The 115,343-nt window shown below is 44.8% G+C and carries 104 protein-coding genes (1 of these 104 cut by a window edge); 60 read left to right on the top strand and 44 right to left on the bottom strand.

Annotated elements, in window-relative coordinates; translation table 11 throughout:
* Positions 1–549, bottom strand: the 5' portion of a protein-coding gene (locus V7R55_RS01455; protein ID WP_202942066.1) for a glutathione peroxidase. Its footprint begins 192 nt before the window's first position; 549 of the gene's 741 nt are visible here — the first part of the coding sequence; it begins with the start codon at positions 547–549; its stop codon lies beyond the left edge, outside the window.
* Between the two features lie 225 nt (positions 550–774).
* Here V7R55_RS01455 and V7R55_RS01450 point away from each other — a divergent pair, with 225 nt between their 5' ends.
* The 4 genes from V7R55_RS01450 to V7R55_RS01435 all read left to right on the top strand — a co-directional run bounded on the left by V7R55_RS01450 (position 775) and on the right by V7R55_RS01435 (position 4,350).
* Entirely contained in the window at positions 775–1,470 is a 696-nt protein-coding gene (locus V7R55_RS01450; RefSeq protein ID WP_334056699.1) for an AAA family ATPase, read from the top strand.
* On the top strand, positions 1,430–1,753 hold the full coding sequence (locus V7R55_RS01445) for a hypothetical protein (protein ID WP_039227929.1): 324 nt from the start codon (positions 1,430–1,432) through the stop codon (positions 1,751–1,753). The genes V7R55_RS01450 and V7R55_RS01445 overlap by 41 nt, the downstream gene beginning before the upstream one ends.
* A 128-nt stretch (positions 1,754–1,881) precedes the next feature.
* Positions 1,882–4,014, top strand: a complete 2,133-nt coding sequence (locus V7R55_RS01440) for a diguanylate cyclase (protein ID WP_334056696.1) — start codon at positions 1,882–1,884, stop codon at positions 4,012–4,014.
* A gap of 18 nt (positions 4,015–4,032) precedes the next feature.
* Positions 4,033–4,350 carry a GFA family protein gene (locus tag V7R55_RS01435; protein WP_039218703.1) on the top strand — a complete coding sequence of 106 codons (318 nt, stop codon included), beginning with the start codon at positions 4,033–4,035 and terminating at the stop codon, positions 4,348–4,350.
* Between the two features lie 121 nt (positions 4,351–4,471).
* Here V7R55_RS01435 and prsR read toward each other — a convergent pair whose 3' ends face one another.
* The 4 genes from prsR to V7R55_RS01415 form a co-directional block, all read right to left on the bottom strand.
* Positions 4,472–5,833, bottom strand: coding sequence for a PEP-CTERM-box response regulator transcription factor (prsR, locus tag V7R55_RS01430; protein WP_039218707.1), 1,362 nt, complete (start codon positions 5,831–5,833; stop codon positions 4,472–4,474).
* A gap of 80 nt (positions 5,834–5,913) precedes the next feature.
* Positions 5,914–7,986 carry an XrtA/PEP-CTERM system histidine kinase PrsK gene (prsK, locus tag V7R55_RS01425; RefSeq protein WP_334056692.1) on the bottom strand — a complete coding sequence of 691 codons (2,073 nt, stop codon included), beginning with the start codon at positions 7,984–7,986 and terminating at the stop codon, positions 5,914–5,916.
* A 214-nt stretch (positions 7,987–8,200) separates the two neighbouring features.
* A complete protein-coding gene (locus V7R55_RS01420; RefSeq protein WP_334056691.1) occupies positions 8,201–9,325 on the bottom strand; it encodes a beta-ketoacyl-ACP synthase III in 1,125 nt (374 codons plus the stop codon).
* 407 nt (positions 9,326–9,732) lie between these two features.
* Positions 9,733–11,535 carry a choice-of-anchor I family protein gene (locus V7R55_RS01415; protein ID WP_334056689.1) on the bottom strand — a complete coding sequence of 601 codons (1,803 nt, stop codon included), beginning with the start codon at positions 11,533–11,535 and terminating at the stop codon, positions 9,733–9,735.
* Positions 11,536–11,936: 401 nt separating this feature from the next.
* Between V7R55_RS01415 and V7R55_RS01410 the strand changes: the two genes are divergently transcribed.
* Positions 11,937–12,734, top strand: a complete 798-nt coding sequence (locus tag V7R55_RS01410; RefSeq protein WP_039218718.1) for a M48 family metallopeptidase — start codon at positions 11,937–11,939, stop codon at positions 12,732–12,734.
* 109 nt (positions 12,735–12,843) lie between these two features.
* On the opposite strand, the gene V7R55_RS01405 is transcribed toward V7R55_RS01410, so the two are convergent.
* Complete coding sequence (locus V7R55_RS01405) at positions 12,844–13,686, bottom strand: mechanosensitive ion channel family protein (RefSeq protein WP_334056686.1); 843 nt, start codon at positions 13,684–13,686, stop codon at positions 12,844–12,846.
* A 783-nt stretch (positions 13,687–14,469) separates the two neighbouring features.
* Between V7R55_RS01405 and V7R55_RS01400 the strand changes: the two genes are divergently transcribed.
* From V7R55_RS01400 to ruvX, 4 genes are all read left to right on the top strand, one after another.
* Positions 14,470–15,198 (top strand): 16S rRNA (uracil(1498)-N(3))-methyltransferase, encoded by a 729-nt coding sequence (locus V7R55_RS01400; RefSeq protein ID WP_014980069.1) that lies wholly within the window; start codon positions 14,470–14,472, stop codon positions 15,196–15,198.
* A gap of 138 nt (positions 15,199–15,336) precedes the next feature.
* Entirely contained in the window at positions 15,337–16,290 is a 954-nt protein-coding gene (gshB, locus tag V7R55_RS01395; protein WP_156078753.1) for a glutathione synthase, read from the top strand.
* Positions 16,291–16,418: 128 nt separating this feature from the next.
* The gene (locus V7R55_RS01390) at positions 16,419–16,985 is read left to right on the top strand and encodes a YqgE/AlgH family protein (protein WP_014950460.1); all 567 of its coding nucleotides are present in this window, start codon (positions 16,419–16,421) and stop codon (positions 16,983–16,985) included.
* Entirely contained in the window at positions 16,978–17,409 is a 432-nt protein-coding gene (gene ruvX, locus V7R55_RS01385; protein WP_014980071.1) for a Holliday junction resolvase RuvX, read from the top strand. Before V7R55_RS01390 ends, ruvX begins: the two co-directional genes overlap by 8 nt.
* Before the next feature lie 46 nt (positions 17,410–17,455).
* Here ruvX and V7R55_RS01380 read toward each other — a convergent pair whose 3' ends face one another.
* The 3 genes from V7R55_RS01380 to V7R55_RS01370 form a co-directional block, all read right to left on the bottom strand.
* A complete protein-coding gene (locus V7R55_RS01380) occupies positions 17,456–17,773 on the bottom strand; it encodes a putative signal transducing protein (RefSeq protein WP_049586039.1) in 318 nt (105 codons plus the stop codon).
* A 140-nt stretch (positions 17,774–17,913) separates the two neighbouring features.
* The gene (locus V7R55_RS01375; protein WP_014977241.1) at positions 17,914–19,026 is read right to left on the bottom strand and encodes a PilT/PilU family type 4a pilus ATPase; all 1,113 of its coding nucleotides are present in this window, start codon (positions 19,024–19,026) and stop codon (positions 17,914–17,916) included.
* A gap of 8 nt (positions 19,027–19,034) precedes the next feature.
* Positions 19,035–20,078 carry a type IV pilus twitching motility protein PilT gene (locus V7R55_RS01370; protein WP_014950464.1) on the bottom strand — a complete coding sequence of 348 codons (1,044 nt, stop codon included), beginning with the start codon at positions 20,076–20,078 and terminating at the stop codon, positions 19,035–19,037.
* Positions 20,079–20,105: 27 nt separating this feature from the next.
* Between V7R55_RS01370 and V7R55_RS01365 the strand changes: the two genes are divergently transcribed.
* From V7R55_RS01365 to V7R55_RS01345, 5 genes are all read left to right on the top strand, one after another.
* A complete protein-coding gene (locus V7R55_RS01365; protein ID WP_039227916.1) occupies positions 20,106–20,792 on the top strand; it encodes a YggS family pyridoxal phosphate-dependent enzyme in 687 nt (228 codons plus the stop codon).
* A 70-nt stretch (positions 20,793–20,862) separates the two neighbouring features.
* Positions 20,863–21,684: a pyrroline-5-carboxylate reductase gene (gene proC / locus V7R55_RS01360; protein WP_014950466.1), complete on the top strand. Its 822-nt coding sequence runs from the start codon at positions 20,863–20,865 to the stop codon at positions 21,682–21,684.
* Between the two features lie 20 nt (positions 21,685–21,704).
* Complete coding sequence (locus tag V7R55_RS01355) at positions 21,705–22,241, top strand: YggT family protein (protein WP_014950467.1); 537 nt, start codon at positions 21,705–21,707, stop codon at positions 22,239–22,241.
* Positions 22,242–22,337: 96 nt separating this feature from the next.
* Positions 22,338–22,811, top strand: a complete 474-nt coding sequence (locus V7R55_RS01350; protein WP_156078755.1) for a DUF4426 domain-containing protein — start codon at positions 22,338–22,340, stop codon at positions 22,809–22,811.
* 331 nt (positions 22,812–23,142) lie between these two features.
* Positions 23,143–25,221: an NADPH-dependent 2,4-dienoyl-CoA reductase gene (locus tag V7R55_RS01345; protein WP_334056682.1), complete on the top strand. Its 2,079-nt coding sequence runs from the start codon at positions 23,143–23,145 to the stop codon at positions 25,219–25,221.
* Here V7R55_RS01345 and V7R55_RS01340 read toward each other — a convergent pair.
* The 3 genes from V7R55_RS01340 to V7R55_RS01330 form a co-directional block, all read right to left on the bottom strand.
* Positions 25,218–25,553 (bottom strand): VOC family protein, encoded by a 336-nt coding sequence (locus tag V7R55_RS01340; protein WP_014950470.1) that lies wholly within the window; start codon positions 25,551–25,553, stop codon positions 25,218–25,220. The two genes, V7R55_RS01345 and V7R55_RS01340, sit on opposite strands and share 4 nt — an antisense overlap.
* A gap of 209 nt (positions 25,554–25,762) precedes the next feature.
* Positions 25,763–27,607 (bottom strand): DUF885 domain-containing protein, encoded by a 1,845-nt coding sequence (locus tag V7R55_RS01335; protein WP_334056679.1) that lies wholly within the window; start codon positions 27,605–27,607, stop codon positions 25,763–25,765.
* A 235-nt stretch (positions 27,608–27,842) separates the two neighbouring features.
* The gene (locus V7R55_RS01330) at positions 27,843–28,484 is read right to left on the bottom strand and encodes a glutathione S-transferase family protein (RefSeq protein ID WP_061486424.1); all 642 of its coding nucleotides are present in this window, start codon (positions 28,482–28,484) and stop codon (positions 27,843–27,845) included.
* Positions 28,485–28,903: 419 nt separating this feature from the next.
* Here V7R55_RS01330 and sodC point away from each other — a divergent pair, with 419 nt between their 5' ends.
* Positions 28,904–29,449, top strand: a complete 546-nt coding sequence (gene sodC, locus V7R55_RS01325) for a superoxide dismutase family protein (RefSeq protein ID WP_049586032.1) — start codon at positions 28,904–28,906, stop codon at positions 29,447–29,449.
* Positions 29,450–29,567: 118 nt separating this feature from the next.
* Positions 29,568–30,796 (top strand): IS3 family transposase gene (locus tag V7R55_RS01320; RefSeq protein WP_139125424.1). Its coding sequence is split into 2 segments (ribosomal slippage): positions 29,568–29,919 and positions 29,919–30,796, totalling 1,230 coding nucleotides; the frame shifts between segments, so codons are not numbered across the junction.
* Between the two features lie 127 nt (positions 30,797–30,923).
* On the opposite strand, the gene V7R55_RS01315 is transcribed toward V7R55_RS01320, so the two are convergent.
* Positions 30,924–31,358 carry an OsmC family protein gene (locus V7R55_RS01315; RefSeq protein WP_156078758.1) on the bottom strand — a complete coding sequence of 145 codons (435 nt, stop codon included), beginning with the start codon at positions 31,356–31,358 and terminating at the stop codon, positions 30,924–30,926.
* Between the two features lie 430 nt (positions 31,359–31,788).
* On the opposite strand from V7R55_RS01315, the gene msrA reads away from it, so the two are divergent.
* Positions 31,789–32,400: a peptide-methionine (S)-S-oxide reductase MsrA gene (msrA, locus tag V7R55_RS01310; protein WP_156079135.1), complete on the top strand. Its 612-nt coding sequence runs from the start codon at positions 31,789–31,791 to the stop codon at positions 32,398–32,400.
* A 28-nt stretch (positions 32,401–32,428) separates the two neighbouring features.
* Here msrA and V7R55_RS01305 read toward each other — a convergent pair whose 3' ends face one another.
* From V7R55_RS01305 to V7R55_RS01295, 3 genes are read right to left on the bottom strand one after another with little or no spacing between them, the layout of a single operon-like run.
* Positions 32,429–32,782 carry an AzlD domain-containing protein gene (locus V7R55_RS01305; protein WP_334056670.1) on the bottom strand — a complete coding sequence of 118 codons (354 nt, stop codon included), beginning with the start codon at positions 32,780–32,782 and terminating at the stop codon, positions 32,429–32,431.
* The gene (locus V7R55_RS01300; RefSeq protein WP_334056669.1) at positions 32,772–33,494 is read right to left on the bottom strand and encodes an AzlC family ABC transporter permease; all 723 of its coding nucleotides are present in this window, start codon (positions 33,492–33,494) and stop codon (positions 32,772–32,774) included. The genes V7R55_RS01305 and V7R55_RS01300 overlap by 11 nt, the downstream gene beginning before the upstream one ends.
* The gene (locus V7R55_RS01295; RefSeq protein WP_269351355.1) at positions 33,491–33,982 is read right to left on the bottom strand and encodes a helix-turn-helix domain-containing protein; all 492 of its coding nucleotides are present in this window, start codon (positions 33,980–33,982) and stop codon (positions 33,491–33,493) included. Before V7R55_RS01295 ends, V7R55_RS01300 begins: the two co-directional genes overlap by 4 nt.
* A 642-nt stretch (positions 33,983–34,624) precedes the next feature.
* On the opposite strand from V7R55_RS01295, the gene V7R55_RS01290 reads away from it, so the two are divergent.
* The gene (locus V7R55_RS01290) at positions 34,625–35,869 is read left to right on the top strand and encodes an MFS transporter (protein WP_334056666.1); all 1,245 of its coding nucleotides are present in this window, start codon (positions 34,625–34,627) and stop codon (positions 35,867–35,869) included.
* Between the two features lie 60 nt (positions 35,870–35,929).
* Here V7R55_RS01290 and V7R55_RS01285 read toward each other — a convergent pair whose 3' ends face one another.
* Entirely contained in the window at positions 35,930–36,283 is a 354-nt protein-coding gene (locus tag V7R55_RS01285; protein ID WP_039218757.1) for an RNA recognition motif domain-containing protein, read from the bottom strand.
* A 116-nt stretch (positions 36,284–36,399) separates the two neighbouring features.
* Positions 36,400–37,380: a GlxA family transcriptional regulator gene (locus V7R55_RS01280; protein WP_039219177.1), complete on the bottom strand. Its 981-nt coding sequence runs from the start codon at positions 37,378–37,380 to the stop codon at positions 36,400–36,402.
* A gap of 139 nt (positions 37,381–37,519) precedes the next feature.
* On the opposite strand from V7R55_RS01280, the gene V7R55_RS01275 reads away from it, so the two are divergent.
* From V7R55_RS01275 to V7R55_RS01240, 8 genes are read left to right on the top strand one after another with little or no spacing between them, the layout of a single operon-like run.
* A complete protein-coding gene (locus tag V7R55_RS01275; RefSeq protein WP_039218759.1) occupies positions 37,520–38,674 on the top strand; it encodes an acyl-CoA dehydrogenase family protein in 1,155 nt (384 codons plus the stop codon).
* 15 nt (positions 38,675–38,689) lie between these two features.
* Positions 38,690–39,679 carry an NAD(P)H-dependent flavin oxidoreductase gene (locus tag V7R55_RS01270; protein WP_334057134.1) on the top strand — a complete coding sequence of 330 codons (990 nt, stop codon included), beginning with the start codon at positions 38,690–38,692 and terminating at the stop codon, positions 39,677–39,679.
* Between the two features lie 3 nt (positions 39,680–39,682).
* Entirely contained in the window at positions 39,683–41,296 is a 1,614-nt protein-coding gene (locus tag V7R55_RS01265) for an acyl-CoA carboxylase subunit beta (protein ID WP_039218761.1), read from the top strand.
* Positions 41,297–41,325: 29 nt separating this feature from the next.
* Positions 41,326–42,135: an enoyl-CoA hydratase/isomerase family protein gene (locus tag V7R55_RS01260; RefSeq protein ID WP_039218763.1), complete on the top strand. Its 810-nt coding sequence runs from the start codon at positions 41,326–41,328 to the stop codon at positions 42,133–42,135.
* Between the two features lie 7 nt (positions 42,136–42,142).
* Positions 42,143–44,161: an acetyl/propionyl/methylcrotonyl-CoA carboxylase subunit alpha gene (locus V7R55_RS01255; RefSeq protein WP_334056664.1), complete on the top strand. Its 2,019-nt coding sequence runs from the start codon at positions 42,143–42,145 to the stop codon at positions 44,159–44,161.
* Complete coding sequence (locus V7R55_RS01250) at positions 44,148–45,968, top strand: acyclic terpene utilization AtuA family protein (RefSeq protein ID WP_334056662.1); 1,821 nt, start codon at positions 44,148–44,150, stop codon at positions 45,966–45,968. Before V7R55_RS01255 ends, V7R55_RS01250 begins: the two co-directional genes overlap by 14 nt.
* Complete coding sequence (locus V7R55_RS01245) at positions 45,969–46,841, top strand: SDR family oxidoreductase (RefSeq protein ID WP_334056660.1); 873 nt, start codon at positions 45,969–45,971, stop codon at positions 46,839–46,841.
* Between the two features lie 16 nt (positions 46,842–46,857).
* The gene (locus tag V7R55_RS01240; protein ID WP_334056658.1) at positions 46,858–48,444 is read left to right on the top strand and encodes a class I adenylate-forming enzyme family protein; all 1,587 of its coding nucleotides are present in this window, start codon (positions 46,858–46,860) and stop codon (positions 48,442–48,444) included.
* Positions 48,445–48,572: 128 nt separating this feature from the next.
* Here V7R55_RS01240 and yaaA read toward each other — a convergent pair whose 3' ends face one another.
* The gene (gene yaaA / locus V7R55_RS01235; RefSeq protein WP_334056656.1) at positions 48,573–49,349 is read right to left on the bottom strand and encodes a peroxide stress protein YaaA; all 777 of its coding nucleotides are present in this window, start codon (positions 49,347–49,349) and stop codon (positions 48,573–48,575) included.
* A 15-nt stretch (positions 49,350–49,364) separates the two neighbouring features.
* Positions 49,365–49,589: a hypothetical protein gene (locus V7R55_RS01230; protein WP_139308981.1), complete on the bottom strand. Its 225-nt coding sequence runs from the start codon at positions 49,587–49,589 to the stop codon at positions 49,365–49,367.
* A 405-nt stretch (positions 49,590–49,994) separates the two neighbouring features.
* Here V7R55_RS01230 and tal point away from each other — a divergent pair, with 405 nt between their 5' ends.
* The 3 genes from tal to V7R55_RS01215 all read left to right on the top strand — a co-directional run bounded on the left by tal (position 49,995) and on the right by V7R55_RS01215 (position 53,157).
* On the top strand, positions 49,995–50,954 hold the full coding sequence (gene tal / locus V7R55_RS01225) for a transaldolase (protein ID WP_071815767.1): 960 nt from the start codon (positions 49,995–49,997) through the stop codon (positions 50,952–50,954).
* A 14-nt stretch (positions 50,955–50,968) separates the two neighbouring features.
* Positions 50,969–52,618, top strand: coding sequence for a glucose-6-phosphate isomerase (gene pgi / locus V7R55_RS01220; RefSeq protein ID WP_334056652.1), 1,650 nt, complete (start codon positions 50,969–50,971; stop codon positions 52,616–52,618).
* 362 nt (positions 52,619–52,980) lie between these two features.
* On the top strand, positions 52,981–53,157 hold the full coding sequence (locus V7R55_RS01215; protein WP_012519516.1) for a DUF3545 family protein: 177 nt from the start codon (positions 52,981–52,983) through the stop codon (positions 53,155–53,157).
* A 75-nt stretch (positions 53,158–53,232) separates the two neighbouring features.
* Here V7R55_RS01215 and ung read toward each other — a convergent pair whose 3' ends face one another.
* The 6 genes from ung to V7R55_RS01185 all read right to left on the bottom strand — a co-directional run bounded on the left by ung (position 53,233) and on the right by V7R55_RS01185 (position 62,687).
* Positions 53,233–53,904, bottom strand: coding sequence for a uracil-DNA glycosylase (gene ung / locus V7R55_RS01210; protein WP_334056650.1), 672 nt, complete (start codon positions 53,902–53,904; stop codon positions 53,233–53,235).
* Positions 53,904–55,187, bottom strand: coding sequence for a threonine synthase (gene thrC, locus V7R55_RS01205; protein WP_334056648.1), 1,284 nt, complete (start codon positions 55,185–55,187; stop codon positions 53,904–53,906). Before thrC ends, ung begins: the two co-directional genes overlap by 1 nt.
* 64 nt (positions 55,188–55,251) lie before the next feature.
* Positions 55,252–56,196 carry a homoserine kinase gene (gene thrB, locus V7R55_RS01200; RefSeq protein WP_334056647.1) on the bottom strand — a complete coding sequence of 315 codons (945 nt, stop codon included), beginning with the start codon at positions 56,194–56,196 and terminating at the stop codon, positions 55,252–55,254.
* A gap of 121 nt (positions 56,197–56,317) precedes the next feature.
* The gene (gene thrA, locus V7R55_RS01195; RefSeq protein WP_334056646.1) at positions 56,318–58,783 is read right to left on the bottom strand and encodes a bifunctional aspartate kinase/homoserine dehydrogenase I; all 2,466 of its coding nucleotides are present in this window, start codon (positions 58,781–58,783) and stop codon (positions 56,318–56,320) included.
* 394 nt (positions 58,784–59,177) lie between these two features.
* The gene (locus V7R55_RS01190; RefSeq protein ID WP_334056644.1) at positions 59,178–61,727 is read right to left on the bottom strand and encodes an excinuclease ABC subunit UvrA; all 2,550 of its coding nucleotides are present in this window, start codon (positions 61,725–61,727) and stop codon (positions 59,178–59,180) included.
* Between the two features lie 81 nt (positions 61,728–61,808).
* A complete protein-coding gene (locus tag V7R55_RS01185; protein WP_334056643.1) occupies positions 61,809–62,687 on the bottom strand; it encodes a LysR substrate-binding domain-containing protein in 879 nt (292 codons plus the stop codon).
* Positions 62,688–62,876: 189 nt separating this feature from the next.
* On the opposite strand from V7R55_RS01185, the gene V7R55_RS01180 reads away from it, so the two are divergent.
* Positions 62,877–64,034 carry an S-(hydroxymethyl)glutathione dehydrogenase/class III alcohol dehydrogenase gene (locus tag V7R55_RS01180; protein WP_334056641.1) on the top strand — a complete coding sequence of 386 codons (1,158 nt, stop codon included), beginning with the start codon at positions 62,877–62,879 and terminating at the stop codon, positions 64,032–64,034.
* Between the two features lie 88 nt (positions 64,035–64,122).
* Here the strand turns inward: V7R55_RS01180 and V7R55_RS01175 are convergent, their stop codons facing one another.
* The 3 genes from V7R55_RS01175 to V7R55_RS01165 all read right to left on the bottom strand — a co-directional run bounded on the left by V7R55_RS01175 (position 64,123) and on the right by V7R55_RS01165 (position 66,809).
* Positions 64,123–64,758 (bottom strand): DUF642 domain-containing protein, encoded by a 636-nt coding sequence (locus V7R55_RS01175; RefSeq protein ID WP_334056639.1) that lies wholly within the window; start codon positions 64,756–64,758, stop codon positions 64,123–64,125.
* A gap of 96 nt (positions 64,759–64,854) precedes the next feature.
* Complete coding sequence (locus V7R55_RS01170; protein ID WP_334056637.1) at positions 64,855–65,499, bottom strand: response regulator transcription factor; 645 nt, start codon at positions 65,497–65,499, stop codon at positions 64,855–64,857.
* Positions 65,496–66,809, bottom strand: coding sequence for a sensor histidine kinase (locus tag V7R55_RS01165; protein WP_334056636.1), 1,314 nt, complete (start codon positions 66,807–66,809; stop codon positions 65,496–65,498). Before V7R55_RS01165 ends, V7R55_RS01170 begins: the two co-directional genes overlap by 4 nt.
* Before the next feature lie 173 nt (positions 66,810–66,982).
* Between V7R55_RS01165 and V7R55_RS01160 the strand changes: the two genes are divergently transcribed.
* The 6 genes from V7R55_RS01160 to arsB all read left to right on the top strand — a co-directional run bounded on the left by V7R55_RS01160 (position 66,983) and on the right by arsB (position 71,519).
* Positions 66,983–67,750: a hypothetical protein gene (locus tag V7R55_RS01160; protein WP_334056634.1), complete on the top strand. Its 768-nt coding sequence runs from the start codon at positions 66,983–66,985 to the stop codon at positions 67,748–67,750.
* A gap of 197 nt (positions 67,751–67,947) precedes the next feature.
* Complete coding sequence (locus V7R55_RS01155; protein ID WP_334056631.1) at positions 67,948–68,628, top strand: hypothetical protein; 681 nt, start codon at positions 67,948–67,950, stop codon at positions 68,626–68,628.
* A gap of 136 nt (positions 68,629–68,764) precedes the next feature.
* Positions 68,765–69,109: a metalloregulator ArsR/SmtB family transcription factor gene (locus V7R55_RS01150; protein WP_334056629.1), complete on the top strand. Its 345-nt coding sequence runs from the start codon at positions 68,765–68,767 to the stop codon at positions 69,107–69,109.
* Between the two features lie 130 nt (positions 69,110–69,239).
* Complete coding sequence (locus V7R55_RS01145; RefSeq protein ID WP_334056627.1) at positions 69,240–69,707, top strand: arsenate reductase ArsC; 468 nt, start codon at positions 69,240–69,242, stop codon at positions 69,705–69,707.
* 74 nt (positions 69,708–69,781) lie between these two features.
* Positions 69,782–70,456, top strand: coding sequence for an arsenical resistance protein ArsH (arsH, locus tag V7R55_RS01140; RefSeq protein ID WP_438823567.1), 675 nt, complete (start codon positions 69,782–69,784; stop codon positions 70,454–70,456).
* Between the two features lie 22 nt (positions 70,457–70,478).
* On the top strand, positions 70,479–71,519 hold the full coding sequence (gene arsB / locus V7R55_RS01135) for an ACR3 family arsenite efflux transporter (protein WP_334056625.1): 1,041 nt from the start codon (positions 70,479–70,481) through the stop codon (positions 71,517–71,519).
* Positions 71,520–71,604: 85 nt separating this feature from the next.
* Here the strand turns inward: arsB and V7R55_RS01130 are convergent, their stop codons facing one another.
* Positions 71,605–72,003, bottom strand: coding sequence for a response regulator (locus V7R55_RS01130; RefSeq protein ID WP_334056623.1), 399 nt, complete (start codon positions 72,001–72,003; stop codon positions 71,605–71,607).
* Between the two features lie 178 nt (positions 72,004–72,181).
* On the opposite strand from V7R55_RS01130, the gene aceK reads away from it, so the two are divergent.
* From aceK to V7R55_RS01115, 3 genes are all read left to right on the top strand, one after another.
* Complete coding sequence (aceK, locus tag V7R55_RS01125) at positions 72,182–73,912, top strand: bifunctional isocitrate dehydrogenase kinase/phosphatase (protein ID WP_334056621.1); 1,731 nt, start codon at positions 72,182–72,184, stop codon at positions 73,910–73,912.
* Positions 73,913–74,175: 263 nt separating this feature from the next.
* Positions 74,176–74,856: a response regulator transcription factor gene (locus V7R55_RS01120; RefSeq protein WP_334056620.1), complete on the top strand. Its 681-nt coding sequence runs from the start codon at positions 74,176–74,178 to the stop codon at positions 74,854–74,856.
* On the top strand, positions 74,853–76,253 hold the full coding sequence (locus tag V7R55_RS01115; protein WP_334056618.1) for a HAMP domain-containing sensor histidine kinase: 1,401 nt from the start codon (positions 74,853–74,855) through the stop codon (positions 76,251–76,253). The genes V7R55_RS01120 and V7R55_RS01115 overlap by 4 nt, the downstream gene beginning before the upstream one ends.
* A 144-nt stretch (positions 76,254–76,397) precedes the next feature.
* Here the strand turns inward: V7R55_RS01115 and V7R55_RS01110 are convergent, their stop codons facing one another.
* The gene (locus V7R55_RS01110) at positions 76,398–76,958 is read right to left on the bottom strand and encodes a DUF3833 domain-containing protein (RefSeq protein WP_334056616.1); all 561 of its coding nucleotides are present in this window, start codon (positions 76,956–76,958) and stop codon (positions 76,398–76,400) included.
* A gap of 58 nt (positions 76,959–77,016) precedes the next feature.
* A complete protein-coding gene (locus V7R55_RS01105; RefSeq protein WP_334056614.1) occupies positions 77,017–77,505 on the bottom strand; it encodes a chalcone isomerase family protein in 489 nt (162 codons plus the stop codon).
* Between the two features lie 276 nt (positions 77,506–77,781).
* Here V7R55_RS01105 and V7R55_RS01100 point away from each other — a divergent pair, with 276 nt between their 5' ends.
* Positions 77,782–78,702, top strand: a complete 921-nt coding sequence (locus V7R55_RS01100) for a 1-aminocyclopropane-1-carboxylate deaminase/D-cysteine desulfhydrase (RefSeq protein WP_334056612.1) — start codon at positions 77,782–77,784, stop codon at positions 78,700–78,702.
* Positions 78,703–78,740: 38 nt separating this feature from the next.
* Here the strand turns inward: V7R55_RS01100 and V7R55_RS01095 are convergent, their stop codons facing one another.
* Positions 78,741–79,553, bottom strand: a complete 813-nt coding sequence (locus V7R55_RS01095; RefSeq protein WP_334056610.1) for a sterol desaturase family protein — start codon at positions 79,551–79,553, stop codon at positions 78,741–78,743.
* Positions 79,540–79,968, bottom strand: a complete 429-nt coding sequence (locus V7R55_RS01090; RefSeq protein WP_334056608.1) for an SRPBCC family protein — start codon at positions 79,966–79,968, stop codon at positions 79,540–79,542. The genes V7R55_RS01095 and V7R55_RS01090 overlap by 14 nt, the downstream gene beginning before the upstream one ends.
* A gap of 99 nt (positions 79,969–80,067) precedes the next feature.
* Between V7R55_RS01090 and V7R55_RS01085 the strand changes: the two genes are divergently transcribed.
* The 4 genes from V7R55_RS01085 to nspC all read left to right on the top strand — a co-directional run bounded on the left by V7R55_RS01085 (position 80,068) and on the right by nspC (position 84,438).
* Positions 80,068–81,105: an AraC family transcriptional regulator gene (locus V7R55_RS01085; RefSeq protein WP_334056606.1), complete on the top strand. Its 1,038-nt coding sequence runs from the start codon at positions 80,068–80,070 to the stop codon at positions 81,103–81,105.
* Positions 81,106–81,289: 184 nt separating this feature from the next.
* Positions 81,290–81,700 carry a hypothetical protein gene (locus tag V7R55_RS01080; protein WP_334056604.1) on the top strand — a complete coding sequence of 137 codons (411 nt, stop codon included), beginning with the start codon at positions 81,290–81,292 and terminating at the stop codon, positions 81,698–81,700.
* Between the two features lie 228 nt (positions 81,701–81,928).
* A complete protein-coding gene (locus V7R55_RS01075) occupies positions 81,929–83,131 on the top strand; it encodes a saccharopine dehydrogenase family protein (RefSeq protein WP_334056602.1) in 1,203 nt (400 codons plus the stop codon).
* A 176-nt stretch (positions 83,132–83,307) separates the two neighbouring features.
* Complete coding sequence (gene nspC / locus V7R55_RS01070; protein WP_334056600.1) at positions 83,308–84,438, top strand: carboxynorspermidine decarboxylase; 1,131 nt, start codon at positions 83,308–83,310, stop codon at positions 84,436–84,438.
* Positions 84,439–84,496: 58 nt separating this feature from the next.
* On the opposite strand, the gene V7R55_RS01065 is transcribed toward nspC, so the two are convergent.
* Positions 84,497–84,760: a hypothetical protein gene (locus tag V7R55_RS01065; protein ID WP_334056599.1), complete on the bottom strand. Its 264-nt coding sequence runs from the start codon at positions 84,758–84,760 to the stop codon at positions 84,497–84,499.
* Positions 84,761–84,860: 100 nt separating this feature from the next.
* A complete protein-coding gene (gene rsmI, locus V7R55_RS01060) occupies positions 84,861–85,697 on the bottom strand; it encodes a 16S rRNA (cytidine(1402)-2'-O)-methyltransferase (protein ID WP_334056597.1) in 837 nt (278 codons plus the stop codon).
* Between the two features lie 141 nt (positions 85,698–85,838).
* Between rsmI and V7R55_RS01055 the strand changes: the two genes are divergently transcribed.
* The 10 genes from V7R55_RS01055 (at position 85,839) to V7R55_RS01010 (ending at position 95,200) form a co-directional block, all read left to right on the top strand.
* Positions 85,839–87,854 (top strand): penicillin-binding protein activator, encoded by a 2,016-nt coding sequence (locus V7R55_RS01055; protein ID WP_334056595.1) that lies wholly within the window; start codon positions 85,839–85,841, stop codon positions 87,852–87,854.
* Between the two features lie 4 nt (positions 87,855–87,858).
* On the top strand, positions 87,859–88,200 hold the full coding sequence (locus tag V7R55_RS01050; protein ID WP_334056593.1) for a YraN family protein: 342 nt from the start codon (positions 87,859–87,861) through the stop codon (positions 88,198–88,200).
* A gap of 176 nt (positions 88,201–88,376) precedes the next feature.
* Complete coding sequence (locus tag V7R55_RS01045; RefSeq protein ID WP_334056591.1) at positions 88,377–89,465, top strand: glycosyltransferase family 4 protein; 1,089 nt, start codon at positions 88,377–88,379, stop codon at positions 89,463–89,465.
* 174 nt (positions 89,466–89,639) lie between these two features.
* A complete protein-coding gene (locus V7R55_RS01040; RefSeq protein ID WP_118492632.1) occupies positions 89,640–90,236 on the top strand; it encodes a phosphoheptose isomerase in 597 nt (198 codons plus the stop codon).
* A 23-nt stretch (positions 90,237–90,259) separates the two neighbouring features.
* Positions 90,260–90,835, top strand: a complete 576-nt coding sequence (locus V7R55_RS01035) for a BON domain-containing protein (protein WP_334057132.1) — start codon at positions 90,260–90,262, stop codon at positions 90,833–90,835.
* 40 nt (positions 90,836–90,875) lie between these two features.
* Positions 90,876–92,237: an MFS transporter gene (locus tag V7R55_RS01030; RefSeq protein ID WP_438823563.1), complete on the top strand. Its 1,362-nt coding sequence runs from the start codon at positions 90,876–90,878 to the stop codon at positions 92,235–92,237.
* 125 nt (positions 92,238–92,362) lie between these two features.
* Positions 92,363–92,959: a DUF7010 family protein gene (locus V7R55_RS01025; protein ID WP_334056587.1), complete on the top strand. Its 597-nt coding sequence runs from the start codon at positions 92,363–92,365 to the stop codon at positions 92,957–92,959.
* A 27-nt stretch (positions 92,960–92,986) separates the two neighbouring features.
* Positions 92,987–93,316, top strand: coding sequence for a DMT family transporter (locus V7R55_RS01020; RefSeq protein ID WP_071815800.1), 330 nt, complete (start codon positions 92,987–92,989; stop codon positions 93,314–93,316).
* Between the two features lie 16 nt (positions 93,317–93,332).
* Entirely contained in the window at positions 93,333–94,583 is a 1,251-nt protein-coding gene (locus tag V7R55_RS01015; protein ID WP_334056584.1) for a sensor histidine kinase, read from the top strand.
* Positions 94,580–95,200, top strand: coding sequence for a response regulator transcription factor (locus tag V7R55_RS01010; RefSeq protein WP_334056581.1), 621 nt, complete (start codon positions 94,580–94,582; stop codon positions 95,198–95,200). Before V7R55_RS01015 ends, V7R55_RS01010 begins: the two co-directional genes overlap by 4 nt.
* Positions 95,201–95,207: 7 nt before the next feature.
* On the opposite strand, the gene V7R55_RS01005 is transcribed toward V7R55_RS01010, so the two are convergent.
* From V7R55_RS01005 to V7R55_RS00995, 3 genes are all read right to left on the bottom strand, one after another.
* Positions 95,208–95,540 (bottom strand): hypothetical protein, encoded by a 333-nt coding sequence (locus tag V7R55_RS01005; protein ID WP_334056579.1) that lies wholly within the window; start codon positions 95,538–95,540, stop codon positions 95,208–95,210.
* Between the two features lie 48 nt (positions 95,541–95,588).
* Complete coding sequence (locus tag V7R55_RS01000) at positions 95,589–95,819, bottom strand: hypothetical protein (RefSeq protein WP_334057129.1); 231 nt, start codon at positions 95,817–95,819, stop codon at positions 95,589–95,591.
* Positions 95,820–95,989: 170 nt separating this feature from the next.
* Entirely contained in the window at positions 95,990–98,254 is a 2,265-nt protein-coding gene (locus V7R55_RS00995) for a TonB-dependent receptor (protein ID WP_334056577.1), read from the bottom strand.
* 779 nt (positions 98,255–99,033) lie between these two features.
* Between V7R55_RS00995 and V7R55_RS00990 the strand changes: the two genes are divergently transcribed.
* The 6 genes from V7R55_RS00990 (at position 99,034) to V7R55_RS00965 (ending at position 107,715) form a co-directional block, all read left to right on the top strand.
* Positions 99,034–99,696 carry a GntR family transcriptional regulator gene (locus V7R55_RS00990; RefSeq protein WP_334056576.1) on the top strand — a complete coding sequence of 221 codons (663 nt, stop codon included), beginning with the start codon at positions 99,034–99,036 and terminating at the stop codon, positions 99,694–99,696.
* 65 nt (positions 99,697–99,761) lie between these two features.
* On the top strand, positions 99,762–100,637 hold the full coding sequence (prpB, locus tag V7R55_RS00985; RefSeq protein ID WP_014950533.1) for a methylisocitrate lyase: 876 nt from the start codon (positions 99,762–99,764) through the stop codon (positions 100,635–100,637).
* 233 nt (positions 100,638–100,870) lie between these two features.
* Complete coding sequence (gene prpC, locus V7R55_RS00980) at positions 100,871–101,995, top strand: bifunctional 2-methylcitrate synthase/citrate synthase (protein ID WP_334056574.1); 1,125 nt, start codon at positions 100,871–100,873, stop codon at positions 101,993–101,995.
* Positions 101,996–102,013: 18 nt separating this feature from the next.
* Positions 102,014–104,605 (top strand): Fe/S-dependent 2-methylisocitrate dehydratase AcnD, encoded by a 2,592-nt coding sequence (acnD, locus tag V7R55_RS00975; protein ID WP_334056572.1) that lies wholly within the window; start codon positions 102,014–102,016, stop codon positions 104,603–104,605.
* A 551-nt stretch (positions 104,606–105,156) separates the two neighbouring features.
* Positions 105,157–106,338, top strand: coding sequence for a 2-methylaconitate cis-trans isomerase PrpF (prpF, locus tag V7R55_RS00970; RefSeq protein ID WP_334056571.1), 1,182 nt, complete (start codon positions 105,157–105,159; stop codon positions 106,336–106,338).
* 120 nt (positions 106,339–106,458) lie between these two features.
* Positions 106,459–107,715, top strand: coding sequence for a response regulator (locus V7R55_RS00965; RefSeq protein ID WP_334056569.1), 1,257 nt, complete (start codon positions 106,459–106,461; stop codon positions 107,713–107,715).
* 10 nt (positions 107,716–107,725) lie between these two features.
* Here the strand turns inward: V7R55_RS00965 and V7R55_RS00960 are convergent, their stop codons facing one another.
* From V7R55_RS00960 to V7R55_RS00940, 5 genes are all read right to left on the bottom strand, one after another.
* Positions 107,726–109,303, bottom strand: coding sequence for a sodium:solute symporter family transporter (locus V7R55_RS00960; protein ID WP_334056567.1), 1,578 nt, complete (start codon positions 109,301–109,303; stop codon positions 107,726–107,728).
* 115 nt (positions 109,304–109,418) lie between these two features.
* Positions 109,419–111,140, bottom strand: a complete 1,722-nt coding sequence (locus tag V7R55_RS00955; protein WP_334056566.1) for a PH domain-containing protein — start codon at positions 111,138–111,140, stop codon at positions 109,419–109,421.
* On the bottom strand, positions 111,140–111,694 hold the full coding sequence (locus V7R55_RS00950) for a PH domain-containing protein (RefSeq protein ID WP_334056564.1): 555 nt from the start codon (positions 111,692–111,694) through the stop codon (positions 111,140–111,142). The genes V7R55_RS00955 and V7R55_RS00950 overlap by 1 nt, the downstream gene beginning before the upstream one ends.
* A 172-nt stretch (positions 111,695–111,866) precedes the next feature.
* Positions 111,867–114,221 carry an aerobic respiration two-component sensor histidine kinase ArcB gene (gene arcB / locus V7R55_RS00945; RefSeq protein ID WP_334056563.1) on the bottom strand — a complete coding sequence of 785 codons (2,355 nt, stop codon included), beginning with the start codon at positions 114,219–114,221 and terminating at the stop codon, positions 111,867–111,869.
* A 98-nt stretch (positions 114,222–114,319) separates the two neighbouring features.
* Complete coding sequence (locus tag V7R55_RS00940) at positions 114,320–115,255, bottom strand: N-acetylmuramoyl-L-alanine amidase (protein WP_334056561.1); 936 nt, start codon at positions 115,253–115,255, stop codon at positions 114,320–114,322.
* Positions 115,256–115,343 lie beyond the last annotated feature (88 nt).

The following is a 115,343-nucleotide window of genomic DNA, read 5'->3' as shown; positions in this document are numbered from 1 at the left end:
CGGTTTTGTGATAATAGAAACAGGTGCGTTGGTTTGCTCTTCTGGCGCAATGTAAGCCAGCATGGTATCTGCATCTGACACTTCAAACGGGTCGCCGGCAACATCAGGTTCAATAAACATTTTGTCTACCACGCCGTCTTTTACTAGCATTGAATAACGCCAGCTTCTTTTGCCAAAGCCCAAGTCCGCTTTATCTACAAGCATACCCATGCCATCAGTGAATTCACCGTTGCCGTCTGGAATAACAGTAATGTTAGCGGCTTCCTGATCTGCGGCCCATGCATTCATAACGAAAGTATCGTTTACCGATACACAAACAATGTCATCAATGCCGTGTTTCGCGAACTTTTTCGCTAAAGCGTTATAGCGAGGTAAGTGGGTAGAGGAACAGGTTGGCGTAAAAGCACCAGGAAGTGAGAACACCACGACATTTTTGCCAGAAAATAATTCATCTGTCGTTTTCGTTACCCATGCATCCCCCTCTCGGCATGGAAATGACACGCTAGGTACTTTTTGACCTTCTTTGGAAGTAAAGCGACTTTCTGACATAACAACCTCTTATCGGTAATCTTATTGATGAAGTAAGAAGACTAGAACGAGTTTTTGCACAAATCAATAGGTATTGTCTTACATTCGTTAATATCGATTTTGATGCTGAACCTAGTTCATAGGCTGCCTATGCTTTTAGTCGAGGTTAGGTTCGGTCGTGACATTATTCACGTTCCTCCGTAACGCTCAGTACTTTAACATAAGCGATATTCGAGGGTTATCACCATGATTATTTTGGTTGGTGGAGAAAAAGGCGGTAGCGGAAAGAGCTGCCTGGCACAAAACATTGCAGTGTATCTTCGCACTGAAAAAGGTGCCAAGGTGTTAATGGTCGACTGTGACCCGCAGCGAACGACCTCAGACTGGATCCAAGAACGCAAAGCTAACCCACGTCTGGCCGAAATAAATTGCGTTCAGTTATACGGAAAAATACGTAACGAATTACTTAGTCTCCGTCAGTATTACGATTACGTTGTGATCGACTGTGGTGGCCAAGACAACCTTGCTTTACGTTCTTCAATGGCGGTCGCTGACCATATACTAATTCCACTTAGACCCAAACGTCGCGATCTCAAAACGGTACCTCACATGGAAGATATTTTATCTACCTGTAAAATGGTTAACCCGAAAATGAACGCCGCGTTCGTTATCACACAGTGCCCTTCTCTACCTAGCCTGGCAAACCGTATTCTAGAGGCAAAAGAAGTGTGTCGCTCATTTGGTATTCCCGTCCTAAACTCTGTTACTTTTAGTAGAAACATGTATGACGATTCAGAAGAGTCAGGGCAGTCAGTTATTGAGAGTGAACCAGAAGGTAAAGCGGCCACAGAAATAAGAACCTTGTTTGAAGAGCTACTAGCTGGCAAAATGGAGGATGCTTATGAGTTTACTCAACCTCAAAAAGTCGAAGCCGTTAGCTAAGCCCAATCTACGAACTGTAGAAGATTTTATCGACGATGCGCTGCTTTATGCCCAAGGTAAAGTGGATAAAAAGCAACCATCGGCGGCAAAAAACGATTTAAAAGACGTTCGTACAGAGCGCGTTGTGCCGATAAGAAAGCCTGTAAAATCAGAAGGTATGCGACATGCTACCTTCACGTTAACACCGCAATGTATTGAAAAACTTGCAAACATTGCCCAAAAGACAGGTAAAGCCAAGTCTGCACTGATTCGAGAGTGGATTGAAGATAACAGCATAAATTAGACTAAAGTATAAATCCAAATACGTATTAAAAACGTTTTATTCTTCACAATAATAATGTTGCTAGGGCGAAAGGCCCTTGAGATACTCAGTAACAGTATATTCTGACAGCGTATGGGAGATACAACAGAATGGGCAGTGAAGGATTGAGCACAGTGCGCGTGCTATTGTGTGCCCTACTATTTGCGATGTATCTTGTGCCGATTAGACCGGCAATAGCTATCAATTTAAATAATAGCGAAATTACAAACGTTGAAAACCTTCTGAAGGCTAAAAAATACACTGATGCTGACAGCAAGGCACTTTTGTTATTAGAGCAAGCCTTGCAACAACAGTACTTGTCCGCCGATGCTTTTTCAACACTCGGTCAACTACTTCAAAACGCATCTCGTTTTGAAGTATCAAAAGCTATTTTTAACGCTGCGCTCGAGCGTTATACCGCCGAGGGCAATCTCGACAAAATAGCGTCAACCCTTCTTCAACTTGCTACTTCGGAGAGGAATTTATCTAACTACTCTACCGCAATGACTTATGTAAGACGCGCTATGTCTATTGCACAGATTGAACAAGATGACCTCTTAAAAGCACGATTAAACCTTGAACTTGGCATAATTCACCAAGACCAAGGGGAAATAGAAACCGCGCTTGAGCCGTTAAAACAAGCCCTGCGTTACTTCCGTGAAAATAAAATGGCTAATGAAATGAGCCTCTCGCTTCTCCGTATTGGCGACATTTATAGTTTACTCAACCAAGCGGCTCTGGCCCATACCTATTACCAAGATGCATTTGATAGCATTGAAAACACGGGTACGCCTAGGCTACTTGGTATCATAAAAGCACGTATGGGTGCATTAGCACTGAAAGTCGGTGATATTAACCAAGCCATAGGGACTATCGACGACGCTCTGACCCTACTGCTTTCTACCGATGACGTTGGTGCAATCGCACAAGCAAAAATGCTATTGGGCAACGCACTTGTAGAAAGTGGCGATGTCGCAAAAGGCAGGGAGCTGTTAAAAGAAGCCATGCAGTTTGCACGTTCATCAGGGCAAGCCAAATTAATGAAAGAGGGACGGCTGGCCCTTTCGCAAGCGTACATGAAAGAACAGAGCTTTGAACTGGCTTTAGCAGAAGCACGAACGGGTACTATTGATGCGCGAAAAAATAGGGATATTCGGGGGCAGTTGAGTTTTCTATCAATACAGCTTAGTGCTTTTGTTTCGCTTGGGGAGTTTAAAAAAGCGCTGGACATTCAATCAGTCATTCAACAGTTGCGTGAAAGATTGCTGGACTCAGAAAACAGGTCCGCCATAGAAGGGCTTCAGGCTGAAATCGAACTTGTGCGCCAGTCTCGCACGCTAGAAAAGTTAGAAGAATCGAAGCAACTTGTGCTTGCACAAGCTGAGCGTGAAAACTTACAAACCACCTTGTTTTGGAGTGTGTCGTTAGCTGCTTTGTTGCTGACATTTTTAGTCTGGAGTCGATACAAACAGCGCCAGCAAACCATTATTCTGCGCCGAGAAGTTAGACAGCAAACGTTGACCCTCCAAGAAAAAAATCAAGAGCTAGAAAGAGCCTACAAGACGCTAGAAGAGGTAAGCCTGCGCGATCCGTTAACGGGTTTGTACAACAGGCACTACCTTGAGTCACAACTACCGGGTGAAATAAGGCGCAGTCAATTTTCAGTAAAACAAAATACAAACGCTAATAAAACGAAACAAGACTTACTCTGTCTGCTTATTGATATCGACCACTTTAAACGTATTAACGACGATTACGGCCATATGGCGGGTGACAAGGTGTTATCAGCATTCGCTAACGTATTAAAAGAAGTATTCCGACAGACCGATCTCATAATTCGATGGGGCGGTGAAGAATTCTTAGTCGTATGTCGCCAATCTAATAGAGAAGAACTGCCAGAATTGGCTGAGCGCTGTCGAGAGATGGTGGCTCGCACGTCTTTTGATATTGGCCAAGAAGCTCCCATCAATATTACCTGTAGTATCGGCTTCTCATTGCTTCCTCCTGACAAAGAGGATGATTTTGATGCTGCATGGAAGCGAACGTTTGCTGTAGTAGATTATGCGCTTTACGCCACTAAACTTTCTGGCCGTAACGGATGGGTAGGTGTTATAGAAACACTAACAAGCCCTAGAGCGCACCCAACGTTGTTAGATACTAAATTCAATTTTCCTGGTTCAAGAATTGCCACATCATTTAACAATGTGGCGAGTATCAAGTGGCCAGATACCCTTGATAAATAGCAGTAGAGGAAGTGAAATATGTATAGAGGAAGCTGTCACTGCCAAGCCATTCAATATGAAATTGAACATCTGGATGAATTAGAAGCCGACAATGAAACTCTGACTCAAACAGATACCAGTCAACTGAGTATGACAGTTGAAAAAGAAAGGCTTGTTATCGACTGTGCTCCTTTCTCGTTAGCCAAATTGCATGAGGCTAACGGTGAAACGCATCACGTATGTAATGTGTGTGCAAGCGTCATTTTTGTAGAACTTAATCCAAATAAAGTACGACTTGAAGTGACATTTACGGGTCACGACGCACTAGCGGAACCACATCGCCAGTTTATGCTTTAAAAACTTTTGCATATGATGTTTAGCCTGCATAATGCGTGTTTTTAACGGCTTAATAAGTGGGGTGAAAAGTCATTCGTCCCAGTTATTAAGCACTCGCAGTGGCTGGTGCCATGCTCTGCCTTTAATCGCTACTTTTAATATCTTCCATGTGATATTTATCAATAAGCGAATATAATGTTGGTCGCGTAACGCCAAGCAGTTCTGCCGTTTTAGACATGTTTTTATCTGCTTTTTGGTAAGCCCTACGTATGGCGCGGCTTTCAGCTATTTCTCTCACTTCACGTAAGTTTAATGTTTCAGGCTCATCATGGGCATCTACTGGCATTAATCCTAGGTCATCCGGCTGTATCACGCTCCCCTCCGCCATAATCACCGCTGACTTGAGTTTGTTTTGCATTTCACGAATGTTACCTGGCCATTTGTGAGCTAACATGGCATTAACAGCGGTTTCAGAGAAGCTTTTAGCCTTAGCTTTAAACTCTTCGCGGTAAATGTTCAAGAAGGTACGGGCCAGCAGAATGATATCTTGATCTCGTTCACGCAACGGCGGGATTACAATGGGCATTTCACCTACTCGGTAATACAAATCTTCCCTAAAAGTTTCCTGCGCTACCATGGCCTGCAAATCTCTGTGAGTCGCACAGATAACCCTTATATCAACAGGAATTTCATTGCGCCCGCCCACGCGTTCTATCACTCGCTCCTGCAAGAAGCGGAGCATCTTAGCTTGTAACCCTATTGGCATGTCCCCTATTTCATCGAGAAACAAGGTACCGCCTTGCGCGGTTTCAATTTTACCTATGGTGGTTTTATTCGCGCCAGTGAACGCCCCTTTCTCATAACCAAACAACTCACTTTCTAACAAGTTCTCGGGTATTGATGCACAGTTAATCGCCACAAATGGTTTATCTTTTCTTGGGCTGTGTTCATGAATACTGCGCGCAAATACTTCTTTACCAGTACCACTTTCACCAAGCAGTAAAGTGCTGATATCGGTATTAGCAATTTTCTCGGCTCGGCGCACGACTTTTTGAATAGCCTCGCTATTGCCGACGATCCTCGACATGCCTGAACGGGTGCGCGATAAAATGCTGTTCTCATGCTCCAGCTTCGACAAATTTAAAGCACGATTGACCAACAGTTTAATGGTATCTGAATCGATAGGCTTTTGATAAAAATCATAGGCACCAAAATCAATGGCTTTAAGCGCATTTTGCTTATCACTGTTGCCAGTCACCACGATCACCTTAGTTCTCGGCGCTAGCGCAATGATGTCGTGAAGAATACGCAAACCTTCCGACGCATTCGCTGGATCTGGCGGAAGCCCTAAATCTAGGGTAACAACCTTAGGTTCAAAACGACGGAGCTGGGCTATGGCAGATGTGTGATCGTCTGCAAAAACAACGTTGTAATCGGTAAGACTCCATTTAAGTTGCTTTTGGATACCTAAATCATCATCTACTACCAAAATGGTATCGGTCATTTCATCATCCTATTATTCTACTTCATCCATCGAAAGGGAGTGGATTTGATAATGCTTCATCCACTTTTTAGTTATACACCCTATCCTATCGGAAAATACAGTGTAAAACAGCTACCGCGTCCAGGTTCACTTTGAACAGTTAGTTTGCCACCGATAGACTCGATATATGTTTTTGCATCATATGCACCAATACCCATACCAGCATTGCCTTTCGTGGTATCAAATGGCTTGAATAGGCGCTCTTCGATAAACGCTTTATCCATACCTGACCCTGTATCTTCTATCAAAACTAGCTGCATTTTGTTGTCAGAATTTCCAGTAATCACCACGTCGACTTCTCCGTCATCTGCAGTTGCCTGCTGAGCGTTGCTGATTAGGTGATAAAGCACGTTTGCCACCTTATCCTTATCAACCGTCACGGCCGTTTCTTTTAGCACATGAACTGTTGGTAGCGGACGTAAACCTGAACAGCGGTTGTTGACCACATCTTTGGCCAGCTCCGAAATCAAAAATTCTGAGTTTACACCTTCTTCAACGGCCTTCTTATCTGTCAGCTGCTTGAGCATTTTTTCCATTCTTGCCTTAGTATGCTCCAAGGTTTCGAAGGTGTCTTCGATAAATTCAGGGTTGTGTTTATGCTGTTGAGCATTGGCAAGAATAAGGTCGACTTGAGCTAGTACATTTTTTAAGTCATGTAAAACGAACGCAGACATTCGATTGAATGCCGCAAATTGGGCGTTTTCTGCTACCACTTGAGCCGCCTCGTGGTGCTGCATGTACGTGCCTACTTGCTCAGATACGGCGGTTAGATAGTCTTTCACTTCCCAATTTAAACTGATTTTTTCATTGTTTCCTGACGCGAGAACAGCAAATCCCCACAGCTTCCCATCTTTTAAGAAAGGCACGAAGAGTTGGTAGCCCCATGCTTTTAGTGCATCTCTATCTAGCTTTAACCCCTCGTAATCGAATGGTTTGACGAGGTAGGCATCAGTATCAATGATCCAGCCATTTTTGTCGCTATAACTTGCAAGCGTTTCTAACGTTGTACAGGTAGCGTTGTTTTCTTTCGAATCAGTTAACGATTCATTGTTATCTGTTGACGCAGTGTTTGTAATAGGTGATGCCTTAGCCACGCATTCATAGCCATTCTGCGTTACTTTAAACAGCAGACCTGACTCATATTGAATGGCGTTAAGCATTCCTGTTAGGCCAGCGTGGTAAACATCTGATGAGGTATCCCCTGCACGTGTTAACCACTGCGTTAATTTCACCCATTCAACGCGGTAGTCGAACTGATTCGCAAAGAAATGTTTAGTGATAAATACTTTTATCTTAGTGCGAAAGCCGTTGGACAAGAATACAGTGGCGAGCAATGCAAATGACATCACAACCAATATGATTTGAACCGTCGCTCCCCAGTTGCCTCCCATATAATTTATGGCGTAGCCGACAACAGCCATCACAAAAAGATAACCGCCCGCCACTAAGAGTAGAGAGCTGTGCAACACTACGTCCCGCGAGATAAAGATATCAATGCCCCAGTGATGAATTCGTCGAATCGATATGACGAGTAAGGGCATTAACAAGAAGTAAATATAGCCTCGTGCCGCTATGTAGCCAATTTCCACCTGGTTTACCATGGTAGCGTTTGCATAGGTAACAAACTCAAACAGGTTGGTTGCTCCCAGATAAATAATGATGGGCTTAAACGCCCACTGCTCACGCCCCGCTTGTCGATACACAACTTCCAGAAGTACAAGCACTTCTAATGACAGCACAATCAGTACAAGAAAGCTCCACGCGGGATTTACTACCAATAGATAAGGGGCTAGCAATGCTGCTAGTGCGGGGGCAATAATAATTAACGTTACAGGGCGTTTTAGAACGTCGAAGATATTGCTAAAACTGGTCTGTAAACAGCCAGCCAAAAAGAGTAGCCATGCGAGCTGCTTAAGCACGTCAGCGCTGAGTAACCAGCTTAGCGAGATAGGCCCGAATAGCGAAGTGATTAAGGTTGTAGACCATAAAAAGGTGGCTGTGGTTGCCAATACCAATAAATGCTTGGCTACGCCGGGTTTGCGTACCGTTAACAACAGCAATAAAAGGGCTAAGTGCGCCAGACTATTTAACCCATAGCCTACATCTGAAATCATCCTTTTATCTCACCCTTATTATCATTATTTAGAAGATGAAATACAGGGGTGCGCATTGATGCAACGTCCCTGCTTTAGCGACACAGTGTCAAAACAGGCCACTTGATCGGCCGCGCTGGCACTGGCGACAATGTTAACTATATCTTACCTTCAACAGCACTTAGCATTTTCAGCTAGGTACGGTGCGCAGGCATCGCCCGCGCTATGAGAAAAACTACCGTTTACGGATCACTAATGAGCCAATTGAATACCCTGCACCAAAAGAGCAAAGTACTCCCACGTCACCAGCTACCAGGTCTTCATGGTTTAAACCAAACGCAATCACAGAACCCGCAGAAGCAGTGTTGGCAAACTCGTCTAGCACAATTGGCGCTTCGGTACGGTCGGCATCGCGACCTAACAGACGTTTACAAATCAAAGTGTTCATATTGATATTAGCTTGGTGAAGCCACCAACGCTTGACACCCTCTGGCGTAATGTCGTGACTCGCTAAATGCGCTTCAATATGCGCGGCTGCCAACGGGCACACTTCCTTGAAAACTTTGCGCCCCGCTTGATGGAATAGTTTATCAGGTCCATACGGATCAACGTCTTCGGCACGTGTCATATAGCCAAAATTAGAACGAATATTGTTTGAGAATTTCGTCAATGCCTTGGTGCTTAGCACGTCGTATACGTGCTCACTTTTGGCGGTTTCAGCAAGCTCAAGCACAGTCGCCGTAGCCACATCGCCAAAAATAAAGTGACTGTCGCGATCAGCGTAGTTAATTTGCGGTGAGACCAACTCAGGGTTAATGACCAACACGCGAGTCGCATTTTTCGCGCTCAGCATTTCATAGGCGCGATGCATGCCGAACGTTGCTGCAGAACAAGCAACTAGCATATCGAAACCAAACCCTTCAATGTTAAGAGCTTCTTGTACTTCAATTGCAATCGCAGGATAAGCACGCTGGGTGTAAGCACACGACACAATCACAGCATCAATCTCATTGGCAGAAACATTGGCGGATGCCAGAGCTAACTTGGCTGCTTCGACGGCAATTTCGGCTTGGTGAGAAAGTTCGTCATCTGATCGAGGGGCAATCTTAGGCTTCATTCGAGTGATGTCTAATGCCCCCTCTTTTTGATAGATATAGCGACTTTTAATTCCCGATGCTTTTTCGATGAACTCTGCACTTGAATATGGCATTGCTGCTACGTCGCCTGATTCGATTAGCGCTTTATTTTCTTCGTTAAACGCATCTACGTAAGCATTGTAGCTATCTACGAGCTCTTCGTTAGTTATACTGTCTTTAGGGTGCCATACACCCACACCACTAATCACAACTTGCTGAGACATAGGCATTCTCTATTATTTGATAGCACTACGGTAGTATTGAGCATTGCGTTACTCTGTGTCCTAAACGCATCTATACCAGTGCAATTGAGCCTAATCGTATTTGCCTTTAAAAATACGACTGTGTTTTATGGGGTATAGCTTACCTTAATCCTTAAACGGTGTAACCATAGTGAACACAAGGAAAGCTCATTTCCTCTGTTTTAAACCAGTCCGCATAAATAATTACCTAATCAGCGAGACTTAAAATGTTAGTAATCACGGCGTGTTACCGCAGGTATAGTGTTTTTTCATCAAGGTGACTCAACAAAGATGACGGCCACCTTAAATTCGTCCTTCGGGAAAGCTTGGCAAGCTACCAATAAAAAACCCCGCTTCAAAGCGGGGTTTTGTGTAATCAAAGCGGGAGCTTACAGCTGGTTGATTTGCCACACCGTTACTGTGCCGCTCACTTCGTTGCCTACAACTAGAAGAGGGACGCCACTTGGGCTGTCTTCAGCGCTAACGAAAACCAGACTTTCAGGCGCAAGGTCACCAATGACATCATCGCTTGTCAAACCTTCGGTTAGGTCACGGTTAATTACATATTCTGCAAATTGAACGTCATAAGGGTTAGTAACGTCGTATACGAAAATACCGCCCATACGCTCTGTGCCGATAAACGCGTAAGTGCGATCGCCAACTTGACCCACGGTTAACGCTTCTGGCTCAGGGCCTTTATTTTCAGAGCGCGAGTCGCCTGCGTTTTCATCGTCACCGTTGTTGAACTGTGCGCCATGAACTGAAGCAGTAATGCGTTCAAAATCATCACCTGAGTCATAGACCACTAAACCATTTTGATCCCAGATGGTGAATGAACGTGCACCGTAAGCATACGCTGCATCGTACTCTCCGTTTCCATCAGCATCACCCATAGCTGAAGTTACACGTAAGACGTCCGCTTCACCTGTCGCCTGTAACATAGCTAATTCAGAGTTGGCAGCAGCGGTAAGGTCTTCTACTTTCACTTCATCGGTATAAGCAAGGCAACCATCGTCTTCGTCAAAGTCTACACCACCTGCAGCAGTACATGCCGCTGCATCGGCAGCTGCAAAGAAATACTCTCGGGCATCACCTTCGTTCGCGGTTACGATAAATGTTGCATCTTTCCACGTAAAGTTAGCAATAGTGTCAGGCTGATATACCCCGTAAAGGCCGGTATATTGTCCAAAACTAACCGCATCGTTCTCTTGAATATCAATGTTAAGCCCAGCCCAAGATTTAGCGCCTAGACCAACAACATCAACGGTTAATTCTTCTAAATCTAAGATTGCTAGGCCATTGTTTTCCTGAAGGCTCACATAAGCAACGTCGTTGGTAGCCGTTATATATTCAGGTTCAAGATCTTTCGCAACCGTAGAGGTAATTACAGTGCCGTTAATAGTCTGGCCCGCCGGATTTGGGAACATCATCCCCTGTGCCATCAAATCGGCTTCAGTACCATTGAACGCTGTGAAGCCTATCGTAGTACCAGTTTCTTCAGGCTCTCCGCTGGCTAGAATATTAATAACAGTAATTGAGCCCTCTGGATCGATAGTGTAGTCATCAGAAGGCTCACCTTCATTTGCCACTAACACCTTACCACCGTCGGGGGTAAAAGTGACCATATCAGGTAGTGCGCCGACCTCGACAGAATCCAAAAACGCAGGAGCAGAACTGTCTAGCCCATTATAGAACAACACATAACCGTTATCAGTTTTAACGTCTGCAGGTACAGAAACAGCCATGAGATCGCCGCTTATTGCAATACTTGTTAGGCTACCAAGCGTTACACCGTTAATATCGGCAGGCAATGCGATAGTGGTTGGCGTAAGTGTGGTTGTATTGATTGGATCTGACATTGTTGCAGTATTGACGCTAGAAGCATCAATAACCGCAATTGTGTTAGTTTCACCGTTTGTAGCATAAATGGTACTGGTACCAGCATGATACTGAACAATTTCAGCCGCTGTTTGATTGCCTAAAAAGGCGCGCCCAACGATATCCATCGCAATACCAATGGAAGCATCGGTGCCATCGCTGCCATCAGTACCTGGTTCACCTTGTTCGCCCTGCGGCCCCTGTGCCCCAGTCTCACCCTGAGCACCATCGTCACCATCAAGGCCGCATCCCGTGAGCGCAGCTGAAACTAAAAATGCGAGTAATCCATATTTAAACTTATTACGCACTGCCATTTGCTTTCCTTTTTATTTGTTTTTGTTGTACGTCGGAGATCCGATAAATCTGAAGTTCCTAGCTCTAGTACACCAGAAAATTTATGTAACTTCTATGTATAAATTAGAATCAGTTTATGACACAAATATTAAGAAGGCAAAAGCGTGTAACTTTTCTATAAAAAAGCAACTATTTACGTATTTAAATGCCAATTGTAAGGAGATATTTCAACCTACTTTGTAGTCAAATTGATTCGATAGGTCTGCTCGAAAGCGGCACATAGGCGCTTTAGCGCTAACGTCTAGTTTTCTTTATTAGTAGTATCTGATACTAATACTGCTAAATAGACGTACAAGCTGACAGGCATTTTTTAGTAACTGATATACAAAAATGGTGTTTTCAGTAAACAAAAGGATTAACCATGAAATTGAAATTCACTGCATCAGCGGTCATTGCTGCTGCACTTACACTAACCGCCTGTGCGACCTCACCTACAGGCAGGAACCAAGTACTGCTGTATTCGGAAACTCAATTAGCGCAGATGGGCGACCAAGCTTTTTCGGGAATGAAAGAAGAACTTAAAATTTCTAACAAGGCAGTACAGAACTCCTATGTGGAATGTGTTGCAAACGCCATTACTGCCCAAGTGCCCGAAAGTGTTTTTGGCGGTCAGTGGGAAGTGGTAGTGTTTGACGATGAACAGGTTAATGCATTTGCGCTGCCTGGTGGAAAAATTGGAGTTTATACAGGCTTGCTCAATGTTGCTGAAAATCAGCATCAACTTGCAGCTGTTATTGGCCATGAAGTAGGCCATGTCATCGCAGAGCACGGTAACGAGCGTATGTCTCAATCAACACTGATTAATGTAGGTAGTCAAGCGGTAGGCCAAATACTGGCTGCGAACGAAGTCCCTCAATCAGGCCCTATAATGGCTGCAATTGGTTTAGGCGTTCAAGTAGGTGTTCAGCTTCCGTTTAGCAGAACGCACGAGTCAGAAGCTGACGTCATCGGTCTTCAACTTATGGCAAAGTCTGGGTTTGATCCAAGGCAATCTGTGAACTTATGGCAAAACATGGATGCTGCAAGTGGAGGTAACCGCCCGATGGAGCTTCTGTCTACTCACCCTGCCCCTCAGACAAGAATTGATAACTTACAAGCAAATATGCCTGCAGCCTATGCGGACTATCAGGCCACCGCTTATAGACCTAATTGTAAATAAAGGTACAACCTTATAGGAATATACATTTTTTAGCGTCTAAATAGCTGACTCGTTATTGAGGCAAAAAAAACGCTGCATATAGCAGCGTTTTTTGTTTTCAAGATAGCGATTACTCGCTGTCTGTTTTGTGTAGGTGCACATCCATTTGTGGGAATGGAATTGAAATGCCTTCTTCATCAAAACGCAGTTTAACGTTTTCAGTGAAGTCGAATTTAACACCCCAGAAATCAGCAGAATTTACCCATGGACGAACAATGAAGTTTACGCTGCTGTCAGCCAGTTCAGATACCGCGATTTTCGGCGCAGGTTCAGCAAGAATTCTGTCGTCTGCTGCAACCATTTCTTCAAGGATCTTCTTCGCTTTGAGAAGGTCTGCGTCGTAACCAATACCCACAACCATATCTACACGACGAGTATCTCTGGCTGAGTAGTTAGTAATATTACCGCCATAGATGTTGCCGTTTGGAACAATAATTTCTTTATTGTCTGGCGTATTCATCGTAGTGGTAAAGATACCGATCTTAACAATAGAACCCGCAGTACCAGCAGCCTCAACAAAGTCTCCTGATTTAAACGGCTTAAATACAAGCAGCATTACGCCTGCTGCAAAGTTTTTGAGTGAATCTTGCAGTGAAAGACCAATCGCTAAACCAGCCGCACCTAAAATAGCCACAAGAGAAGTAGTATCCACACCTAGTTGGTCAAGTGACGCAACAATGACGAATAGCATCAAAATAGCGCTAAGTATCGCCTCTAGGAAATCTACCAACATGTCATCATATTTAGACTTAGACATTAAACGTCTAAATACAGACAAAATAAATCCAACTACGATCTTACCGACAACATAAATCGCAATTGCCATCAAGATGTTGATACCCCATGGAATGGCGTAGTCGTTTATGTACCTTTCAACATCGCTTGCTGAAAAAAGCGAGAGTTGCTCTTCCATAATATGGTCCTTGTCATGGTTTGTTGTAATTAACGCAACTACGTTAGCAGCTAATCGTATTATCACCAATACTTAATAGGTCCAAATAGCGTAAATTCGCCCTAAAGTCTAAGCCACATAGGCTATTGATAGTGTTAGAATTATCCTAAAGTAGCGATATATGATGTCATTTATTGCCACTTCATAGACTAAAGTTTGAGTATATTTTTCAGTAATTGTCACACGCATGTCACCCAATATTTTTACTATTTCATACCGAAGCCTTGATGCGCTTTTTCCAATTTAACGGAAGTTACCGAGTTTTAAGATGTTTTTTTTGATGATTTTTTGGCCATAAAGTTTTAGACTAAAGTCTCAAAAGAATTAAAGCATGCTATCTACTTCGATACACTTGCTTTTAGTTTCTTCTGAACGGGCTTTAGCAAACTATGTCAATTAAAGGATTAACGCATGTTGCTTCTATTAACCCTATTCTCAGTCGTCTTGTGTTTATTTTTATATTCACTACGCACTGATAAAGGAAAACACACCAAGTATGCAAGAGCGGACTACCGCCCAGAACCAACATCGAAGTCTTCTTCCACCGTGTTGAAATCAACTTCGAACAACTCTTCGCCTTCTGCAGCGTAGAGTTAATTTACGAGTCAGGTGATTTAAATATAGGCCGCATGCTGTTGTTTATGTAAGTATTTGCTCAATTATTTACATGCTGCTGTCGACAGCATTGCAACCTGTACCTGCACACACGTATCATACGCATCAAAACCAAACACACAATTTATTATGCGTATACCAAGAGTTTATTACCCCAACCCAATCCCGTTAGAACAAGAGTTTGAGTTAACTGAAGACGCCGGTCATCACATCGCGACGGTACTGCGCATAAAGCCCAATCGCCCTATTGTGCTTTTTAATGGCGACGGCAATGAATACAGTGCGCAAATTATTAGCGTTCAAAGAAAAAAAGTGACGGTTGAAGCCGACGCTTGTTTATCGCTAGCGAAAGAATCCCCGCTTCATTTGCACTTAGGTCAAGGGGTATCTAAAGGCGATAGAATGGATACCGTGCTACAAAAAAGCGTGGAACTTGGCGTATCAGAAATAACGCCCGTGATCACTGAACGCTGTACGGTTAAACTCGACGAGTCGCGCTGGGAAAAGAAAATTCAGCAATGGCAGAAGATTATTATTGGCGCCTGTGAACAAAGCGGTCGCAACATTATTCCCGCGCTCAACGCCCCGGTTAGTCTTAATCAATGGTTGTCGTCTTCAACCAATACCACAAGATTAGTTCTCGCACCGGGCGCTGAACAAAGTTTGGCAAGACAACCTTATAATGCTCAAGGCTTTCGTTTGCTTATTGGCCCTGAAGGTGGGTTATCTGAAACAGAAATTCATCAGGCAAACGAAAACGGTTATCAGTCGGTAAGTTTGGGCCCACGTATTTTGCGCACCGAGACAGCGGCGATTACAAGCCTAAGTATTCTTCAAGCTCAGCACGGCGACTTCTAAGTCAGTATTTTAGGCAGCTATATAGCAAGCATAGTGCTAGCTCAGTAACTTGAAGAATTCAGGTGTGCCCCCATATATGTTTACAATCAGCTGGGCCATCTGAGCCGGCATTTTATCAACATTCAAGGTGAAAACATTATGCAATATACCGTTGGCGTAATTATGGACCCCATCGCGAGCATTAAGCCACATAAAGATACAAGCTTTGCGATGATGCTTGAAGCTCAGCGCCGCGGTGCAAAGGTCGTATATTTTGAATTAAAAGACCTGTATTTAGACAATGGTAAGCCTATGGGTTTAGGTAAAACTGTATCGGTCAAGGATCAAGCTACAGATTTCTACACCATTGAAGACGAGTCGACCTTGCATTTAGGCGACATTGATGTGTTACTCATGCGCAAAGATCCACCCTTTGACAGCGAGTTTTTGTATGCGACTCAGGTGCTCTCGCTTGCGCAGGACGCGGGAGTGCTAGTTGTGAATAACCCTCAAGCGCTTCGCGACTACAACGAGAAGCTGTTTACGTCGTACTTCCCAGAACACATTCCCAATACCTTAGTCACGAACAACCAAGCGCTTATCCGTGAGTTTCACGCCAAGCACCAAGACATTATTTGCAAACCCTTAGACGGTATGGGTGGCGCGTCTATCTTTAGAGTGAAGCCTGATGGCAATAACTTAGGCGTTATTATTGAAACCCTAACCAAGTTAGGCACGCGCTACATGATGGTACAAGAGTACCTTCCAGAGATTAAAGACGGCGATAAGCGCGTACTCATCGTTGATGGTGAAGTCATGCCGTATTGCTTAGCGCGACTGCCTACAAAAGGGGAAACCCGAGGTAACCTAGCCGCTGGCGGTACAGGACGCCCTCAGCCAATCTCAGATTCTGACCGCGCCCTAGCCGAAGCCATCGCGCCAACGCTCAAGGAAAATAACATTTTATTTGTAGGACTTGATGTTATTGGCAGCAAAATTACTGAAATAAACATTACTAGCCCAACTTGCGTAAGAGAAATAGAAGCAGCTTACGATGTTAATATAATGGGTGCGCTGTTTGACGCCATTGAAAAGCGCTTAGCCAGTAAATAAAGTAAGGTTGTATTGGTAACACAGTGCAGTTCGTATCGTAAAAAGCAAATATGAGTGGATAGAGCGCCTTTAGCTTCAATAGTGTAAAGGCCCTCACAGAGCAAAAGATAGTAGATAAAAGACAAACTATGACGGAATTAAAAAGCCTACAAAATCATTTTCTGGTCGCGATGCCTAGTTTGGACGATCCGTATTTTTCTCGCTCACTCATTTATATTTGTGAACACAACGCTGAAGGTGCTATGGGTATTGTAGTAAATCAACCCTCCACCATGAACGTGAAGCAGCTTCTTGAACAGACTGACAAAGAACTCACTGTGTCTGACGACAAAGCAGAGCAAATCGTGCTGGCTGGCGGTCCTGTAAGCCAAGAGCGAGGATTTGTGCTGCACTCGTCGCAAAGAGAGTGGGCATCTAGCTTAAAGCTTGCACCAGGGGTTATGGTGACCACCTCCAAGGACATTTTGACTGCTATTGCCAATGATGAAGGCCCTGAAGACGTTTTGATTGCTTTGGGGTACGCGGGCTGGACAGCCGGTCAGCTTGAGAAGGAAATGCAGGAAAACGCATGGCTCACCATCGAAGCTGACGAAGAAATTCTGTTTAACACGCCTATGCACAAGAAATGGCAAGCAACAGTAAATAAACTCGGTGTGGATGTATGGCAGCTAGCACCGGGAGCGGGACATGCCTGATATAGGAAATCGTACGGTACTTGCGTTTGATTTTGGTACCAAAAGCATTGGCGTGGCGGTAGGTCAGGAAATTACCGGTACGGCTTCCCCTCTTGCAGCGCTGAAGGCACGAGACGGTATTCCTGACTGGACGTTAATAGAAAAGCTTTACGAAGAATGGCAACCGCATATCGTGGTGGTGGGTTTACCGCTTAATATGGATGGTACTGAGCAGGAGATGACTCAACGCGCCCGCAAATTTGCAAACCGTCTACATGGGCGTTTTAAAGTGGCCGTTGACACCTGTGATGAGCGACTGACTACCACAGACGCTAAAGCCATGCTGTTTGAGTTAGGTGGCTATAAGAAACTGACTAAAGATAAGGTTGATAGTGTGTCGGCCTGTGTAATATTCGCTAGCTGGAGCGAGAGTCAGTACGAATAATTGTAAGGGCCTGTTGACCTTTGTATGCTGCTGGCTCTTGCTGTTATTATTTTTCTGCCCCACACTGCCAGCAGACATCAAAAGCAGCGCCGTTTTGTTCACTGCACTCACCACAAATCCAGTCTTCACTAGATAATGCCTTATCGTTTGATTTCTGAATGAAGAGCTCAATAACTTTCGACGCTCTTGCATACCAGCTGTCGTCAACAAGCCACACTTCCTGCTGAGAATCTTGCCAAGGCAGCTCTCCGATTGCGCCACTGGCAAACTCATTTTTTACCATATAAGGAATAGATAAAGCATCAAGCTCGCTGCGAACCGCTTGAAGTTCAAAAGCGTCTTGTGAAGTGAAGAGTTTTTTCAATGGCTACCCTCTTGTTAAACACAAAAGCAGCCCGTGGGCTGCTCATCATGCGAGAAAAACGTGTCTCTCTACTGCTTTATTTCAGTAAGCGTTTCAAATGTAGCTCCCCCTAAAGGGATTTCAGCATAAAGCGAAAGCAATTAGTCATCCATATCAATAGATACATTTGACAGTGTACCTAAGCTAGAACCGTCGCTGGTATCAAGCTTGATCATCAAGCGCAAATCGTTGGGCGAGTCGGCGTGGTGCAGCGCTTGGTCCATATCAATCTTACCCGCTTTGTACAAATCATACAGCGCCATATCAAAGCTCTGCATGCCCTGCTCTTTGCCTTTTTTCATTGCTTCTTTTAACGCGCCTATTTCATTGCGCTGTATTAGGTCGCGCACTAGCGGCGAATTAAGCAGTATTTCTATTGCCGCAACCCTACCCTTGCCGTCTGGCGTAGGTACTAGTTGCTGCGCAACAATGGCGCGGATGTTTAAGCTTAAGTCAAAGCGCAACTTATCGTGCTGATCTTTCGGCGCTAAATGCATAATACGTTCAATAGCTTGGTTCGCGTTGTTAGCGTGCAGCGTAGCCACACACAAATGCCCTGTATCAGCAAACGACATAGCATATTCCATGGTTTCCATTGAACGAATTTCACCAATAAGAATGACATCAGGCGCCTGACGTAGCGAACTTTTAAGCGCGTCGTCGAAAGACTGAGTATCTATGCCCACCTCGCGCTGGGTAATAACGCAGTTCTTATGCTCGTGCACAAATTCAATGGGGTCTTCAATAGTCAGTATATGCCCATGCGAATTTTCATTTCTATGCCCAATAAGCGCAGCCAATGACGTTGATTTACCCGTGCCTGTTCCACCTACAAATAGAACAAGACCGCGTTTAGCCATAATAATTTCTTTTAATACTCGCGGCAGACCCAAATCATCAGCTTTCGGAATTTGAGTAACGATGCGGCGAATCACCATGCCCGCTTGGTCACGCTGCCAAAATGCAGAGCAGCGGAAACGACCAATGCCCTCTCGTACTATGGCGAAATTACATTCTTTGGTCGTGTGAAACTCATTCTGCTGTTTTTCAGTCATCGCTTCGTGAACTAGCGCCAGCGATGCCTCTTCTGAGGTCGCGCTTTCCGTCACTGGCGTAAGTTTGCCGTTAATTTTGGCACTTACCGGAAACCCCGCCGTTACGAATAAATCCGATGCGTTGGTATCGACCATTTTTTGTAGTAGTGAATCTAACATATTGGCCTCTAGAAACTGTTCATCGACTGTTTATCAACTGACTTTGCTGCGGCGTCTTGTTTGGTGATAACCCCCATCGCCACTAAGCGCTGAAGACACTGATCCATAGTTTGCATACCGTGAGCCTGACCCGTTTGAATAACCGAGTACATTTGCGGCACTTTATCTTCTCGAATAAGGTTTCGAATAGCGGGGATCCCCACCATGATTTCATGAGCCGCAACTCGGCCCCCGCCTACTTTCTTAAGCAGTGTCTGTGAAATAACCGCACGCAATGATTCCGACAACATAGAACGCACCATGGCTTTTTCTTCTGCCGGGAAAACATCGATAATACGGTCAATGGTTTTTGGTGCAGAGTTGGTGTGAAGAGTGCCGAATACTAAATGGCCGGTTTCGGCAGCTGAAATGGCAAGGCGTATGGTTTCTAAGTCACGTAGCTCACCGACTAGAATTACGTCTGGGTCTTCACGAAGCGCCGAGCGCAGTGCGTTATTAAACGAGTGCGTATCGCGGTGTACTTCCCGCTGGTTTACCAAGCTAAGCTTGTTGTCGTGCACGAATTCGATAGGGTCTTCAATGGTAAGAATATGTTCACGCTTGTGGGTGTTGATATGGTCGACCATGGCCGCAAGCGTGGTACTTTTACCCGAGCCGGTGGCACCTGTCACAAGTACAATGCCGGTAGGCTGATTTATAATTTCCTTGAAAATTTCAGGCGCGCCAAGGTCGTCTAAGGTTAATACTTTACTGGGGATAGTACGTAATACTGCCGCGGCGCCTCGGTTTTGCACAAACGCGTTAACACGAAAGCGCGACAAGCCATTAACTTCGAAAGAAAAATCGGTTTCCAGGTTTTCTTCGTATTCTTTGCGCTGCATGTCATTCATAATCTCATAAACGAGACCATGTACTTGCTTGTGATCGAGGGCTGGCACGTTCAGTTTACGCATTTCGCCATCTACACGAATTATTGGTGGTAGGCCCGCTGATAAGTGTAAATCTGAGGCGTTATTCTTAACACTGAAAGCCAAAAGTTCGGTAATATCCACAACCACTTCTCCAAAACAAGGTGAATAATGCAAACAATAGCAGAAAGACTAGATTCCGCACGAAAAGGAATAGACCAAGCCGCTACCAGTGCACATCGTCCACCAAATTCCGTTAAATTGCTAGCGGTTAGCAAAACAAAACCCGTATCAGATATCATGGAAGCGTATGAAGCCGGACAACGTATGTTCGGCGAAAATTACGTGCAGGAAGGTGTTGAAAAGGTTCAGGAACTTTCTCACTTAAGTGATATAGAGTGGCACATGATTGGTCCAATCCAATCGAATAAAACCAAAGTAGTCGCCGAACACTTTGATTGGGTTCAGTCTGTAGATAGAGAAAAAATTGCTCGTCGCTTAAACGAACAGCGACCTGACTCTATGCCGCCGTTAAACGTGTGCATTCAGGTTAATATTGATGATGAAGAGAGTAAGTCTGGGGTAGCCCTAAGTGAATTAGATGCGCTAGTGGAGTTTATTAACTCTCAAAAGCACCTGACCTTGCGTGGACTAATGGCCATTCCCAAAGCTGATCCTAGTGAAGAACAACAGCGCGCCACACTGTCTAAGCTAAAAGAATTATTCGACCACTACCATACATCATTGAGCAATTTTGATACCCTATCCGTAGGAATGAGTAGTGATATGACAGAAGCGATTCAACACGGGTCGACTATGGTGCGCATCGGTACCGCTATTTTCGGTAAGCGAAACTAGCGCGCTAACCCAACGGATAGCGCTTCGCCTCGCTACACAGACTTAAACGCAACCAACAAATAGGATTTACATGCAACAGAAAAAATTAGCATTTATTGGCGCGGGTAACATGAGCCGCAGCATCATCAGTGGTCTTATCAAATCTGGGTACGCGAAAGAAAACATCCTTGCGGCAAACCCTTCCACACCAAAGTTAGACGGCCTGAAGGCCGAGTTTGGTATTCACACCACACAATCTAATGATGAAGCCTGCCAATTCGCTGATGCCATAGTCCTTGCGGTAAAACCACAAATAATGGGCGATATGTGCGGCGAGCTTCAGAAAAACAATGACCTTTCGGGCAAGTTGTTTATGAGCATTGCAGCTGGGCTGCCGGTAGCCAGATTGCAAGAAATGCTAGGTGGTGAATACCCTGTTGTTCGTATTATGCCAAACACCCCGAGCTTGTTAGGCAAGGGCATGTCTGGGATGTATGCCGACGACACGGTTTCTGAGTCAGACAGGCAATACGTTGACGATGTAATGAACAGCGTTGGCGAAACCGTTTGGGTAGATAAAGAAGAGGGTATTAACGGTGTTATCGCCGCAGCGGGCAGCAGCCCAGCTTATTTCTTCTTGTTCTTACAAAATATGCAGGAAGAAGCCATGAACATGGGCTTTGACAAAGCGCAATCTCGCTTAATGGTTCAACAAGCCATGTTAGGCGCAGCCGAAATGGTTTGTAACAACCCAGACCTTGAATTAAGCGAGCTTCGTGCCCAAGTTACGTCTAAGGGCGGCACTACCGCAGAAGCCGTTAACACTTTCATTAATGAAGGTTTAAAAGATATTGTCAGCAAGTCGATGCGCGCCGCCGTAGCACGTGCTGAAGAAATGGCAAAACAGCTATAACGTTTTAGGAAAAACACAACATGAACGCAACGGTATTTTTGGTTGATACCTTATTTAGCCTTTATTTGATGGTGGTTATTCTGCGCCTTTGGTTACAAATGGTTCAGGCAGATTTTTATAACCCACTCAGTCAATTTGTAGTAAAAGCAACCCACCCTATCGTGGGGCCGTTGCGCCGTATTATTCCGTCAATCGGCAGGTTCGACACCGCTACCTTTGTGTTAGCGGTAGCGGTATGCGCGCTTAAGCTAATAACCCTAGGGTTAATGTTTGGCGGTAGTCTAAACCCAGTCGGCATTGCGATTTTATCAGTGATTGGCGTGATAAAAGAAACCCTGTCGTTAATGTTCTGGGTGTTGCTACTACGCGCTATTTTGAGCTGGGTGTCACAAGGTCAGTCTCCGGTTGACTATGTTCTGTATCAACTAACCGAGCCGTTTTTAGCGCCAATACGCAAAGTCATTCCACCATTGGGCGGGTTGGACTTATCAGTGCTTATTGCCATCATCGCATTACAGTTTTTACAGCTTCTGATCCAAGACACTTTCCCTATGTAACTAATGTCAGTTCAAGACACTGTTAGGGAAAGCATTGGTCTTGCAGTTTGGTTCATAGAGCAAAACAAGCTGTAATGGGTAAGAATTGAAAATAAGATGAAGGCAGAGGTAGTTTCTATCATGGGTAGAATAAATCAAATCAAAAAAGCTTACGTAGCACTTCTTGTGATGGCTATGTCATGCTTAAGCTTTTCCGCATTTGCCGAGCAGAAGCAAACGCTTGGTGAATGGGATGTTCACTATATGGTGGTGAGTACGCCATTTCTCACACCTGAAGTGGCGGCTAGCTACGGCATTGTGAGAAGTAAGTTTAATGCGCTGGTTAACATTTCGGTGTTAGACAAAGTCTCCGGTGAAGCGCAACGGGCAGATGTCACAGGTACGGCTAAGAATCTGTTGGGCAACTCGCGTAAGCTGACTTTCAAAAAGGTGGAAGAAGGTGATGCTATCTATTACCTTGCCGTGCTGCCATTTCGCGATCAGGAAACCTTTAGGTTTGAGATTGACGTTCAAAAAGGTAGCAGCAAACAAACGCTGAAGTTTCAGCAAAAAATGTACGTTGACGAGTAATTTATAAGGCGAGCACTGCTTTAATAATGCCAACATCATAAGTAAGCGCTCACCTGTAACGCACTCATGCTTGTGATGAAAAGCACTGATTAACGAAGCGAGATATCCGTTAGCCCGGTATCTCGCTTTTTTATTATGTTAAAAATAGGGTAACTGCACTTTACCAATTGAATGTGGTGGTAAATAATCAAAGCAACTGGTCGGGCAAGTTAGTGTGGTCGGATTATGTGTAACCATTAGCACTTAAGTCATGAAAGACAGATGAGCACTGCGCCGCAGCAAAGAGCGACATGCACTAACTGCCTTCATAGCAAATAAAAAGAGAACAATTATGAATACGCCCTCGTCTCAGACAGCTACACCACAGTCTGCCCACAATTCAGAACAACTCTCACCTTACTTCCCTAACTTATTATCTCCGTTGGATTTGGGATTTACTCAACTTCGCAACCGTACCCTAATGGGTTCAATGCATTTAGGTTTGGAAGAAGAGAAAGGCGGATTTGACAAACTTGCTGCGTTTTACGCTGAGCGAGCAAAAGGTGGTGTGGGGCTAATCGTAACAGGTGGTATTAGCCCTAATATTTTAGGTTGGGTAGCGCCCTTTGCTGGCAGAATGACCCGCTCTCGCCACGCGAAAAAGCACCGTGTTATTACCGACGCTGTGCATAAGGAAGACGGCAAAATTTGCATGCAAATATTGCATTCAGGCCGTTACGGTTATCACCCACTTGCTGTTTCGGCTTCACCTATGAAGTCGCCTATTACCCCTTTTAAGCCTCGCGAATTGTCCTCACGTGGCGTAAGAAGCACAATAAAAGACTACGTAAAATGTGCAGCCCTTGCCCAGCAAGCAGGCTATGACGGCGTGGAAATTATGGGTTCTGAAGGCTACCTCATAAATCAGTTTTTCTGTGAGCGCACCAATCATAGAAATGATGAATGGGGTGGCAGCCTAGAAAATCGGGCTCGTCTGGCAATAGAAATAGTAAAAGGTGTACGCGAGAAAGTGGGCACTAACTTCATTATTATTTATCGCCTGTCTATGCTGGACTTAGTCGAAGGCGGCGCTAAGTGGGACGAGGTTGTATATTTAGCCAAAGAAATCGAAAAAGCAGGCGCTACGCTAATTAATACCGGCATAGGATGGCACGAAGCAAGGGTACCCACTATCTCCACATCCGTACCTCGCGCGGCGTTTACCTGGATAACCGAACGCATGAAAAAAGAGGTGTCTATCCCTCTTATTACTACTAACCGTATCAATACGCCTGAAGTTGCAGAATCGGTACTCGCTCAAGGTCATGCTGATATGGTATCGATGGCGCGACCTTTCCTAGCCGACGCTCACTTTGTAGCGAAGGCTATGCGCAATGAGTCTAAGCTAATCAACACGTGTATTGCCTGTAATCAGGCTTGCCTAGACCATGCATTCGAACAAAAGCGTGCAAGTTGCTTGGTAAACCCACAAGCATGCTACGAGACCGAGCTTACCTTTACCCCTACTCACAATAAGAAAAAACTAGCGGTAGTAGGTGCGGGGCCTGCGGGTTTGGCGTTTTCCATGTATGCCGCAGAGCGCGGTCACGAGGTACATCTATTTGATAAAGCCAGTGAAATTGGCGGTCAATTTAATTACGCCAAGCAAGTGCCGGGTAAAGAAGAGTTTTATGAAACCCTACGCTACTTTGACAATCAGCTAGCTCGCGTGGGCGTTACGGTTCACCTTAACACCGAGGTTAACGCAGAAAACCTTGCCGATGAAGGGTTTGACGAAGTGGTGCTAGCCACTGGTATTAATCCTCGTACGCTTACAATTGAAGGGCACGACCACCCTAAAGTGATGAGTTATTTAGACGTATTGCGCGACCACAAGCCAGTAGGCAAGAAAGTAGCTATTGTGGGCGCTGGCGGCATTGGTTTTGATGTAGCGGAATTCCTAGTAGAACACGAACATTTAGCCAAAGATAAAGAAAAGTGGCTGGCGCACTGGGGGATAGATAAAGATTATTCTGCTCCTGGCGCACTAAAAGAAAAAGCCATAGAGCCTTCTGAGCGGGAAGTGTATCTACTACAACGTAAAACGTCTAAAGTAGGAAAAGGGCTGGGCAAAACTACGGGCTGGATCCATAGGCAGTCATTGAAACACCACAATGTTCGAATGATAAATGGGGTGAGCTACGAGAAAGTAGATGATGAAGGCCTGCACGTGCTGATTAACGACACGCCTAAAATACTGCCGGTCGATAACGTCATTGTATGTGCTGGTCAGGAGCCGTTTAAGCCTCTGCAACAACCTCTAGAAGAGGCAGGATTTACCGTGCACATTATCGGCGGCGCTGACGTAGCGGCTGAACTTGATGCTAAACGCGCTATCCGTCAAGGCGCTGAACTGGCAGCGCGAATTTAAAACTGATCGAACATGATAGCGTTGCCATCCGGGTCTTTAACAATTAGATGCCCGGGGCCGCTATCGCCTTTCACAGGCACGTCTAAAGCGATGCCTTGTTCAACTAGATTTGCCTGAAGTGCCCTAACATCACTTGGGTTGAAGGTCATAATGTTATCTTCAAACATCCCTTCGAATAACCCAATCATGGTGGTGCCATTTTTCATCATTAACCATTTATCTTCCACCGAGCCGCATGAAGGCATGGCTTCAAAACCCAAGGCCTCATAAAACGTCTTCGACTTGCTGATGTCTTTAACCGTTAAACTTAACGAAAATAGCCCTAACTCCACTTTATTCTCCCTTAAATTTCGTAACCATTGTTCACTTATACCAATTAATACTCTAGTGAAGCTTTTGAACAATATCACTGCCATTAGTCGCAAAAAGAAAAAAGCCAGTAATACTGAATATTACTGGCTTTACGTCAAATATCGGCTTTTTACTGTTCTTAACCTAACGCTGATTGCGCTGTAAAAAGTTTAAATAACAATATTATTCCTTAACTTTTTTGACTAGCGATCCAGCGATCAATTTTCTGTTCAAGAATAGCAAGTGGAATGCCGCCCGTGTTTAACACTTGTGCGTGGAACTCTCGGATATCGAAATCATCACCTAATGCCTTCTCTGCGCGCGCGCGTAATTCTTGAATTTTAAGCGCGCCCACTTTGTAAGATAGCGCTTGCGACGGGATCGCAATATAACGCTCTACCTCGGCTACAACTTCTGTGCGGGTCATGCCTGAGTTATCAAGCATAAAGTCGATGGCTTGTTCGCGGGTCCAACCTTTCGCGTGAATACCTGTGTCTACCACCAAACGCATGGCGCGCAACTGCTCATCTTGAAGCGTGCCATAACGATTCCATGGATCGTCAAAGAACCCCATTTCATATCCAAGCGTTTCAGAATACAGCGCCCAACCTTCACCGAAGGCTGGTAGGAAGCTAAAGCGCATGAATGAAGGTAGCGCTTCATTTTCTTGCGCTAGACTCACTTGGAAATGGTGACCTGGAGCGCCTTCGTGTAGGTACAAGGTGACGTTTCCAGTGGTTAAGCGGCTAGGCAAATCGTAGGCATTAAAGTAGAAAGTACCTGGACGAGAGCCATCTGGCGTGCCCGGCTGATATGAGCCACCCGCACTGAATTGCTCGATAGCAGGGTCGTAGGGTTTTATTTCTAACTCAGACTTCGGCAACAGTGAAAAGTACTGATCAATTTTCTCATCAACTTCACGGCCAATATCGTAATAGCTCTGCGTTAACGCCTCACGGCTTTCAGGCTTGAACTTAGGATCGGTACGTACATAGTCGAAGAATTCGTTTAATGTCCCTTCAAACTTCACTTCGTCCTTAATTTCAAGCATGTCATTTTTGATACGCTTAACTTCTTTTAAACCAAGGTTATGCAGTTCATCAGGGGTCATTGGCAGTGTGGTTGAACCTTCCACCATCAATTGATAAAGCTTTGCACCACCTTTCATATCGCTAAGGCCAATGCTTTCACGGGCAACAGGCAAATACTCATCGCGAAGGAAGTCGCGCATACGCGTGGTTGCATCGTAAATCTCTTGCGTCGCTTTCTCGTAGTCAGCGGTTAAACGGGCTTTTTCTTCGTCAGAGAAACTTTCTGGGAACATGGTAATTGGCCCCCAAAACTGTGACTCTTTAATTGGGATAGCCAGCTGAGTATTGAACTGCTTGATCACGCGATCGATAGTCAGCTTAGTTTCAAGAACACCGCTTTCCATGCCCTCGCGGAACTTTCCGATAGCGCGGTCAGAAATAGCAATGTAATCCTTATGGCGAGATAAGTTATTTTCGTAATCTTCTACTGTTTTAAATGGCGCTGCGCCCTTTCCGCTTGCGAAGGTCGGGTAGAAGGTGTGGAACCCACTGAAGTGATTAACAGGACGCACTTCCGTCAACGCTTCAATCTCGTCCGTAGACATTTTTAGCGAGCGCTCTTCGTTGTATTTAAATACGTCGTAGGCGAGTTTATCGGTGTCGCTTAACTTACTGCGGTCAATTTGTTTAAGCTCTGACAAATTCAGCAATGTCGCTGTCTTTCCCGCTAAAGCGTGAGAGTCTGTTAAGAAGTCGCCCATTCTGTCTGCGTAACGCATGTCGCCGCGAAAAATGGCCATGATTGGGTTTAGCTCAATATCACGCTGGTCAGCGGCTGCAAATAACGCAAAAAGTTTTTCGTGCTCAGACGCTTCTTTTGACACTGAAGTACTTTTTGATGAACTCTGCACATTTGCGTTGCCGTGTTCATGTGCCACTGCTGAGCTAAGGCCCAGTGCCATGGTTACTGCACTACTTACAAGTAGTGTTTTGAATGCTTTCATTTTTTGTTCCCTTGTTATTTCTTCGCTGTTTTTGCGTATATTTCGCAAAAAAAAGCGCTGTCGTTATGTGTTTTCTTGATTCTATATACCGCGTGACAAGCGCATTTAAACCTAATAATGCGTACCTGACGCCAGATATCAGGCATACCGGCTGTACAATGCAATTCAACGTTTACTTAATTAGCCACATCTTCACACGGTATCTATTCATTTAAGGTTTTTCAGGATGCACTGTTTATTCAGGCAAATGATCCATCTCTTTTCGCCACGCCCTTTCATACGCCTCACGGCCTAACACGCGTTGCGCGTACGCGGCTACATTGTCTGTTTTACCGTCTAGCGTGATATCTAGCTTGCTGCCTTTTGCCCACGCCAAAATATGACCTGCTATTATGTCAGCCATGGTAAACATGGTGCCGCATACAAATTCTTTATCGCCCAGCATAGAAGAAAATACAGGCAACACGCGCTTGAACTCCCACACCGCTACATCACGCATTTGTTCAAGTCTTTGCTCTTTGGGCAATGCAAAGGTGTGCTTTGCCAAATTCCAAATCGGTTGCTCTAACTCATTGGTAAGAAACAACATCATTTCTTCATATTTGGCTCGCTCGAAGCTACCAGGCTCAGGAATGAATTCATGCATGCCGTGACGTTCAGCTAAAAAAGTGACGATAGCCGCCGATTCCGTCAAGGTACCTTCCGGCGTCGAAAGCGCTGGGATTTTAGAGGCAGGACTGATGGCTTTATATTCTTCTGACAGGTGTTGCCCTTGTTTTAAGTCAACTAAGCTGTACTCAAAAGGTAAACCTAGCTCTTCCAGTGCCCATGCCACGCGAACCGAGCGAGTTTTCGGATATCCGTAAAGTGTATACATACCTATGCCCTTGCTTATGTAATGTGAGCTAACTGTAAGTCGAATAGGAAAAAAGTGCTACTGCCATATTGTTACTGAGTTTTAACACTGTAACTTCTGTATGACAGTACCGCCTACTTATGGAGAGGCTCCATATCCAAAGACTATATAAAGAGGCTACCTTCAAAAAGAGTGAAAATAATAAGGAAAAGCCAAAAAGATAAGGTAATGGTCGGTAACTTTTTCACGTAACCAATATAATGATTTCCGTAAATGCCAGTAGCTATGCGCTAACACACAACTCGGTTGTCGCTTCAACGCCCTAGTATTCCTAGTCTTGCGTAGTATCCCTGAGTTATGCGCCACAATGGTTCACTTTATGCTCATCTCACTTCAATGCTTTTAACAAATTCGTTAATAATTGAGTGAAGGAGAACACGATGAAGAAACGTTTACTATCTACCTTAGCAGGTTCACTGACATTAATGTTAAGTGCGAGCAGTTTCGCAGGTCATCATGATAGTGATGGAAAAGAAGTGATAATGAATAACCTGGAAACAGGGATGAGCATGGGCTCAGTAGTGGTGAGCAGTTATGATGACGACGGTGTAGTATTTACGCCAAACCTGTCAGGGTTAACCCCGGGCATTCATGGTTTTCATGTTCATCAAAATGGTGACTGTTCACCCTCAATGAAAGATGGGCAAAAAGTGTTAGGCGGCGCAGCGGGCGGCCATTTCGATCCAGAAGATACCGGTAAACACCGTGCTCCTTGGTCTGAAAAGGGTCACGAGGGCGATCTACCCGTGCTTTATGTTGATGAAAATGGAAACGCAACCCAGCCTATCTTTGCACCAGAGCTTGAGTTAGATGATATTGAAGGCCGCGCCTTAATGATTCACGCAGGTGGCGACAATTACTCTGATTCACCTAAAAAGTTAGGTGGCGGTGGTGACCGCGTAGCATGTGGCGTAATTGGGAAATAAACTAACGCCACCTCATGTTATGCAATCAACATTTTATACAAAAAAGCGGCTTCAAAAGCCGCTTTTTTATGCTTCACTGTCCCGTCCTAAAATACGTTGACATAAAGAGGACTTCTTTATGACAACTTCAAGTAATCAAAGACCTAAGCGCACACAGCGTGATTACACATTAGCTTTTAAATTGGGTGTAGTTGAGCGTGTAGAAAAAGGCGAATTCTCTTATAAACAGGCACAAGCTCACTTCGGAATACAAGGAAGGTCGACGGTACTGGTTTGGCTCAGAAAGCATGGTAGACTCGACTGGTCGAAACCATTTCAGCATCCACTTATGCCAAGTTCAAAAGAAACACCAGCCGAAAAAATAAAACGCCTCGAGAGAGAATTAGCTGACGAAAAGCTCCGCAATAAAATCCTTAATGGAATGGTAGATATTATGGATAACGAGTATGGAGCAGGTCTCAGAAAAAAGTACTTATCCGGTACGTCTGGCAAGCCAAAAAAAGAAAAGAAATAAATTTGGCGGCAGCATGCCGGGTTGTGGGAATATCCAGACAGTCGGTTTACCAGGCTGTTTCTCGCATGGAATGTAGAAGAGCAGAGCTATCGATAATTAAAGATTGGGTACTTTATTGGCGCAAGTATATGCCGCAAATAGGGACGCGTAAGCTCTATAAACTTTTAAAACCAAAGTTGGTTGAGCATGGGATTAAACTAGGTCGAGATGGCTTTTTTACTTATTTAAGGAGCGAGGGACTACTCGTTAAGCCAAAGAAAAGCTTTACCAAAACTACATTCAGTAAACATTGGATGAAAAAGCATCCAAATTTACTTAAGGAAGAAGGTCTGCATAATGCAAAGCATGTGCTTGTTAGCGATATCACCTATCTCGAATCCGACCAAGGTGTACACTATCTATCGTTAGTAACAGACTCTAGCACGCGTAAAATTGTAGGGCACCACTTGAGCTTGGATATGAGGGCTGAAAATGTAGTCAAAGCACTGAAGATGGCCGTCAAAGATAAACGATATGCAGGTAACAGTGTTCACCACTCAGACAGAGGGCTACAATACTGTTCAGCTATCTACCAGAATGAGTTGAATGCGAATGGGATCCAGCCGTCAATGACAGATGGTTACGACTGTTATCAAAATGCATTAGCAGAACGAATAAACGGTATACTTAAGCAAGAGTTCTTACTCTACCGATGTAAAACAATCGAAGAGTTGAAAATACTCGTTACCGAATCAATCAAAATTTACAATGAAATGAGACCGCACTTAGCATTAGATATGGAAACGCCTAACGCAGTGCATAATAGAAAAGGCCAGCTTCGAGAGCTGGCCTAATAACTGTCAACCTATATTAGGACGACACACACTTGATAAAAACAACTTGCCTGGTCTTGTCTAACAAAGCGAGTGTCTAACAAAGCGAGTCCTATCTTTCGATAAGGGTAGTAATAGCCTTTATCTCTTATTCAATATTCAATCGGTATTCCAATGTGATGTTGGCATTAAGAAGTTGAGATACTGGGCAATTTTCTTTTGCTTCCTGTACAATTTTCTCAAACTCATCTTCGGTAATCCCTTCAACCTCAGCATCTAAGCTTAGTGCCGATTGAGTTATTTCAAAGCCGTCATCGTTTTTCTCTAAACTGATTTTTGCAGTGGTATTTAACTCGCCGTCATTGTATCCCGCGTCTGAAAGCGCAAAAGAGAGTGCCATGGTGAAGCAACTCGCATGCGCCGCACCAATTAATTCCTCGGGGTTGGTTCCCTTTCCATCTTCAAACCGCGTGTTAAAACCATAAGGCTGGTTCGATAAAGCACCGGTTTGTGTAGAAATGCTCCCCTTTCCCTTTTTACCTAGCGGTTTGTAATCTGCACTACCTGATTTGACTATAGACATATCATCTTTCCTTTCATTTTAACTAAACTGATTTTCATGTAGTTGGATAAGATGCAAGTGCTCTGCCGATCATAAGAAATCGCTCTATCCCTTGTCATAGCGGCTTTACAGCCTCATCTTGTAAATGGTGGAATCAGAGACAGTTCCCTTTTTGAAAGAAGACTACAGAGTGAGATGAAAATTTTACTTACATCCTTTTAGTCTTTTTCAGTACCTATGCTTTCGCGCAAAGCCTCAAGCTTCGCAATGTGCGCTTAGAAAAAATGTACGCTTGTAAAACAAAAATGGAATTAACTCGCTGCACCGCGATGAAATTAATTTCAGCTTAAACCGTTCTTTATTTGTTAACCGTATATCTTCGCAAGCTGGGGGCTGACGAATTAAACGCGAAGGTCGCTACAACGTTAAACCAACACATAAAAGGTGAATGATGAAATTAACACTTTCTGCAGTTTTTATTAGCACAGCGTTGAGCGCTTCGGCTTTTACGCCATCAACAAGTGCCGACGAGGCCATTCTAGCTGGGGGCTGCTTTTGGTGCATGGAGTCTGATTTTGAAAAGCTAGACGGGGTTACTGATGTGGTGTCGGGGTTCACTGGCGGAAGCGCGCCAAATCCGACTTATAATGGCAATCACAAGGGACACTTTGAGGCGGTAAAGATCACCTACGACGGCGAAATGCTTTCTTATAATGATATTCTCGATCATTTTTGGGTGAACATTGACCCTTTCGATGACCGAGGTCAGTTTTGTGATAAGGGACCCAGTTACTTAAGCGCCATCTTTGTAGCAAACGATAAAGAACGTGCTATAGCAGAAAAAACAAAAGCTGACGTGGTAGCCCAATTTCCCAATAAAAAGGTGGTAACGCCCATACTCGATGCTTCTACCTTTTATCCGATAAAAGGCGACGAAATTGGCCATCAAGATTTTTATAAAAAAAGTCCCGTTCGCTATAAGTTCTACCGATGGAACTGTGGGCGTGACCAGCGCTTGGAAGAAATTTGGGGCGAGAAAGCCTTGGGTAAGAATAAGTCGTAGCCCAGCAACTTAACATCTACGCCCAGCGCTAAACTAAAGCGATACCACGAGCTATACCAAAAGCCAAACCAAAAGAAAGAACGCCACACAATACTGGTAGCCCTAAGCTTTTGTATTTGCGCCAAACAAGCACGGTGACAACAGTGCCTATTGCGGTTGCAATCCAACTCGCCGTTGACGGCGCTTTCGGAATAAGTGATGCACCTAGCATAGCGGCAATCATCAGCGGCCCTAGCACGCTTAACCACGTAGGCAAACGCGCTTCGGTGTTATTAGCCTTGTGTTTATTAAAGTGACGCTGAGTCCACAGCAACGGACCTACGCGCAACGCGTATGTCCCAATGGCTGCAATAACAATGGCTATCCAGATATCAACGTGCATGAGATTGCTTCCTTTCAACGCGCAAGGTAAGAAAGTAGAAGGTTATCGCACCGCATAGTGCAGCCAATGGAATTGCAGCGTTTTTAAACGTGCTGAGAGCTAAAAAGAGGGCCGCCGTCATAGTAACAAGCAAGGTGGCGCTCCACAGTTTACTTGAGAATTTAGGCGCGAGTAGCACAAGGAAAAGTGCAGGTAAGGCAAAGGGCATCACGCTGTCTAATATTGGCCATTGTTGGGTAAGCGAGTCCCCTGCGATACCGCCAAGCGCCGTCCCTACGATCCAGCTAAGCCACGCCACCATAGATACACCTTTAAACCAATCTACCTTTTTAGCATCTTCCATTAGCGGTAATCGAGTATGGGCTAACGCAAAAATCTGGTCAGTAAGGCCATGCATTAAATAGGGCCAAGCCTTACTTTGCGGCAGATAAGGCACTAAGTTTGGCGCATAAACCACATGACGAACATTAACGAGTAACGTCATACAAACCGCTAACCAAAGTGGCGCACCTGAAGCCACCATGGCAACTAAAAGAAACTGCGATGCGCCTGCGTAGATGAAGACGGAAATAAGCGTGGCTTCTAGTGTGGAAAAACCGGCTTGAACTGCAATCACGCCAAATGAGATAGCGACGGGAATATAGCCACCTAGCAAAGGCAAACCGTCAATAACCCCCTGCTTAATTCCGCTTTTAGATGAACCTTGGCTCATTCCTTCGCCTCTTTGTGATAAACGATTGTGATAAGACATGTCGCCCACTCGTCTCGCGTTTTGTATACGTGAGGCAAATCAGCGTTAAATGCTAGACTTTGGCCCGGATGCAGCCATTGAGTATTTCCACTATTCCCAGCTTCTAGAGAACCGCTAACAACGGTAATCGTTTCTTCTGTTCCTGTGGCGTGAGCTTCTGCCTCTCGAAAAGTATTGGGTGCAACCGACATCCAATAGGCATCAACGTTCGGAATACCTTGCCCTTGCTCAATTAAACGAACTTCTACGCCCTTTTCTCCAACGCTTGCGCTAAGAGGCTGAACTAGCTGACCGAACGGAACGTCTAGTTGCTTAGCTAACCGCCAAATGGTGTCTAGCGTCGGGTTGCCGTTGCCCTGCTCTAATCTTGAAAGGTTAGATTTAGCGATACCTGCCCCTGCTGCCAATTGCGACAGCGAGACACCTTTGTCTTGCCTGAGTTTCTGCAAATGCCTTCCGAGGATGTTGAGCGTTGATTGATTCACACCTTACCAACTTGATTTTGTTCCATTTAAGGAACGTTCTATATATAGAACACCTCGAAGTCAAGAAGTTTGTTTTAAATAGGGGCATAGATACGGCGTTGTACTCACGCCACGACTGGAATGCGTAACAAATGTTAAAAGGTGACAAAGGGATGAACTAAAAGGTAACCAATATTTGTGCACAGAAAACAGTCACCTTCGCTTTTTTAAACGCCCATTCAACTTTCTACGCAATACGGTCCGGCGTAATTTATTAACAAAAGCACTACATTTAAATCGCTGAATTGATTAAGAAACCTTATCAGTTACCGTTACTTGCTGTCTGAGCGATGCTACGATCTCTTGCATTAAACAAATACGAAAAGCACGAACTTTCGGGCTGTTGATCATTGCTAAACATTATCAATGATAAGGGCGACTATTCGAAGAGAACCGGCAAACATTCCGTTGAGCCGGTTTTTGTGTTTCATCAAAGCGCTAGTCTGCTGAGTGTCTTTTGATCTTTGACGACACACAGACATTGTAAACATGCTCAGCAAAGCTCACAGCCCCTCGCTAAAACAGCCACTAAGTACGTGATTGAACTCAATGAACAAAAGGACGTTTATGACGAATCAAACTGACAAGATTCTTTCTGACCAGGCCTCTTCAGAGCAGCCCTCAGCATTAGGTGAATACTCACTGGCCACCATAACTTTTTGGCTCGCTTTCGGAACCTTTGTGATTGGTTGCAGTGAATTTGCGGCAATGGGTTTATTGCCTTACTTTGCAGAAGATTTTGGCATTACTGAAAATGTCGCCGGTCACGCAATTAGTGCTTATGCCATTGGTGTTGTAGTAGGCGCGCCGCTAATCACTATCTTTTTTTCTAGGCTTGCAAGACGCACCATGCTTATTTCAATGATGGTATTTTATGCCGGTGGCAACCTGCTAACAGCATTAGCATGGTCAGAATGGACCATGAATATAGCGCGCTTTATTGCTGGCCTTCCTCATGGCGCTTACTTCGGCATTGCCATGCTCTTTGCTGCAGACATTGCCGGTAAAAATAAACGGGCGCAAGCGGTCAGTAACGTCATTTTAGGCTTGGCTATTGCCAATATTATTGGTGTGCCCTCAATTAGCGGTATCGGGCAAATGTTTGGATGGCGAACTGGCTTTTTTATTATTTCAGCTTTTGCGTTAGTGACTGCGTTAATGGTTTGGAAAACCGCACCGTACCGCGGCCCTAATCCAGATGCCAAGCCACTAACTGAACTTAAAGCTCTGAAAAATAAAGACGTGCTGCTGGTATTACTCATGGGCGCAATTGGCTTTGGAGGCATGTTCTCGGTGTATTCTTACTTTAGTGCCTCTTACCTCAATACAACCTCTTCACCTGAGTGGGGGATCTCAGTCACATTGCTTATCTATGGCATAGGTGTAACCTTGGGCAACATTATTGCAGGCCGCTATTCTGAAGGCAGGCTACTGACGTCAGCGATTACATTTCAGATTTTACTGGGCCTATCAGCTGCAGCTTACGCTGCGTCGATGGGGAATCCATACTTAATGGCAGCATCACTGTTTTTCATTGGTATCGGTGGTGGCATGGTGGTGCCGCTGCAAACAAGGCTTATGGACGTCGCTGGCGAGGCCCAGACTTTAGCCGGCGCCATGAACCATGCGGCTTTTAACACCGCTAACGCGCTTGGCCCTTGGTTGGCAGGAATGACACTGTCAGCGGGTTATGGCTATACATCAACGGGTTGGGTAGGCCTAGCGCTTGCCGGTGGCGGTGTAGTGGTGTGGCTGGCCATTGTTATGACTGCTCGCAATACTCAAGTACAAACAGCAACCGTATCTGGTTAAATGAAGGTCTAGCGCTGACAACTTTCGTTGTCAGCGCTTGTTAATTATGTACCCTCGGTATTACTCGGCGTCGTTTTCACGCTCAGAGCTATTGCGAGAAGCACTTCCCCATACATCTTCGGGAATGTCTCTTTTAGGCGCTGGCGCACTGGCTATCGCTTCAGCCTGCTTCTTCTCTTGATTTGACCACTTAACACGAATTTTCTTACCGTTTATGACTTTCGCATTGAGCGCTTCAATCGCGTTGTCGGTTTCGTCTTGTGTACTCATTTCAACGAAACCAAAGCCTTTGGATAAGCCAGAAGCCTCATCCATCACCAAGTCGCACGACGCTATGGTGCCAAACTCGAAAAACAAGTCTTCAAGGTCTTCTTTTGTAAACGTCTTTGGTAAGTTTCGAACTAATATACTCAAGGTAATGGCTCTGCTTTAAGGTGGTTTGCACTACACCTATTGTAGCACGCAGCAGCATGTTGAATAGGGGTATTAACCGCTTAACGCTTATTACTGAACAAGCGCCCTAAACTTCGTTAACGCCTATTTGTTGTTTGCTGATAAGTATCTCGCCAGCATGAAACATTCATTCCAAAAGTTCGTTTAAAAAGCCTATTGAAATGCCCGGGATCTTGATAGCCCACTGCCCATGCAATTTCTTCTGCACTCTTATCGCTGTGTTTAAGAAACTCTTTACCCTGTTCTATTCTAAGTTGTTGAATGTAACCAAGGGGAGTTTCCCCCGTAGCCTCTTTAAACCTGCGTTTAAAGGTGCGTTCGGTCATATTGATGCGCGCCGCCATTTCACCAATAGTCACTTTTTCCGCAAAGTGTATCTCTAACCACTGCTGAATATTTAAAATATCGTCGTCTTGATGATAGGTTTGGTGGTTGAGCGACGTTGCTTCTGACGTTACACCACGGCGAAAGTCGACCAGAAACGCCTGCTCTATAGCCTCCCCCACAGCTTTGCACGACAAACGCGATATTAGAAAAACAATTATTTCTAAAGCAGCATTTAGCCCTGCAGAACAATACAGTTCGCCCGTGGCAGTAATGAATCTATCAGATCTAAGGTTCACTTTGGGAAAAGCTCGCGCAAAGTGTGATTGTTTATGCCAGTGAGTGGTGCCCATTCTCTCGTTTAGCAGCCCTGCCTGTGCGAGAAAAAAAGCGCCGGTGGCTGCCGCCATTATTGGAATACCTTTGCCATGCCACTGCCTTAGCTTTGGGTATAGAGCGGCTTGCTGTACCAGTAATGGTTCCATGTCACCCCACACACTGTGCAGTATTACCAAATCAGTCTCATCAATATCCGCCAACGCGCAGTCTGGGGTAATCGCAAGGCCACTAAACGTTGTCGTTGGATTACCGTCTATTGTCACTAGCTTTACCGTTATCGCGTTTCCCAGCAGTTTATGCTGAAGGTCTGACGCAAATTTTAGCACGTCATGGGTTAAGCCCATGCTAAGCCCCATGGTGTTTTCGCTGGCATATAAGGTTACGTGTTTAAGCATGGTCTTTCCCTGTTCAAGCTCGCTATTTTGATTTCGCCACTTTGGCCCGATTGGCCAATCAAATGTCCCAACCCACACTGTTAACATTATTTTCACAAAATTACTATGAAGTCAGTCACAATTTCGTAGAGATAGAAAAATGCAATTTACTGAAGAGCACAACGCGCTTAGAAAAACCGTTCACGATTTTGTAAATCAAGAGATGGACCCGTTCATTGACGAATGGGAGCACGAAGGCATTGCTCCCCTTCATAGCTTGTTTAAAAAGATGGGGAATTTGGGCCTTTTAGGTATTCAAAAGCCTGAGGCCTACGGCGGCGCTGGCTTAGATTACAGTTATAACCTGGTATTTGCTGAAGAAATAGGTCGAGCGTATGGCGGCTCTATTCCTATGGCTATCGGCGTTCAAACCGATATGGCCACCCCTGCCCTAGCCCGATTTGGCAGTGATGAACTAAAGCGTGAATTTTTAGCGCCCGCTATTACCGGCGACATGGTGGCATGTATTGGAGTGAGTGAACCAGGGGCGGGGTCAGATGTTGCAGGGTTAAAAACCACAGCCCGTACAGATGGTGACGACTTTATTATTAACGGCACGAAAATGTGGATAACGAATGCCACCCAAGCAGACTGGGTTTGCCTGCTAGCAAACACAAGCGACGGGCAAGTGCATGCTAATAAATCATTAATTATCGTCCCCCTTAACACCCCAGGCATAACCATTTCAAAGCCGTTAAACAAACTGGGGATGCGCGCCAGCGACACTGGCCAAATTTTCTTCGATGATGTGCGCGTTCCAAAGCGCTTTTTAATCGGAGATGAAAACAAAGGCTTCACTATGCAAATGATGCAATTCCAAGAAGAGCGCATGTATGCAGCAGCTAGTGCGCTGAAAGGAATGGAACGCATTATAAGCGACACCATCGAGTGGGCAAAAGACCGACACACATTTGGTCAGCCTGTTATCAACAACCAAGCCGTCCATTTCAAAATAGCTGAACTGCAAAGTGAAATTGAGGCCCTGCGCGCTTTAACTTGGCAGGCTTGTCAGGATCATATTGAAGGAAAAGATGCTACTTACTTGGCGTCAATTGCAAAACTGAAAAGCGGCCGATTGTGGCGACAAGTTACCGATGGCTGCCTTCAGTATTGGGGCGGTATGGGTTTTATGTGGGACAACCCTGTTGCGCGTGCATATCGCGATACCCGAATATTATCCATCGCTGGCGGAAGCGACGAAATGATGCTCGGCATTATTGCAAAGTACATGGACATTTTCCCGAAACGTAGATAGCGACGTATTTTTATGATGAAAACAGTTCAAGATATGCTGAACAAAAATATGCGGCTACCCGTAATTTGCGCCCCCATGTTTTTAGTTTCTAGCCCAAACTTAGTGATTAACGCATGTAAAAATGGCGTGGTAGGTAGTTTTCCCGCCTTTAATACTCGCACTCAAGCAGCGTTAGATGAATGGTTGACCACCATCACCGCAGCCTTAGATGAAGAAAAACAGGCTAACCCAGCAGCTAAAGTGGCTCCATACGCTGTGAATCTGGTGGTGCACGCCTCGAACAAGCGCCTTCATGCCGACTTCGAAATAGTCAAAAAGCATAAAGTGCCGTTTGTTATTACCAGCCAAGGTAATCCTAAACCTGTTATTGATGCAGTCCATCAGTGGGGGGGCATTGTTTTTCACGACGTAATAACTGTGGCCCACGCGAGAAAAGCCATTGAAGCAGGTGCAGACGGCCTAATCTTAGTTGCCGCAGGTGCCGGCGGGCACGCAGGAGAGGTAAACCCTTTCGCGCTTCTGCGTGAAGTGAGAGAGTTTTGGCAAGGCCCACTGGTACTTGCTGGCGCTATTAATGATGGTTACGGTATTAGAGCCGCAGAGATTTTAGGCGCTAATTACAGCTATATGGGCACACGCTTTATAGCAACGAACGAAGCCGAAGTAGACCCTGATTACAAAACCATGTTGGTTAACGCCAACGTAAACGATCTTGTGTTTACTGACACCTTCACTGGCGTCAAATGTCACTTCTTAAAGCCCTCTATAACTCGAGCTGGCGTAGACTTAGCGTCGATTGAGGGTAAAGAAAATGTCGACTTAGACTTAGGCGGCAGTAACGCTTGGAAAGACATGTGGAGCGCAGGACACGGCGTAAGCGGAATTCGCTCAGTGATATCAGTACATAGCCTGATAGAACAACTTGAAGGGGAATACAATAAAGCGGCCACAACGCCATTGTTTAATCACACTGCGGAACATCAAACCGCGCATGCAGGAAGCTAAGACATGGCCATTCTTCACTCTAATGTCGATGTTAAAAGTACATCGTTTAGTAACAATTACGCCGCAATGGAAGACGCCGTTGCCGAATTTCGCACTATCGAGCAAAACGTCATTCAAAACGCGCAAGAAAAAGCACCGCGTTACGAAGAAAAAGGGCTACTGTCACCACGCAATCGACTCGCCTTATTGCTTGACCCCAACATGCCGTTTCTTCCCCTTTCGACATTATGTGGTTATCTGCAAGAAGGCGACAAAGACGGCAGTGCTGCCGGTGGCGGAGTAATAGCTGGCATTGGTTATGTCGCTAACACTCGCTGTATCGTTATGGTTGACGACTATCTCACTAAAGGTGGCAGCATAACCGAACTTGGTAGCAAAAAGCGGCTGCGCTTGTATCACATTGCCCTTCAGCAAAAATTACCAGTAATAGCGTTATCACAAAGCGGTGGCGGCGACCTTACTTCGCTAGGTGATTGGTTTGGGTTCTCTGCTGCAGGTTTCGCTATGCAGGCTCGCTTGTCGGCCGCAGGTATTCCGCAAATAACGGTTGTGCATGGCAGTGCCACAGCAGGCGGTGCGTATCAGCCAGGACTGTCAGACTATGTAATCATGATACGCAATCAATCTACGGTGTACCTTGCAGGCCCGCCTTTATTAAAAGCCGCAACAGGGGAAATAGCCACTGACGAAGAAATAGGTGGCGCAGAGATGCACAGTGAGGTTTCTGGCGTAGCAGATTTCATTGCTCAAAGCGATGCCGATGGTATTCGCATTGCCCGTGAAGTTACGCAAATGCTGAGCTGGAATAAAGATTTTTCCGAAGCTACTACACCTAGCGATGTTGCCCCTGTTTATACTTCAGATGAGTTACTTGGCATCGTTCCTAAAGACGCCAAGACTCCATTTGATGTGCGCGAAGTCATTGCCCGTATCGCTGATAAATCGGATTTTGTTGACGTTAAACCCGAGTTTGATATGGGCACCGTGTGCGGATACATTGCCATTGAAGGGCAGCCCTGTGGCGTTATAGGCAATAATGCGCCTATTACCGCGAAAGGCGCAGCGAAAGCAGCACAATTTATCCAGTTGTGTGAACAAGCTGGCACTCCTTTGTTGTTTTTACACAACACCACCGGCTTCTTGGTGGGCACAGAGTCTGAACGCGCAGGCATCATTAAGCACGGCGCCAAACTCATTCAAGCAGTTACCAATGCTACTGTTCCTAAGATAAGCATCGTACTGGCAGGTTCATTTGGCGCAGGGAACTACGCCATGGCTGGACGGGGTATTGAGCCTGACTTTATGTTTTCATGGCCCCGCTCAGTGGTCGCCGTGATGGGCCCCGCCCAAGCTGGTAGCGTGCTGCGCACTGTTGCTCACGCCAAAATGATGCGAAGTGGCAGCGTAGATGAGGAAAAGCTCACCGCACTGGAACAACATACCGTCTCTGTGATGGATGCTAAATCACGTGCCCTCGCTAATTCTGCTCGCTTGTGGGATGACGGCATTATAGATCCAAGAGATACCCGCTCTATTGTTGCTTTCGTGCTTTCTATTTGCCAGCACGCTAAAACGAAGCAACTTCACCCTACTAGCTTTGGCGTAGGCAGGCTATAAGCCTCAATTTGACTAAAGAGGACATCAGGATGCCCCACTTAGAATCAATGGTATTCAAAGAAATTACCGCACGGCTTACTGACAACGTATTGCACATTCAATTTAACCGCCCGCATAAGAAAAATGCCATGAATTTAACATTGGTTGAAGAGGTTATGCAGTGTTTTGAACGCGTTGAATATATGAATAATTTACGGGTCGTCGTAATACAGGGAAGCCATGGCAACTTTTGCGCTGGCGGCGATATTTCTGACATGCATTTATCGTCGTTAAGTGAATCGGAACGAGAAGACACTATTTGGCACTTCAATCGTAGTTTCGGCCGCATGATTACTCAAGTAAAACACTCTGCCACGCCAGTCATTGCTGTGGTTGAAGGCGCGGTACTTGGCGGCGGTTTTGGCTTAGCTTGTGTAGCAGATATAACCATTGCCTGCGACAGCGCCTTTTTCGCACTTCCTGAAACAGGGTTAGGTGTTATTCCCGCGCAAATAGCGCCATTTGTGGCTAGCCGCATTGGGATCGATCAAACAAAAAGATTGGCACTTACTGGTGAAAAGCTAAATGCCGAACAAGCATTGCGCTTGGGTTTAGTGCACGGAATTTGTCAAACAAACGCCATTTCCGAACAAGTGAACAAAGAGATTGCCCGAATAAAACAATGCGCACCGCAAGCAAACTCAAATACCAAGCGTTTGTTATTAGGATTAAATAACACGCCGCTTGAACAGATTCTTGACGGCGCTGCTACGGCGTTTGTTAAGTCACTGACGTCTGAAGAAGGGGTAGAAGGAACCCAAGCCTTCATTCAAAAACGCAAACCTTCTTGGTGTGAGTGAACACATTATGACGAAAAGCATTCAAAAAATACTTATTGCTAATCGCGGCGAAATAGCCTGTCGCATTATTCGAACCGCACACAAACTGGGCTTTTTTACCGTTGCTATTTATAGCGAGGCTGACCGCAACGCGCTGCACGTACAGCAGGCTGATGAAGCTGTTTTCGTTGGCCCCGCCGATCCTACATCGTCGTATCTTCACAGTGAAAAAGTGATAAACGCTGCAATTCAAACACAGGCAGACGCTATCCACCCTGGGTATGGCTTTTTATCAGAAAACGCTGACTTCGCACGTGCATGTGAAGACGCTGGCTTAACCTTTATTGGCCCAAACGCAGACGCCATAGCCTTGATGGGTAGCAAGCGCTTATCAAAAATAGCCATGCTTCAGGCTAATGTTCCCTGTATTCCAGGCTATGAAGGCGGCGACCAAAGTGATGCTGCACTCATAGAAAGTGCCAAAAACATTGGCTTTCCTTTAATGGTGAAAGCCAGCGCTGGTGGTGGCGGCAAAGGTATGCGTTTAGTGCATGAAGCCAGTGATTTGGCAGCTCATATTTCTACGGCTCGATCTGAGGCCTTAAACGGATTTGGAAATGACGAACTTATTTTAGAGCGTGCGTTAATTGGGCCTCGGCATATAGAAATTCAAATTTTTGCAGACGGCTGCGGCAACACGCTTTATTTAGGAGAGAGAGACTGCTCAATTCAACGCCGGCATCAAAAGGTGATTGAAGAAGCCCCGTCGCCATTTGTGGATGAGCAATTACGCAAACGCATGGGAGAGGCGGCTGTGGCTGCTGCAAAGGCTTGTAACTACTGTGGTGCAGGCACGGTAGAATTTCTAGTTGATAGCGACAAGCAATTTTACTTTTTAGAAATGAACACGCGCTTGCAGGTAGAACACCCGGTTACAGAGTTAGTGACGGGACTAGATTTAGTTGAATGGCAACTGCGAGTAGCCTGTGAAGAATCGCTTCCCTTCACACAAGAAGACATTCAAATAAGCGGTCACGCCATTGAAGTGCGCCTTTACGCTGAAGAGCCGCGCCAAAACTTCATGCCGCAAACCGGGAAGGTAAAAGTATGGAAACCTGCCACGAACGCTAGAACCGACCACGGCGTTTATCAGAACTTGGAAGTAAGCAGTCATTACGATCCAATGCTTGCCAAGATAATTGTTAAAGCTGAAAGCAGAGCGAGCGCAGTTAGAAAAATGGCAAGAGCGCTTCGCGAAACACAGATAATTGGAATAAATACTAATAAACACTTTTTACAAAATCTTGTGCAAAGCCCTGCGTTCTTGGGAAGCGATGTAACAACGGCATTTATTGAGCAACACGCACAACACGACGACATGAAAGGCAGCCTTTCGCCATCGTTTTCCATATTAGCGAAAGCTGCGCTGCTGTTTGCGTTAACGCAAAACAAGCATTCCAGTACATTGGTTCATAATAATGCATTGAATAAGCTTACACCCACCTGGCAACACACAATGGGCTTTGCTTATCCCATCATTATTACTTGCAACGATGTCACCGCATCAATGACTGTTACGCCTTTCACTAATCACTATCGGATCTGCGATACAGTTACTAAAACAGAAGTAACACTTACGTTATTAGATTTAACGCCACAAAGCCTGGTAGTAGAAGCGAATAAGTTGCGAAGCACGACCTCATACGCTGCGAACGGTAACACGCTATTTATTGACGATGGCACAGGTCACTTCACGTTTAGCTGCGTAACGCACAGCAAAGTAGATAACCAAAAAACACAGGGCACAGCGCAAGTGAATGCAGTGATGGACGGTGTCATCGTTGCTTTACTTGTAGAGCAAGGTGATACCGTTAATGCAGGCGATACGGTGGCCATTATGGAAGCGATGAAAATGGAACACCCCCTTAAAGCAGCCATAAAAGGTACGGTTCACCTTTCTTCAATTGCAGCAGGCGATCAGGTGAAATCTAAACAAACCATAGCCACCATACTTCAAGCCGATGAGGTTACCCATGAACAAAAATAAAGTTCGTGTAGGCGGTGCTTCTGCGTTTTATGGTGATAGTCAGCTTTCTGCAAGGCAGCTAGTTGAAAAAGGTGACATCGATTACCTTGTTTTTGATTACTTAGCCGAAGTGACAATGGCCATTTTATCGCAAGCCAAAGCTAAGAATGAAAAGCTAGGCTATGCCGTCGACTTTATCACCGTGGCCATGAAAGACGTGCTACAAGACTGTGCACAAAAAGGCATAAAAGTGATTGCAAATGCGGGGGGAGTAAACGTGCCGGCCTGCATAGAATCGCTTAATGCCCTGTGTGCACAGCTCAACCTTAATTTGAATATTGTAGGCGTGTACGGTGATAACTTGCTTAACGAGATGCACAGCGAAACTTTAGCTGAAGCTAATACCCATGACCTTGATAATGGCAATGAATTACCTAATAGCCTTGCGTCGATGAATGCGTATTTAGGCGCACAGCCAATTGCCGATGCGTTAGCTGCCGGTGCCGATATTGTGATTACGGGTAGAGTGGTAGACAGCGCGCTCGTGCTTGGGCCTTTAATGCATGAGTTTTCATGGAGCTATGACGATTACAAAGCGCTCGCGCAAGGTTCGCTTGCAGGGCATTTGCTCGAATGCGGTGCTCAGTGCACCGGGGGAAATTTTACCGATTGGGAGCAAGTGCCTGACTTTTCAGACATGAGCTACCCCATTGCCGAAGTTGAACCAAGCGGCGAGTTTACTATTATGATCCCACCAAACACTGGTGGACTGGTAACAACCTTCACAGTGGCCGAGCAGCTGCTGTACGAAATTGGCGACCCTGCGAATTATCTTCTACCCGATGTTTGTTGCGACTTTACCCACGTATCGTTAGAGCAAACGCATAGCAACGCTGTACGTGTGTATGGTGCCAAAGGCTCAGCGCCTGGTAACGACTACAAGGTATGTGCAACATACATAGACGGCTATAAACTTACTGGCGCTTTTTTTATTGCAGGCTTTAACGCAAAACAAAAAGCGCTTACCAATATTCATGCGCTGGTTGCACGAACCGAACGCGCGCTCACAGAGAGAAGTATGCCGCCCTTTAGAGACACCTGTATTGAAATATTAGGCAGCGAAGCAACCTTTGGCCCCCATGCTAATGCAGAGCATACGCGAGAGGTCATTGCCAAATTCACACTTCATCACAGTAATAGTAAAGCCCTTTATTTTTGTGCCAGTGAAATGGCGTATTTGGCTACATCGGCTGCGCCTGGAATGGCGGGATTTGGCGCTGGTCGACCTAAGCCACAACCTCTTATTCGGGTGCACTCGTTTCTAATCAACAAGAATAAGGTTTCGGTTACTATTCAAAAAAATGACGTCATTGTGGCGCACACTACTTACCAAACTGACGCTGCTCCCATTCAATCGCAGAAAGAAGCATGTCGTTCTGAACCGACTCAAGAAGTACAACTTGAAAATGAACACTCAGTCTCTCTTCCATTAGTTGAGTTGGTTTGTGCCCGAAGCGGCGACAAAGGTAACAACTTAAACATTGGGGTGATCGCGCGACATCCAAAGCTCTTTCCCTTTTTAAATCGGGCTCTAACTGCTGATGTGGTGAAGCATTTTTTTGCTTATTCAGTAAAAGGAAGTGTTTCTCGGTATGCCCTACCTGGCATTAACAGCTTTAATTTTTTACTTACTGATGCATTAGGAGGCGGCGGCACCGCATCTCTTCGCACTGATAGCCAAGGCAAATCAGCTGCGCAAACGTTATTAACTATGCCTATTAACGTGCCAGTGTCGTTGATCCCTTTTACTAAACACAAAGGTGAGTGAATGCCATATCAATCAACGTTAGCAGCAGGAAGCTTTTTAAAGCAAACGATTGTTATCACCGGAGGAGGCAGCGGTATAGGAAGATGTACTGCCCATGAACTTGCCTCATTAGGCGCAACCGTTATTTTGATTGGCCGAAGTGAAGATAAGCTTATAAACACCACTACAGAAATCAAAAGCGATGGAGGCACAGCCTGTTATTACACGCTTGATATACGTAATGAAGAAAACGTATCACACACGGTAAACGCATTGCTTGAGAAGCATAAACGCGTGCACGGGTTGGTAAACATGGCGGGCGGCCAGTTTCGCGCCCCACTCTCGCACATATCCCAAAACGGTTTTGAACGCGTTGTTCAAACTAATTTAATTGGTGGCTTTCTAATGGCGAAAGCCCTATTCAATAAGCACTTTAAAACTCATGGCGGCAATATTGTCAACATTACCGCTGACAACAAAAATGGCATGCCGGGTATGGGACATTCTGGTGCCGCCCGAGCAGGCGTCGAAAATCTCACTAAAACCGCGGCGTGGGAATGGGGTTCATTTGGCGTTAGGGTCAATGCTATTGCGCCTGGGTGGGTAGCATCGTCAGGGCTAGACACCTACCCCGAAGATATGAAACACGCTATTCAAAACCTAAAGCACGCGGTTCCGCTAGGACGAATTGCCAGCGAAGCTGAAATCGCTTCTACGGTGTGCTTTCTACTAAGCAAGGGAGCAAACTTCATCACTGGGCAAACACTATTTGTAGACGGTGGTGCCAGCATGGGGTCAGCTCCAGCACTCTTCCCTTTACAAAACCTCTATCAGCCTGCCAGCGAAACGTGGGATGGCTTCCACAGAAGCATTACACCTGATGTTTTGCGTTAACGACAAGGACACAAGTATGAGAACACAACAATTAGAGAGAAACCTAGTAGAACGCGTAGCCATGGGAGATTTATTGCGCAGGCGCGCACGAGACAGCGGCAGTTTGCCTGCACTAGTCGACTTTTATCACAATGAACGCCGCACCATAAACTATAACGAGCTCAACAAAAAAGTTAATAAATTAGCCAATGCGCTGATGCGTGAAGGCATTAAACAAAGCGATAAGTTGGCGATATTAGCGGTAAACCAGATAGATGTTGTTGTTACTTACTTCGCCTGCTACAAACTGGGCGTTATTGCAGTGCCTATTAACTTTATGCAAAGCGTTACCGACGTGACCTTTAATCTTGAACACAGCGGTTCCAAAGTAGTCGTTTTCGATCCCCTTCTTTCAGATCTTGTGTTTGCAAGCACAAATAATAATGACGACATACGTTTTACCATTCAGTTAGGCCAAGACAAGGACAAGGCTACATTCGCATTTGAGTCCTTTATCAATGAGCAGAGCGACGCAGAAATTGAAGACAGGATAATAAACGACAGAGATACAGCCCACATGATTTACACGTCTGGGACCACCTCAAAACCCAAAGCGGTTGAAACATCTCACCTTTCATTAACCATTGCAGCGCTTACTGCGGCAATAGAACTAGAACTAAGCGCACAGTGCAGAATGTTACTCGTTCTTCCGCTATTTCACTGTACCGCCCTTTCAATACTCTACCCTACGTTTTTAAGAAGTGGATGCTGTACGCTTCACGCTACATTCGATCCTATTCAAATAGCGAACAGCTTAGAAAGTGAGAAAATAGAGACGTCGGTGCTTTTACCTATGATGTGGAATGCATTAATGGCAACAGATAACTTTCACGAACGAAACCTCAGCCACTTTAAATTAGCCATTTACGGTATGGCGCCAATGAGTGAGCAGAATCGTCAGCAAATTCGCGATGCTTTTGGCTGCAAAGTCCACTTAGGCAGTGGGCAAACAGAATTTAGCCCTGTTTCTAGTTTGTTCAAAGACGGTTGTGAAACTGAATTTACAGAGGGTAATTACTGGGGTGTTCCCCTGTGTTCTAACGAGCAAGCAGTGATAAATGAGGAAGGTGTTGAAGTGGAACAGGGCGAAACAGGTGAAATAGTTTGGCGCGGCCCGCAGGTCATGAATGGATATTATAAAAATGAAGACGCCAGCAAAGCCGCTTATAAATTTGGTTGGCACCACACGGGTGACTTGGGATTTATTGATAGTAAAGGCCAACTAATGTTTATCGACAGGGTAAAAGATACCATTAAGTCTGGAGGAGAAAATGTGTCGTCTCAAAAAGTGGAGCAAACGCTTTGCTTAATGAAAGAAATAGAAGCTGCAGCTGCGATAGGAGTGCCCCATCCTCACTGGGGTGAAGCGGTTTGCGCATGCATAGTGGGTAATGACTTAACACAAGAGATGTTGCCAGCCATCAATGCATTTTGTAAGGAGAAGCTCGGCAAGTTTGAAGTACCCAAACATATATTTATTTGCGAGGCATTACCAATGACAAGTACAGGGAAAATTCGCAAAGTAGAGCTAAGAGAGCAATATAAAAGCTTTTTTATACAGTGAGTAAACTAAAAGTGGGTATTCCATAATGATGGTTTACCCACTTCAGCACGCTCACATCAAATAAGGGGGCACTATTGCTTTAAGAGATAATAGGCAAGCTTGCTTACCCCCTATTTCTGGACTTTCTCTTAACTTTCCTGATTACGAAGAAACACAAGTTCCGTTGATGAACTTTGTTCTTCGCTAAACACATAGCCGTCAACGTCGAAGTTTTTCAGACCTTCTACGTCTTCTACACGGTTTTCAAGAATATAACGCGCCATCAAGCCACGGGCTTTCTTCGCAAAGAAGCTGATAATCTTATACTGACCGTTCTTGCAGTCTTTAAATGTTGGCGTAATGATCATGCCATCTAAAGACTTTTTCTTCACTGATTTAAAGTACTCATTTGAAGCAAGGTTGATCAACACATTGTCACCCTGTGCTTCTAATGCTTTATTTAGCACATAAGTAATGCGATCATCCCAAAACGCGTACAGATCTTTACCTTCAGGGTTTGCTAATTTAGTGCCCATTTCTAAACGATAGGCCTGCATTAAGTCTAAAGGACGAAGTAATCCATACAGGCCAGACAAAATTCGAAGATGTTTTTGCGCATATTCGACCGTTTCGCTATCAAGCGAGTAAGCATCTAACCCAGTATACACATCGCCATTAAACGCATACATTGCTTGGCGTGCATTATCGGGCGAAAATGGCGTAGAAAACTCAGCAAAACGGTTGGCGTTCAACGTTGCTAACTTGTCGCTTATCTTCATTAGCGATGATAAGTCAGCAGGCGATAAGGTGCGGCAAACTTCCATCAAACGTTCAGTGTCTTCAAGCATGGCAGGCTGAGTGAACTGGCTCACAGGAATTTCGCTTTCAAAATCTAAATTTTTTGCTGGGGATACTACAACTAACATTTCGACTCCTTAAGTTTAATACCAATCCGCATAGATCATTGCCGACTCAGAAGGCTCTGGCAAGTTTCCTAGCAAAGCGTGGGAATGCAGGAATGGCTGTTCCCTTTCAAATTCCCAGAATGAAGCTAGGAAGCTTGCCAGACCTTCCCGAAGGGCGAGTTTAAAATGCCCGTACTCTTTGTTGTGCCACCTTAATGTAGAACCACTATACCTGCGGTGACACGCCGCGATTACGAGCATTTTAACTCTCGCTGAGTGGGTAATGATCTATGCGGAATGGTATTACAGTATTGTACCACCTGATACGCTTTAAAAAGCAAAATGGCATAAGAAAGACGTAAATTGGCTTAACAGAGAAATCCGATTAGCGAATTTGTCATTATTCAATGTATGAATTGTCACACGGGTTTGATATAAATAGCAGTACAAAAGAATATTCAAACAATAAGTCAGATGCATCTCCTAGATGTTTGTCTTGATGACCAAAGCGCTAAATTTTTTTTGCCTCGTTCCTTAGTGGAATACGTATTTTGCAAAAAGAAAACAAAAGCGCGAAGCCCTACACACGCGCAAGCGAATCGTTTTATTCAACTGGCTTTTCCAGCGAGTTGTCCAAATTTATTTTGATAAAGAACAGAGAGAATTATGAGCAATCAGTTAGCTTCATTACGTGATATCACTACCGTAGTTGCCGACACGGGCGACATCGATGCCATTAAAAAGTATCAACCAGTCGATGCCACAACTAACCCGTCGCTACTTTTAAAAGCGGCTGGTCTTCCTCAATATGCAAGCCTAATTGATGATGCTGTTGCATGGGCAAAACTTCAGTCAAACGACGCCGACCAGCAGCTTACTGATGCCGCAGACAAACTAGCGGTAGCGATTGGTAAAGAAATCTCTGCAACGATTCCAGGCCGAATCTCGACTGAAGTAGACGCACGCCTATCGTTTGACACTGCCGCCACTATCGAAAAAGCGGAGCGTTTGGTTCAGCTATACGAAGACGCGGGTATCGATAAGTCACGCATTCTTATTAAAATTGCCTCTACTTGGGAAGGTATCCAGGCAGCAGAGGAACTAGAGAAAAAAGGCATTCAGTGTAACTTAACGCTTCTATTTAGCTTCGCCCAAGCACAAGCTTGTGCAGAGGCCGGTGTTTATCTTATCTCTCCATTCGTAGGGCGCATTTTAGACTGGTACAAAAAAGCGACGGGCACTGAGTCATACGCACCAGACGAAGATCCGGGCGTTGTATCAGTAACCAAAATTTACAACTACTACAAAGAGCATGGCTACAACACCGTAGTAATGGGCGCGAGCTTCCGCAACATTGGCGAAATTCAAGCGTTAGCGGGTTGTGATCGTCTTACCATCAGCCCTGCACTTCTGGAAGAACTGGCCAATGAACCAGGCGAATTAGAAGTTAAGCTTAAAGACAATGGCGCAACGAAAACACCAGGTGACCGTTTAACAGAAAGCGAATTCCGCTGGGCAATGAACGAAGATGCAATGGCAACAGAAAAACTTTCTGAGGGCATCCGTAACTTTGCGGCTGACCAGGAAAAGCTAGAAACCATGCTACGTGAAAAACTAAGCGCATAAGGGTTATTGAATCAATGAGTGTTTTAACATCACTTCCTGAATGGAAAAAGCTATCTGAACTTGCTTTATCGGTTAAAGATGCCCACATGCGCGATTGGTTTGCAGAAGATGCAAGTCGCGCTGATAAGATGCAGCTTGAAGCCTGCGGTATTTTTCTTGATTACTCGAAGAACCGTGTAAATGATGACGCGCTTAAAGGACTTTTCGACCTTGCCCGAGCGTGCAAACTAGAAACCCTTCGCGACGCGATGTTTTCTGGTGAGCAGATTAACTCAACGGAAGGTCGCGCTGTGCTTCACACCGCACTTCGTAATTTCTCAGACCGTAAAGTACTGGTAGATGGCGAAGACGTAATGCCTGAAGTGCATGCTACGCTTGCAAAAATTGAAGCGTTTACTGCATCGGTTCACAGCGGTGAACACAAAGGTTACACCGGCAAGCCTATCAAGCACATTGTGGCAATTGGTATTGGTGGTTCGTTCCTTGGTCCTAAGATTATGACTGAGGCACTCAAGCCGCATACTGTTGACGCAGTGAAGGTTCACTTTGTTGCCAACGTTGACGGTTGCCACATTCACGATGTGCTATCTAGCGTAGATTTTGAAGAAACTTTGGTGGTCATGTCATCAAAGTCGTTCTCTACCCAAGAGACGCTGCAGAACACGTTAACGGCTAAAGACTGGTTCTTAAAGTCTGGCGGTACACAAGAAGATATTGCTAAACACTTTGTAGCAGTATCATCAAACGTTAAAGCAGCGACTGAATTTGGTATCAGCGCCGATAACATTTTCCCTATGTGGGACTGGGTAGGCGGTCGTTACTCTCTATGGTCGGCTATCGGCCTGCCTATTTCACTTGCTCTTGGCTTTGAAAACTTTAAGGGCTTGCTTGACGGTGCGTTTGAAATGGATACTCATTTCACGACGGCTCCGCTTGAAGAAAACATGCCTGTTCTACTTGCTCTTTTAGGTGTGTGGTACAGAAATTTCTTTGATGCACAATCTCATGTGCTACTGCCTTATTACCACTATCTTCGCGGTTTACCTGCTTATGTACAGCAGCTAGATATGGAAAGTAATGGTAAAGAGGTCACGCAAGAAGGTGAAAATGTAGACTATCCCACTGGCCCTATTATTTGGGGTAGCGAAGGAACAAACGGTCAGCACAGCTTTCACCAGCTTATTCACCAAGGCTCTGGCGTTATACCAGCAGACTTCATGCTGCCCCTTAACGTTCCTAATCAGGACGACACGCACCACGCTATGCTCGCGTCTAACTGTTTTGGTCAGACCCAAGCACTAATGCAGGGTAAAACCTTTGAAGAATGTTACGCAGACCTTGACGGTAAAGGTTTAGACGACGCAGAGCGCAAGCGTTTGGCTGCTCATAAAACCATGCCTGGTAACAAACCTAGCAACACCTTCTTATTCGATAGCCTTACACCTAAAACACTTGGCGCGCTGGTTGCAATGTATGAGCATAAGGTATTCGTTCAGGGTGTTATCTGGAACCTTAACTCATTCGACCAATGGGGCGTAGAGTTAGGTAAAGTACTAGGAAACCAAGTACTTGCAGGCATTCAAGGCGAAGCGGGTGAAGATAATTTCGACGCTTCAACACAACAATTGATTGCTAAATTCAGAACAGCGAATGCACCAAAATAAGGAACTCGAGGTGATTTAAAATCACCCACCTGGTGCAAATAACAAACTGAACGGCTAGCTTTTTCGGAAGCTAGCCGTTTTTTGTTGCGGTATTCATCGATTATACGACAGATACTTTCGATATCCGTAGCACTGTATTATTGATTACTAATAAAACAAATAGGATCAAATACATACAGTTATTGTTTACGCTTTAAACACACTGAGCTTTCCTTACCCTTGTCATCATATCGTCACAATTTGTTAATAAAAGGTAAATTAAACTATTTTATTTTAGTGGCGGCTGTGATACAAAATTGTACAGAGGGAATTAAAAACAAAAAACTCTGTATTAGTTGTAGTGGTATAAAAAGGAGATCCCAGTGGATAAATCAGATCTATTTGCCATGTTAGACATCGAAGCAAGCCCAGCAAAAACCAAAAGCAAAAAACGTAAGTGGAGAGAAATCGAAGCGCTACAAGATCGCTACAAATTAGAAAAAGAACTTGCCGAACTCGACTGTGGTTTTGAGTACGAGCTAGAAACACTGGAAAGATAAAACAAAGGCCGCCTGTTACACAGGCGGCCTTTTTACTTTCTAGCGTGCTTTAGGTGTTAAACGTATAAGCTAATGCTATACCTGCCAGTTGATAGGCGCTTTGCCCTTTTCAATTAGGTATTGATTAGCTTGGCTGAAGTGCTTACACCCTAAGAAGCCTCTATGCGCTGATAGCGGTGACGGATGGGGTGCATGTAAGACGTGGTGTTTTTCACGGTCTATGTGCTTACCTTTCTTTTGCGCGTGACTTCCCCACAAAAGAAATACTACGTTGTGGCAGTGCTCGTTGACGACATCGATAACCTTATCGGTGAAGGTTTCCCAGCCCCATTTAGCATGGCTATGTGCTTTCCCCTGCTCAACTGTCAATACAGTATTGAGCAAGAGAACGCCTTGTTCTGCCCAAGGTGTAAGTGTTCCGTGGTTAGGCTCGCTAAAACCGTCTATATCGACTGACAATTCTTTGTACATGTTCTTCAGAGATGGCGGCGTTTTAACGCCCGCTTTTACTGAAAAACATAGTCCGTGTGCTTGATTAGGTCCGTGATAGGGATCTTGCCCTAAGATCACGACTTTTACTTTATCAAGCGGTGTGTATTTGAGTGCATTAAACACGTCGGACTGGGGCGGGTAGATAACACTACCCGCTTCACGAGCGTTTTTCACCCGCTCAAGCAATTCAACAAAATAGTCTTTTTGTTTTTCATCACCTAGCGTGCGTTGCCATGTTGATGCAGATGATGTCATTACTTCAGCAAATCCATCATGTGCTGTTTAAGCGCATCGTAAGACGCAGGTAAGTCTACCGCTAGGCTGTCTTCGCCCGCTACGTCAGCCAACGCTTTAGGTAGGCTAATAGGATTACCTAACACGTTTTCTACTGTCTCTCTGAACTTAGCTGGGTGGGCCGTTCCTAAGAACAAGCCTATTTCACCCTCTTCTAAGTCGTGGCTTACTGCGCGATAGGCAATAGCGGCATGTGGCTCGCTGGTATAGCCTTGTTGCGCTAGTTGACGCATAGCAAGCTGGGTATACTCTTCGTCAACCATCTCACCTTTAAGACACGTTTTGTCGATGTAACCACGCTCAATAAGCGCCTCAATACGCGGCCAGTTATTTGGTTGGCTAACATCCATTGCATTAGACATAGTTGCAACGGTCGCTTTAGGGTCCCACTCGCCGGTTTTAAGGTAGCGAGGCACAGTGTCGTTTAGGTTAGTTGCCGCGATAAAACGCTTAATAGGCAGGCCTAAAGATTTGGCTATCATGCCTGCAGTCAGGTTGCCAAAGTTACCGCTAGGTACTGAAGTAACAAGTTGGTCACGCTTCTCTTTAGGCAGCTGACTTACCGCTTCAAAGTAATAGCAAACCTGAGCTAGCAAACGGCTGATATTGATTGAGTTTGCTGAATTTAAGTGAAGACCTTCACGCACATCAGGATCGTCAAATGCAGTTTTAACCAAGGATTGACATGCATCAAAGTCAGACTCTACAGCCACGGTATGAATGTTTCCGCCTAGCGTAGTAAATAGCTTTTCCTGAAGCGCGCTAATCTTACCTTTAGGGAATAAGATAACCACATTGATGTTATCGATACCATGGAACGCGTGAGCAACAGCGGCACCTGTATCACCTGATGTTGCTGTTAGAATGGTGACTGGCTTGCCTTCGCTGATCCGTGAAAGGGTTTGCGCCATAAAGCGGCCGCCAAAATCTTTAAACGCCAGCGTTGGACCGTGGAACAGCTCTAAGCTATAGACATTATCATTAACCTGCTCAACCGGTGCACCAAAAGCAAATGCGGTCTGAACAATTTCTTCTAGCTCGCCATTATTAAGCTCATCGCCGATAAGCGCGCGTAATATTTCAATACTGCGCTCTACAAATGGCTTTTCTAACAGTTCGTCAATATTATCTAGAGTGGGAATATGCTCTGGAAAATAAAGCCCTTGGTTTTTACCTAAGCCCCGCTTAACGGCTTCAGCAAAATTTGCTGTGTCCGATGAATCTTTTAAATTTACCAATTCCACTTGCTGTTACCTTTATAGTTGGGCAGATAGGCTGCCCTTTTAATCTTTTAAAAATCACTGTGCTTTAAGAAATTACCGTACCCAGGCTTGGTATTTGGCACACATGGCTAAAGCCATCTTCGTTTTGAATGTAGTTCGCGGTTAAATATGCTGCGACTTCTTCCGCTTGCGCCTTGCTTGGACATACAGCAAACACCGTAGGCCCCGAACCCGAAATGCCAAAAGCTAGTGCTCCAGCTTGCTCGCTAAACGCGCGAGCTTCATCAAAGCCTGGCAGTAACGATTTTCTGTAAGGCTCGGCAATAACATCTTTCATTACCGACGCCGCCAAGTCAAAGTTACCTGCATGCAGTGCGTGTACAAACACGCCAAGTTGCCGACCAAAGGTCAGCGCCGTCGCCATATCCACCTGTTTAGGCAAGATGTCACGCGCTGCCGCCGTAGATACGCTAATACCTGAATAGCAAACGGCATAGTACCATTCGTCGTTTAAAGGCAGCGACAGCGTGACCGGCGCATCGCTACCTGTCATTAACGTCATGCCACCTAAATAACAGGGAGCAACATTATCGTAGTGAATACTACCGCTTATTTGGCCTTCTAATTCGCCCATCATAATAAGCAACGTATCTTTATCAAATGGCGTATCGAAATAAGCATTGAGTGCAGCAAACGCTGCCACAATAGAGCTTGCGCTTGAGCCTAGACCACTACCAATAGGTAGGTTTTTATGTAGCGTTAGTGCAACAGGAGACGTTGGCTTCCCCGCTTTTTCCATCTGCTCACAAAAATAGTGGTAGCACTTAGTGACGATATTGCTATCTGCATCGCCAGGAAGTTTATGAGCAAAGCGCCCTACTGTTTCTAATGAAAATGATTCTGCCGCTTTTATTTCAACTTCATCACCAAGCTTAGTGCCGTCAACTGGGGCAAGCGCTGCGCCTAATACATCAAAGCCTAGGCTTACATTTCCAATTGAAGCTGGCGCAAAGGCCGTTAATGCTTTCATATTATTTCTCTTACTTCGCTTGCGACTTAACGCGATAAATCACTGGCCTAAGTCGCACCTTCGAGTTTCTTACTTTAACCGCTTATTCATTACGCTAAGCAAGCTAAGCGTTGTTTAGCCCTTAGTGCGCCATTTGTTTCCACGGCATAGTACGCAGAATGTCAGCAAACACACCAGCAGCAGTTACCGTACCACCTGCACCATATCCTCTTATTACATAAGGAATTGGGCTGTAGTAGTCACTATTAATAGCCAGCGCATTTTCGCCATCTTTCACTTGAGAAAGCGGATTACTAGCCGGCACGGCCTGCACACTAACCTTGCACTTACCATCTTCAATGCTGCCAATATAACGAAGTACTTTTCCTTCAGCTTTAGCCGCTTCAACTTTTTCATTCACTCCTGCATCTAACTCAGGTAGCTGCTGCATGAACTCGTCAATGGAACAGTCTTCTGCAAAGCCTTCTGGCAGTACAGACTCAATTTCAATATCAGATAGCTCTAACGCTAAATCAGCTTCACGGGCCATAATAAGTAACTTACGGGCAACGTCCATGCCGCTTAAATCGTCGCGAGGGTCTGGCTCGGTAAAACCATTGTCTTTGGCAGTTTGTGTCGCTTGCGACAGGCTCATGCCCTCGTCAAGCTTACCGAATACGTAAGATAAGCTGCCTGAAAGAATACCTTCAAACCGGTGCAGTACATCACCTGCGCTGAATAGTTTTTGTAAGTTGTCGATAACAGGGAGACCCGCGCCCACTGTCGTCTCATAAAGGTATTGACGGTTTGTAGCAAGTGCCGTTTTACGCAGCTTCCGATAATAAGACATAGCGGAAGTGTTAGCTTTTTTGTTAGGCGTCACTACGTGGAAGCCACTTTCCATCATATCTACGTACTGATTAGCAATGGCTTCATGGCTAGTACAATCAACAATGACTGGGTTGACCAAACTGTTATCGTTTGCGAACTGATGCAGACGCTCTACACTCAATCCCTCGCTTGCCGATTCAAGCGCAGACTTCCAGTCACCACTTAAATCAATACCTTGACTGTTTAACAGCAGCTTTCGGCTATTGGCAATACCATAAACGCGCAGCTGAATATTGCGTTTTAAAAGTGCCGGCTGCTGCTTCTGAATTTGGCCTAGTAGTTCGGTTCCTACATTGCCACACCCCACTAGGAATACGTCTATGGTATGGCGATCAGAGAAAAAATTCTGGTGAATGACCTTTACTGCTTTCTTTGCACGCTTACTTTCAATTACCGTCGAAATGGAGCGCTCTGAAGAGCCCTGAGCAATAGCTACGTTGTTCACTCGTGCTTGCGCCAACGAGTTAAAGAATCGCGCTGCCAATCCTTTAGTTTGACGCATACCGTCACCAACCAAAGTAACAATGGCCAAGTCATGGCGCACTTCAATAGGGTCCAGCAGCTGGTTTTGTAGCTCTAGCGCAAATGCATCTTCAAGTAGCGTTAATGCGCGGCCTGCGTCTTTGCTTTGAATACAAAAACTGATCGAGTATTCCGAAGAGGACTGGGTAATAAGGCTAATTGAAATATTGGCGTTAGACATCACCTCAAACACACGACTCGCCATGCCAACCATGCCTTTAAGACCAGGGCCTGCCACGTTGAACATAGTGACATTATCAAGCTGTGAAATACCTTTAACCGACGTCCACACTTCACTTTTTTCATTACTGATCAGCGTACCAGGGGCTGCAGGGTTTAACGTATTTCTGATCAAACAAGGGATGTGGTGTTGGGCAATAGGGCCGATTGTTTTCGGATGAAGCACCTTTGCACCGAAATAAGACAGTTCCATCGCTTCTTGATAGGTAAGCTTATCTAGCAGTACCGCACCTTCCACTTGGTTGGGGTCAGCGTTATAAACGCCATCTACGTCTGTCCAGATTTCACAGCAGCTTGCGTCAATACAGGCCGCCAAGATAGCCGCTGAATAGTCAGAGCCATTGCGTCCTAGGGTTACTTTTTCGCCTGCTTCGTTTACAGCAACAAACCCCGGCATGACAAGAAATTCACTACCATCGCTAGGCACATCTGAAAAACGCGCTTTGCTTAACGATACGTCAGCAATACTGTCTAGGTAATCGCCCTCGGCAAGCACATATTTAACAGGGTCGATAACGCGATTTGCAATACCTTTGGCAGATAGCATAGCGCTAAATAGCGTCACCGAGATGTATTCACCAATACTTAGAATACCGGCAGCAACATTATCAGGTGCAACACCAAGCAGCTTAATACCTTCAAGGTGCTGCTTTAATACCGATAAGTGACTACTGATAAATTCCACCACGCTTGCGTGCTCAAACCCGTCGAGCTCATCGTTCAGGTCGTTGGCAATGCCCGTAACCGTATCGTTCAACTTATCGAATAATGGCTGGAAATCTTCACCCGCGGCTGCTTGTTCACAAAGTAGTGAAAGCGCGTTCGTTACCCCCTTTGGGGCAGAAAGTACAACCGCAGCACCGTCGGTTTGGTGGGTCGCCGTGCTAATTTCCATAACGCGCATGTATCGCGGTGCATCGGCTAGAGAAGAACCCCCAAACTTTAAGACTTTCATATGCTGCTCCTTAAGGTTACGCATGCTAAAACGTGTGTAAAAAAAAGCCCGCTCTGTGTTAGGCGGGCTTTCGTTGTCTTTTGCTTACTTGCACTAGTCAGCGACCGCCCTTTTTAAGGTGGTAATTAACATAATGGTGGTGCGAGTAAGTAGAATCTTTTTCATACAAGCAATTTGCCGTATAGACGTCTATAAGTCAACCGCAGTTTTCACCACACTGTATTGCAAAATATGAAACACTCTTTAATTAATATTTCTTTTTAAGGTACACACAGGAAATTAAGCAGTTTCTTAGCTGGCTTGCTAGTACTTAGATAGCTGTACTTAGGTAGCTTTAAACAACTACTTATTTCTAAGATCGTTCAAATAGAACTCATTCAGTAAATACCCTTCTTCAGGCCAAACTCGCCTTCAAAAATGGGGCTGTTGCACTTTGTTGAACCTTAGCAACGCCCTCTGGGCTACCTTCAGCAACTATTTCTCCTCCCTCATCACCAGCGCCCGGCCCCATATCTATAACGTGATCGCAAGCCCCAGCCACCTGCATATTATGTTCAACCATCACTACCGTATTCCCTGCTTCAACTAAGCTGGTTAAATGCTGCACAAGTAGCGAAGTGTCTGAAAGGTGCAAACCTGTTGTAGGTTCATCAAGGACGTATAGGGTATTAGCATTTTGAGCACGTTTAAGTTCTGATGCTAATTTAATGCGCTGCGCCTCGCCGCCTGATAACTCAGTGGCACTTTGCCCAAGGGTTAGGTAGCCAAGCCCTACATTCATTAACGTTTGAAGTCCCCGCGTAATGACTTGATTGCTGTTAAATACAGATAGTGCTTCTTCAACCGTAAGCGATAATATATCAGCGATAGAATGTTCGTTGTAATCAACTTCCAGTACTTTATCCTTGAATCGCTGACCGTTACAAACGGTACAGGGCGAATAAACACTCGGCATAAACAGTAGTTCTATCGATACCACACCTAAGCCTTCACAATGTGGGCATCGTCCTTTTGCGACGTTGAACGAAAAATGACCCGCATCGTACCCACGGGCTTTCGCATCTTCGGTTGAAGCAAATAAACTTCTGATTTGGTCAAATATGCCGGTATAGGTTGCCAATGTTGAACGAGGTGTCCTGCCGATGGGAGACTGATCTACCACAACTATACGACTTAACTCATCAAGCCCGCTTTCAACATAGCCTTGCTGCGGCTCAGTTTCATGAGAAAAAGCGTCTTGAGCAAGAAGTGAATTGGCGTCAGTAAGCAGTTCTTTCGTTTCTCTCGTTTCTATCGTTTCATTCGCTCGCATCCCTTCTTTCTCAGCAGAGTTCAAACCATCTTTGACTAACTCAACTAATGCTTGGCTAATTAAACTCGACTTCCCAGAGCCAGAAACGCCAGTGACACAGGTCATCACACCAAGTGGAATATCAATATCAACATGGCTGACATTATTTCTGGACACGTCTTTTAAACGCAACACCCCTGATGATTTACGTTTTATACGCTGGCTTAGGGCTTTATTGTTAAAAACATAGTCTGCCGTTGGGGAGTTTTTTATGCTTGCTAGTTTGTTAACCGGCCCACTATAAACAAGCTCACCGCCGTTCACTCCCGCCCTCGGCCCTACGTCTACAACCCAGTTAGCGCCTTTGATAACATAAGGGTTGTGCTCGACAACAAGCAGCGAATTTCCCGTTTCGGTAATATTGTGAAGCGCGTGAATGAGCCCTTCTACATCGCGAGGGTGAAGACCTGATGAGGGTTCATCCATCACAAAGACAACACCAAATAAGTTTGATTTAAGCTGAGTCGCCAGACGCAATCGCTGTAGCTCGCCTACTGAGATACTTGTCGTACTTCTATCTAACGAAAGGTAATGAAGCCCAAGCGCTATTATGGGCCTCACTCTTTCAATAATGTCGCCCGTAATATTGCGTATTACCTGACCACGCTCTGAAGTATCGTCGTTGACTGAATTTCTTAACGCCTGAAGCTTTTCGTGAACTTGCTGTAATGGCAGCCTTGAAAAATCAATAATATCTAAGCCATCAACTTTCACTGCCAGCGCATTTTGCTTAAGCTTTTTTCCACGGCAAACCGGACATGCTTCAACAGATATGAAGGGAGCGATTCGCTGCTTCATTTTCTCTTTTTGAGACGTTTTGAAGGTATCAAGCACATGACGCCGCGCGCTGATAAACTTGCCATTGTAGCTGGCAGGTTCACCTTCTTGTTGCGCTTTACGGGTTTGCGCTAGATTATAGTTTCGATAGACAGGTAACTGCGGCATTTCGTCAGTGTATAGGATCCAGTCGCGCGTTTTTTGAGGCAGTTCACGCCATGGAATATCCACATCAATATCTAGCGATAACAGTACCCTAACGAGGTTTTTGCCCTGCCACGCGCCAGGCCACGCTGCCACAGCGCCCTCCCGTATAGTCAGGCTATCATCGGGTACAAGGCGATGAGCTTGTGTGTCGAAAACTTTACCAATACCGTCACAGTGTTCACATGCACCTTCAGGTGTATTAGGAGAAAACCCGTCTGCGTAGACAATGTTCTGCCCTTCGGGATAATCCCCGGCCCGGGAATAAAGCATTCGCAGACTATTAGATAGCGTGGTGATACTGCCAACGGAAGAACGAACTGAAGGTGCGCCGCGGCGCTGGTGCAGACCGACAGCGGGCGGTAAGCCTTCAATTGCGTCTACGTCAGGTTTCTCCACCTGCTCAATTAACCGTCTGGCATAAGGTGATATTGAATCTAAATAGCGGTGCTGAGCTTCTGCGTAAAGCGTACCGAAAGCCAAAGAAGATTTTCCTGAGCCAGATACACCGGTAAACACCACCACTTCATTTCGTGGTATATCAATACTGATATTTTTTAAGTTGTGTACACGGGCACCGCGTACCTGAATTTTTCCCTCATCATTGTGCACTTCATCACCTGCATATCACCTTTATTAAAGAATATTTAGATACAGGCGCTGTATTTCGATCACTATTTTTGCGAGGGCGCTTCAACTGTCTGAAACAAGGTGTTGCGCTAAAAAATCCACCAACAGCCTAATTTTGGGTGCAACATTTCGGTTTGAAGGAAATACCGCCCAAATAGCCTCTCGCTTGTCTTTATACTCGGGAAACAGTTCAAGTAGCTGACCTGAAGCTAGAGCTTTGCGCACATAAAATCCAGGCAGTTGTGCAATACCTAAACCAGCAATTGCGGCGCTACATAAGGCATTCCCGCTGTTATACCGTACTCTCCCCTGTACAGGAATAGATTGAATTTTATTATCGATAAGTAAACGCCAATATGGCTGTGACCCCACCAGCAACGAGTGCTCTTTTAGCTCTTCAATACTTTTAGGCTGTCCTTGCTCGTTAAAATAATCCCTACTTCCGCAAACAAATAAATGTCGGGTAGCCAGCTTTTTAGCAACCAAGGTAGAGTCTTCTAATTTGCCAATGCGGATGGCAAGGTCGAGCCCCTGCTCTACAATATCAAGCTTTTCGTTTGAAAAGGTGCATTGCACACTAATGCCGGAATACTTTTGCATAAAGGTATTGAGCAAAGGCGCGATGAAGGCTTCGCCGAAAGCGACGGGCGCGGTAAGCTTAATTAATCCTTGCGGCGATGCTTGTAGCGCACTTACAGCTAGTTGGGCATCTTCGAGGGCTTTTAACGCCGGCATTGCCTGCTGAAAATACTGTGTACCTGCTTCAGTAAGTGAAACACTTCGCGTAGTGCGCTGCAATAATTTAACGCCAAGCTGCTTTTCTAGCGATGCGACTTTACGGCTTATCTGCGCCACCGACGTGTCAAGCTTATTTGCAGCCCCGGTAAAATTACCGACATCAGCCACCGCACAAAACTCAGCTATACCTTCAAGAAATTTCATTATTGCCCTTCGCAAAACAAAAGTATTTCAAACTAATCCGCCCTTCTGTGTACCAATTCTATTTGGCAAACCCATTTATTACAAATTTGCAAAAGTGATTTACTGAAATTGTATTTATCATTAGTAAACCGTCTCCTATACTTTGGCCTATAAAACAACATCAAAGATTTATGATTAAGGAGTCATTACATGGCGTCATTCAAAGATTCGCTGCAAGAAGGCCAAACGCACATTAAATCAAAAGCTGCGGTGGCTTGGGGCCCGGGTGAGCCGTTAAAAATGGAAGAGGTTGACGTAGAGCTTCCTAAGAAAGGCGAAGTACTTGTACGCATCGTTGCAACTGGCGTGTGCCACACTGACGCATTTACGCTGTCTGGTGATGATCCAGAAGGCGTATTCCCTTCAATTTTAGGCCACGAAGGTGGTGGTATTGTTGAAATGGTGGGTGAAGGTGTAACTAGTGTAGAAGTTGGCGATCATGTAATCCCTCTTTATACGGCAGAATGTGGCGAATGTAAGTTCTGTAAGTCAGGTAAAACTAACCTTTGCCAAGCGGTGCGCGAAACACAAGGTAAAGGCTTAATGCCAGACGGCACAAGTCGTTTCTCAAAAGATGGCGAGCCAATTTATCACTATATGGGCTGCTCAACGTTTTCTGAGTACACAGTTCTTCCTGAAATATCGCTAGCGAAAGTAAACAAAAATGCGCCGCTAGACGAAGTTTGCTTGCTTGGTTGTGGTGTAACTACGGGTATGGGCGCTGTACTTAAAACTGCAAAAGTGCAACAAGGCGATACGGTTGCTATTTTTGGCCTAGGCGGAATCGGTCTGTCAGCGATCATTGGTGCACGTATGGCAGGCGCAGGCCGCATCATTGGTATCGATATTAATGAAAGCAAGTTTGATTTGGCGAAGCAACTTGGCGCAACTGACGTGGTTAACCCTAAGAATTTCGACAAGCCTATTCAAGAAGTGATTGTTGAAATGACCGATGGCGGCGTTGACTATTCGTTTGAATGTATCGGCAACGTAAACGTTATGCGCTCTGCGCTCGAATGTTGTCACAAGGGCTGGGGCGAATCTGTGATCATCGGTGTAGCTGGTGCAGGGCAAGAGATTTCAACACGTCCATTTCAGTTGGTGACAGGTCGTGTTTGGCGCGGTTCTGCTTTTGGTGGTGTTAAAGGTCGCTCAGAACTGCCAGGAATTGTAGAACAATACCTAAACGGTGATTTTGGCCTTCAAGAGTTTATCACTCACACCATGGGTCTTGATGAAATAAACGAAGCGTTTGATTTAATGCATAAAGGCGAAAGCATTCGCTCTGTTGTGCATATGGACAAATAAGCATTAGAACCAAAGCGCAGATATTTTTGTATATAAAACAAAGGCCCGCATAATTGCGGGCCTTTTCTTAATTACTATATACGTAAATCTACTTGGCTCTCTTTCGTCTTATCAGTGCCAAAGCCGATAGAGGTAGCAGTATTGCCAAACTTGCCGGTTCAGAAACAGAAACACTGGAAACGCTTGCGGCAAAGCTAGGCGCTGCAGTTACCACGATATCGTCAACAAAGTTGCCATAAGTTCCTGTATTAATAGTAGAGAAACGGATGGTAGTCAGGGCTGTTTGTGCAACAAAATCACCGTAGAATTCAGACCAGCTTTTAATGGCATGGTCGTCAAACACCTGACTGAATAAAACGCTATTAGCATCACTAAGTATATCTAATTGAAAACTTTCTCCACTGCGTCGTGCAGCATAGGCAAATGACACATCGTAAGTATTTCCGGCTTCGGTAGAAAAAGTCTGAAAAATCGAATATCGACCACCGTTTCCATTAGCATTAAGCTCAGCGTATTGGCTACCATCAAAAGCATTTAAACGTTGAAAGTTATCCCAAAGCTCCATATTCGTGCCGCTCCAACCGTCAACGGTTCCAGCGGTGAAGGCCTTCCAGCTATTACTCTTAATATCGTTGTTCTCAAAGCTACCGTTTAAAATCAAATTGGCGTAAGCTGTCGTGCTCACACCGAAAACTAAAGATAAAACTACTAACCACTTGCTCATGTACTTCTCCGAAATCACATGTGATCCTATGATTGTATTTTACCAAGTGGTCCAACCTGTGTATCTTGTTCTTTAGCATGTTGTAGAAAAGTATAACTAAATAACTCCCTGCTCTAACGCTTTAAGCACGGCCCTTGTTCTATCTCGTACACCAAGCTTAGCCATGACTGAAGAAACTTGGTTCTTAATGGTGCCTGTTGATTTGAACATTGCATCCGCAATTTCTTTATTACTGTAACCCGCAGCGATCAAACGGAGAATTTCGACTTCTTTCTCAGTAAGAGGCTCTGGATTTTCAAACGACTCAAATTCTACGTTCAGTCCTTTCAAGCCTTGCAACACTTTTTCGGTCACCGCGGGCTGAATCAGCGTTTTGCCATTTTTTATTTGTGTAATAGTGTCTATCAGGGTTTCTAGCGACACATCTTTAAGTAGATACCCTTTTGCACCGGCGCGCATAGCGCCGTTTACCAGCTCGTGATCGTCAAACGTAGTAAGCATTAGCACCGGTGTTGTAATGCCTTTATCACTCAGTGCTAGCAAAGTATCGATACCCGATAGTTTGGGCATGCGAATATCCATTAATATCACATCACAGTTTAAAGCGTTTTCACTATCGATGAGCTGCTGACCATTTTCGTATTCGCCAACAACCTCAACGCTATCATCGAGCCCTAAAAGCGATTTGATGCCTTCTCTCACCAGCATTTGGTCTTCAACTAAAATAAGGCGTGTTTTCATTCGCCCTCCGGAATGTGAATTGCGATGCGAAAACCCTGCTCGGTTTGCTGCCAGCTGATAGTTCCATTTAGCTCATGAACCCGTTCCTGCATTCCTTTTAGGCCATTGCCAGCCACTACACGCTTTGAAATGTCAGATACGCTTGGCCCTGCGTCCTCTTGAACGCCTTCTGCAAAAGCGCCTTCTGCATAAGCCCTTTCTGAATAGCTACATGGTGCTTTGTCAAAAACCGATATGCTACTTGGCTGTTCGCCACTTAGTTGCTTATCAGCAGCATTTGGCACCATACTGTCTTGCATGAGTAGTTTATAAACTCCGTTGTGTTGCGTCAGTGATATGGAAAAATAATGTGCCTGTGTATGGCGGATCACGTTAGTTAGCGCCTCCTGCATACTTCGCAAAAGGCAATCTGCAATTCGCACGTTAGTTAACATTAAATCGTCGTCAATGTGCAGATTTACCATCGGCCTAGGCAAGTCTTTAATCAGTGCGTTTACCGCCAAAGAAAAATCAATAGCCGCATTTTCCCGAATGTCAGAAATCGCTTCTCTGACATCTGAGAGTAAAAGCTTTGCAATACTGTGGGATTGCTCAACGTGTCGCTTTATGGCTTGTGATTCAGTGCTCTCTAATAAGTCCGCCTTTCTCGACGCGACTTGAAGGTTGATGGTAAGCGCCGTCAAATGATGCCCTAAAACATCGTGAATATTTCGCGCTATACGCAGGCGTTCATCTTGAGTAAGCGCCTGCTTCATTAGTTGCTGAGTACTTAGTAATTGTCTATTAAGCGCATCAGCTTCTTCACGTGCTTTCGATTCTTTAATGGCCGTGTTTGACATGATCATGGCAAATAAATTGAATGTCCAAAAAAGCGCGCCGGTCAAGAAAGCTTGCTGTTCTTGCCACACCCATCCTTGGATAAGGATTGTGGGCAGAGCCAATGGTATTGAAAGCACGATGCACTTTTTCCAATTGACATAATAAGGAAGAATGGCGGACCAAATAACAATGAAGATGGCAAGGTAGGCATAGGGAAGCAAAAACTGGCTCAGAACCGCTAATAGAAACATCGCCCATAACGTTGGCAGCCTTAACGAGGGCATACTGTGATCATGCCTACTGACAATCAAAAAAGTCACGGCGAGCATACAAAAAATAGCAATGGCAGAGAGAGTTCGCCAATGCATGAATGAGTACTGATGATACAAGAAGTAAAGTGCAGAACCGCTTACAAACATCCATGTAATGCAAGCAGATGCGCGCTCAATATCGATGCTCACCCGCCAATGAGCAGGAATTGAGATTTTCATTCGTTTCTGACTACCTATATCTTTTCGTTCTAATAGCGCTACTTTGACAAAAAACACTGATAAATGCATAGGCCAGAAGTCACTTTTTATTTCATGACTTCTGGCACTTTTGTCAATCTCGTGAAGTTATCACTATAAACCCACAATTTTGTTCATTGCCAAAGGAAAGCAAGATGCAAACAATTCACGGCTTTATAGTTACGCTTCATATTTTAACCGGCGCTCTGTCACTTATACTGTTTTGGGTGCCTAGCCTTACGAAAAAGGGCGGAAAAGCTCACAAGCAATTTGGTGGTTACTACATAAAAGCAATGCTATTTACGTCTATTAGTGGCGTTATCAGCTCTACCATGGTGTTGTTTATACCGCTCGTCATCTACCCAACAATGCCCGAGCACTTTGAGTCGGCTGCTTATTTCACTGCATACCTTAGAGGTCAATATGTCTTTTTGCTGATGTTAAGTCTGTTAGTTTGGAACAACGTAAGACATTCTATAGCGGTGCTTAAAGTGAAGCAAAACCTTACGCAGCTGCGAACTATCGAATACTTATGGCTACCCGTTGTGCTTTTTGTCGTCGCTTCCATTGCGTTGTATCAGGGTATTACTTACAGCATCACGCTAACTTGTATCTTTGCCCCTATTGCGCTGTTAAATGCCATCGGTATTGTGCGCTATGTTTATCAAAAAAACATCGTTGCAGGTTCGTGGGTGACTGAGCACATTGGGCATATCATCGGCTCTGGTATTGGCGCTTACACCGCGTTCTTTGCTTTTGGTGGACGCACACTTTTTGAAGGCTTTCCGTCACTTCAAATTATCAGCTGGATTCTACCCGCTCTTATAGGCGTACCTTTTTCCATCTGGCTTAGTTGTAAATACAAACCCAAGTCATCTAGCCTCAAAGCGCCTTCTTTAAAGCCGAAGGCAGTGAAAAGCTAGGTGGGTTGCCCCAAAATCTAGCGGCTGTTATCAATGCCACTGTTTGCGCTTGTTGACCTTTACAGAAAATCAAAGGTCAACAAGCCCTAATTACAAAAGGTTGGCTTTACCCTTTTGGACAACACGCAATCAAGTGTGTAACGTAAGAAGTGACAGCAACGCCACTATCAAACCGTGTCAAACGAGAGCGCTAATTTATGAAAAAGCCCCAGCCAGCAGAACATAAAAGAACGAAAAAATTATCTACGTTTCAAAAGCCTACGTTTAGTTTTACTGTTACCGCTGCTTGTATCAGCTTAGGGCTAGCTTTAAGTGCAACTGTGAACGCTTACGATACAGCATCAAAAATGAGCACAGACACACAGATTGAGACCACTCCTACCCTTACGTCTCTCACTAACTACCAAAAAAACGCGCCCTTTATGTATTCTTCTGGCTTGCCTGATGCCTCTCATCTTTCTCTGCTAAAAGAAGAAGGAGTGACACACGTTATAGATTTGATCCCAGGAAATCGAGCGAGCGAGATTTTAACTACTTCAGAATTAGGCCTCGACTACTTTAACGTTCCCGTTGATTGGGAAGCTCCTACATTGGCTAACTTTTTAAATTACGCGGCATTTATGCAAAGCGTAGATGTTAACGAAGACAAGGTACTCACGCACTGTAAACTGAATTGGCGGGGTGCTGCTTTTACCTACCTTTATAGAATTAACGTACTGGGCGAAAGCGAACCAACCGCCAAGACAGACCTTATGGCCATTTGGCACCCAAACCCTACATGGTACGCTTTTATGAACGAAGTTATTACCCATTACAACGGGGTAAACGGCAAACAACTAGCGATGTCATTTGAGGCCGCCGTTCCTGAAAGCCAATAAATTTTAGCGCTTCCTTAATTAGTTTTTAAACCATTTCACTCCCAACATATATATGAAATTTCAGATGCATCATTGACACATACGAAATTTCATATACGATACATCACATACGAAATTTCATATGTGAAGATTTTTTATGTCGAATTGTTGTGAACCTGCGCAGCTAGCGCCCTTAGCATTTTTTAAATGCCTGTCGGAAGACACTCGCTTGAAGACGCTACTTATGCTTAGCATGAAAGGAGAGTTGTGCGTGTGCGACCTCACCGATGCGCTTCAACTAAGCCAGCCAAAAATTTCGCGACATCTTGCAGATTTACGAAAATGCGGTTTAGTGCTCGATACCCGTAAGGGCAAATGGGTATATTACCAACTTCATCCTGACTTACCTGCTTGGGCACTAGACGTTATCAAAAACACTGCATCCAATAATAGTGCATACATCGAAGAGCCATTAGCGAACTTGTCCTGTGAGAATTGCTAACGCTCACATGCTTTGATGTAAATCACTAGGGTGATTACCCCGAGCAAATTGCAAGCTGCTTACTTTTTAACTTTTCCAATTTTTTGATAGCTATTCAAAGTAGCATCAGTCACTCAAATAAGGTTTTTATATGAAGATTTTATACATTTGTACGCACAACCGTTGCCGCAGTATTCTTTGCGAGGCCATCACTAATGCCTCGAACGGCAATGTGGAAGCACGTAGTGCGGGTAGCCAACCAGTAGGTGAAGTACACCCTCTTTCTCTTAAATACCTTGCTGAACGCGGGTTCAATACAAACGGCCTTCAAAGCCAGTCGTGGGATGAATTTGAAGATTACGATGCTGATCTTGTTGTCACCGTGTGTGATTCAGCGGCGGGCGAATCATGCCCTGTTTATTTCGGTAAATCTCTTAAGGTGCACTGGGGCTTAGAAGACCCGTCTAAGTTAGAAGGTAGCGAACAAGAGAAAGCGTCAGCATTCAACAACACCATCGATATTATTGAAAAGCGTGTAGCGGCATTAGCAGAGCTTACTGAGAAAAACTTAGATAAAGCAGCGCTTAAAGAGGCGTTATCAAAATTAGGCGCCCAGTAAAGAGTAAAGGTAAGTCAATGGAACAGAAAATATCAACAGCTGAAAGCCCTTCTGATAATGCAGTAATGGAGCAAATGCACAAGCCCATTATGGCTAACTTTGCTTCAAGATTTTCAGACCACAAGCCGCGCATTCTATTACTTTACGGGTCGCTTAGAGAACGTTCGTACAGCCGCCTAGTTATAGAAGAGTCAGCGCGCTTGCTTGAATACTTTGGCGCAGAAGCCAAAATTTTTGACCCTCGCGGTTTGCCACAGCCAGATACTGAAGATGAGTCGCATCCGAAAGTTAAAGAGCTACGCGAGCTTATGATGTGGTCTGAAGGTCAAATTTGGTGTTCACCTGAGCGTCACGGCAGCATGACTGGCATCATGAAAAGCATGATCGATTGGGTACCGCTTAGCCTTGGCGGCGTGCGCCCTACTCAAGGGAAAACGCTGGCCATTATGCAGGTATCTGGTGGCTCACAATCATTTAATGCGGTAAATCAAATGCGTATTTTAGGACGCTGGATGCGCATGTTAACCATCCCTAACCAGTCTTCTGTGGCAAAAGCGTTTTTAGAATTTGAAGACGATGGCCGCATGAAACCGTCCCCTTACTACAACCGCATTGTGGATGTAGTTGAAGAGTTAGTGAAATTTACTTTACTCACCCGCGACAACAAGGACTTTTTAGTTGATCGCTATTCCGAGCGCGTTGAAAGCGCAGAAGAAGTGAGTAAGCGTGTTAACCAAAAATCGTTGTAAAATAAGACAAAGGTGAGCAGAAATGGGTTTCTTTGAACGTTATTTATCAGTGTGGGTTGGCCTTTGCATTATTGCAGGGGTGGGCCTAGGCTATGCTTTGCCAGGCCTATTTGAGTCTATTGCTGCGCTTGAATATGCACACGTAAACCTGGTAGTGGCAGTACTTATTTGGCTAATGATTTACCCAATGATGGTACAAATAGACTTTGGATCTATTAAGGATGTGGGTAAAAAGCCAAAAGGCCTGGTGCTAACCCTTGTAGTTAACTGGCTTATTAAGCCTTTCACTATGGCATTATTGGGTTGGCTATTCTTTAAAGGTATTTTTGCCGACTGGGTAGACCCGCAAACCGCCACTGAATACATTGCCGGCATGATTTTACTGGGGGTTGCTCCTTGTACTGCCATGGTTTTTGTATGGAGCCACCTTACCAAAGGGGATGCCAACTACACCCTAGTCCAGGTATCAATTAACGACCTGATTATGGTCGTTGCCTTTGCACCACTTACCGCCATGCTGCTTGGTGTAACGGACATCACGGTTCCTTGGGACACACTGCTTCTTTCTGTAGCGCTCTATGTAGTATTACCGTTGGTAGCGGGTTACATAACGCGCCGCCACTTGGAAAACAAAAACACCAGCACGCAGAAGCCAGATTCAAGAAATGATGCAGTCGACGCCCTAGTAAGCAAATTTAAGCCGTTTTCAGTAATTGGCTTGCTGCTCACTATTGTTATTTTATTTGGTCTTCAGGCAGAAACTATACTAGCGCAGCCGCAAGACATCGTGCTTATTGCAATACCGCTACTAATACAAACTTACGGTATTTTTGCTATTGCCTATATTGCCGCAAAACGTATGAAGCTGCCGCACAATGTAGCTGCACCGGCATGTATGATTGGTACGTCGAACTTTTTTGAGTTAGCAGTAGCCGTAGCCATTTCACTATTCGGCCTACACAGTGGCGCAGCACTTGCCACAGTCGTTGGCGTACTGGTTGAGGTGCCCGTTATGCTTTCGCTAGTGTGGTTTGCGAACAAAACTCGCCACTGGTTTGACTAAGCACTGTTTTACCACTTTGAAGCGGTGAAATCGCGGAAACAAAAAAGGGCGAGCCTATGGCTCGCCCTTTTCATTTTTTAAATTCTTAAACCGCAATTGGTGCTTGGTAAGTATCGGGAAGAATGAAACCAAAGCGTTGTAGAACCGACGTAAGTTCATCGCGCTTAATTGGCTTTTCAATAAAACCTAATGCGCCTAATGACATCACTTTTTCTTGCATCAATGGCTGAATGTCACCCGAAATAACAATGACAAAAGTCTCTAGTTTACGGCGTTTAATTTCGCTTAATACACTAAGACCGTCTAGCACAGGCATTGTTAAATCTAGCAATACCAAATCAATAGTATGATGTGCTAATACTTCTAGAGCGTCCATACCATTTGACACTTCATAAATTGCTTCAGCGAACTCATTTGGCAAATTACTTCTCGCCATTTTACGTGCAAGCGCTGAATCATCGCAAATTAGAATATTAAAACCCATCAAATACAATCTTATAACCGGTTACTAATCCATTGTTAGAATACATTAAACGAAAGTATAAGAAAATAATAAAAATATCGAATTATTGCGACTTAGATGATTACTACACCAAACATCCCTCTCTTAGTAGCGTGTTTTGTGGTAGATATAAGGCGTAACGAAAAAGGAAAACATCCCTATGCAAGAGTTAGCTGCAACCCAAGACAAAAACTTGGTTAAAAAAGTTGCCTATCAGATTTTGTCTCATTTCGATAAGAGTTACCGATGGTTCACCCGAATAACGCGTGGCGCTCAAGAAAGGTTTGAAAAAGGCAATTGGAAAGAAACTCAGCTAGCTTCTAAAGAGCGCATTACCATTTATGAGCAAAGCCTGTCAGATGCTGTTGCAGAAATTTATCAGCTTACTCAGGTCCACCAAAAAGATGATGTTTTTTGGCAAGAGCTTAAAAAAGTATTTGCGCTACAGCTTGAAGGACACCCGCAGTTTGAGCTAGCTGAAACCTTTTATAACTCAGTGATCGGGCGCCTTTTTAAGCATAGAAAAATAGACAACGATATGATGTTTGTTCTGCCTAGCCGCTGCTTTCTGCCTGGGCAAGACAGAGATAAAGTGGTTAACAGCTTTGACACCACCACGACCGTACGTGAGATGTATGAGTCGATATTCAAAATTTACCGCTACAATATTCCGTTTGAAAACTTTGAGCGGGACTTACAAAACCTTGAGACAGCCTTACGCGCACGATTAAACAAAGAACAACTAGCCAGTGTACAAGCTGTTGAGATCCTTAAGCCTACTTTTTTTCGTGGTAAAGCGGCTTATTTGATTGGTCGCATTTGTATGCCTGACGAAACTCTGCCGTTTGTCATCGCCATGCGAAGATACAACGAGCCACATATGTTTGTTGATGCCTTGCTCACCGACCGCAAAGATCTAAGCGTCATTTTTGGTTTTGCCCGTAGCTATTTTATGGCTGACACCCAAAACCCGGCCGAGGTTGCCGCTTTTTTACAAGAGTTATTGCCGAATAAAAAACACTTCGAACTGTATATGTCGATGGGGCATTACAAACACGGTAAAACGGTGTTTTATCGGAATTTCTTACAGCATATGGACGAATCGAGTGACAAATTCGAAGCCGCGCCAGGCATTCGCGGCCTAGTAATGATGGTTTTCCACCTGCCTTCCTACGGGGTGGTATTTAAAATCATTAAAGACGAGTTTGCTGAAAGTAAGAAAATCACGCGTGAGCACGTAAAAGAGTGCTACAAGTTAGTTAAAATGTCAGATCGTGTCGGTCGAATGGCTGACACCCATGAATACGTTAATTTCAGATTCCCGTTAGATAGAATTGAACCTGAGCTTATTGAAGAACTAAAAGAAACTTGTGCATCGAGTTTAGAATTTACTGAGACAGAACTTATCATCAAGCACATGTATATTGAACGTAAAATGACGCCGCTAAATATATATCTTCAAGAAGAAACCGACGAAGAAAAAATAACGCGTGCGCTTGATGAGCTTGGTCTATGTATTAAGCAAATTGCCATGGCAAATATCTTTCCCGGCGATATGCTGCACAAAAATTTCGGTATTACCCGTCACGGTCGCGTGATCTTCTATGACTATGATGAAATTTGTTTAATGAACGAGCGCAACTTTAGGGAGTTGCCAAAATCCGATGACCCCTATGCTATTGATACGCTTTCGGTAGCGCCCAACGACGTATTCCCCGAACAATTCGAGCACTTCATCGTCGGTAAGCGAAAGTTCAAAGATATACTTAAGTCATTGCACGGCGACTTGATGACATCTGAGTACTGGCATGAAGTACAAAAGAAATGTGCCCGAGGAGATGTGCAGCATTTTACCCCTTATAACCCGAGCATGCGCTTTGACAAAGGTTGATAGGCTAAGTAAGTAAAAAGCATCTTCCCTATCACATTAACCTGACGTTTAAAGTGAGCAAGAGTTCTACATGTGAGGACAAATTTTAGCTAAATGCGAAAAAGCGTAAAAGTGATCGTTTCAAGCTATATAGCTCGTAAAAGAGGCAAAGCAAAACCGCTTTTCGACTGCTTGTTTTCGCTTGCTGCTTAGTAAATACCGAAATCCGATACCAGCAACGCCGAACAAGTGCATTAATGTAGATAAACAAAAGAGTCGTAATAATGAAAGTGCTACTTGTAGAAGATGATCCAAAGGTTGCCTCGCACATTGCAAATGGACTATTGGGTGAAGGGCATGAATGTATTACTGTAGGTGATGGAACGTCAGGCTACCAACAAGCCGCTAGTAACGAACTAGACGCGGTAATTCTCGACGTAATGTTACCCGAACTCGACGGTTTCTCTGTGCTTGAGAAGCTTCGCGAGGAAGGGAACACGACTCCGGTTTTATTGCTAAGTGCCAAAAGCCAAGTTGAAGATAAAGTCAAAGGCCTTCGCACCGGCGCTAACGATTACTTAACCAAACCTTTCGCCTTTGAGGAACTGCTTGCTCGCGTTGAAGGTTTGGCTGGTCGCAATAAAGAAAGCGAAGACAAAACCTTGATCAAAGTTGGCGATCTGACGCTAGACTTAGTTAATCGTAAGGTATTGCGTGGCGATCAAGAAATTGACCTTCAATCAAAGGAATTCCAACTGCTTGAATGCCTGCTTCGTCATAAAGGCAAAGTTGTGACGCGAAGTATGTTGCTTGAACAGGTTTGGAATTATCATTTTGATCCTCAGACGAACGTGATTGATGTTCACATTAGCCGCCTGCGTCAGAAAGTGGATAAAGCGTTTAATGTGCCTCTTATCGAAACAGTAAGAGGTACGGGCTACCGCATAGCGGACGGGCTTGCATGATAGCAATACGCGACTTTACGCGTAGTTCTAGTTTTCGCGTAGGCGTATTGCTCACCACTCTTGCTTGTATTGCCATTGTTCTAATTGTCTATTTTTGGCGATTAACGAGCAGCGACTTGTTTATCTCCGAGTCTAATGCTGCCGTTAATGCCAAAGCTAACGCGCTTGTAACGCTTTATGAAAACCTCGGTATTGATGCTGTTAAGTCGGCCATTATCAGCGACAGCAACCAACCTCCTTCTAGCGAAAAAGCCCCCCCTCCTTCATTCAATTATCAACGGTCGTTTGTGGTACTGAGTAAAGATGAGCAAGTTGTCGCCGGGAACTTAGCATCTATTCCACTAGTATTAGAGCGGCACAGAGGGGCCAGCTTTGATACTGCGGAAATTGTTATTACTAGGCCTGATAGCTCATCAAGAAAAACTTTGCGCCAAGCATTAATGAGAGAAGATGTATTAGGGGATTATACTCTATATGTTGGGCGTGGTATCGACGACTTGTATAGCGCACAGTGGTTTGGCAAAACCTTTAGCTGGATTATTGTCGTACTGCTTTGTGCGTTAAGTATCTTGAGCTTTGCTATTGCCGTGTATGTTGTCAATCGAATTAACCGCATGTCTCAAACCGCCGACAAGATAATAAAGACAGGTAGTCTTCAAGAGCGGCTAGAAATTGATAGCAATTGGGATGATCTCAGCAGCCTTTCTTTCGTTTTCAATCAAATGCTGGACACCATTGAAAGCTCGGTTAATAACATTAAGTCAGTCACAGACAGTATTGCTCACGACCTGCGCACGCCGCTTTCAAGACTTCGTAATACATTAGAAAGAATTGAAGACGAACAGCTTCGAGAAGACACCACGCAAGAAGCAGATAACCTGCTTAATATGTTTAATAGTTTATTGCGCATAAGTGGACTTGAGACTACGAATAAGAAAGAGGGTTTCTGTAGTACCGATGCCAGAGCTATTGTTGAAGATGTGGTTGACCTCTACCACCCCCTTGCCGAGGAGCGCAACATTCAGCTGTCCAGTCAGCTCGAAAGCGTGACTATGCTTGCAGACCCTAACTTACTTTTCCAAGCCGTAGCTAACGTATTAGACAATGCTATCAAATATTCGAATGAAGATAGTATGGTTACTGTGCATCTAACTACCACATCGCGACATATTGTTATTGCCGTTAATGATGCAGGGATAGGTGTTGGCGAGCACGAAATTTTAAATTTAGAGCGTCGTTTTTATCGCGCTGATGGCAGCAGAACAAGCACGGGAAATGGGTTGGGCTTATCACTAGTATCGGCAATAGTGAAGTTACATGATGGGCAAACTTGGTTTGTACACGACCCACTTATGCAGGGACACGGGCTTGGCGTTGTTTTCTGTTTTCCTCGTTAGTCTGATTAGAACCAGCAAATAGCAGGCACTGTCTAGAGATCAGGTGGGTTAAATTGTACTAGCTAGATTTCCACACTTTTTCGGATGCTGACCTATAAATGGTATATAGGTCAGCGAACTTTTCATATCTATATCTGTCAATTATCAATTACTTTGCTTCTGCATAAAAATAGTGACTTCTGCCATCACAATGCCGAACTTGCGAATGTACGAACGGTTCATCATAGCACTATCATCGAAAGCCCAAAACCAATCATCAAACGTTACTGAATAGGTTGTGTCGTCTACCGGTAAATCCATCTCGTAGTGAAAATTGAATGCATTGCCATAGCTGGTGCCTTTCGCAGGTCCCTCAATATCACTCGCTTTGCCCACGAAGGTGCCATCGCTCTGCTTTACGATATTCCACGTTCGCGATGTTGGACCTTCGCCAACCCCATATTCAAAGGTTTCATCAAGTGTAAGGGTATTGCCCTCTATGGAGCCATCGATGTTTACCACAAATCTTTGTACTACTTCGCCCGAGCGATTTTGCACTATGCCCCACGCTTTAACGTTTCCATCAAAAAACTGCTCAATATCAAACTTTGGAGACACCGCCTGATAATCTTCACCATCGACTGACACAGAACATCCAGATAGTCCTGCCACAGACAATGCCGCAAAACCTAACCCTAAACATAACTTCATCATATTTTTTATCATTTAACTTATCCCGCTCAACTAAAACCTAACGTGGCTGTGTATCAATCAATCTGCTTAGCTAACCTTTTCCGAGTAACTTTTTTCTAAACTTCGGTTCCGACGTTTCGTCACTTAACCAGATATCAAAGAAGCGCTTCGTAAACGTTTTGTCGCTTATTTCATCCGCTTTTTCGCCATTCACGTAAAATACGCTTGTTCCTTCTTTTGTTGCTATCCCTGTAATTACATCGCCCTCACTCACGTCTGGAAAGATACTCTCCATTAGCGACAGCCATTTATCGGCATCATTGGCAGCAACATCCCCTTGCTTTTTCATTTCATCAATAGAGCGCTCGGCAATCTTTTTACCTTCCAGGTCTCTTTGATAGGTTAAACGTAGTGCAAAAGGAGGCTGATCAGCGTACTCGCCTTCAGAAGCAAAAAGCTCACCGGTATATACGTCCCAAAAGTAGTAAGAAAACATGCCTTTCCCCACCAGTTTCGCATTGGGAACATACTCATTAATATGTTCTGACGCATACTCTTGCGCATAGGCGTTATTTGACATGGTTAGACCGCTCAGTGATATGGAAATTAAAATAACAAAAGTGGATGCCGCGGCTATTTTGTTAGCGCAGGACAAACAAAGAGCACTAGTGTTTTTTACGTAATGACCAAACCATGATGTAGAATAAATCACAGGTTTTCGTGAAATGCAGTTTTGTTTAATAACCATAAAAATGCTCTTATAAAGCGTAATAAAAATTACAGGTCTTTTATTGAGTTTCTATCTGGTTATACTCTTGCCAATGTGCAAATGATCAACTGTCTCTGGGCTCTCATCGTGCTTTCCCTTGATGAATTTAAAACGTCACTCGCTCTTCCTTCGCCTCTCATCCCTTTCAAACCGAACTGGGAGGGTGCAAGTAAGGTATCGCTTTATGTTAAGCGTGACGATGCTATTCACCCTGTGATGTCAGGAAATAAATGGCGAAAGCTAAGCCATACACTAACGAGTCCTTTACCAAATGCCGCTATCAGTTTCGGCGGCGGCTTTTCTAACCACCTTCATGCATTGGGGTTTGCTTGTTTCAAACTTAGTATTCCCTTTACCGCCATTATTCGCGGCGACTACAGTACTGCACCATCGCCAATGATTAAAGATTTGATGCAGTGGCAGACTCGCATTGAATATGTAAACAGAATTACCTACAAAAAGCGTAACGATAGTGCCTATTTAGATGAACTAAAGCTAAAGTTTCCCAACGCGATTATCATTCCTGAAGGTGGAAGCCAAGCCCTAGCGCTTCAGGGGATAAAAGACATGGTCGATGAAATTGAGGTAGACTTTGACTTTATCGTTGCGCCTGTCGCAAGCGGCGCTACATTGGCGGGAATTGTAAATGCATTAAATAAACGTAATAGTTTAATGGCTACTGACTTTCGTTCTCGCAACAAAGCCATTGGTATAGGTGTGCTAAAAGGTGAAGGCTATTTAGAGGAGTTGGTTAAGCAATTTCTTCCAACAACTAACCAAACAGATTGGCATATTGATCATAGCTACCATTTTGGTGGCTACGCCAAAGCGCCAAGTGAACTTCAAACCTTTTGCAGCAATTTCAATAACACTATGGCATTTGAAATAGAGCCCGTTTACTCGGGCAAAACCTTCTGGGCCGTTAAAGATATGCTGGCTAAAGGCAAGTTTAAGGACGGTTCACGCATCGTTGTGTTGCACACAGGTGGTTTACAAGGTGCAAGGTAAAGCTGTTGAAGGCAGCAGGTTTTAGACAAAGCTACACGTCAATTTTCAACAGGATAGCCAAACAGTCTTTTCAACTTTGTCTTTATTCCCTTTGCCTGCTGAAGCTGTTGTAGCAGAACACTTATTTGACTGAAATTAGCGCTAAGAGGGTTGTCCTTAGGCATTTTTCCTACAATGCCGTACTTTATTGTTATCGCTTTATCTTCTTCAGCGAAAGTTCCGAATAACTTATCCCAGATGATAAGCACCCCACCGAAGTTTTTATCAATATAAGGCGTATTGGTTGCGTGGTGAATGCGGTGATGAATGGGTGTGTTGAAGATATGCTCTGCCCAGCCTAAATGACCAATCGTTTGCGTATGTACAAAAAACTGATAAGCAAGATTTATTGCAACTATGGCAAAGACCAGGCTGGGTGAAAAACCAATCAGTATCATTGGCACCCAAAAGAGCCACATGCCAACGAATGGATACAACACACTTTGTCTGAAAGCCGTGGTGAAATTCATTTTCGTTGAGCTGTGATGCACCACATGGGCCAGCCAAAACCAATGTATGTTGTGTGAAGCCCGATGAAACCAGTAATACAAAAAGTCTTGCAGGATAAAACCTGCAAAAAGCGATGCAGCCGTAAGCTCAATGTTAAACAACGAAAACTGATGCAACCAAAGAAACAAAGGCATGAGTAGCAGTATTACCAAAGCATCAGAACCCTGATGAAGCAGTGCAAGTACGGCGTTGTTCACGCTATCTTTTACATTATAGAACTGCCGTGCCTTTTTGAACTCCACAAAAACACACAGTAAGAAAACCGGGCTTAAGCCAAGTAAAATAAGCTCAACGGGGATCAAAACGTGCTCCTAACTTATTCAAACATTGCTCTACGTCGTTTTGTAAAAGGCGCGTCAGTAGCCAATTGGGTATATACCAAGGCGCACAACAGCTAATATGATACGAAACCTTGGTTAGGCTACCCTGTGCGAAAAATCTAATAACTCCCCGATGATCTTTTACTGGAAAGTCATCAACAACACGATATTCAATACCATCTGTGTCTGCTTTTACAATCTCTTCTTTAAAGCGAATACCTAAAATGCACACCTCTCTCACGCAGCCCACTCCGCCGCTTACTTCACCATCATTTTCTACTTTTAATACCTTAAATGTTGCATTAAAGAAGTCACTTAAACTCTGGTGGTTAAGCAGCGTATCGCGAAGCACTTGTGGCGTTGCATTAATAACTCTTTGGTAATGAACGTTAACCATTTACGACATGTCCTTTTCTTATGGTTACTAGCATAAATTGACATTCGTATTTGATCTTGCGTTAATACGTCAGAATTTTTGTTATATTGCGACATGCACATGCCATCGGTTTCTTTTGCCTATCTTCAAAGTATCGAAAGCTATTTAACTAGCTTAGAGGTTAGTACAGATAAACTGTCGCGAATCACGCAAAAGCATAGCTCACTTTCAGGCTCTTCCCGTGTTTCCATGGAAGACTATGTCGAGCTGTTAAACCAAGGCGTATCGCTTACTAATAATTCATTATTTGGGTTTGAGTTAGGCAAACATATTCAGGCAAAAGATTACGGGGTGTTGGGTTACCTCGTTGAAAGTTGCGAAAATTTAGCTCAAGCCATTGGAGCGCTTATCCGTTTTGATGCATTAGTCGCGGACATCGGCACAACAAACGTGTTTTTTGAGTCTGAAGATGCGCGGGTTGAATGGGTGCCTAAAAGCTCAGATTGCAAACAAATGGTATTGCGCAATACTACAGCGTGGGTAGCGACCGTTTATAAAATCTTGGGTTCGGCCTGCCAATTAAATGCTATTACCTTTACTTTCCCCTTGAGTACATTGGAAAAAAATACGTTAACGCAGTGGTTCAACTGCAAGGTGATTGACTGTGCCCGCACTAACGCCATTATTTTCCCCCTACACTTACTGCATGTTCCGTTTACCAGTGAAAATAAGGCTATGTTCAGCGCGCTTATAGAAGTGACAGAAAAAGAGATGAACGAATGCAAAGAAGAAGGGGTTGCACAAACCAACAAACGCCATTTTAAACCTAACCCACACGAAGATATCGCCCACAAAGTCATTTCGCTTTTAAACGCCAACCCAACGCTAAAAGGCTGTGACCAGAAGCGTGTGGCCGAAGCCCTATTCATAAGCCCACGCACACTGCAGCGAAAGTTGAAGCAAAGTAACACCAGCTTTCAGCAAATTCTTGATAGTGAGCGCAAATCTCGTTTAGACGACCTTCTTAAACAATACTCTATTGCCGACACCGCAGATTTATTGGGGTTTCAAGAACAATCTTCATTTACCCATGCGTTTAAAAAGTGGTTTTCCACCACACCGCTTAAATATCAAAAGCAGCTCATATCAAAAGAGTAACTGTGTTTCTCTATTAACCCTTGGCTCAGGCGCTATTTTGGTTCGAAAAAGGGAATGCGCCTTATGAGTTTTTAGTCTGAATAGATAACTTTTACTATCGAAATAATGATTATTAAACTAATGTGACCAAGAACGCGTAGGTATTATCAGGTGTACAGCAACGCTAACTCACAGGAGATACGCTATGATCGACCGTCCAGTTACATTGCCAACGCAGTTAAACGCACTCGTGTCAAAGTCACTAAATCTGTGTGAGCTTATGTTGCCCGTGTGTGATGTATTTTATCCTTTTGCTGCTATTTATGAAAATGGTCGCATCGGTTGTATATTTGCCGACGAGACCGGAACTAAAAAGCGCGAGTCACAGCTTATTGAACAGCTTCAGTGGCGCATAATCGATACCACCACAGATACAAACAGTTACAGTGTCTTAGTGTATGCTGCAGCAGTTAACACTCAAGATAGTAAAACGGTTGATGCTATTGCCATTGCAACCGCAACACCAAACCATGAAGAACGACTCATACTTTACCCCTATTATAAAGTAGATGGTAAAGTGATAATTTCGCCTCCTATCGACACAGTAACCCGTTAGTGCAACGACGGTAAGGAAAATGTTGTTTTTCAAATCGCTTAATAAAACGGGTATCAGTTTTTACAATAGCCTTTTGAGGTAGTGCCACCCAGCGCGTGCACTACCTATTACATTCGTTGTTACGATTAAAATTTTTTGTCCTTTCATAGGCTGTCTTTGCTTGCCAAATCCCATTGGTCTGCTAGCATTCAGCCCAAAATTCATTAGCAAAATTAGGGATTAGTTATTATGTCTCGCGTTTTAATTATTGGTGCTGGCGGTGTTGCGTCGGTAACTGTGAAAAAATGTGCACGTTTACCTCAACACTTCGACGAAATTTACTTAGCAAGCCGCACGGTATCTAAGTGTGAAGCACTACAACAAGAAGTAGGTGCAGATCGCGTTAAGGGTGTTTTTGCAGTTGATGCCGACAACGCAAAAGAAGTTGAAGCACTAATTAACGAAGTAAAACCAGACCTAGTAATCAACCTAGCCCTGCCATACCAGGACCTTCCTATTATGGATGCCTGTCTTGCGACTAACACAGATTACCTAGACACCGCCAATTACGAGCCGAAAGACGAAGCAAAATTCGAATACTCTTGGCAGTGGGCTTACCAAGACAAGTTCAAAGACGCGGGCATTATGGCACTTCTTGGCAGTGGCTTCGATCCAGGTGTAACAAACGTTTACACAGCGTATGCAGCTAAGCATTACTTCGACGAAATCCACTACCTTGATATCGTGGATTGTAATGGCGGCGATCACGGTCAGGCTTTCGCGACCAACTTCAACCCAGAAATTAATATTCGCGAAATTACTCAGCGCGGTCGTTTCTGGGAAAACGGTGAGTGGAAAGAAACGGATCCGCTAAGCGTACGTGAGGATCTGGACTATCAAAACATTGGTGTTCGTGCGTCTTATTTAATGTTCCACGAAGAATTAGAGTCTATCGTTAAGCACTTCCCTACTTTGAAGCGCGCACGCTTTTGGATGACCTTTGGTGATGCTTACCTTAACCACCTTCGCGTACTTGAAGGCATTGGTATGACTAGTATTGAGCCAGTTGAATTCCAAGGCCAGAAAATTGTACCTCTAGAGTTCTTAAAAGCGGTACTGCCTAACCCTGGTTCACTTGCTGAAGGCTATAGCGGCATGACGTGTATTGGCACCTACATCACAGGTGTTAAAGATGGCAAAGAAAAGACCATCTTTATCTACAACAACTGTGACCACGCGAAATGTAACGAAGAAGTAGGCGCGCAAGCCGTATCGTACACCACAGGTGTTCCGGCTATGATTGGCGCGGCACTTATGCTTAACGGTACATGGAAAGAATCAGGCGTTTGGAACATGGAACAATTCGACCCAGACCCATTCATGGATATGCTTAATGAGCACGGTCTTCCATGGCACGTTCTTGAATGTGAAAGCAGCCCTTTCACTAAATAATCGATGTATCAGGGCGCTTAATTCAAGCGCCCTTTTTGATTAACGCCACTGTTTGAATCTTTTCCAGATTGCAATAACAAGTGATACAGCTTTGTTTTGAGCTACGACTTGTAATGTAATACATTGGGCGTTTAATAAATGTTGATAGCAGTTTAATTTTTTGGAGCTTTATCCCATTGACCGATTTAACTCAACGTACTGATATTCCTTCTCCTTGCTATGTGCTGGAAGAAGCAAAATTAATTAAAAATCTTGAGCTTATGAAACGGGTTCAAGACGAGTCTGGCGCGCGCATCATTCTTGCGCTGAAAGGCTTTTCAATGTGGTCATGCTTCGACATTATTAAACAGTATTTACACGGTGCAACAGCTAGCTCAGTATGGGAAGCTAAACTCGCGGCAGAGATGGGTAAAGAAGTGCATGCGTATTCTCCAGCTTACAAAGTTAATGACGCTAAGGAACTAGCGAGCCTTGTTAACCATCTGTCTTTCAATAGTTTGTCTCAGTGGAATACGCATAAAGAAGTACTCGCGGATGTGTCGTTAGGCCTTCGCATAAACCCAGAGCATCAAGAGGCTGATACGCCACTGTACGACCCAGCAGCGCCAGGTTCACGCCTAGGCATACGCGCCAGTGAACTAGAGGGCGTGGATCTAACGGGTATTGAAGGTTTTCACTGCCACAACCTTTGTGAGTGTGATTCTTTTGCTACTGCACGCACCCTTGAAGCTATCGAAAAACGCTTTGGCCAATGGCTTGGTCAATTAAAATGGCTAAATCTAGGTGGCGGACACCTGATGACCAGCGAAGGTTATGACGTTGAGCACCTTATTAAAACACTAAAAGACTTTAAAGCACGTTACCCTCACCTAGACGTTATTTTAGAGCCAGGCTCTGCGGTTGCGTGGCAAACAGGGCCTCTAATTTGCGAAGTGGTTGATATAGTGGAAAACGATGGAGATATCGCTATTTTAGATATTTCAGCCACTGCTCATATGCCTGACGTTTTAGAGATGCCCTATCGCCCGGCAATTTTAGGTGCAGGTATGCCAGATGAAAAAGCGTACAACGTAAAGCTTGGTGGTAATTCCTGCCTTGCCGGTGACGTAATAGATGTCTATTCCTTCGATACGCCGTTAAAAGCAGGCGATCGTTTGCAGTTTGAAGATATGATGCATTACACCATGGTAAAAACCACATTCTTTAACGGTGTAGAGCACCCTGCTATCGGTATTTTGCGTGCTAACGGCAACTTTGAACTTATTCGTGAGTTCAGCTACGAAGACTTTAAAGGCCGTTTGTCTTAAAACAGGCCGCCAGTTCTGAAAACCCGCTATACGCGGGTTTTCTTGTTTTAGAAGTATGTTAAACCACACCACGACCGGAAGCTGTTTCAGATTTATCAATCTCTCCTTCAGCTAGGACGTCATCACCGAGTTCTATTTTAAAAGTTGTACCTGGCTTCCCCTGCAGGCTGTAGCGAAAGCCGTACATCTCACCCTCGTTTAATGAAACGTCCGTCTCATCATTTGGGTGAATTAAATCGTAAACGCCAGAGTCATTCGCTTGAGAGAATATATCTACCAGCCATTTACCATCAGACATGGTGATCTTAAGCGTCTTTGTCATCTGCGTCTCCTTTAGTAACCAGTCTCTTTATCTTGGACTGCCATAGAAAATACTTTGTATTTCGCCGATGCCCCTTAAGATCAATCTTTCTTAACGCAAATTACGCTTTTGCATCAAGCCCTGCCTGATACAGCGCATTTTTTTTCAAATCATAATGACCTGCTACTACAGCCGCGGCTTTTTTCAGCGGCATGTGCTCGCACAATGTTTGCAGTAAGGACATTGCTTCACTAGGTATCGCCTGTTCATTCACCTTGGCAGGACCTATCATTACAACAAATTCGCCTTTTTGATGTGCAGCATCAGTAGTAAGATAATCAATGACGTCTTGTGCGCTACCACTTACATAGGTTTCAAAAGTTTTAGTCAACTCTTTAGCCACAACAATATGACGTTCGCCTAATACACGCTGAATGTCAGTAACCGTGTCTAGAATTCGACGAGGCGCTTCATAGTAAACCGTGGTAAAAGTTCTATCTATTAGCGCTGATAATACGCCTTCCCGCGCTTGGGTTTTGACCGGCAAGAAACCTTCAAATGTAAATTTATCTGTAGGCAGTCCTGACGCGCTTAATGCTGTAATTGCGGCGCATGGTCCCGGCAAGGCACTAACGGGTATACCTTGCTCACGGCACTTGCGTACTAAAACGAAGCCAGGGTCGCTGATAAGTGGCGTGCCCGCATCACTTATTAAAGCAACAGATTCACCACCTTTCAAACGTTCACAGAGCATAGCAGTACGCTTATCTTCGTTGTGCTCGTGAAGTGAAAGAGTCTTAGTTCCAATACTAAAGTGCTGTAGAAGTCGCGCGCTATGACGGGTGTCCTCAGCAGCAATCCAGTTAACTTCACTTAATACGCGAATTGCTCTAGCGCTAATGTCATCTAGGTTGCCAATAGGCGTAGGAACAATATAAAGAGTGGCGGTATCTGTCATAACAGTGGTTAAGTCTTACGTTAAATTGAAAGGTTATGCGATAAGTGTATCACGCCATTAGTCCAGATTATGCTGGCAAGCGTAGATTTTCATACTGGTTAAGATAAACTTGACCTATAACGATGTAAAAGGAATGAAACTGTGCGTCATATCGGACAATCTGGAAAAATCTTCACGCTATCAGCCATTGCTTCGGTATTGGTACTATCGGGTTGTGGGAGCACACCAAAAACTCAGTCGAAACCTGTGGTAGTGGAACCGACTCCAGTTGAAACTACCCAGGTTGAAGAAAGCCTCACACCTGAGCACAAACTCCTAGAAGCTAAAAAGGTATGGGAACGCACCCGCGATAAAGAACAGCGTAACAGCTTATTACTGCAAGCCGCTGACTTATACCTTCAAAACCAACAACCTGTATTAGCGCAGCAGGTGTTGTTTGAAGTTAAAGAAGATGGTGTATCAGAACGCAACCACTCGTACTACTCCCTTTTAGTCACTAAGGCCTACGCGGGAATGCCTGATGCCTCAGCAGAAGAATTGCTGACAATGTTGGATGGCGTAACCGACACAGGTGAAACTGCATTCCAAAAAGCAGAACTTCAAACTCAGCTGTACTCACAGCAAGGTAATTTTGCAGCAGCAGCTAATAGCGTGCTACAAACCAACTTGCCAGACGAAGATAAAGTACAGCAGGTATGGCAGTGGCTCACTTCCATACCAACAGAAAGGCTCTCAAAAGTAGGAGAAGCGTATCCCTCCCTTTCACCATTCATCACGCTTCGCGAGCTGACTGAAACGAATGCTTCATCGCCCGCAACATTGGCAAGAGAGCTTCAAAATTTTCAGAAAGTTTATCGCGGCCACATTTTAGAAACGACCTTGCCTGATAATGTGCTTAAAGCAACACAGCTTACTGATGCAGGCGCCAATGATATTGCAGTATTGCTGCCGCTTTCTGGTCGCTTAGCGCGTACGGGGCAAGTAGTAAAAAATGGGATAATGTCGGCGTATTACACCGACGTTGAAAAACGTCAAGATGAGCACTTACTTCCACGCCTTCGTTTTATTGATACAAACGGCGTTGATACGCAGCACCTACTTGATGAAATTGGCGACACTAAATTCATTGTAGGACCGCTGTTAAAAGATACCGTAGAGAGTTTAATTCCTAACTTACCAGTTGGTGTGAACGTACTGGCATTGAATCGTCCAGAAGAGCTGATAGACCAAGTAAATGCAAACGAACCGCCGACCAAGAATAGATTAGCGCCAACATCAAATTCTGCGCTAGATAACGGCTCTGATTCGGCTGGAAGTATGCTCACGGATACAGAAATCCAAGGAGAGCTGGATACGCTGGATTTAGCAACCTCTTTGAACTATTTCGGTCTTGCCCCAGAAGATGAAGCCGAGCAGCTTGCTGAATATATCTTTAATAAAGGCTACCGTGCACCTATCGTTATTGCGGCTCAAAGCAGTTTATATCAGCGAATGGACTCCACATTTAAGACGCACTGGAGAGCACTTAATGACAAAGAGAATAAGCGCCGCACTAACATAACCTCGGTTACCTTTAACGACAGTAACTCGCTTCGCGAGGGTATTACCCAAGCACTCGACGTTGCGCAAAGTAATGATCGCATTAATCAAATTGAGTACATGACCAACGATGAAGTGTACAATATGCCGCGCAGCAGGCGAGACATTGATGCCATAGTCGCGTTTGCGTCTCCGCAAGATACAGAGCTGTTAAATCCAATAATTGAAGCAAGCTTAAACCCATACGACGGTAAGCAGGTTCCTGTGTATGCCACATCTCGCTCGATGGATTACGACAGTGGAAAAAACCAATGGCGTGATTTGCAAAATGTGCATTTTATCGATATGCCATGGTTAATGCCTTCACACAGTTGGCAACCTCTTCAGCAAGAGGTCGAGCAGGCTTGGCAAAATCAAAATACTATGCAAAAACGTTTGTTTGCGTTTGGCTTTGATGCCTACCAGCTACTTCCACAGCTAGGCATGCTTAACACGCTTAAGTACCTTTCACATGAGGGATTAACCGGAACCCTTTCACTTAATGAGAAAGGCGAAGTCATTCGCCAGCAGCCTCAAGCTATAATCCGTAACGAAAAAGTTCAAATGCTTTCGGAGTAAAATTATGTCAACACTGCAAGGGAATGCAGCAGAGGACAAAGCCTGTCAATATCTTGAGGAACAAGGTCTTACGCTTTTGTGTCGAAACTACCGCACGCGACGTGGTGAGTTAGATATTGTAATGCAAGACGGCAATACCATTGTGTGTATTGAAGTCAAATACCGGAAGCAGAATCGTTTTGGCAGTGCAATAGAATTTGTAACGGCTAAAAAGCTAAACCGAATTCATGCTGCGTTTGGTTTCTATTTGTTAGATAATAGCCTGAATCCAGCATCTACGCCTTTACGGATAGACGTTATTGCCATAGAAGGAAGCAAGCTTCAGTGGCTAAAAAACGTTGGATAGAGGCTTACGACATATAGCTTTACGGTTAATGTTTGCTTAAATGGAAGAATATAAGTGTTGGATGTGAGCGTGTTCAATAATAAATGGCAAGGTCTTTAAGTAAGAGCTATTCCATTTTTTCTTAGTTTTACAAGCTTTCTTCTATTTGTCGAAAGTGCCTTAGGTTCCTACAAATAATGAGTCACCCCAACAACAAGATGTCGCCCTGTAACCTTGATAACCAAGAAATAGAATTAATAGTTGGTAACTCCAGTGCCAACTTTTCTGGTGTAACGTCTACCATGCTACAAGTGACATCGATACAAAGAAACTTGATTAATTTACGGATCATGGGTAAACATTTTGTCTCAGATCCTTCGATGACAATAACATTCTGGGAAGTCGTTAAAATGTGTCGACGCCCGCTTAGCAATGGTAAGTGGCGTATTTTTCACGCTCGTCGCGTTGATGAAATGATCCAGGGAATAATCCTGAAATACGTGTTCCGCGCAAAAATAAAGCTCGTATTTAGCTCGGCGGCTCAGCGAAAACGTTCTGCTTCCACGGTGTGGTTAAGCAATAGGATGGACGCAATTATTGCGATGAGTAACCGTTCCGCACAGTACTTAGACAAACCGCCTGCCAAAATTAATCTCCACGGTGTGCAGATTGACAAATACACGCCAGCAGAAAACAAGCAAAAAGCTTGGCAGTCACTCGGTTACGGTGGAAAATACGGAATAGGAATTTTAGGTAGAGTAAGAGAGCAAAAAGGCGTTCACCTTTTTGTGGAGGCCTGCATCAAAATATTACCTAAATACCCTAATGTAAATGCTGTGGTGGTGGGTGCTATTTCTTCAAGCAATCAAACGTTTGTGAATCAGCTTAAAGAAAAAGTGTCTGAAGCAGGTCTAACTGACCGCATCGTTTTCACGGGTGAGTTGCCCTTTGAACAGATTCCAAGCATATTCAGTGCATTATCTCTAGTAAGTGCACTTAGCGACAACGAAGGTTTTGGTTTAACCGTACCTGAAGCCATGAGCGCAGGTGCGGCTGTACTAGCAACACAAGCGGGCGCATGGGAAGATATCGTTAGACCAGGTATTGACGGGTATATAGTACCTATCAAAGACCAGCAAGCTGTCATAGAAAAGATGGATTTACTTCTGTCAGATATGGACAAGCTTGCAGAAATGGGCAAAGCCGGACGCGAACACATAGTAAAAAATTTCAAGGTTGAAGATGAAGCAAAAAACTTAGTTGAGTTCTTTCGCTCGCTTCAATAAATAATACCTTGGCATTGCAGTAAAGGTTAATGCCACCTGGTATTTAATATTATTAATGCAAAGTATAAGAAAATATTTCTCAGATACTGATCATTGCGCTTAGCCGTGCGTTGTAACTTAGTGCTACAACCACTAAAAAAGATCAGTAGGCAGTTAAAAACAAAGAGATGGCAGATGATTGAACAGATAAAAGCGAACTTTACCGAGAGCATTCAAACAAAAATTGCAGCATCGGAAATATTGCCGGAATATATTGAAAAAGCGGCGTACATGATGGTCGAAGCTTTAATAAGAGGCAATAAAGTACTGAGCTGTGGTAATGGTGGCTCTGCAGGCGATGCACAGCACTTTTCATCAGAAATGTTAAACCGATACGAACGCGACCGCCCTAGCCTGCCTGCGATTGCACTGAGCACAGACACGTCGACCATTACGTCTATCGCTAATGACTACAGCTACGACGAAATATTTGCCAAACAGGTACGTGCATTAGGCCAGCCTGGCGACATACTTCTCGCTATTTCCACTAGCGGCAATTCACGTAATGTTATCGCAGCAATGGAAGCTGCACTGTCGCGCGATATGACTATTGTCGCGCTTACCGGTAAAGACGGCGGCGAAATGGCTGGTTTTTTGAGTGAGCATGATGTAGAAATTCGCGTTCCATCTAACCGCACAGCGCGTATTCAGGAAGTACACCTGCTAGTGATCCACAACCTGTGTGAGTGCATTGACGACAGCTTATTCCCTGCAGATCATGGCGACGACTGATTAAATTAACTATGAATAAAAAAATCAAGAACTTAGGGCTACTGGGCTCTGTATTAGCGCTGATTTTAATATTACAAGGTTGTGTAGTGGCTGTTGGCGCAGCGGGCGCAATGGCAGCAAAGGTCGCAAATGACCGACGCACCGTGGGTACTCAACTTGACGATCAAAATGCCGATGCAGCGGTCTCTTATCAGTGGTCGAAAAGTGACGCACTTAAAGAGCAGACTAACCTTCAGATCGATGTTTATAACGGTGTTGCGTTGCTCACCGGCCAAGCCCCCAATCAAGGTCTTGTAGACGAGGCCGTTAGCCGTGCTCAGGAAGTTGGCTACATTAAAAAAATTCACAACCAAATACGCATTGGCGAACCGATAGGTGCTGGCACACAAGCCAACGACCTGTGGCTTGCGTCAAAAGTACGCACCAAGATAGTCGCTGATGAGCGCGTTCCTGCTCTTCAGGTTAAAGTGGTTGTGCAAGACTCAGAGGTATTCTTAATGGGTCGTTTAACTAACCTTGAAGCCACTGCCGCTGTAGATATTGCTCGCAATATCACGGGTGTAGCGCGCGTAGTTAGAGCCTTTGAAATTGTACAATAGAGAGTTTGCCACTGCCCTTTTGGTAGCAGGGGCACTCTTTATGGAAATTTTGGACGCCACGGTAATTACCACCGCGCTCCCTGTTATTGCTGCTGACTTTAACGTGCCGGCAGCTCACCTTTCTATCGGCGTGTCGGCTTATTTGGTAGCCGTTACGCTCTTTATCCCTTTAAGCGGCTACGCTGCTGACAAGTTTGGTGCTCAAACTATATTTATAGCGGCGATTGCCGTTTTCACTTTCGCCTCGGTCCTGTGCGGCTTAAGTACCAGCTTATTCGAATTTACCTTATCTCGCATTCTGCAAGGTTTAGGCGGCGCTATGATGGTGCCGGTTGGAAGATTAGTGGTATTGCGGGATTTACCCAAAGAAAAACTAGTAAAAACCGTAGCCATTATCACTTGGCCTGCATTAAGTGCACCGCTATTAGGCCCAGTGCTTGGGGGCTACATAGCAACCCACTTTAGCTGGCAGTGGATTTTTTATATGAATATCCCGCTAGGCCTTATCGCAATCACCGCTTCTCTTTACCTCTTAAGAAATACCAAAGGCGATGTGGGTAAATTCGACGTCAAAGGTTTTCTTCTTACCGGCGTCGGCTTTGCGCTATTTATGGCTGGCATTGAGTTTCTTGCCAGCACAAGCGATAAACTGCTTCAGTCACTCGGCGTCATTGCCATTGGCATAGTACTCATGGCTTTCGCAATACGGCATGTTAAAAAAGCTAAAAACCCATTATTTTCCTTTGATGCCATGCAGCATAAAACTTTCAGACTTTCGGTTTACGGCGGCTCTGTTGTGCGAGTGGCACTAGGAAGCGCGCCTTTTCTTGTACCGCTTATGCTGCAGCTAGGGCTAGGTTACTCGCCTGTAGAGGCTGGTTCCCTTTTGCTGTGGCTTTTTGCTGGAAACTTGGCGATAAAGCCCGCAACAACGTGGATCATGAATACATTTGGTTTCAAACGCGTACTTGTAGTGAACGGCGTGCTCATCGCTCTTGGTTTTGTCGCGCTAGCTATGATAAATCACACCACGTCGTCGTTTACCATTGCCGCTATATTGTTTGCTAACGGCATGACTCGCTCAATGCACTTAACGTTAATAAATACTATTGCTTTTGCCGACGTACCGCCTAATAAAATGCGAGATGCAAATACGCTAGGCGCTATTCTAATGCAGATGAATCGCGGCCTTGGTATTACCTTATCAGCGCTTGCAATTGCTGCTGCAGCCTTCATTCTTGGACAAAGCCCCGACACGCCAAATCTACAAACCTTCACCTTATCCATGATATTTATGGGGGCTTTGGCGCTAGTGAGTATTTACGACAGTTTAATGCTTTCGAAAGAAGATGGTGACTCTGTGTTAAACAAGCGCAAAGCGAAAAAAGCGCGACAAAGCTAGCCCAAACCCATAGTTCGTAAATCTGGTGACAAATGTCACATGCTATTGATGACGTTTGTGACTAACGCAATCTGATATACTTTTACATACTTTACCTATCGACGTTACAACATTAGGTAAAGCACATGGAACATATATTAAACCACGCTTCTACAACCAGTATTCAGAATTCCCCTCTTTCACTAGAACAACAGCGCGAAGACTTCAAAAAGAAAAGGTTTATTGCAATGCCGCTTGCAGGCACCCTTGTTTGGGCCTTACTTGGTATGAGTGCTCCTTTTGTATCTGAGCTCACTATTACCTGGATGCTTTATATCGGTACAGGGGCAATTTTCTACCTAGGCGCTGGCTTGTCTTACCTTACTGGTGAAAGGTTCTTTGCGAAAAGCGCAGTAAAGAACAGCTTCGACCGCCTTTTCTTTGTTGGTATGTTTATGAGTCTACTGGTCTTTGCCATCGCCCTTCCGGTTGCCGCCATTGACCACACAACTGTGCCGTTAAGTATTGGCATTCTTGCTGGACTAATGTGGATGCCTTTATCGTGGGCTATAGAGCATTGGGTTGGCTATTTCCACACTATCGCAAGAACCTTCGGCATTGTTGTAGCTTGGTATCTGTTTCCGGAGGCACAAGTAGAAGCAATTTCGGCGGTAATTGTCGCTGTTTACATTGTGTCGCTCATCACTCTTGAACGCCGTTTTCAAACAATCAACTCTCACTAATTTCACTTTAACAAGAAGGAACATACGATGACTTACTTACTTTTAGCGGTTGCAATTATCACCGAAGTCACAGCTACCATGCTGCTTAAAATGTCAAACGGTTGGGAAAAATGGGCATTTGGGTACGGCGCAATATTTTTCTATACCGTGTCAGGGATGCTGTTTGCCATGGTCCTAAAAAACATGGGAATTGGCGTTGCTTATGCAATATGGTCAGGTATGGGTATCGCGCTAATCACCGCTGCTTCGGTGGTGTTTTGGAAACAAACTTTCGACATTTATGCAGTGCTGGGTATTATGTTGATAATCTCAGGCACTTTGCTTATCACTAGCAAGTCTGCCGTTGTATTTCAGTAAGGACGAAGTACTCACTATGCGCAGCCATAACAGCACGCAAAATAACGTCGACGCAGTACCTGCAAGGCATTCAGGTGAAGGTACTGCGAAGATAAGTAAATCTACAAACCACGTAGATGAGAAAGATGCTGCGCCGGTTATGCCGCTGTTGGGCAGCGGGCGCAAAAAACGTTGGTCTCACGGGAGCTTGTTTTTTTCGCTATTCTTTTTTGTTCCCCTTATAATTTCCCGCCCTCTTCCCATCGAGGTATGGGTAATTCAAAGCTTGGGATACCTTAGCTTTATTGTTTTGTACATCAAAGCGATAAGTCAGCCTGTCAAAGCTCTGCCTTCCTATTTATTATCTATGTTTTTACTTTCTGTAGCCTGCAGTTTCCAAAATCCAGGAGGCGCAACCATTATCGGCTTTATTGCGTTTATCGTTGGCTATTACAATTCGATCAAAACAGGGTTAACGAGCATAAGTATAATGATGATTGTGCTCTTAACACTAAACATTACGATGTTTGAAAACGCGCATTTTCTCTTAGGCGCATCAATAATTAACAGTTTAGTATTGTTCGGTTTCGGTGTCATGGAGCGCAAAGAAACCCTTCATGGCCTAAAAGAAAGCCAGCAGGCTGAAGCCTTACGAGTATTATCCGCGATAGCTGAACGAGAACGTATTGGCAGAGACCTACATGACGTTGCAGGTCACGCACTAAGCTCAATTTCGTTAAAAGCCCAACTGGCTGATAAGCTTATTAGTAAGGATAAAATTGATGATGCCCACAGGGAAGTAAAAGCGTTGGCCCAACTTTCTCAAGCATTGTTAAGCGATATTCGTCAGGCGGTATCAGATATCAAACAACTTTCCCTTGCCGATGAAATAGCGAAAGATAAAGCACTGCTCGAAGAAAACGGCTTTAAGGTTTTAACCACTATTGATGACAGCGCTTTGATGCTGCTGACTTCAAAACAAGAACGCCAGCTTGCGCTAATAGTAAAAGAACTAACCACAAATACGTTGCGCTATTCAAAAGGAAAGGCGGTATCACTTTACCTTGAACTTGACCATAACGTTAGTCCGCAAACGTTGTTCATGGCCTACCAAGATGACGGTATAGTTGAGGATAGTGGCTCAATTAAGGAAGGAAACGGATTAATGGGCATTAGAGAACGTGCGGCGTCTATAAATGCAGATGTGAGCATTTTATTTCATCCCCACCCTGCTGTAAGCGTGAAGCTTATTTTAGATAACCCTTCGCCTGAAAAGGTAGCGCTATGAATTTAAAAGCGAAAACGACCATCTTAATTGTTGAAGACCAGTCGCTTATTCGAGATGCCATAGCCATGCTTCTGTCATTGGAGGACGATCTAGCCATCGCAGCCAAATGCAGTAATGGACAAGAAGCGATTGAATATCTAAGAGAGTACCCTGCGCCAAGTATTATCTTAAGTGATATTGAAATGCCGCTGGTCACAGGCCTAGATTTAGCCGCCCACGTAACAGAGCAATGCCTTAGTACCAAAGTAGTTCTAATGACTACATTTTCAAAACCAGGTTATATCAAGCGCGCCTTAAGCTTAGGGGTTAAGGGATTTATTTTAAAAGAATCTGATAGCGACTATTTGATAGATGCCATACATAAAGTATCTGAAGGGGAGAAAGTGATTTCGACCGAGCTTGCTATCATGGCCCTTGACGACAACAATCCGCTTTCCAAGAAAGAAATGGCGGCACTCAAGCTTGCGTCCGACGGACTCAAGACCCAAGACATTGCGCAGTCGCTGTTTTTATCAGAAGGTACAGTAAGAAACTATCTTTCAGAAGCGATCTCGAAGCTTGATGCGACGAACCGAGTTGACGCAGCGCGCATTGCGAAGCAAAAAGGCTGGCTTTAGCAGCAACTTAAAACCATGTGGAAGCAATTGTTGTCGAGGTAGGTATGCTTAGCTTTTCAGACAAATCAGCAAGCACACGCTCTGGCCCGTAGATAGAACCTTGCTGTTTTGCAGTCCAAACGCAGGTTACGATACTTATGCCCTTACGTAATTCACACTGCCACTTAGGCGTGGTTTCAGCGAGTCGTTCATAGTCATCCTCGATTTCCCAACCGGCATCAACATGATCAACAATAAGTTGTTCAAATTTAGTAAATGGAACAGGCTGAATGATTACCCATTCGTTTTTACTAAACTTTTTTTCTAACCGCGATTTTTTGAAATTAGTAAAAAAACCCACGATCCATCTCCGTATGATTGAAAGGCTCAGCGTTCAGCAAAAGCATTTCTAATATTTCGATACCGTTCCCATAATTTGCCCTGAAGGAGTCGGACAAGAACAAGACGTCCCAACCATTTCACCGTTTGACGTGGGGCATACACCGTACTCGCCATTACCACCGTAGCGGCACTGATTACCAAACTCGGGGTTAGCCGTTGTAACTCTCTCGCCTTTAGCGGAGTTACTATCTTCATCATCGGGTAGGTACACAGTGTAAGTGCAAGCAGACAGAAACATGGAAGCCACAAGTATACCTAATCCACAAAATATCTTTACCGTCATAAATAATGTCATCCATGTACTGAACAGTTTTAAAACTATGCTAATAATTAAGATAACACAAGAAAAAATAAGCAAAAAAAAGCCAGTCGCAAGACTGGCTTTTTAATTATAATTCGTTGTAGATATTAGAATTCAGTTGAGAACCTAACTCCAAACTCGCTCGCATCATTGCTTAGAATTTGCAGGATGTAGTCACCCGTGTTCAGGCGCGCATTGTCGTAACGCTCATCGAAAATGTTGCGACCGTAAAGGGCTACGGTGTAAGCATCATTCGCTGGCGTATAAGCAATGTCAAAGTTTACCAGCTCACGGCTATCAAGCTCAGTCATACGCTCAGGAGCAGACGTCGGCTCGCCATACATTTCTGCGCGGTACGAGTAATCAGCACGTACGCGAATTGAGTCACCACCATCTAGCTCGAAGGTATATTGCGGGCCAATCGCTAATGTAAGATCAGGAGTCAGTGGTGCAACAGGGTTGAAACCGTCTTGCTCCTCAACATCAACATCCATATAACCAATGCTGGTCATCATGCTGAAGTTGCCGTAGGTAAATGTAGCGTCAGCTTCAACACCACGAGAAGTTTGTTCAACAACAAGGTTTGCAGTGTCGAAACCACCTTCGCTCACGCGACTTACTTGGTAAGGTAGGTCTTCAAACTCAGTGTTAAATACGGCAACACTGATATCGAAGTAATCATTCACACGACCTTTGATACCCACTTCATAGTTAGTCGCAGTAATGTTGTCAGACGCTGTAAAACAGTTATCTGCACGAACGGCTGCCTGTGCACCTTCGATATCGTCAAAGCCACCTGCGCCAAAGAACTGACCGATAAGGCAGTATGGACGCGCAGGGAACTGACCCGACTGATAGCCAGACTGAATAGTCGCATAACCTGTCATGCCGTTTTCAAATGTGTAGTTGGTCGCTAGTTCCCACGTTACTTCATCCCAGTCATTTGAATCAAAAATTGTTCCAAGTGCTGAGAATACGTTTGCAGACGCATCTTTTTCATCTTTGGTGTAACGAAGACCACCAGAAACACTTAGCTCATCATTAATATCGTGACGTACGTTTACGTATGCCGCTTTTGATGTAGTTTCTTGGTCAAGTTGAAGTAAGTTTGGACCACCGTCGAAGTTAGAGTCGTCACCTTGGCGGTTGCTACCTTCTTCGTTGAAGTAATAAAGGCCTGCAACAAAGTCAGTGTACTCGTTGATGTAACCGTTAAGCTGAAGTTCAATCGAAGTTTGATCGGCTTCACCGCGCTCAGGGAATTGGTCAAGTGAGAAGACCGTACCGTCATCGTCAAGACCTGCTTTGTACTTAGATGTACGCTGGCTTGCAACAACCTTTGCAGTGTAGTCTTCGTTGATGTCCCACTCTGTAGTCAATGAAAGGCCGCGGGCTTCGTTAGACACACCAGTTACCGCTTCAGTACCTGTTGCGTTATCGTAACGGTCGGCGCCTTCAGGAATAACATCTGAGTTACGAAGCTCTACGCCAAGACCATTACCGCCACCGAAGTAGCGTGCTGAGCCCACTTCGTCGATAAGTACCGTATACGGACGCAAGCCGCCGTCACCATTGTTCGCATCTGCAGTTAATACCATACGGAAGTCATTTGAAGGCTCCCATTTAACAGAGATACGACCGGAGATGTCTTCGGTCTCGCCAACATCGTATTCAGCGTTTGGTACATTAATAAATTCGCCTAGACCGTCGCGCTTGTTAAACGATAGGTTCATGTTGAACGCAAGTTCGTCTGACAAACCATGGTTAACAAAAAGGTCTGCTTTAACCCGACCGCGTGTACCAAATTCAGTATTGATTTTAGTTACATCGCCTTGGTCTGGCTCTTTTGTGATGATGTTAATTGCACCACCAATTGAGTTACGACCGTATAGCGTACCTTGTGGACCGCGAAGCACTTCGATACGCTCGATGTTATTTAGGCTCCAGTTTTGACCAACTTGGCGGCCTAGGTATACACCATCAACGTAAACGCTTACGCCTGGATCAGTCGTGATTAGGTGATCTTGAAGACCGATACCACGAATAAATGGGTTTACAGAAGATGTGTGACCAGCAGAAAAACCTGTTACGTTTAGGTTTGGTACGAACTTACCAACGTCTGTTAGGTCTGTTATACCTTGGTCAGCTAGCTTATCACCGTCAAAGGCGCTAATAGCAATCGGTACTTCATAAATAACTTGAGGGCGTTTTGTCGCGGTAACGGTAATGGCTTCAAACTTTTGTTCTTCAGTTGCTTCAGCTTCTTGAGCAACGGCAATGTTTGAAAGAGCTGGAACGGTCATCGCTACTGCTAGTGCGACAGGTGAAAGCTTACTGGCAAGTGTCATAGACACGTCAGTATTGGATTTCATGGTGTAACCCCTTTTGCGTGAGTGTTAGGTATTAATTTGTTGTTATAGGCTGCTTCAAATTCTTCTTCGGAATTTTGAAAGACTAAACTCACTGACTCAAGAAGCGCACACGATCTTGTGCTAAGACTGGATTACAGACAATAAAAAAGTAAGTCGCAATAAAATATTACAAACTTACTTTCAATAAAACTTTGCCTTAAAAGTAGAGTCTACTTTTCCAGTCCTCTGAAATGCAGTATTAGAATTTAGGCTTGAAGACTGGAACGATATGTTACCGTTAGATTGCTATCCTGCAAAGTGAAATATTACACTTTTGCTAAAATAAGATTCCAAAATTAGACTAATTGGTTAGGCAAACCATCAAAAGCCAAATTTTTTTAACAAAACTACAAAAAATTTAAACATCAGATAGATAGCGAACTTTTTCCACTTTAAAAAAACACCCTTGGAATTTAATTAAAACCTAGACCAAAAGGACAAATTTCAACCACAACATGAGCTCTCGATATTGGTTCTATATCCTAACCTTTAACCAAGAAGCACGCTTGTAAGATTACCTTCAAATTACGTTAAGCGGCATAAGGCTGCTCACGCGTTGCTCTAACGCTAGTTTTTTCGAGTTTCCCATTACCTCGCTAAGACCAAACGAACAAAACCATTGATTATTACTATAAGACCAAAATCTTACCTTTGTTGTCGACAATTAAGCGTCCAATAGGTTGAAAAAGCCTGTAAATAGGCATATATTGTCGACATTAATCAAATTGAGACCGAGTATTGTGTTAGTAAAAAGCGAACAAGCCATAACCAACGCTGACCGTACTTTCTTTCAATTAAGAAAGGATATTGTTGAAGGCATCATTCCCGCTGGCAGTAAGCTGAGTGAAATGGAATTGTCAACAAAATATGAAGTCAGTCGCGCTGTTATTCGTGAAGCCATAAACCGTCTTGCGACCTGTCACCTAGTGGAACGTAAAGCCAACGTAGGTGCCCGTGTGGTTGCGCTGTCCCCCGAAGGACTTATTCAGCTATACCAAGTACGTGAAGCGTTAGAAGGTATGGCAGCACGCTTGGCCGCACGTTATATGAGCGATGAAGAGATTGCTGATATGCAGGCATTGCTAGATAGCCACTTCGATAAAGTAAAAGGCGGTCAAAGCTATTATCAAGAAGCTGGCGATGTAGACTTTCACTACCGAATTGTAACCGGCAGTAAAAATGATCATTTAATCAGTGTGCTTGTAGACGGGCTGTATCACCTAGTGCGCATGTATCGCGTACAGCTCGGTATGGCAGGCCCGCGCGTTAGCACTGCATTTGATGAGCACAGACACATCGTTAACGCTATTGCCAATCGCGACGAAGAACTGGCTGAAATGCTAATGCGCCGCCACATTCTTTATTCAAAAAATAATATTGAGAAGAAGCTTAATCATGGTTAACACCACAAAGTTTTCTTCTTACCCAATTCACCTCTACCCTACTTTCAAATAAGCGAGTGATTATCATGAGTGCAGGAAAGAAATTCAGAACCGCGTTAGAGAACAATAAACCGCTACAAATTGTAGGCACCATTAATGCCTACACCGCCATGATGGCAAAGGCCATTGGCCACCAAGCTATCTATCTTTCGGGTGGCGGCGTAGCCAATGCATCATACGGCCTACCCGATTTGGGCATGACTTCACTTAATGACGTAATTGCAGACGTGCAACGCATAACAAGCGCGTGCGATCTTCCGCTAATGGTAGACATCGACACCGGTTGGGGCGGAGCATTTAACATTGCCAAAACTATTCGCGACATGGAAAAAGCAGGCGCGGCGGCAGTTCATATGGAAGACCAGGTTGCGCAAAAGCGCTGTGGTCACCGTCCTAACAAAGAAATTGTTAGCACAGAAGAAATGGTAGACCGCATAAAAGCTGCAGTTGACGCCAGAACTGACCCAGACTTTTTCATTATGGCGCGCACCGACGCGTTCGCACAAGAAGGTTTAGACAAAGCTATTGAACGTGCAAAAGCCTATGTTGCAGCAGGTGCTGACGGTATTTTTGCCGAAGCAGTGCAAACCGAAGAACATTACCGTGCATTTGCTGAAGCGCTAGACGTTCCGATCCTTGCCAATATCACTGAGTTCGGCAAAACCGAACTATGGAATAAAGAAGAGCTTGGTGAATGGGGTGCCGACATGGTGCTTTACCCACTAAGTGCATTCCGTGCGATGAATAAAGCAGCAGAAATGGTTTACAAATCTATACTTGAAAACGGCGACCAAAAAGCCGTTGTCGACAGCATGCAGACACGCATGGAACTGTACGATTATCTTGGCTACCACGAGTACGAACAAAAGTTAGATGCCCTATTCGCAGAAGGCAAAAATTAGTAAATAAATTCAGCTTGAAGTTTGCGGGCACGAAGATGTAGGGGTGAAGTACAGCTCCCTGCCCCTTTGAGGCATGGATGCCGAGACGGAGCCCCCATGGATGGGTTCACGGCGTGGCAGGGGGCTGTGCTTTGCCCCTGCAGCCAATGTGCCCGCCAACTTCAAGCGTCCAAATTACTCACTATTGTCAATTAAAAGTACCTTACAAATTATACAAGACCGGAGACAACAAGATGGCTAAACAGTTAAGTGGCGCGGGTTTACGCGGCCAAGTTGCAGGTAAAACAGCATTATCAACCGTAGGTAAATCAGGTTCTGGTTTAACGTATCGTGGCTACGACGTAAAAGACTTAGCGCAAAACTGTCAATTTGAAGAAGTAGCGTACCTTATTCTTAAGGGCAAGCTACCTAACCAGTCTGAGCTAGACGCTTATAAAACAAAACTTCGCGGCATGCGCGGCCTTCCAACAGCACTTAAAGAAGTGCTAGAGCGCATTCCGAAAAATGCCCACCCAATGGACGTACTTCGCACGGGTTGTTCAATGCTAGGTAACCTTGAAATGGAAACCAGCTTCGATGAGCAACAAGACGTGACAGACCGTATGTTGGCATGTTTCCCTAGCATCATTTGTTACTGGTACCGCTTCTCGCACGATGGCGTGCGCGTAGATGTAGAGACCGATGACGATTCAATTGGTGGTCACTTCCTTCACATGCTTCACGGCGAAAAGCCACGTGAACTGCACGAGCAAGTCATGCATGTATCGCTAATTCTGTATGCAGAGCATGAATTTAACGCCTCTACTTTTACGGCGCGTGTTTGTGCGTCAACCCTATCTGATATGCATTCTTGCGTAACCGGTGCTATCGGCTCACTGCGCGGCCCGCTTCACGGTGGTGCTAATGAAGCCGCCATGGAAATGATTGAAGGCTTTACGTCTGCCGATGACGCTGAAGAAAAAATGATGGGCATGCTTGAGCGCAAAGAGAAGATCATGGGCTTTGGTCACGCGATTTACTCAGACTCTGACCCGCGTAATGAAATTATTAAGCAATGGTCTGAAAAGCTAGCTGCCGATGTGGGCGACGACGTGCTATATCCTGTGTCAGTTCGCTGTGAAGAAGTGATGTGGCGCGAGAAGAAGCTTTTCTGTAACGCTGATTTCTTCCATGCCTCTGCGTATAACTTTATGGGTATCCCTACGCCGTTGTTCACACCAATCTTCGTAATGTCACGCCTAACCGGTTGGGCGGCACACGTTATGGAACAGCGCGCTGACAACCGCATTATTCGTCCGTCAGCAGAATACACAGGCGAAGAACTTCGCCCAGTGCCTGCTATCAGCGAACGCGCTTAAGATTAAGGTTGGGGTTTTATGAATATTGATTACCGTAAACCGCTTCCTAACGCGGGTATCGACTTTTTCGATACCCGTGAAGCGGTAGATGCTATTGAGCCTGGCGCCTACGCTAAGCTGCCTTACACATCGCGTGTATTGGCTGAAAACTTAGTGCGCAAATGCGCACCTGAGATGCTAACCGATTCGCTTAAACAGCTTATCTATCGCAAGCGCGACTTGGACTTTCCGTGGTTTCCTGCTCGCGTTGTGTGTCACGATATCCTGGGGCAAACGGCTCTTGTCGATTTAGCTGGTCTTCGCGATGCAATTGCTGCTAAAGGCGGCGACCCAGCTAAAGTAAACCCGGTCGTGCCAACCCAGCTGATTGTGGATCACTCGTTAGCGGTAGAGCACGCTGGTTTTGAAAAAGACGCGTTTGAGAAAAACCGTGCTATTGAAGACAGACGCAACGACGACCGTTTCCACTTTATTAACTGGACTAAAACCGCGTTTAAAAACGTAGATGTTATCCCTCCGGGTAACGGCATTATGCACCAAATAAACTTGGAGCGTATGTCACCCGTTATTCAAGCTCGCGATGGCGTAGCCTTCCCTGACACGCTAGTAGGTACCGACAGCCATACGCCGCATGTTGATGCACTTGGTGTAATTGCCGTGGGTGTGGGCGGTCTTGAAGCGGAAAGCGTTATGCTGGGCCGTGCGTCTTACATGCGTCTGCCAGACATTGTAGGTGTTGAACTTACCGGCAAACCACAGCCAGGCATTACCGCGACCGATATTGTATTAGCGTTAACTGAGTTCTTGCGTAAAGAGCGTGTGGTATCTGCATATCTTGAATTCTTCGGTGAAGGTGCGTCGCACCTAACGCTGGGCGACCGTGCTACCATTTCGAACATGACACCGGAATACGGCGCCACTGCAGCCATGTTCTACATTGACCAGCAAACTATTGATTACTTGCGCCTAACAGGGCGTGAAGAAAAGCAAATTGCACTAGTTGAGCAATATGCTAAGCACACAGGCTTATGGGCTGATGATTTAGAAACTGCCGAGTATGAGCGGGTGCTTACGTTCGACCTTTCTGCTGTTGGCCGTAATATGGCTGGCCCTTCTAACCCTCATGCACGTTTACCTACCAGCGATTTGGAAAGTCGCGGCATTGCTGCGAAATGGGATGAAGAAGAAGGCAAAATGCCAGATGGCGCGGTTATTATCGCGGCTATCACCAGCTGTACTAATACATCGAACCCACGCAATGTAATTGCTGCGGGTTTACTTGCACGCAATGCCAACGAACGCGGTTTAACCCGCAAACCTTGGGTTAAAAGCTCGCTAGCGCCTGGCTCTAAAGCCGTTAAGTTGTACCTTGAAGAAGCTAACCTGATGAGCGAGTTGGAAGATTTAGGCTTTGGCGTTGTAGCATTTGCCTGTACTACCTGTAACGGCATGAGCGGCGCGTTAGACCCTAAAATTCAGCAAGAGATCATCGACCGCGACCTCTACTCAACAGCGGTATTATCTGGTAACCGTAACTTCGACGGCCGTATTCACCCTTACGCAAAGCAAGCATTCCTAGCATCGCCGCCACTAGTAGTAGCGTACGCTATTGCCGGTACCATTCGCTTTGATATTGAAAAAGATGTACTGGGCACGGACAAAGACGGTAACCCGGTAACGCTTAAAGACATTTGGCCAAGTGACGAAGAAATTGATGCTATTGTAGCGAAGTCGGTGAAGCCAGAGCACTTCAGAAAAGTGTATGAGCCAATGTTCGACTTAAGCGTGGACTACGGCAAAGACATTAACCCGCTTTATGACTGGCGTGAAATGAGCACTTACATTCGTCGCCCGCCTTACTGGGAAGGCGCAATGGATGCCGAGCGCACCATGAAAGGTATGCGTCCGCTTGCTATTTTAGGAGATAACATCACCACCGATCACTTATCGCCGTCTAATGCTATCTTAGCGAGCAGTGCAGCCGGTGAATACCTTCACAAAATGGGCTTACCGGAAGAAGACTTTAACTCGTACGCCACGCATCGTGGTGACCACTTAACCGCACAGCGCGCTACCCTTGCGAACCCGAAAGTGTTCAACGAGATGGTGCTAGAGAACGGTGAAGTGAAGCAAGGTTCTCTTGCGCGCGTTGAGCCTGAAGGCCAAGTAATGCGCATGTGGGAGGCCATTGAAACCTACATGAACCGCAGACAGCCGCTGATAATAGTTGCTGGCGCTGATTATGGTCAGGGTTCATCACGTGACTGGGCAGCTAAGGGCGTACGCCTTGCCGGCGTTGAAGTGATTGTAGCTGAAGGTTTTGAGCGTATTCACCGTACCAACCTTATTGGTATGGGCGTACTACCGCTTGAGTTCAAGCCGGGCACAACGCGTAAAACCCTTGAGCTAGATGGCACAGAAACTTACGATGTGAGCGGCGAACCGTCACCAGGTGCAACGCTAACACTGGTAGTGAACCGTCAAAACGGTGAACAGCTAGAAGTACCAGTAACCTGCCGCCTAGATACCGCAGAAGAAGTCTCTATTTACAGCGCCGGCGGCGTATTACAGCGTTTCGCTAAAGACTTCTTGGAAGCTGAAGCTAGCTAAATACGTAGAACGAACTTTTGGTGGGAGGAAGTGAATCAGTTGCAGGGCACGCCGTGAATACGTCCTTGTAGGCTCCCAACTCGCATCCTTGCGAGTTGAAGGCCCTGCAACTAATCCACCGCCTCCTCTGAAGTTCGGCCAATGTTACATCGGTTAGTTTTTGCTGAGAGAGAAAGAGCGTTTACAGGACTTACAGTCAATTCGTACCTGTACGCTCACAACTATCATCCTTGCTAGTAGAGGGCCCTAAAAATAACTTACCTCTCCTCTTAGAAAAGTGTTTCTTACTTTTGGATGGAAGTTGTTTGTGATTTGAAACCTTCTAGCCACATGGTTTCGGCTGGGGAGCGCACTCGGATGTGTTCACAGTGTGTTTCAAATCGCAACCAATTTAGACTCTATCAAAACAAGAAGTTTTTTAATTTAAGAGGGCGTTGATGCGCCGTTGAAACATTCGGGGCGCATGGACGCGCCCCGAGAGCCTACAGGGATGTATTCACGGCGTGTTTCAACGGTGCATCAACGCTCTTATACCGAAGAAAGGAAAAAACATGACAAAGTATGCGCCACAACTTCGAGTACCGGCTACCTACATGCGTGGCGGAACCAGTAAGGGTGTGTTTTTCAATTTAACCGATTTGCCAGAAGCTGCGCAGAAGCCTGGCCCAGCGCGTAATGCATTGTTGTTGCGTGTTATTGGCAGCCCCGATCCTTACGGAAAACAAACTGACGGCATGGGCGGTGCGACTTCAAGTACTAGTAAAACCGTGATTTTGAGTAAAAGTGAGCGTGAAGGCTACGATGTCGATTACTTGTTTGGACAAGTAGCTATCGAAAAACCTTTTGTCGACTGGAGCGGTAACTGCGGAAACCTAACCGCGGCCGTTGGTGCGTTCGCCATTAGCAACGGGCTAGTCGACAAAAACAAAATTCCAGAAAACGGTGTTGCCACCGTCAATATCTGGCAAGCCAATATCAGTAAAGCCATTATCGCAAAAGTGCCTGTGACCAATGGTGAAGTACAGGAAACTGGCGACTTTGAACTTGATGGCGTTACCTTTCCTGCAGCGGAAGTAGAAGTGGCATTTGTTGACCCAGCGGACGGTGAAGGGGCTATCTTCCCCACAGGGCGCTTAGTCGACACGCTGGAAGTCCCGAGCGTAGGCTCTCTTCAGGCGACCATGATAAACGCGGGTATTCCAACTATTTTCATCAACGCCGAAGATATTGGTTACACGGGTACTGAGCTGCAAGACGACATTAACAGCGATGCTGAAGCTTTAGCGAAATTTGAAGCTATTCGTGCCTACGGCGCAGTCCAAATGGGTTTGATTCAGGATGTAAGCGAAGCGGCAAATCGCCAGCATACTCCAAAGGTTGCATTCGTTGCCCCGCCAACAGGTTACAAAGCCTCTAGCGGCAAAGACGTACTTGGTTCAGATATTGATGTGTTAGTACGAGCGCTATCCATGGGAAAACTTCACCATGCAATGATGGGCACAGCAGCAGTAGCTATTGCCGCCGCTGCTGCCATTCCAGGAACGTTGGTGAATATAGCTGCGGGAGGCGAAGACAGAGAATCAGTAACATTTGGGCACCCATCCGGAACGCTTCGAGTCGGAGCAAAAGCCAACTTTGAAAACGATAAGTGGAAAATTGAGCAAGCCGTGATGAGCAGAAGCGCACGGGTCTTAATGGAAGGTAATGTTCGTGTTCCACCTGAACAACTCTGATCAAGCCTACAGTATATAAGGCACGCCTTATTTAGACATAAGTCTAAAAAGCCCTCTCATTGAGGGCTTTTTCCTTTGCAGTTGGTTATTATCAATAGATAAGTATTCAGAGTAATTCGCATGTATAAAGTTCTTGTAGTAGAAGACAGCATAACTGTCCGTAAGATCGTAAATAAGCTTATTGAGGATAACCCTCACTTTACCTGTGATCTATGTGAGGACTTAGCCGAAGCGCAAAGTGCGCTAGAGAGCGACAACGAATATTTAGCCGCAATTGTTGATTTAAACCTTCCGGATGCTCCCAATGGCGAAAGCGTTGAACTAGCGCTTTCATACAACGTTCCTACTATCGTGCTAACCGGCAATTTTGACGAATTCACGCGTGCCCAATTACTCGACCAAGGTGTACTCGATTACATTACGAAAGAGTCTCGTTACTCCTATCTACAAGTTTCTAAATTAGTGGATCGCTTAAGAAAAAACCTAACCACAAAAGTACTTGTTGTAGAAGACTCTAAAACCAGTCGAAATCATATTTGCTCATTACTTCGCAAGTTTCAGTTTCAAGTACATGAGGCCACCGACGGTTTAGAAGCACTTGATTTACTTGAAAAGCATCGCGATATAAAAATGGTGATAGCAGATCATAGAATGCCCAATATGGATGGCTATGAGCTCGTTAAAGCGATTCGCCACGAAAGACGGATGCAGGATTTAGTCTTTATTGGACTTTCTGCCACTGGTGACAGCGTGCTTACCTCTAAATTTATTAAAAGCGGCGCTAATGACTTTTTGTCTAAGCCGTTTTATCACGAGGAATTTTACTGCCGAGTAATGCAAAACCTTGAGTCACAGGAAATGATTCAAACCATTCGAGATTCGGCGAACTTAGACGCGTTGACGAAAGTGTATAATCGACGTTTTCTACATGAAAAAGCCGAAGAGTTGTTCGCCAACAGTACGTCTAGAAAAGACGTGATTGTATCTATGATTGATGCCGACAACTTCAAAAGCGTGAACGATACGTATGGTCACAAAACTGGTGATATGTTGTTGCAGGAATTCGCTGCGCTAATGAAAGATTACTTCCCTGACGACTTAATTGTGCGCTACGGCGGCGAAGAATTTACCGTAGTATCGGTAAGGCCTCCCAAAGTGTATCTATCAGCGCTTTCTGCATTTATGGATGCCGTTCGCACTACGCTGTTTACCAGCCACAAATTTAACATTACGTGCAGTATTGGCGTCAGTACCGAAGAGCACAAATGTTTAGAGTCGCAGCTAGAAAAAGCTGACGCGCGCTTATATGAAGCTAAACATGCTGGTAAAGATCAGATTATTCTGAGGGACTCAGTTTTAAGCAAGGTAGAAGCTTAAAACTCTGATGCTATTGCAGCCAACCGGGTAACAAATAGCAAAATACCACTAACAAGCAAAAGTAACTTACCAACAGCACGGCAATAGTCCTGTCTGTAAGTACACTAACAGCACCCTCTCGGTTGGAGGCAATAGTATTTGCCTCGCCGCTTGGAACAAGTATCGAAAGAATAACCGCGGGTAACACTGTTCCCAAAAAACCTGTTACGTTCCACCAAAACCAAAATACGTCATCGACAAAAAATGCGAAGGTTAGGTTGGTTGAAACGCCACACAAAAGGCCAAGGTTGACGTGCTTGGCACCTACATTTTTCGTTAAAATGCCAAGTAAAAAAACAGCTAAAACAGGGCCAAAAAAGACAGAGCCTACCTTGTTCACCGCTTCTATTACGGTAGGCGCTATATCGCCGGCATTGAGTGAAAGCAACATAATGACCACGCCCCATATCAACCCAGCGAATTTAGCGCTGCGTAAATAGCCTTCGGGCTTGACTTGTTTTCCCTTCAACTTGAAATAATCTTCCAATGACACAGCCGCAAGGGAATTGATGGCAGAACTTAACGACGACATTGCTGCAGCAAGAATTGCAACAACAAGCAACCCTATTAGGCCGTGAGGCAGGTAATTGAGAATAAACACCGGCATTAACCAGTCTGGATTATCTTTCGGAATTTGGGATAGCAAATCGGCATCGTTAAACGCCAATGTTCCAATTACTAAGCCTGCCAAACAATAAAGCAGCGTAATCGGAAATCTAAATATACCGTTGGCCAGCATCATCTTTTTTAAATCGCCTTCCGATTTCGCTGACAAGGCACGCTGCGCTTCAGATTGATCGCACCCATAGTAAGAGGCATAAAGGATCACACCTCCCAACACCATGGGGAAAAAACCAAAACCGTCACCATCAAAACCCAGTGATGAGAAATTGATAGTTGATACACGCTCATTAGGGAGTAGTTGCATAAAGGCATCCCAGCCGCCCAGTGCATTAAGGCCAAACGCAATGCATATTGCAGTGCCCACGACAATAATCACCATTTGAACGGCGTCACCGTATACCACAGCTTTCATGCCGCCCTGCAAGGAATACAAAAGCGTAATAACACCAATCAGCAATATCGCCTGCGTGGCTGAAACTTGCATGGTTCCCTGCAAAATAATTGACAAGGCGTACACCATTATCCCGGTGGCGAACGCTCTACTGAATTGAAATACAATACTAATGAAAATACGCGTAGAGTTAGAGAAGCGGCGTTCAAGATAGTCGTATATGCTTACTACGCCGCTTCGATACAGGGTGGGTAATACAGTGGTAGCGAGCAGCAGCATCGCCAAAGGCACAGCAAGTTCGTATGACAGCCAAATCAGCCCCCCACCCTCGCGAAACCCAACAAATGCAGGTGCCGAAATAAAACTAACAGCTGAAAGTTGAGTCGCCATAATGGACAGCAACAGCGGCTTCCAACTTAAGCCTCTGCCTGCTAAAAAATAGTCTTTCTTTGACTGCTGTCCTCGCAGACTAAAGCCAATGATTAGCAAAGCAATGAGGTAAATAGCAATGACACTGTAATCAAGAATATCCATATAAGCGCAAGTTTGTGTGACTTGATACCTACCTTTACACAAACTCACGCTATTTGCATAAAAAAACAGCGAATAAAAACAGTGAACAAAAGATATCCCTATCAAGTGCCTTATATTACATCCAAGACCTTCTGGTTGACTCCACTTCAAACAACACACTATCTGCTAGTTTTTCTACGTATTCCTCGGGTAAAAACGGCACAGTTACCGCACCTGAAGCCAGCACAAATTTTATTGTGGCGAGCTTATTACGCTTCATAAATACGCTTTGCTTAATAATTACTTGCTGTACTTTATATGGCTCGAAACATTGATAGTCGACACCTATTCGGCCTCGTCTTATGTAAACGTACTTATTATCGTAGGCTATACCCCACCGCCACCACCTGAGTGTTAGCAACATCGCTAATGCCAAAAAGACAGCGAGGGCACCAAGCATAATGTCAACGTGAGACGTAACGGCGCCAACAGTGAAAAAGATGGCAGATGGCACTGCCCATGCAGCGAGTAACCAAAAGCTTATAAAGCGTTTGCTGATAACTTGATAAGGCTGGCCGCGTAAGTCGCAACCTGGCATAACCTCTTGGCTTAGGTTAAAGGCTTCGTTTTCAGTTACCGATGGCACAATGAGCTTATTTGGCGACATCAGTTCTTGCATTTGCTGCCCAGCGGTAGAGTTTTGCTCAAAATACAAATTGACCCGCTTTAGTATTTTATCCAGCCAGTCTTGCTTCGCCGTAATCATTTGGATGCGTGATGCTCGCATGCTAACTTCCAGCTTATTGAGCAAGCCGCTACGGCGGATATAGCGGTCTCCTGTTCTTGAAAGCGTATAGCCGTAAAACGTGAATAGCGCGCCACCAACACTCAGCAGTGCCACCAACGCCATAAGCATCATGAGAATGACAAAGGCATATAATCCAAATTGCCACCAAGCAACCGTTTGTTCACCAACTAATTGATTTAGCTGTAAACCTTTATCAGCCAGCCACTCTGAAACTACGCCAAACACATCGTCGTAAAATGGTGCTGCAGCACCTAATATAATCCACACGCGATTATTGGTAATGCCATGAATAATAATGTCTTTCACAGAACGGCGGTTTAGCACTTCTTCACTTGTACTGGAGTTATATTGCGCTCTAGCGCCAGAGCTTTGTGTTCGCGAAGACGAACTCTGTCCATCCGCCAATTCTCCATCACAGAAGTCCTCGCTTGATAGCTCATCTTTATCGCCCACGTCGTGATGCGCTTTTTCATACAACACCTGTTTTTTTAGCGCTTCGGCATAGACTTCCGGCACAGCCACTATTTTTGCTTCTTCTTTACCGCTCCCTGCCGTATCAAGTACCACCAACGCATACCCAAACGGACGATAATAAAAAGGACGCTCTATTTTTACGTTTTGAATACGCCACAAAGGCAGGTTGGTATAGCGACGTTGAAACACGCCGTGGTGAATCTCGACGTGCTGGTTGTGCACGCGAAACTTGTACATTAAAAAGCTTATTAGACCGCTACTACTGGTAGATAGAAAAAGGATCCCGGCACCGATTAGCACTTCAGGCGACAGCAGGTTATCCCAAATATTAAACGATATGGCTAAAGCGGGAATGGTGTAGATAAGCACTTGTGCCGAGGCGGAAAAATTACGAATGGTAAAGTACAAAATAGAAATGATAGAAAGGCGTTGCCACTCTCCGCCGGTTTCTACTTTTAGCTGTGGCTCTGCAGCCTCCGTTTCCTGAGTGTGAGGCAACACATCTAGATTGTCCTCACAGTCACCTGCTCTAGCAACATCAGGCGTCTGGTTTGAAAACGATTCAGGCGCGGTCATTAGCGAGCACCAATATCTTTGTGAGCAAGTATAAACTCACGTAATTGCTCAGCCCTTTCAATACTTAACCCAGGTATTTCAAAGGTATGCATTTCACCACCAGCCGAGAACACCTGAAGAGAGGCGAGGCCCGCCCACCTGTCTAGCGGCCCACGGTTAACCTCAACGTGCTGAACACGCAATATAGGCTGACACGAAAGCTTTCTAAAAATGAGTCCTGACTGTTTGCTGATGTCTTGCTCTCGTATTGCGTAGAATATGCGTACATCGGCAAAAAAGTGATACAGGGCCCACACACTCGCTAATGCGACTATACCTGCAACCACATAAGGGTATGCATTGAGTAGGTTTTCGGGTAATGACCAAAATCCTTGAAACCTTATCCCTGTAACAACACCCACGACTATCAAGGCTATCAAACCAATTGCGAACATGTTGAGCACTCGATATTTCTTAGATATAGGCAACAAGGTGAGTTTTTTAAGGGCGGGGATAGCCTCAACACTTAGCTGTGTGTTTGAAAATACCGAATCTTGTTGTGCGCTTGTGGTCATTACCATAATTCCTTTTATCACTATATAAATAAGATAAGCCTGCCGCTTTTTTTAGTGTGGCTTGGCTACTTAGCATCACCGCACCCAACGTTTACTCAACCGAAGCTTTTATAACAAAAAAGAGGGCAAGCCCTCTTTTTGACATTAAAAATTAAAGAGCACGTTGCGCTGACTAGTCATCAACCTGTTGCTCGTTAAGCCAATCGTGCAGCGCTTTCATATCGTGCTGAACCGCCATCTGTAGCTCTTCTACCCAATCGTGTACATTCTCCCACCAAGTAGGATGATCACCTTGTTGGATTTGATTGGCGATACGCTGTACGCGGGCTAGACCAACAGAACCAGCGGCACCTTTAATTTTATGCGCCTGAGAACATACTTCCGACTTTTCATCGGCACTTAGGCTTAGCTGCAGTATTTCCATGTATTCGGGCATTTTTTCTTGAAATACTTTAACACTAGCCCGCACCATTTCATCCCCTATGGTATCCACTAACATCTGCAACAAGTCCATATCTAAAATGTTACTTAATGTTTTGTTGGGTTCAGGACGCTCTACCTCTCCGTCGACTTCAAGCGGCGCTGGTGGTGCGTGGAACAGCTCATTGAACACTTCAATAACGCGAGACTTCTTGATAGGTTTGGCAATCACATCATCCATACCGTTTTCTAAGTATTCATCACGCTTTTTAATCACGTTTGCCGTAAGCGCGACAATGGGCGTTTGCATGACCAAGTCTTCTTCAATAATAGTACTTGCTACATCAAACCCCGTCATATCAGGAAGCTGTATATCTAGCAGAATAAGGTCGTATTGGTTTTCCCTGACTTTATCGATAGCTTCTTGCCCCGTCATTGCCACATCAACTTTCTGACCCAGCTTCTCAAGCAAAGCTTTGGCCACCATAACGTTCAGTTCAATATCTTCAACAAGTAATATATTAAGCCCTGTCACTTGAAGCTGTGCGACTTTCATTGGGCTGTTAGAGATTTGAACCGGCAGTACAATTTCAAAACGAGTGCCTTTACCCACGTTACTAGAGACGTGAATTTCACCTTTCATCAGGTCGACCATTTGCTTACAAATAGCCAAACCGATACCTGTGCCTGTTGCCGATTGGTGATCGGGATGATCGACCTGGTAATACATAGCAAAAATCTTATCAATTTCACTTTCAGGAATGCCCACGCCGGTATCTTCAATAATAAAGGTAACGTACGCTTTATCGCCATCCGGTTTAGTTGACGACACAGACAGGCTCACGTGCCCCTTTTGTGTGAACTTCACCGCATTAAACAAGATATTCCACAAAATTTGGCGAAGACGGGTACCGTCAATTTCCACTAAACGGGGCAATGGTTCGTTGATAGTGGTTTTTAGTTCAAGCTGTTTATCTGCTGCTAGCAGTCGAATAATACTGCTTAATTCTTCTGTGAAATCTTTTAGCGAAATCGTTTTAAGGCTTAGTTCAAGTTTATCTCTGTCTAATTTGTCGAGATCAATAATATCGTTAAATATATTACCTAATGTGATAGCGCTAGCGTAAATAGTACTTACCCAACTGAACTGTTCGTCGCTTAACTCGGTGTCCCGTAGCATACGACTTAAGCCCACTATACCGTTTAATGGTGTTCGAAGTTCATGGCTGATAGTAGCGATAAAGCGCGTCTTATCGGTACTTGCTTTTGCCGCAGCATTTTCCGCTTGTTTGCGCTCTGTCATATCACGACCGAATGACAACAGACCTAAACGATTCCCCTCTTTGTCGAAGAAAGGTACGCGTTTCATTTCGAAGTAACGGCGACGCCCATCGGCAAAGCGAAGCCAAAGCTCTTCAGTAATACTTGCATTGGTTTCCAGTACTTCGTGGTCACTTGCCACGATTTGGCGGGCTAGTTCTTCTTCGTAAACATCTTCTGGCGTTAACCCGAGCAACTCCTGCTCGGTCTTTCCGGTCATTAGCTCGGCAATGCGGTTACAGCCTGCAAATCTGCCTTCTTCATTACGGTAGTAAATCAAGTCTGGCGAGGCATCGATAATGGAGCGCAGGAGTGTGGACAAACGTCGCGCTTGGGCTTCTTGCTCAGATTTATCCTGAATTTCCTTCTCTAAATCCTTAAACAGTGCCTCTCGCTCTTCTTGCGCCTGTTTACGCTGCTCTATTTCGTGATTTAGCTGCCTTATATTACTTTGAAGCTCTCGATTAAGAAATACGTCTTCTTCCCTTAAGCTCTCAAGTTGGCTAACTACCTCTTTCAAGTTGGTACGTGAATTCTCTAGTTGTTTGATTAATTCACTAAAAAAGTAAAGCACCCATGGGGCCGATAACATGGTAAGGATAACGGCACTTATGAAGTCGTCTGGCTGTACTTGGCTTCCCATACTTACGCGTATAACGTAAGAACCGCCTAGCGTGAACACAAGTGAAAGAACAACAAATAAAATGCTGAGCTTTAGAGTGCCAAAACGTTGGACAAATTGGGCAAAGCGAATTGCCCAAGAATCGTTTGGTGAATCTGAATGCATGTACGTCTTATCTAAACTTATTTTGCTTGTATCCTATCAGGCTTTAATCACTTCGGGAATGCGGTTTATTAAAGCAGAGCGATGACCCTACTATAGGGTTAGGATTTAAACGGTGACTTTTCCGTAACTTCGTGGATATAAGCGGTGTTAACCCAGCCAACTTTGGTAAAAGATACTTTCGCCCACTCTCCCTGTTTCTCTAGAACACGTAATATTTCTCCTTTTTCTAAACTACTTTCAACAGTGGGAAATGAAGTATCAGGGCCTTTTCTAACGTTAAGCGCATTTGCACATACATTAGCTACTTTCTTTGCAGGTCTAGCCAAATTATGCTGAAACTCATCATGTTCCTTTCGTTGTGGGCCCATCTCTTTCGATTCTATTAGCACCGCGACACGTTCGAGATGCAATGGAAGCTCTTTAAACTTTTGCATTGGAAAGGCAGGGCCTGGATCTACTTTACGCGTGGGCGCAATCTCTTCATGTCCAACAATCTTAGAAATCTGGTAGTACTCGCACAGTGTTTTACATAAGACGAGGGCTCGTGATATTTGAATATCAGTATACTCGTGCCAATAGCCAACAGCATGCTGGTTGCTCTTCCTAGCTTCGAATACTTCGTTCTTTTCATACTTTTTGCCGAACCAACTCTCATAGGTACCATCACTTTTTTTCTTTAGCTGGCCTGCATTATCTAGTTCAATGCCTATAGAGTATTTGTTTAACCCACTACGCCCCTCAAAGTGACTTTCGCCTGCATGCCATGCAACCTTATTCGTTGGCAGCATTTGTACAATATTACCGTTACGTCCCACGGCGAAGTGAGCAGACACACCGCTATCTGGGTCGGTTAATACGTTAACTGATGACGTTAGACTACTGCCTGCGGTGAAATGGATAACGATAGTATCAGGAATACCCTTTTCAAAGAGCCCTGAGGTATTGGGAGAGGGCGTAAAACTTACGCCTTCGCCTGTTACTATATGCTCGTTAATAACGAAGATACTGTTGGGGCTTGCCTGTAATACTGTCATTCGATAGTCCTCACTGGCTTGGCAACATCTGCTTTCAGTGAATTTTTATTCTTTTACTTATGCTTACGCGCTCGTAAAAATTACATGA

It is taken from the genome of Alteromonas sp. S005, from assembly GCF_036864475.1.
Taxonomy (GTDB): Bacteria; Pseudomonadota; Gammaproteobacteria; order Enterobacterales; family Alteromonadaceae; genus Alteromonas.
This window is presented reverse-complemented; position numbering and strand designations above follow the sequence as displayed.

What these genes read in the sequence shown, in the direction of transcription:
- prsK (WP_334056692.1), bottom strand. Translation starts at nt 7,986, where the DNA reads ATGATTTCAGATGTAGGCTATGGGTTAAATAGTCTGGCGCACTTAGCC.
- V7R55_RS01240 (WP_334056658.1), top strand. Translation starts at nt 46,858, where the DNA reads ATGAGAACACAACAATTAGAGAGAAACCTAGTAGAACGCGTAGCCATG.
- V7R55_RS01255 (WP_334056664.1), top strand. Translation starts at nt 42,143, where the DNA reads ATGACGAAAAGCATTCAAAAAATACTTATTGCTAATCGCGGCGAAATA.
- V7R55_RS01150 (WP_334056629.1), top strand. Translation starts at nt 68,765, where the DNA reads ATGTCGAATTGTTGTGAACCTGCGCAGCTAGCGCCCTTAGCATTTTTT.
- V7R55_RS01065 (WP_334056599.1), bottom strand. Translation starts at nt 84,760, where the DNA reads ATGACAAAGACGCTTAAGATCACCATGTCTGATGGTAAATGGCTGGTA.
- V7R55_RS01080 (WP_334056604.1), top strand. Translation starts at nt 81,290, where the DNA reads ATGATCGACCGTCCAGTTACATTGCCAACGCAGTTAAACGCACTCGTG.
- arsB (WP_334056625.1), top strand. Translation starts at nt 70,479, where the DNA reads ATGGGTTTCTTTGAACGTTATTTATCAGTGTGGGTTGGCCTTTGCATT.
- msrA (WP_156079135.1), top strand. Translation starts at nt 31,789, where the DNA reads ATGAAATTAACACTTTCTGCAGTTTTTATTAGCACAGCGTTGAGCGCT.
- V7R55_RS01010 (WP_334056581.1), top strand. Translation starts at nt 94,580, where the DNA reads ATGAATTTAAAAGCGAAAACGACCATCTTAATTGTTGAAGACCAGTCG.
- V7R55_RS01260 (WP_039218763.1), top strand. Translation starts at nt 41,326, where the DNA reads ATGCCCCACTTAGAATCAATGGTATTCAAAGAAATTACCGCACGGCTT.
- pgi (WP_334056652.1), top strand. Translation starts at nt 50,969, where the DNA reads ATGAGTGTTTTAACATCACTTCCTGAATGGAAAAAGCTATCTGAACTT.
- prpB (WP_014950533.1), top strand. Translation starts at nt 99,762, where the DNA reads ATGAGTGCAGGAAAGAAATTCAGAACCGCGTTAGAGAACAATAAACCG.
- V7R55_RS01050 (WP_334056593.1), top strand. Translation starts at nt 87,859, where the DNA reads ATGTCAACACTGCAAGGGAATGCAGCAGAGGACAAAGCCTGTCAATAT.
- V7R55_RS01305 (WP_334056670.1), bottom strand. Translation starts at nt 32,782, where the DNA reads ATGCACGTTGATATCTGGATAGCCATTGTTATTGCAGCCATTGGGACA.
- V7R55_RS01165 (WP_334056636.1), bottom strand. Translation starts at nt 66,809, where the DNA reads ATGAAAATCTCAATTCCTGCTCATTGGCGGGTGAGCATCGATATTGAG.
- V7R55_RS01045 (WP_334056591.1), top strand. Translation starts at nt 88,377, where the DNA reads ATGAGTCACCCCAACAACAAGATGTCGCCCTGTAACCTTGATAACCAA.
- prpC (WP_334056574.1), top strand. Translation starts at nt 100,871, where the DNA reads ATGGCTAAACAGTTAAGTGGCGCGGGTTTACGCGGCCAAGTTGCAGGT.
- rsmI (WP_334056597.1), bottom strand. Translation starts at nt 85,697, where the DNA reads ATGACAGATACCGCCACTCTTTATATTGTTCCTACGCCTATTGGCAAC.
- V7R55_RS01145 (WP_334056627.1), top strand. Translation starts at nt 69,240, where the DNA reads ATGAAGATTTTATACATTTGTACGCACAACCGTTGCCGCAGTATTCTT.
- V7R55_RS01280 (WP_039219177.1), bottom strand. Translation starts at nt 37,380, where the DNA reads ATGCTTAAACACGTAACCTTATATGCCAGCGAAAACACCATGGGGCTT.
- V7R55_RS00965 (WP_334056569.1), top strand. Translation starts at nt 106,459, where the DNA reads ATGTATAAAGTTCTTGTAGTAGAAGACAGCATAACTGTCCGTAAGATC.
- aceK (WP_334056621.1), top strand. Translation starts at nt 72,182, where the DNA reads ATGCAAGAGTTAGCTGCAACCCAAGACAAAAACTTGGTTAAAAAAGTT.
- V7R55_RS01025 (WP_334056587.1), top strand. Translation starts at nt 92,363, where the DNA reads ATGGAACATATATTAAACCACGCTTCTACAACCAGTATTCAGAATTCC.
- V7R55_RS01110 (WP_334056616.1), bottom strand. Translation starts at nt 76,958, where the DNA reads ATGATAAAAAATATGATGAAGTTATGTTTAGGGTTAGGTTTTGCGGCA.
- tal (WP_071815767.1), top strand. Translation starts at nt 49,995, where the DNA reads ATGAGCAATCAGTTAGCTTCATTACGTGATATCACTACCGTAGTTGCC.
- V7R55_RS01250 (WP_334056662.1), top strand. Translation starts at nt 44,148, where the DNA reads ATGAACAAAAATAAAGTTCGTGTAGGCGGTGCTTCTGCGTTTTATGGT.
- prpF (WP_334056571.1), top strand. Translation starts at nt 105,157, where the DNA reads ATGACAAAGTATGCGCCACAACTTCGAGTACCGGCTACCTACATGCGT.
- arcB (WP_334056563.1), bottom strand. Translation starts at nt 114,221, where the DNA reads ATGCATTCAGATTCACCAAACGATTCTTGGGCAATTCGCTTTGCCCAA.
- V7R55_RS01375 (WP_014977241.1), bottom strand. Translation starts at nt 19,026, where the DNA reads ATGTTAGATTCACTACTACAAAAAATGGTCGATACCAACGCATCGGAT.
- V7R55_RS01155 (WP_334056631.1), top strand. Translation starts at nt 67,948, where the DNA reads ATGAAAAAGCCCCAGCCAGCAGAACATAAAAGAACGAAAAAATTATCT.
- V7R55_RS01000 (WP_334057129.1), bottom strand. Translation starts at nt 95,819, where the DNA reads ATGTTTCTGTCTGCTTGCACTTACACTGTGTACCTACCCGATGATGAA.
- prsR (WP_039218707.1), bottom strand. Translation starts at nt 5,833, where the DNA reads ATGACCGATACCATTTTGGTAGTAGATGATGATTTAGGTATCCAAAAG.
- V7R55_RS01090 (WP_334056608.1), bottom strand. Translation starts at nt 79,968, where the DNA reads ATGGTTAACGTTCATTACCAAAGAGTTATTAATGCAACGCCACAAGTG.
- V7R55_RS01400 (WP_014980069.1), top strand. Translation starts at nt 14,470, where the DNA reads ATGCGTATACCAAGAGTTTATTACCCCAACCCAATCCCGTTAGAACAA.
- yaaA (WP_334056656.1), bottom strand. Translation starts at nt 49,349, where the DNA reads ATGTTAGTTGTAGTATCCCCAGCAAAAAATTTAGATTTTGAAAGCGAA.
- V7R55_RS01290 (WP_334056666.1), top strand. Translation starts at nt 34,625, where the DNA reads ATGACGAATCAAACTGACAAGATTCTTTCTGACCAGGCCTCTTCAGAG.
- V7R55_RS01130 (WP_334056623.1), bottom strand. Translation starts at nt 72,003, where the DNA reads ATGGGTTTTAATATTCTAATTTGCGATGATTCAGCGCTTGCACGTAAA.
- V7R55_RS01115 (WP_334056618.1), top strand. Translation starts at nt 74,853, where the DNA reads ATGATAGCAATACGCGACTTTACGCGTAGTTCTAGTTTTCGCGTAGGC.
- V7R55_RS01160 (WP_334056634.1), top strand. Translation starts at nt 66,983, where the DNA reads ATGCAAACAATTCACGGCTTTATAGTTACGCTTCATATTTTAACCGGC.
- V7R55_RS01330 (WP_061486424.1), bottom strand. Translation starts at nt 28,484, where the DNA reads ATGTATACACTTTACGGATATCCGAAAACTCGCTCGGTTCGCGTGGCA.
- V7R55_RS01335 (WP_334056679.1), bottom strand. Translation starts at nt 27,607, where the DNA reads ATGAAAGCATTCAAAACACTACTTGTAAGTAGTGCAGTAACCATGGCA.
- sodC (WP_049586032.1), top strand. Translation starts at nt 28,904, where the DNA reads ATGAAGAAACGTTTACTATCTACCTTAGCAGGTTCACTGACATTAATG.
- V7R55_RS01275 (WP_039218759.1), top strand. Translation starts at nt 37,520, where the DNA reads ATGCAATTTACTGAAGAGCACAACGCGCTTAGAAAAACCGTTCACGAT.
- arsH (WP_438823567.1), top strand. Translation starts at nt 69,782, where the DNA reads ATGCACAAGCCCATTATGGCTAACTTTGCTTCAAGATTTTCAGACCAC.
- ruvX (WP_014980071.1), top strand. Translation starts at nt 16,978, where the DNA reads ATGCCTGATATAGGAAATCGTACGGTACTTGCGTTTGATTTTGGTACC.
- V7R55_RS01020 (WP_071815800.1), top strand. Translation starts at nt 92,987, where the DNA reads ATGACTTACTTACTTTTAGCGGTTGCAATTATCACCGAAGTCACAGCT.
- V7R55_RS00995 (WP_334056577.1), bottom strand. Translation starts at nt 98,254, where the DNA reads ATGAAATCCAATACTGACGTGTCTATGACACTTGCCAGTAAGCTTTCA.
- V7R55_RS00960 (WP_334056567.1), bottom strand. Translation starts at nt 109,303, where the DNA reads ATGGATATTCTTGATTACAGTGTCATTGCTATTTACCTCATTGCTTTG.
- V7R55_RS00955 (WP_334056566.1), bottom strand. Translation starts at nt 111,140, where the DNA reads ATGACCGCGCCTGAATCGTTTTCAAACCAGACGCCTGATGTTGCTAGA.
- V7R55_RS01265 (WP_039218761.1), top strand. Translation starts at nt 39,683, where the DNA reads ATGGCCATTCTTCACTCTAATGTCGATGTTAAAAGTACATCGTTTAGT.
- V7R55_RS01015 (WP_334056584.1), top strand. Translation starts at nt 93,333, where the DNA reads ATGCGCAGCCATAACAGCACGCAAAATAACGTCGACGCAGTACCTGCA.
- V7R55_RS01170 (WP_334056637.1), bottom strand. Translation starts at nt 65,499, where the DNA reads ATGAAAACACGCCTTATTTTAGTTGAAGACCAAATGCTGGTGAGAGAA.
- V7R55_RS00950 (WP_334056564.1), bottom strand. Translation starts at nt 111,694, where the DNA reads ATGACCACAAGCGCACAACAAGATTCGGTATTTTCAAACACACAGCTA.
- V7R55_RS01245 (WP_334056660.1), top strand. Translation starts at nt 45,969, where the DNA reads ATGCCATATCAATCAACGTTAGCAGCAGGAAGCTTTTTAAAGCAAACG.
- V7R55_RS01180 (WP_334056641.1), top strand. Translation starts at nt 62,877, where the DNA reads ATGGCGTCATTCAAAGATTCGCTGCAAGAAGGCCAAACGCACATTAAA.
- V7R55_RS00940 (WP_334056561.1), bottom strand. Translation starts at nt 115,255, where the DNA reads ATGACAGTATTACAGGCAAGCCCCAACAGTATCTTCGTTATTAACGAG.
- V7R55_RS01355 (WP_014950467.1), top strand. Translation starts at nt 21,705, where the DNA reads ATGAACGCAACGGTATTTTTGGTTGATACCTTATTTAGCCTTTATTTG.
- V7R55_RS01365 (WP_039227916.1), top strand. Translation starts at nt 20,106, where the DNA reads ATGCAAACAATAGCAGAAAGACTAGATTCCGCACGAAAAGGAATAGAC.
- thrB (WP_334056647.1), bottom strand. Translation starts at nt 56,196, where the DNA reads ATGAAAGCATTAACGGCCTTTGCGCCAGCTTCAATTGGAAATGTAAGC.
- V7R55_RS01230 (WP_139308981.1), bottom strand. Translation starts at nt 49,589, where the DNA reads ATGCTCGTAATCGCGGCGTGTCACCGCAGGTATAGTGGTTCTACATTA.
- V7R55_RS01410 (WP_039218718.1), top strand. Translation starts at nt 11,937, where the DNA reads ATGAAATTGAAATTCACTGCATCAGCGGTCATTGCTGCTGCACTTACA.
- V7R55_RS01300 (WP_334056669.1), bottom strand. Translation starts at nt 33,494, where the DNA reads ATGAGCCAAGGTTCATCTAAAAGCGGAATTAAGCAGGGGGTTATTGAC.
- V7R55_RS01315 (WP_156078758.1), bottom strand. Translation starts at nt 31,358, where the DNA reads ATGTCTATAGTCAAATCAGGTAGTGCAGATTACAAACCGCTAGGTAAA.
- V7R55_RS01085 (WP_334056606.1), top strand. Translation starts at nt 80,068, where the DNA reads ATGCCATCGGTTTCTTTTGCCTATCTTCAAAGTATCGAAAGCTATTTA.
- V7R55_RS01435 (WP_039218703.1), top strand. Translation starts at nt 4,033, where the DNA reads ATGTATAGAGGAAGCTGTCACTGCCAAGCCATTCAATATGAAATTGAA.
- gshB (WP_156078753.1), top strand. Translation starts at nt 15,337, where the DNA reads ATGCAATATACCGTTGGCGTAATTATGGACCCCATCGCGAGCATTAAG.
- V7R55_RS01450 (WP_334056699.1), top strand. Translation starts at nt 775, where the DNA reads ATGATTATTTTGGTTGGTGGAGAAAAAGGCGGTAGCGGAAAGAGCTGC.
- proC (WP_014950466.1), top strand. Translation starts at nt 20,863, where the DNA reads ATGCAACAGAAAAAATTAGCATTTATTGGCGCGGGTAACATGAGCCGC.
- V7R55_RS01030 (WP_438823563.1), top strand. Translation starts at nt 90,876, where the DNA reads ATGGAAATTTTGGACGCCACGGTAATTACCACCGCGCTCCCTGTTATT.
- V7R55_RS01345 (WP_334056682.1), top strand. Translation starts at nt 23,143, where the DNA reads ATGAATACGCCCTCGTCTCAGACAGCTACACCACAGTCTGCCCACAAT.
- acnD (WP_334056572.1), top strand. Translation starts at nt 102,014, where the DNA reads ATGAATATTGATTACCGTAAACCGCTTCCTAACGCGGGTATCGACTTT.
- V7R55_RS01175 (WP_334056639.1), bottom strand. Translation starts at nt 64,758, where the DNA reads ATGAGCAAGTGGTTAGTAGTTTTATCTTTAGTTTTCGGTGTGAGCACG.
- V7R55_RS01420 (WP_334056691.1), bottom strand. Translation starts at nt 9,325, where the DNA reads ATGTCTCAGCAAGTTGTGATTAGTGGTGTGGGTGTATGGCACCCTAAA.
- V7R55_RS01270 (WP_334057134.1), top strand. Translation starts at nt 38,690, where the DNA reads ATGAAAACAGTTCAAGATATGCTGAACAAAAATATGCGGCTACCCGTA.
- V7R55_RS01440 (WP_334056696.1), top strand. Translation starts at nt 1,882, where the DNA reads ATGGGCAGTGAAGGATTGAGCACAGTGCGCGTGCTATTGTGTGCCCTA.
- V7R55_RS01350 (WP_156078755.1), top strand. Translation starts at nt 22,338, where the DNA reads ATGAAGGCAGAGGTAGTTTCTATCATGGGTAGAATAAATCAAATCAAA.
- V7R55_RS01185 (WP_334056643.1), bottom strand. Translation starts at nt 62,687, where the DNA reads ATGAAATTTCTTGAAGGTATAGCTGAGTTTTGTGCGGTGGCTGATGTC.
- V7R55_RS01445 (WP_039227929.1), top strand. Translation starts at nt 1,430, where the DNA reads ATGAGTTTACTCAACCTCAAAAAGTCGAAGCCGTTAGCTAAGCCCAAT.
- thrA (WP_334056646.1), bottom strand. Translation starts at nt 58,783, where the DNA reads ATGAAAGTCTTAAAGTTTGGGGGTTCTTCTCTAGCCGATGCACCGCGA.
- ung (WP_334056650.1), bottom strand. Translation starts at nt 53,904, where the DNA reads ATGACATCATCTGCATCAACATGGCAACGCACGCTAGGTGATGAAAAA.
- V7R55_RS01105 (WP_334056614.1), bottom strand. Translation starts at nt 77,505, where the DNA reads ATGTCAAATAACGCCTATGCGCAAGAGTATGCGTCAGAACATATTAAT.
- V7R55_RS01040 (WP_118492632.1), top strand. Translation starts at nt 89,640, where the DNA reads ATGATTGAACAGATAAAAGCGAACTTTACCGAGAGCATTCAAACAAAA.
- V7R55_RS01390 (WP_014950460.1), top strand. Translation starts at nt 16,419, where the DNA reads ATGACGGAATTAAAAAGCCTACAAAATCATTTTCTGGTCGCGATGCCT.
- V7R55_RS01120 (WP_334056620.1), top strand. Translation starts at nt 74,176, where the DNA reads ATGAAAGTGCTACTTGTAGAAGATGATCCAAAGGTTGCCTCGCACATT.
- V7R55_RS01405 (WP_334056686.1), bottom strand. Translation starts at nt 13,686, where the DNA reads ATGGAAGAGCAACTCTCGCTTTTTTCAGCAAGCGATGTTGAAAGGTAC.
- V7R55_RS01415 (WP_334056689.1), bottom strand. Translation starts at nt 11,535, where the DNA reads ATGGCAGTGCGTAATAAGTTTAAATATGGATTACTCGCATTTTTAGTT.
- V7R55_RS01075 (WP_334056602.1), top strand. Translation starts at nt 81,929, where the DNA reads ATGTCTCGCGTTTTAATTATTGGTGCTGGCGGTGTTGCGTCGGTAACT.